Annotated in this window: 97 protein-coding genes, 1 tRNA gene, 1 other RNA gene and 1 pseudogene (2 of these 100 cut by a window edge); 62 read left to right on the top strand and 38 right to left on the bottom strand. The window is 45.9% G+C overall.

All coding sequences use genetic code 11. The features are described 5' to 3' along the window. The 8 genes from A8O23_RS13135 to trmB all read left to right on the top strand — a co-directional run. A protein-coding gene (locus A8O23_RS13135) for a tetratricopeptide repeat protein (protein WP_066621946.1) crosses the window boundary here: on the top strand, nucleotides 1-1,531 show its 3' portion. The gene continues 1,505 nt to the left of window position 1, outside the view; the window shows 1,531 of its 3,036 coding nt (coding positions 1,506-3,036); its start codon lies beyond the left edge, outside the window; the stop codon is at nucleotides 1,529-1,531. Between the two features lie 4 nt (nucleotides 1,532-1,535). Further along, nucleotides 1,536-3,236 (top strand): TonB-dependent receptor, encoded by a 1,701-nt coding sequence (locus A8O23_RS13140; RefSeq protein WP_066621947.1) that lies wholly within the window; start codon nucleotides 1,536-1,538, stop codon nucleotides 3,234-3,236. 95 nt (nucleotides 3,237-3,331) lie between these two features. Continuing rightward, nucleotides 3,332-4,552 (top strand): HU domain-containing protein, encoded by a 1,221-nt coding sequence (locus tag A8O23_RS13145; protein ID WP_066621948.1) that lies wholly within the window; start codon nucleotides 3,332-3,334, stop codon nucleotides 4,550-4,552. Between the two features lies 1 nt (nucleotide 4,553). Continuing rightward, complete coding sequence (locus tag A8O23_RS13150) at nucleotides 4,554-5,258, top strand: MotA/TolQ/ExbB proton channel family protein (RefSeq protein WP_239693401.1); 705 nt, start codon at nucleotides 4,554-4,556, stop codon at nucleotides 5,256-5,258. Next, complete coding sequence (locus A8O23_RS13155) at nucleotides 5,258-5,656, top strand: ExbD/TolR family protein (protein WP_066621950.1); 399 nt, start codon at nucleotides 5,258-5,260, stop codon at nucleotides 5,654-5,656. Before A8O23_RS13150 ends, A8O23_RS13155 begins: the two co-directional genes overlap by 1 nt. A gap of 9 nt (nucleotides 5,657-5,665) precedes the next feature. Next, a complete protein-coding gene (locus tag A8O23_RS13160; RefSeq protein ID WP_066621952.1) occupies nucleotides 5,666-6,520 on the top strand; it encodes a hypothetical protein in 855 nt (284 codons plus the stop codon). Beyond that, nucleotides 6,459-7,829, top strand: coding sequence for a bifunctional folylpolyglutamate synthase/dihydrofolate synthase (locus tag A8O23_RS13165; protein ID WP_317039545.1), 1,371 nt, complete (start codon nucleotides 6,459-6,461; stop codon nucleotides 7,827-7,829). The genes A8O23_RS13160 and A8O23_RS13165 overlap by 62 nt, the downstream gene beginning before the upstream one ends. A 3-nt stretch (nucleotides 7,830-7,832) precedes the next feature. Then, nucleotides 7,833-8,486 carry a tRNA (guanosine(46)-N7)-methyltransferase TrmB gene (trmB, locus tag A8O23_RS13170; RefSeq protein WP_066621956.1) on the top strand — a complete coding sequence of 218 codons (654 nt, stop codon included), beginning with the start codon at nucleotides 7,833-7,835 and terminating at the stop codon, nucleotides 8,484-8,486. Nucleotides 8,487-8,655: 169 nt separating this feature from the next. Here the strand turns inward: trmB and trpF are convergent, their stop codons facing one another. Continuing rightward, nucleotides 8,656-9,276 (bottom strand): phosphoribosylanthranilate isomerase, encoded by a 621-nt coding sequence (gene trpF, locus A8O23_RS13175; RefSeq protein ID WP_066621959.1) that lies wholly within the window; start codon nucleotides 9,274-9,276, stop codon nucleotides 8,656-8,658. Between the two features lie 278 nt (nucleotides 9,277-9,554). Here trpF and mnmA point away from each other — a divergent pair, with 278 nt between their 5' ends. The 4 genes from mnmA to A8O23_RS13195 all read left to right on the top strand — a co-directional run bounded on the left by mnmA (nucleotide 9,555) and on the right by A8O23_RS13195 (nucleotide 14,740). After that, entirely contained in the window at nucleotides 9,555-10,661 is a 1,107-nt protein-coding gene (gene mnmA / locus A8O23_RS13180; protein WP_066621960.1) for a tRNA 2-thiouridine(34) synthase MnmA, read from the top strand. A gap of 16 nt (nucleotides 10,662-10,677) precedes the next feature. Continuing rightward, nucleotides 10,678-11,385, top strand: a complete 708-nt coding sequence (locus A8O23_RS13185; protein WP_066621961.1) for a hypothetical protein — start codon at nucleotides 10,678-10,680, stop codon at nucleotides 11,383-11,385. 238 nt (nucleotides 11,386-11,623) lie between these two features. Beyond that, the gene (gene rpe / locus A8O23_RS13190; RefSeq protein WP_066621962.1) at nucleotides 11,624-12,280 is read left to right on the top strand and encodes a ribulose-phosphate 3-epimerase; all 657 of its coding nucleotides are present in this window, start codon (nucleotides 11,624-11,626) and stop codon (nucleotides 12,278-12,280) included. Nucleotides 12,281-12,286: 6 nt separating this feature from the next. After that, nucleotides 12,287-14,740 (top strand): TonB-dependent receptor, encoded by a 2,454-nt coding sequence (locus A8O23_RS13195; protein ID WP_066621964.1) that lies wholly within the window; start codon nucleotides 12,287-12,289, stop codon nucleotides 14,738-14,740. Nucleotides 14,741-14,865: 125 nt separating this feature from the next. Here A8O23_RS13195 and A8O23_RS13200 read toward each other — a convergent pair whose 3' ends face one another. Next, entirely contained in the window at nucleotides 14,866-15,741 is an 876-nt protein-coding gene (locus A8O23_RS13200) for a DUF2911 domain-containing protein (RefSeq protein WP_066621966.1), read from the bottom strand. Between the two features lie 435 nt (nucleotides 15,742-16,176). Here A8O23_RS13200 and hisG point away from each other — a divergent pair, with 435 nt between their 5' ends. The 10 genes from hisG (at nucleotide 16,177) to A8O23_RS13250 (ending at nucleotide 26,597) form a co-directional block, all read left to right on the top strand. After that, nucleotides 16,177-17,028: an ATP phosphoribosyltransferase gene (gene hisG / locus A8O23_RS13205; protein ID WP_066621968.1), complete on the top strand. Its 852-nt coding sequence runs from the start codon at nucleotides 16,177-16,179 to the stop codon at nucleotides 17,026-17,028. Between the two features lie 2 nt (nucleotides 17,029-17,030). Continuing rightward, nucleotides 17,031-18,317: a histidinol dehydrogenase gene (gene hisD, locus A8O23_RS13210; protein ID WP_066621970.1), complete on the top strand. Its 1,287-nt coding sequence runs from the start codon at nucleotides 17,031-17,033 to the stop codon at nucleotides 18,315-18,317. A 10-nt stretch (nucleotides 18,318-18,327) separates the two neighbouring features. Beyond that, complete coding sequence (gene hisC / locus A8O23_RS13215; protein WP_317039546.1) at nucleotides 18,328-19,413, top strand: histidinol-phosphate transaminase; 1,086 nt, start codon at nucleotides 18,328-18,330, stop codon at nucleotides 19,411-19,413. 140 nt (nucleotides 19,414-19,553) lie between these two features. Beyond that, on the top strand, nucleotides 19,554-20,648 hold the full coding sequence (gene hisB / locus A8O23_RS13220; RefSeq protein ID WP_066621978.1) for a bifunctional histidinol-phosphatase/imidazoleglycerol-phosphate dehydratase HisB: 1,095 nt from the start codon (nucleotides 19,554-19,556) through the stop codon (nucleotides 20,646-20,648). Next, nucleotides 20,648-21,229: an imidazole glycerol phosphate synthase subunit HisH gene (gene hisH / locus A8O23_RS13225; protein ID WP_066621980.1), complete on the top strand. Its 582-nt coding sequence runs from the start codon at nucleotides 20,648-20,650 to the stop codon at nucleotides 21,227-21,229. Before hisB ends, hisH begins: the two co-directional genes overlap by 1 nt. 2 nt (nucleotides 21,230-21,231) lie before the next feature. Beyond that, the gene (gene hisA / locus A8O23_RS13230) at nucleotides 21,232-21,951 is read left to right on the top strand and encodes a 1-(5-phosphoribosyl)-5-[(5-phosphoribosylamino)methylideneamino]imidazole-4-carboxamide isomerase (RefSeq protein WP_066621982.1); all 720 of its coding nucleotides are present in this window, start codon (nucleotides 21,232-21,234) and stop codon (nucleotides 21,949-21,951) included. A 104-nt stretch (nucleotides 21,952-22,055) separates the two neighbouring features. Continuing rightward, complete coding sequence (gene hisF / locus A8O23_RS13235; RefSeq protein ID WP_066621984.1) at nucleotides 22,056-22,808, top strand: imidazole glycerol phosphate synthase subunit HisF; 753 nt, start codon at nucleotides 22,056-22,058, stop codon at nucleotides 22,806-22,808. Nucleotides 22,809-23,001: 193 nt separating this feature from the next. Further along, a complete protein-coding gene (gene hisIE / locus A8O23_RS13240; protein WP_066621986.1) occupies nucleotides 23,002-23,652 on the top strand; it encodes a bifunctional phosphoribosyl-AMP cyclohydrolase/phosphoribosyl-ATP diphosphatase HisIE in 651 nt (216 codons plus the stop codon). Nucleotides 23,653-23,719: 67 nt separating this feature from the next. Further along, nucleotides 23,720-24,475 (top strand): hypothetical protein, encoded by a 756-nt coding sequence (locus A8O23_RS13245; RefSeq protein ID WP_066621988.1) that lies wholly within the window; start codon nucleotides 23,720-23,722, stop codon nucleotides 24,473-24,475. 253 nt (nucleotides 24,476-24,728) lie between these two features. Next, nucleotides 24,729-26,597, top strand: a complete 1,869-nt coding sequence (locus A8O23_RS13250) for a DEAD/DEAH box helicase (RefSeq protein ID WP_066621990.1) — start codon at nucleotides 24,729-24,731, stop codon at nucleotides 26,595-26,597. 411 nt (nucleotides 26,598-27,008) lie between these two features. Here A8O23_RS13250 and A8O23_RS13255 read toward each other — a convergent pair whose 3' ends face one another. From A8O23_RS13255 to A8O23_RS13265, 3 genes are all read right to left on the bottom strand, one after another. Further along, nucleotides 27,009-28,244: a BaiN/RdsA family NAD(P)/FAD-dependent oxidoreductase gene (locus A8O23_RS13255; RefSeq protein ID WP_066621992.1), complete on the bottom strand. Its 1,236-nt coding sequence runs from the start codon at nucleotides 28,242-28,244 to the stop codon at nucleotides 27,009-27,011. A gap of 52 nt (nucleotides 28,245-28,296) precedes the next feature. Next, nucleotides 28,297-29,115: an SDR family oxidoreductase gene (locus A8O23_RS13260; RefSeq protein WP_066621994.1), complete on the bottom strand. Its 819-nt coding sequence runs from the start codon at nucleotides 29,113-29,115 to the stop codon at nucleotides 28,297-28,299. A gap of 95 nt (nucleotides 29,116-29,210) precedes the next feature. After that, on the bottom strand, nucleotides 29,211-31,175 hold the full coding sequence (locus tag A8O23_RS13265; protein ID WP_066621996.1) for a tetratricopeptide repeat-containing sensor histidine kinase: 1,965 nt from the start codon (nucleotides 31,173-31,175) through the stop codon (nucleotides 29,211-29,213). Nucleotides 31,176-31,344: 169 nt separating this feature from the next. On the opposite strand from A8O23_RS13265, the gene A8O23_RS13270 reads away from it, so the two are divergent. Further along, complete coding sequence (locus A8O23_RS13270; protein WP_239693402.1) at nucleotides 31,345-32,235, top strand: SDR family oxidoreductase; 891 nt, start codon at nucleotides 31,345-31,347, stop codon at nucleotides 32,233-32,235. Between the two features lie 2 nt (nucleotides 32,236-32,237). Continuing rightward, the gene (locus tag A8O23_RS13275) at nucleotides 32,238-32,723 is read left to right on the top strand and encodes a type II toxin-antitoxin system RatA family toxin (RefSeq protein WP_066622002.1); all 486 of its coding nucleotides are present in this window, start codon (nucleotides 32,238-32,240) and stop codon (nucleotides 32,721-32,723) included. A 76-nt stretch (nucleotides 32,724-32,799) separates the two neighbouring features. Here the strand turns inward: A8O23_RS13275 and A8O23_RS13280 are convergent, their stop codons facing one another. Continuing rightward, nucleotides 32,800-35,025 carry a S46 family peptidase gene (locus A8O23_RS13280; protein WP_192849048.1) on the bottom strand — a complete coding sequence of 742 codons (2,226 nt, stop codon included), beginning with the start codon at nucleotides 35,023-35,025 and terminating at the stop codon, nucleotides 32,800-32,802. Nucleotides 35,026-35,232: 207 nt separating this feature from the next. After that, the gene (locus A8O23_RS13285) at nucleotides 35,233-35,670 is read right to left on the bottom strand and encodes a YkvA family protein (protein WP_066622004.1); all 438 of its coding nucleotides are present in this window, start codon (nucleotides 35,668-35,670) and stop codon (nucleotides 35,233-35,235) included. Between the two features lie 517 nt (nucleotides 35,671-36,187). On the opposite strand from A8O23_RS13285, the gene A8O23_RS13290 reads away from it, so the two are divergent. From A8O23_RS13290 to A8O23_RS13325, 8 genes are all read left to right on the top strand, one after another. Further along, nucleotides 36,188-36,631, top strand: a complete 444-nt coding sequence (locus A8O23_RS13290) for a hypothetical protein (RefSeq protein WP_066622008.1) — start codon at nucleotides 36,188-36,190, stop codon at nucleotides 36,629-36,631. Between the two features lie 209 nt (nucleotides 36,632-36,840). Beyond that, nucleotides 36,841-37,338, top strand: a complete 498-nt coding sequence (locus A8O23_RS13295; RefSeq protein ID WP_153042200.1) for a hypothetical protein — start codon at nucleotides 36,841-36,843, stop codon at nucleotides 37,336-37,338. Nucleotides 37,339-37,488: 150 nt separating this feature from the next. Continuing rightward, on the top strand, nucleotides 37,489-38,199 hold the full coding sequence (locus tag A8O23_RS13300; RefSeq protein WP_153042201.1) for a carboxypeptidase-like regulatory domain-containing protein: 711 nt from the start codon (nucleotides 37,489-37,491) through the stop codon (nucleotides 38,197-38,199). 99 nt (nucleotides 38,200-38,298) lie between these two features. Next, nucleotides 38,299-39,087: a hypothetical protein gene (locus A8O23_RS13305; protein ID WP_066622016.1), complete on the top strand. Its 789-nt coding sequence runs from the start codon at nucleotides 38,299-38,301 to the stop codon at nucleotides 39,085-39,087. A 91-nt stretch (nucleotides 39,088-39,178) separates the two neighbouring features. Beyond that, on the top strand, nucleotides 39,179-39,598 hold the full coding sequence (locus tag A8O23_RS13310) for a hypothetical protein (RefSeq protein ID WP_066622019.1): 420 nt from the start codon (nucleotides 39,179-39,181) through the stop codon (nucleotides 39,596-39,598). After that, complete coding sequence (locus A8O23_RS13315) at nucleotides 39,595-40,380, top strand: agmatine deiminase family protein (RefSeq protein ID WP_066622021.1); 786 nt, start codon at nucleotides 39,595-39,597, stop codon at nucleotides 40,378-40,380. Before A8O23_RS13310 ends, A8O23_RS13315 begins: the two co-directional genes overlap by 4 nt. Before the next feature lie 145 nt (nucleotides 40,381-40,525). Next, nucleotides 40,526-41,269 (top strand): hypothetical protein, encoded by a 744-nt coding sequence (locus A8O23_RS13320; RefSeq protein WP_153042202.1) that lies wholly within the window; start codon nucleotides 40,526-40,528, stop codon nucleotides 41,267-41,269. A 120-nt stretch (nucleotides 41,270-41,389) separates the two neighbouring features. Next, complete coding sequence (locus A8O23_RS13325; protein WP_066622025.1) at nucleotides 41,390-42,025, top strand: class I SAM-dependent methyltransferase; 636 nt, start codon at nucleotides 41,390-41,392, stop codon at nucleotides 42,023-42,025. Between the two features lie 325 nt (nucleotides 42,026-42,350). Here the strand turns inward: A8O23_RS13325 and rnpB are convergent. The 4 genes from rnpB to A8O23_RS13340 form a co-directional block, all read right to left on the bottom strand. Next, nucleotides 42,351-42,809, bottom strand: an RNA gene (gene rnpB, locus A8O23_RS13330) — RNase P RNA component class A. Nucleotides 42,810-42,911: 102 nt separating this feature from the next. Beyond that, nucleotides 42,912-43,877, bottom strand: coding sequence for a Smr/MutS family protein (locus A8O23_RS13335; RefSeq protein WP_066622026.1), 966 nt, complete (start codon nucleotides 43,875-43,877; stop codon nucleotides 42,912-42,914). Between the two features lie 132 nt (nucleotides 43,878-44,009). Further along, nucleotides 44,010-44,414 carry a hypothetical protein gene (locus A8O23_RS21460; protein ID WP_153042203.1) on the bottom strand — a complete coding sequence of 135 codons (405 nt, stop codon included), beginning with the start codon at nucleotides 44,412-44,414 and terminating at the stop codon, nucleotides 44,010-44,012. Between the two features lie 142 nt (nucleotides 44,415-44,556). After that, complete coding sequence (locus A8O23_RS13340) at nucleotides 44,557-45,351, bottom strand: DUF2279 domain-containing protein (protein WP_239693403.1); 795 nt, start codon at nucleotides 45,349-45,351, stop codon at nucleotides 44,557-44,559. Between the two features lie 553 nt (nucleotides 45,352-45,904). Between A8O23_RS13340 and A8O23_RS13345 the strand changes: the two genes are divergently transcribed. From A8O23_RS13345 to A8O23_RS13385, 9 genes are all read left to right on the top strand, one after another. After that, nucleotides 45,905-47,317: an anthranilate synthase component I family protein gene (locus tag A8O23_RS13345; RefSeq protein ID WP_066622028.1), complete on the top strand. Its 1,413-nt coding sequence runs from the start codon at nucleotides 45,905-45,907 to the stop codon at nucleotides 47,315-47,317. A gap of 90 nt (nucleotides 47,318-47,407) precedes the next feature. Further along, a complete protein-coding gene (locus A8O23_RS13350) occupies nucleotides 47,408-48,031 on the top strand; it encodes an anthranilate synthase component II (RefSeq protein ID WP_066622030.1) in 624 nt (207 codons plus the stop codon). After that, entirely contained in the window at nucleotides 48,028-49,020 is a 993-nt protein-coding gene (gene trpD, locus A8O23_RS13355) for an anthranilate phosphoribosyltransferase (protein WP_066622032.1), read from the top strand. Before A8O23_RS13350 ends, trpD begins: the two co-directional genes overlap by 4 nt. 92 nt (nucleotides 49,021-49,112) lie before the next feature. Further along, nucleotides 49,113-49,931 (top strand): indole-3-glycerol phosphate synthase TrpC, encoded by an 819-nt coding sequence (trpC, locus tag A8O23_RS13360; protein ID WP_066622034.1) that lies wholly within the window; start codon nucleotides 49,113-49,115, stop codon nucleotides 49,929-49,931. Between the two features lie 30 nt (nucleotides 49,932-49,961). Beyond that, nucleotides 49,962-50,597, top strand: a complete 636-nt coding sequence (locus A8O23_RS13365) for a phosphoribosylanthranilate isomerase (RefSeq protein ID WP_239693404.1) — start codon at nucleotides 49,962-49,964, stop codon at nucleotides 50,595-50,597. 83 nt (nucleotides 50,598-50,680) lie between these two features. Further along, nucleotides 50,681-51,877, top strand: coding sequence for a tryptophan synthase subunit beta (gene trpB / locus A8O23_RS13370; protein ID WP_066622036.1), 1,197 nt, complete (start codon nucleotides 50,681-50,683; stop codon nucleotides 51,875-51,877). Beyond that, nucleotides 51,864-52,640, top strand: a complete 777-nt coding sequence (gene trpA / locus A8O23_RS13375; protein WP_066622037.1) for a tryptophan synthase subunit alpha — start codon at nucleotides 51,864-51,866, stop codon at nucleotides 52,638-52,640. The genes trpB and trpA overlap by 14 nt, the downstream gene beginning before the upstream one ends. A 213-nt stretch (nucleotides 52,641-52,853) precedes the next feature. Further along, nucleotides 52,854-53,867, top strand: a complete 1,014-nt coding sequence (aroF, locus tag A8O23_RS13380) for a 3-deoxy-7-phosphoheptulonate synthase (RefSeq protein ID WP_066622038.1) — start codon at nucleotides 52,854-52,856, stop codon at nucleotides 53,865-53,867. 259 nt (nucleotides 53,868-54,126) lie between these two features. After that, the gene (locus A8O23_RS13385) at nucleotides 54,127-54,882 is read left to right on the top strand and encodes a hypothetical protein (RefSeq protein WP_066622040.1); all 756 of its coding nucleotides are present in this window, start codon (nucleotides 54,127-54,129) and stop codon (nucleotides 54,880-54,882) included. A gap of 243 nt (nucleotides 54,883-55,125) precedes the next feature. On the opposite strand, the gene A8O23_RS13390 is transcribed toward A8O23_RS13385, so the two are convergent. Both A8O23_RS13390 and A8O23_RS13395 read right to left on the bottom strand, forming a co-directional pair. After that, nucleotides 55,126-55,578: a hypothetical protein gene (locus A8O23_RS13390; protein WP_066622044.1), complete on the bottom strand. Its 453-nt coding sequence runs from the start codon at nucleotides 55,576-55,578 to the stop codon at nucleotides 55,126-55,128. Nucleotides 55,579-56,094: 516 nt separating this feature from the next. Beyond that, nucleotides 56,095-58,923: a M16 family metallopeptidase gene (locus A8O23_RS13395; protein WP_066622046.1), complete on the bottom strand. Its 2,829-nt coding sequence runs from the start codon at nucleotides 58,921-58,923 to the stop codon at nucleotides 56,095-56,097. Between the two features lie 852 nt (nucleotides 58,924-59,775). On the opposite strand from A8O23_RS13395, the gene A8O23_RS13400 reads away from it, so the two are divergent. From A8O23_RS13400 to A8O23_RS13410, 3 genes are all read left to right on the top strand, one after another. Beyond that, on the top strand, nucleotides 59,776-60,948 hold the full coding sequence (locus tag A8O23_RS13400) for a Gfo/Idh/MocA family protein (RefSeq protein ID WP_066622048.1): 1,173 nt from the start codon (nucleotides 59,776-59,778) through the stop codon (nucleotides 60,946-60,948). A 486-nt stretch (nucleotides 60,949-61,434) separates the two neighbouring features. Next, a complete protein-coding gene (locus A8O23_RS13405; RefSeq protein ID WP_239693405.1) occupies nucleotides 61,435-62,451 on the top strand; it encodes an MBL fold metallo-hydrolase in 1,017 nt (338 codons plus the stop codon). Between the two features lie 245 nt (nucleotides 62,452-62,696). Next, a complete protein-coding gene (locus tag A8O23_RS13410) occupies nucleotides 62,697-65,615 on the top strand; it encodes a PAS domain-containing sensor histidine kinase (protein WP_074988382.1) in 2,919 nt (972 codons plus the stop codon). A gap of 26 nt (nucleotides 65,616-65,641) precedes the next feature. Here the strand turns inward: A8O23_RS13410 and A8O23_RS13415 are convergent, their stop codons facing one another. The 5 genes from A8O23_RS13415 to A8O23_RS13435 all read right to left on the bottom strand — a co-directional run bounded on the left by A8O23_RS13415 (nucleotide 65,642) and on the right by A8O23_RS13435 (nucleotide 69,713). Then, the gene (locus A8O23_RS13415; RefSeq protein ID WP_066622054.1) at nucleotides 65,642-66,031 is read right to left on the bottom strand and encodes a hypothetical protein; all 390 of its coding nucleotides are present in this window, start codon (nucleotides 66,029-66,031) and stop codon (nucleotides 65,642-65,644) included. 412 nt (nucleotides 66,032-66,443) lie between these two features. Further along, nucleotides 66,444-67,376 (bottom strand): pyridoxal-phosphate dependent enzyme, encoded by a 933-nt coding sequence (locus A8O23_RS13420; protein ID WP_066622056.1) that lies wholly within the window; start codon nucleotides 67,374-67,376, stop codon nucleotides 66,444-66,446. Beyond that, the gene (locus tag A8O23_RS13425) at nucleotides 67,373-67,753 is read right to left on the bottom strand and encodes a RidA family protein (RefSeq protein ID WP_066622059.1); all 381 of its coding nucleotides are present in this window, start codon (nucleotides 67,751-67,753) and stop codon (nucleotides 67,373-67,375) included. The genes A8O23_RS13420 and A8O23_RS13425 overlap by 4 nt, the downstream gene beginning before the upstream one ends. A gap of 53 nt (nucleotides 67,754-67,806) precedes the next feature. Next, nucleotides 67,807-68,322 carry a GNAT family N-acetyltransferase gene (locus A8O23_RS13430; protein ID WP_066622061.1) on the bottom strand — a complete coding sequence of 172 codons (516 nt, stop codon included), beginning with the start codon at nucleotides 68,320-68,322 and terminating at the stop codon, nucleotides 67,807-67,809. A gap of 164 nt (nucleotides 68,323-68,486) precedes the next feature. After that, on the bottom strand, nucleotides 68,487-69,713 hold the full coding sequence (locus A8O23_RS13435; protein WP_066622065.1) for an MFS transporter: 1,227 nt from the start codon (nucleotides 69,711-69,713) through the stop codon (nucleotides 68,487-68,489). Nucleotides 69,714-69,815: 102 nt separating this feature from the next. Here A8O23_RS13435 and A8O23_RS21760 point away from each other — a divergent pair, with 102 nt between their 5' ends. Both A8O23_RS21760 and A8O23_RS13440 read left to right on the top strand, forming a co-directional pair. Further along, on the top strand, nucleotides 69,816-69,992 hold the full coding sequence (locus A8O23_RS21760; RefSeq protein WP_204377697.1) for a LysR family transcriptional regulator: 177 nt from the start codon (nucleotides 69,816-69,818) through the stop codon (nucleotides 69,990-69,992). A gap of 36 nt (nucleotides 69,993-70,028) precedes the next feature. Next, the gene (locus tag A8O23_RS13440; protein ID WP_204377698.1) at nucleotides 70,029-70,706 is read left to right on the top strand and encodes a LysR family transcriptional regulator substrate-binding protein; all 678 of its coding nucleotides are present in this window, start codon (nucleotides 70,029-70,031) and stop codon (nucleotides 70,704-70,706) included. A gap of 287 nt (nucleotides 70,707-70,993) precedes the next feature. Here A8O23_RS13440 and A8O23_RS13445 read toward each other — a convergent pair. Next, nucleotides 70,994-71,065 (bottom strand) — tRNA-Glu (locus A8O23_RS13445). Between the two features lie 458 nt (nucleotides 71,066-71,523). Here A8O23_RS13445 and yjjX point away from each other — a divergent pair. Continuing rightward, the gene (yjjX, locus tag A8O23_RS13450; protein WP_066622068.1) at nucleotides 71,524-72,057 is read left to right on the top strand and encodes an inosine/xanthosine triphosphatase; all 534 of its coding nucleotides are present in this window, start codon (nucleotides 71,524-71,526) and stop codon (nucleotides 72,055-72,057) included. 332 nt (nucleotides 72,058-72,389) lie between these two features. Here yjjX and A8O23_RS13455 read toward each other — a convergent pair whose 3' ends face one another. The 3 genes from A8O23_RS13455 to A8O23_RS13465 form a co-directional block, all read right to left on the bottom strand. Beyond that, nucleotides 72,390-73,319: a ketopantoate reductase family protein gene (locus A8O23_RS13455; protein ID WP_066622271.1), complete on the bottom strand. Its 930-nt coding sequence runs from the start codon at nucleotides 73,317-73,319 to the stop codon at nucleotides 72,390-72,392. 1,038 nt (nucleotides 73,320-74,357) lie between these two features. Further along, nucleotides 74,358-77,600 carry a S41 family peptidase gene (locus A8O23_RS13460; protein ID WP_066622272.1) on the bottom strand — a complete coding sequence of 1,081 codons (3,243 nt, stop codon included), beginning with the start codon at nucleotides 77,598-77,600 and terminating at the stop codon, nucleotides 74,358-74,360. A 255-nt stretch (nucleotides 77,601-77,855) separates the two neighbouring features. Next, on the bottom strand, nucleotides 77,856-79,496 hold the full coding sequence (locus tag A8O23_RS13465; RefSeq protein ID WP_066622070.1) for an amidase: 1,641 nt from the start codon (nucleotides 79,494-79,496) through the stop codon (nucleotides 77,856-77,858). 372 nt (nucleotides 79,497-79,868) lie between these two features. On the opposite strand from A8O23_RS13465, the gene A8O23_RS13475 reads away from it, so the two are divergent. Both A8O23_RS13475 and A8O23_RS13480 read left to right on the top strand, forming a co-directional pair. Beyond that, nucleotides 79,869-81,005: a DmpA family aminopeptidase gene (locus A8O23_RS13475; RefSeq protein ID WP_066622073.1), complete on the top strand. Its 1,137-nt coding sequence runs from the start codon at nucleotides 79,869-79,871 to the stop codon at nucleotides 81,003-81,005. Then, complete coding sequence (locus A8O23_RS13480) at nucleotides 80,989-81,837, top strand: aminotransferase class IV (protein WP_066622075.1); 849 nt, start codon at nucleotides 80,989-80,991, stop codon at nucleotides 81,835-81,837. Before A8O23_RS13475 ends, A8O23_RS13480 begins: the two co-directional genes overlap by 17 nt. Nucleotides 81,838-82,104: 267 nt before the next feature. Here the strand turns inward: A8O23_RS13480 and A8O23_RS13485 are convergent, their stop codons facing one another. Together A8O23_RS13485 and A8O23_RS13490 are read right to left on the bottom strand one after the other, a co-directional pair. Next, entirely contained in the window at nucleotides 82,105-82,515 is a 411-nt protein-coding gene (locus A8O23_RS13485) for a group III truncated hemoglobin (RefSeq protein WP_066622077.1), read from the bottom strand. A 115-nt stretch (nucleotides 82,516-82,630) separates the two neighbouring features. After that, nucleotides 82,631-82,957, bottom strand: a complete 327-nt coding sequence (locus A8O23_RS13490; RefSeq protein ID WP_066622079.1) for a cupin domain-containing protein — start codon at nucleotides 82,955-82,957, stop codon at nucleotides 82,631-82,633. A 280-nt stretch (nucleotides 82,958-83,237) separates the two neighbouring features. Between A8O23_RS13490 and A8O23_RS13495 the strand changes: the two genes are divergently transcribed. Together A8O23_RS13495 and ccoS are read left to right on the top strand one after the other, a co-directional pair. Further along, complete coding sequence (locus tag A8O23_RS13495; protein WP_066622081.1) at nucleotides 83,238-85,682, top strand: heavy metal translocating P-type ATPase; 2,445 nt, start codon at nucleotides 83,238-83,240, stop codon at nucleotides 85,680-85,682. An 8-nt stretch (nucleotides 85,683-85,690) separates the two neighbouring features. Continuing rightward, complete coding sequence (gene ccoS, locus A8O23_RS13500) at nucleotides 85,691-85,873, top strand: cbb3-type cytochrome oxidase assembly protein CcoS (protein ID WP_066622083.1); 183 nt, start codon at nucleotides 85,691-85,693, stop codon at nucleotides 85,871-85,873. Between the two features lie 373 nt (nucleotides 85,874-86,246). Here ccoS and A8O23_RS13505 read toward each other — a convergent pair whose 3' ends face one another. Continuing rightward, complete coding sequence (locus tag A8O23_RS13505; protein ID WP_066622085.1) at nucleotides 86,247-86,714, bottom strand: MaoC family dehydratase; 468 nt, start codon at nucleotides 86,712-86,714, stop codon at nucleotides 86,247-86,249. 145 nt (nucleotides 86,715-86,859) lie between these two features. On the opposite strand from A8O23_RS13505, the gene A8O23_RS13510 reads away from it, so the two are divergent. Next, nucleotides 86,860-87,114 (top strand): hypothetical protein, encoded by a 255-nt coding sequence (locus A8O23_RS13510; RefSeq protein WP_066622087.1) that lies wholly within the window; start codon nucleotides 86,860-86,862, stop codon nucleotides 87,112-87,114. A 140-nt stretch (nucleotides 87,115-87,254) separates the two neighbouring features. Here the strand turns inward: A8O23_RS13510 and A8O23_RS13515 are convergent, their stop codons facing one another. Then, nucleotides 87,255-87,539 carry a hypothetical protein gene (locus A8O23_RS13515; protein ID WP_153042204.1) on the bottom strand — a complete coding sequence of 95 codons (285 nt, stop codon included), beginning with the start codon at nucleotides 87,537-87,539 and terminating at the stop codon, nucleotides 87,255-87,257. Nucleotides 87,540-88,044: 505 nt separating this feature from the next. Here A8O23_RS13515 and ccoN point away from each other — a divergent pair. The 7 genes from ccoN (at nucleotide 88,045) to A8O23_RS13550 (ending at nucleotide 95,916) form a co-directional block, all read left to right on the top strand. Further along, a complete protein-coding gene (gene ccoN / locus A8O23_RS13520; RefSeq protein ID WP_066622090.1) occupies nucleotides 88,045-90,228 on the top strand; it encodes a cytochrome-c oxidase, cbb3-type subunit I in 2,184 nt (727 codons plus the stop codon). A gap of 103 nt (nucleotides 90,229-90,331) precedes the next feature. Then, the gene (locus tag A8O23_RS13525) at nucleotides 90,332-90,529 is read left to right on the top strand and encodes a hypothetical protein (RefSeq protein ID WP_066622091.1); all 198 of its coding nucleotides are present in this window, start codon (nucleotides 90,332-90,334) and stop codon (nucleotides 90,527-90,529) included. Beyond that, entirely contained in the window at nucleotides 90,526-91,722 is a 1,197-nt protein-coding gene (locus A8O23_RS13530) for a c-type cytochrome (protein ID WP_066622094.1), read from the top strand. Before A8O23_RS13525 ends, A8O23_RS13530 begins: the two co-directional genes overlap by 4 nt. A gap of 518 nt (nucleotides 91,723-92,240) precedes the next feature. Next, nucleotides 92,241-93,641, top strand: coding sequence for a cytochrome c oxidase accessory protein CcoG (gene ccoG / locus A8O23_RS13535; protein WP_066622095.1), 1,401 nt, complete (start codon nucleotides 92,241-92,243; stop codon nucleotides 93,639-93,641). A gap of 182 nt (nucleotides 93,642-93,823) precedes the next feature. Beyond that, complete coding sequence (locus A8O23_RS13540; protein WP_066622096.1) at nucleotides 93,824-94,294, top strand: FixH family protein; 471 nt, start codon at nucleotides 93,824-93,826, stop codon at nucleotides 94,292-94,294. A gap of 5 nt (nucleotides 94,295-94,299) precedes the next feature. Next, nucleotides 94,300-95,025 (top strand): sulfite exporter TauE/SafE family protein, encoded by a 726-nt coding sequence (locus A8O23_RS13545; protein ID WP_066622098.1) that lies wholly within the window; start codon nucleotides 94,300-94,302, stop codon nucleotides 95,023-95,025. Nucleotides 95,026-95,046: 21 nt separating this feature from the next. Beyond that, nucleotides 95,047-95,916 (top strand): universal stress protein, encoded by an 870-nt coding sequence (locus tag A8O23_RS13550; RefSeq protein ID WP_066622099.1) that lies wholly within the window; start codon nucleotides 95,047-95,049, stop codon nucleotides 95,914-95,916. A gap of 172 nt (nucleotides 95,917-96,088) precedes the next feature. Here A8O23_RS13550 and gdhA read toward each other — a convergent pair whose 3' ends face one another. Continuing rightward, nucleotides 96,089-97,429 carry an NADP-specific glutamate dehydrogenase gene (gene gdhA, locus A8O23_RS13555; RefSeq protein ID WP_066622103.1) on the bottom strand — a complete coding sequence of 447 codons (1,341 nt, stop codon included), beginning with the start codon at nucleotides 97,427-97,429 and terminating at the stop codon, nucleotides 96,089-96,091. Between the two features lie 463 nt (nucleotides 97,430-97,892). Between gdhA and hemN the strand changes: the two genes are divergently transcribed. From hemN to A8O23_RS13570, 3 genes are all read left to right on the top strand, one after another. Next, the gene (hemN, locus tag A8O23_RS13560; protein ID WP_066622105.1) at nucleotides 97,893-99,287 is read left to right on the top strand and encodes an oxygen-independent coproporphyrinogen III oxidase; all 1,395 of its coding nucleotides are present in this window, start codon (nucleotides 97,893-97,895) and stop codon (nucleotides 99,285-99,287) included. 272 nt (nucleotides 99,288-99,559) lie between these two features. Beyond that, complete coding sequence (locus A8O23_RS13565) at nucleotides 99,560-100,288, top strand: hypothetical protein (RefSeq protein WP_066622107.1); 729 nt, start codon at nucleotides 99,560-99,562, stop codon at nucleotides 100,286-100,288. 179 nt (nucleotides 100,289-100,467) lie between these two features. Continuing rightward, nucleotides 100,468-101,445, top strand: coding sequence for an alcohol dehydrogenase catalytic domain-containing protein (locus tag A8O23_RS13570; RefSeq protein WP_317039547.1), 978 nt, complete (start codon nucleotides 100,468-100,470; stop codon nucleotides 101,443-101,445). A 154-nt stretch (nucleotides 101,446-101,599) separates the two neighbouring features. On the opposite strand, the gene A8O23_RS13575 is transcribed toward A8O23_RS13570, so the two are convergent. From A8O23_RS13575 to A8O23_RS13625, 11 genes and pseudogenes are all read right to left on the bottom strand, one after another. Beyond that, nucleotides 101,600-102,313 carry a pseudouridine synthase gene (locus A8O23_RS13575; RefSeq protein ID WP_066622112.1) on the bottom strand — a complete coding sequence of 238 codons (714 nt, stop codon included), beginning with the start codon at nucleotides 102,311-102,313 and terminating at the stop codon, nucleotides 101,600-101,602. Nucleotides 102,314-102,595: 282 nt separating this feature from the next. After that, complete coding sequence (gene purL, locus A8O23_RS13580) at nucleotides 102,596-106,279, bottom strand: phosphoribosylformylglycinamidine synthase (RefSeq protein ID WP_066622273.1); 3,684 nt, start codon at nucleotides 106,277-106,279, stop codon at nucleotides 102,596-102,598. A gap of 755 nt (nucleotides 106,280-107,034) precedes the next feature. After that, the gene (locus tag A8O23_RS13585; RefSeq protein ID WP_066622113.1) at nucleotides 107,035-107,694 is read right to left on the bottom strand and encodes a porin family protein; all 660 of its coding nucleotides are present in this window, start codon (nucleotides 107,692-107,694) and stop codon (nucleotides 107,035-107,037) included. A 674-nt stretch (nucleotides 107,695-108,368) separates the two neighbouring features. Then, nucleotides 108,369-108,680, bottom strand: coding sequence for a hypothetical protein (locus tag A8O23_RS13590; protein WP_066622114.1), 312 nt, complete (start codon nucleotides 108,678-108,680; stop codon nucleotides 108,369-108,371). A gap of 212 nt (nucleotides 108,681-108,892) precedes the next feature. Next, nucleotides 108,893-109,273, bottom strand: a complete 381-nt coding sequence (locus A8O23_RS13595; protein WP_066622115.1) for a hypothetical protein — start codon at nucleotides 109,271-109,273, stop codon at nucleotides 108,893-108,895. Nucleotides 109,274-109,522: 249 nt separating this feature from the next. Continuing rightward, nucleotides 109,523-110,146 (bottom strand): DUF6515 family protein, encoded by a 624-nt coding sequence (locus A8O23_RS13600; RefSeq protein WP_066622119.1) that lies wholly within the window; start codon nucleotides 110,144-110,146, stop codon nucleotides 109,523-109,525. Nucleotides 110,147-110,451: 305 nt separating this feature from the next. After that, complete coding sequence (locus A8O23_RS13605; protein ID WP_153042205.1) at nucleotides 110,452-110,751, bottom strand: hypothetical protein; 300 nt, start codon at nucleotides 110,749-110,751, stop codon at nucleotides 110,452-110,454. Between the two features lie 297 nt (nucleotides 110,752-111,048). Continuing rightward, nucleotides 111,049-111,758, bottom strand: a pseudogene (locus A8O23_RS13610) (DUF4197 domain-containing protein). A 96-nt stretch (nucleotides 111,759-111,854) separates the two neighbouring features. After that, nucleotides 111,855-114,659, bottom strand: a complete 2,805-nt coding sequence (locus A8O23_RS13615; RefSeq protein ID WP_074988385.1) for an outer membrane beta-barrel protein — start codon at nucleotides 114,657-114,659, stop codon at nucleotides 111,855-111,857. 222 nt (nucleotides 114,660-114,881) lie between these two features. Continuing rightward, nucleotides 114,882-115,088, bottom strand: a complete 207-nt coding sequence (locus A8O23_RS13620; RefSeq protein ID WP_066622129.1) for a hypothetical protein — start codon at nucleotides 115,086-115,088, stop codon at nucleotides 114,882-114,884. A gap of 80 nt (nucleotides 115,089-115,168) precedes the next feature. Further along, nucleotides 115,169-115,343, bottom strand: the 3' portion of a protein-coding gene (locus tag A8O23_RS13625) for a LytR/AlgR family response regulator transcription factor (RefSeq protein WP_066622131.1). Its footprint extends 584 nt past the window's final position; the window shows 175 of its 759 coding nt (coding positions 585-759); the start codon falls outside the window, past its right edge; its stop codon occupies nucleotides 115,169-115,171.

Here is a 115,343-nt window from a genome sequence, read left to right on the forward strand (position 1 = left end):
ATATTACGTGAAGTCTCGGTACGGCATTGGCTATGCTTATTATAATGAGAAGCAGTATGACAAGGCGCTGGTGCACTTCAAGGCTTACCTGAACGACAATTCCATCCGGAGTAATAACCCAAATTACGCCGATGCCATGGTGCGTTTAGCAGATACGTACTATGTCAATAAAGATTATGCCGCTGCCCTTAATTGGTACGACCAGGCTTTAACCAACAAAACCCCCGATGCAGATTATGTGCATTTCCAGAAGGGGGTGGTGTATAATCTGACCAACCGACGCGAACAGGCCATTCAAAGCCTCAATACATTAATTAAGAACTTCCCAAAATCTAGATACGCAGATGATGCCGTGTACCAAAAGGGTGTAATTGATTATGAAGATTCTAACTATGCGCCTGCCATTGCTTCTTTTAGCCAGTTGATAGATAACTTCCAGAGCAGTACGCTGGTGCCTAATGCATTGCAGAAGCGGGGTAATTCATATGTTAACCTAAAAAGAACAAACGAAGCCATTAACGATTTCAAACGGGTAATTGATCAGTACCCAACGTCAGCGGTGGCGAATGAGGCAATCTTCAGTTTACAGGAAGCCTTAGGTTCTTCAAACCAGACAGATCAGCTAGACAATTATCTAGCGAAGTTCAGAGCGGCCAACCCAGAAAGCGGGGCTTTAGAAAGTGTAGAATTTGAGGCAGCTAAAACATTGTACTTCAATGAGAAATACAATCAGGCTATTCCTAGGTTTGAAAAGTTTCTGAAGAGTTATCCGGCCAGCTCGTCAGTGCCTAATGCGCGTTACTTTTTAGGTGACTCTTATTTCAGAATAGATGATAAGCAAAATGCGCTAAGAAGCCTGAAGGAAGTGGCGCTGGAAGGGAAATCTGAATATTTGTCCAGAGCGGTGCAACGGGTGGCAGACCTTGAGTTTGAAGGAGGAAACTATGGTGAGGCTGCTGCTTTCTACTCGCGCCTGCGTGATTTGGCCACTAACAAGAAAGAGCAAGCCAATGCCTTGATGGGGTTAATGAAGAGTTTCTACTTCACCAATGACTTCAACAACACCATATTGATAGCCGATGAACTAATTGCCCGCGGCAACGCCACGCTCAATGCTTATAATTCGGCTATGCTTTTCAGAGGCAAAGCAAGTTACGCCTTAGGTAGGTTAGACCAAGCTGTGAAAGAATTCACGACAGCAGCCACCTCAGCCACAGATGTAAATGGGGCAGAGGCGCACTATCTGGTATCTGAGATACTATTTAAACAGCAGAAATACAAAGAGGCGTTAGATCAGGCGTTTAGCTTCAGCAATTCATTTGCCAATTATGATTACTGGTTAGGAAAAACCTTCCTGCTAATAGCCGATGTGTACATGGCGCAGAATGAAGATTTCCAGGCAAAAAGCACTTTGGAGTCTATCATCAATCATTCACCAGAAAAAGAGATTGTGGAGGCAGCCAAACAAAAACTGGCTGATTTAGAAAGTAAAGTAAAAGCTCCGGCTCCAGCTTCCACTCCAAAAAAATAATACCATGAGAAAGAGCATAAAAGGAGCGGGAATTTCCGCACTGTTTCTGTTAGGTTTACTTCCGGCTACCCACGCCCAAACAGGTTGGGGTGAAGGAAACAAACTGGAGAGCACGGAGATTGTGGTAGAGAAGAACCGCATTATAGAATTGCCCGAAGCAAACCGAAACTTTCAGCAGTTCCGCATTGATCCGCCGGAATTGGCCGAGCGCAACGTGACCTACAGGTTCAATGAATACCGCCTGCCAGAGCACTTTATCAATATGCCTATGCGGGTGCTTACTATCCGTCAGGAAGAACTGGCGAAGTTGTACGGCAATTACCTGAAAGCTGGCTTTGGTAATTATGGAACTGTCTATGCGCGTGGGTACTTCCACAACAAGCGCAGCGACAAATCTTCCTTTGGGGCGCAGGTGGGGCACCTTTCCTCAGCCAACGGTCCGGTTGATGAGTCAGGGGCAGCTACCAGTTACGTGCAGGCGCAGGGAGATATGTACCAGGGTCCATATACCTTTGGGGGAAGGGTTCGCTATGAACGTGACATGAGGCATTTCTACGGGTACGACCGTAGCATAGCATTGCCTGAGGGAGATGAGCGCCAACAGGTGTACAACCGTTTTCTGGCCGAGGGGCATATGAACAACATTTCAGACCGAGGGCCGCTGAAATACACGGGAAAGATTGGCCTTACTTACACCGGTGAAAGCTTTGATGCCAAAGAAACCAATGTGTATGGCAACTTTGAAACCAGCTATGAACTTGGTAAGAACTCCCGATTTCTGGTAGATGTAGACGTAGCTTATACTAACTTGAACGTAATGGCTCCCTCAGATGCGGGTGTGCCTACGGAAGAGTCTTATGGAAGAGGTTTCTTTAAAGCTAAACCGGCCTATGCAGGACAAATGGACAAACTGAGCTATGTGTTAGGCGGTACCGTTGCCTACACTGGTGACACCATTAATGCTTCCCGCAAATTTAGCATTTATCCTGCGCTGGAGGCATCATACCAGGTTATAGAGAACGGCTTGGTTGTGTTTGCGGGCGCAGGCGGCGATTTAGAGCGCACAACCTTGTTCGACCTGAGCCGGGAAAATCCATTTCTGCGCATTAGCAAGCCCATTGCCGATGTGAACAAAGGCATTGAGGTATATGCCGGGGTAAACGGTAGCATCAGCAAATTTGTGCAGTTCACTGGCCGAGTAGCGCATCAACGAATAAGAAATCTGTATTTCTTCAACAATGCCGTTAGCGATTCTTCTAAGTTTGAGGTAGTGTATGATGATGGGGTAACAAAAGTTCTTCAGTTGTACGGTGAATTAACTTTTAACCAATCTGAAGAATTACGCATTGGATTAAAAGGGGAGGTGAACAATTATACAACCGCCTCGCTGCCTGAGCCTTTCCACCGGCCATCGGTAAAAGTAACGGCTTTTGGTACATATAATCTTTATGATAAGATTCTCTTCAACACTGAACTTTACTATATTAGCAGTTCGTTTGGGCAGATTACCCGACCAGATGGCACTGCAATGCTTCGTGAAACCGATAATATCATAGACTTGAACCTAAAAGCAGATTACCGGTTTTCACAGCGTTTTTCTGCCTTCCTGATGGGAAACAACCTGTTGAACAGCCAATACCAGAGGTTAGTAAATTATCAGAGCCAAGGTATTTCAGTACTGGTAGGGGCAACCTATTCTTTCTAAACGGAGAGCAATAAAATTTAAACAAACGACTAATGAACAAGGGCGAGGAAGATACTTTATCAACCTCCCTCTCATCATTCAGTCATTTTAGAAATATGATTCAAAGGCACATTAAAAACCTGTTGTACGCGTATGATTGTGTCATCATTCCAGATTTTGGAGGATTGATTACGCATTATGCCCCGGCAAAAATCCATCCTGTAAAACACACTTTTTCACCGCCCTCTAAGCATATAGCGTTTAATGAGCAACTGAAAGTGAACGACGGGTTGCTGATTTCTACCTTAGCCAAACAGCAGCAGTTGCCTCTGAACCTAGCGCAGCAGGCTGTAGCTGAGTTTGTACAGGACCTGAAGGCACAGCTGTTGCAACAGCACAGATTTGAACTGCAAGACATAGGAGTTTTCCGTTACAATGCTGACCGCCAACTGGTTTTTGAAAGCATAGAGAGCGACAATTTTCTGGAGCAGAGTTTCGGTTTGCCTGATTTGGTATCTAAACCAATTGCCGGCAAGGAATCTTTGATTCTGCGTGGTAAGTACAAAGACCAAACCCCTGGTACTGACAATAACAGAAAGCAGCCAGTGGGCCGTTTCAGAAAATTATACCGCATTGGAGCAAGTCTGGTGATAGGTACCTTAACTGTGTCTGCTGTGTATCTGTTCTCTTTGCAGCAAGATGTGGCCTTAAGCTCTCTGAACCCGTTTGCGTTGTTAACGCCCACGGAAACAGCTGTGCCAGCAATTGATGCAGAGGCTACCTTAAGAGAGTCTGAAGAGATCAACTCTTATGTAAATGGTACAGCAGAAGATTCTTTTAATCAGGAAGCAGAGTTTGTAGACGCACCGGCGGAAGAAGACAATTGGGGTGACACTGATGTAACTAATTCAGAGGTTTCTACTGTTGCAGAAACTGCCCTAGAGAAAAAGCCATCTGAAGAAACAACTGTGGCTGCAGAAGCTAAGGTGACTGCTCCTGAACCTGCCAAACCGGTGAAGGCAGAGGCTGCTGTTAAAAAAGAAACTGTTGCCACTGCTACCAAAGCAGCAGCTAAATCAGTTGAAGGAGCTACAATTAAACAAAAAACTGGTCGTTTCTACGTTATTATGGGGGTATTCTCCCAAGAAGGATACGCTGAAAGAAACCAGAAGCAGTTGCAAAGAAAAGGCTATGACGCCAAAATTCTGCAGCCTTCTCATGACACTAAACGTGACCGGGTATCGGTAGCGGATTTTGCCACCGCTCAGGAGGCGCAGAACGCCTTGCCGGAACTCCGGAATAAGATTAACAATGAACTTTGGGTATTTAACTATTAACATGAAGTCACTACTGCTCCAGTTTACGAACACTGCCGCCGCAGATACTACTGCCACCGCGGCAGGCGCTGAAACTGCTCAAGAATCTATTTCGCTGCTGGATCTGGCCATGAATGGCGGGTGGGCTATGATTCCACTGGTTCTTTTATCATTAGTGGCCATTTACATTTTCGTAGAGCGCTATCTTACTATTAAGAAAGCCTCTCAGAACCCAGCAGGTTTTGTGCAGCGCCTGAAGAGCCTGGTTTTAGCCGGTGATGTGCAAGGCGCCAAAATGCTGTGCGCCCAAACCAATTCACCCATTTCCAGAATGCTGGAGAAAGGGATCTCAAAAATAGGTCAGCCCCTGAACAACATTGAAGCCTCTATTGAAAACGTAGGTAAAATTGAAATTGCCAACCTTGAGAAAAACCTTTCTGGTTTGGCAACGGTGGCCGGTGCCGCTCCAATGCTGGGCTTTCTGGGTACAGTAACGGGTATGATTGGTGCCTTCATTGCCATTGCCCAGGCCGAGGGTTCTGTTAGTCCGCAGTTATTATCTGGCGGTATTTATGAAGCCATGGTCACAACCGCTACCGGTCTTATTATCGGGTTACCAGCTTACGTGGGGTATAACTTCTTGGTGTCTAAAATTGACAGCATTGTGCATGACATGGAGTACAGCTCCATAGAATTTATTGATTTACTTCAGGAACCGCAAGCCTAATGAATTTACGTTCTAAAAACAGAGTCAACCCAGATTTCAACATGTCCTCTATGACGGACATTATCTTTCTGTTGTTGATTTTCTTCATGCTTACTTCCAGCTTTGTGGTACCTACCGGTATGCCCGTTAATTTACCGTCCAGCAAGTCGGGTGGTAAGGTTATGCAAAAGGTAACGGTTTCCATTAATGAGGACTTACAGGTGCAGGTAAATGAAAAGCAATCATCGCTTGAAACCTTAGAGGCTGACCTGGCGCAGGCGCTGGCTGGAACTGAAGAGGGGCAAGGGGTTGTTCTATTGAACGTAGACAAAGCCGTGCCCGTAGAACACTTTGTAAGAGCGGCCGGAATTGCCAATGAATTGAAAGCAAAAGTGTCAATTGGCACTGTTGTTGACTAAGAATTAACCATGATAGCAGTTACCCCACAAGAACAAAAGAACAAGCGTATTGCTGCCGGTGTGAGCCTGGCAATACACATCCTGTTGCTTTTATTTCTGTTTTGGATGCTGGTGTGGCAAGAAGAAAACCCGCCACAGCAAATAGGGGGAATTGAAATGTCTTTTGGTACCACTGATGCCGGAGGGGGTGAAGTGCATAGCAAAGCTACTCCCAATGAATCTAAGAACACAGAAGATAGCCGACCACCTGCCGAAGCCGAAAAAGTAACGCCACAGCCAGAGGTAGTGCCGGTGACGCAGCCCACTCCGCAACCACAGGTTGAAAAAGTGGTGACTACTTCACAGGAGTCGCCGGTAGTGGTAAAAGAAGAGCCAAAGCCTCAGCCCAAACCAGAGCCGAAAGAAGAGGTAAAGAAAGTAGATAGCCGTGCCATGATGCCAGTGAAGTCAAAAGACGGTGGCGGTAACGGTACCGACGGAAAGAGCAACAACCCAACCGGAAATAACAACGGCGAGGAAGGCAAAACGGGTGACAAAGGTAATCCGGCCGGACTTTACCCTGGAACTAAAACAGGAGCCGGAGGCAGTGGCGGTGGACCGTTAAATATGCCAGGCTGGCGTTTTGACTTAGAACCCCGCACCGACCCATATAACAATGAAACCGGCAAAGTGGTGTTTCAGGTTAAAATTGACGCAGACGGTGAAATTATTGCCCTTGATGTAATGGAAAGTAACGTCAGCGCAAAGGTTGTGAACTGGTACCGTTCTGAAGTAAGGAAAACCTCTTTCTCTAGAATCAGAAATGGCGGCAACAACAACGAAGGCGCCACCGGAACCATTACCTTTATCATCAGATCAAGATAACAAAACCTACTTCTTCGTGACTTACGAGCAAGCTTTAGAATACTTATTCCAGCAGTTGCCGATGTTTCACCGCATCGGCAACGCTGCTTTTAAGAAGAGCCTAGACAATATTCTGGCGCTTTCCAAATCGCTGGATAATCCCCATCAAAAATTTAAATCGGTGCACGTGGCGGGCACCAATGGTAAGGGAAGCTCTTCTTCCATGTTGGCGTCTATTTTACAGGCAGCCGGGTACAAAACCGGATTATACACCTCACCGCACCTAAAGGATTTTACCGAACGGATACGCGTAAATGGTGAAATGATAAGCCAGGAAAAAGTAGCATGGTTCACAGAGCAGCACATGACACTGTTTGACCAGATAAAGCCCTCTTTTTTTGAGATGAATGTAGCGCTCGCTTTTCAGCACTTCGCTGAGGAGGCAGTAGATATAGCCGTAGTGGAAGTAGGTTTGGGAGGAAGATTAGATTCAACCAACATCATTACACCGCTGGTGTCTCTGATCACCAGTATTGGTCTTGATCACCAGTCTTTGTTGGGTAATACATTGCCTGAAATAGCTTGCGAAAAAGCGGGTATTATCAAGTCAGGTGTGCCGGTGGTGATAAGCAAAACTCAGCCAGAAGTTTCTTCTGTTTTTGAGAAAAAGAGCCAGGAAACAGAAAGTCTACTCACCTTTGCTGATCAGAAATATGAACTAGAACGCATTGGTACCTCTGAATGGAATGCGCTGTATTCAGTTAAACGAGAATGCGAAATATGGTTGGAGAATCTTGAGGTTTCACTACTGGGGAACTACCAAAAAGCAAATTTACCTGGTGTGCTCGCCACGGTAGAAGAACTGAGAAATCAGAACTATCAAATCACCGAGAATCATATCAGAGAAGGGTTGAAAAATATTCAGGCTCTTACCGGTTTAAAAGGCCGATGGCAAGTACTGAAGCAGGAGCCCCTTACCCTCTGCGACACTGGTCATAACATTGACGGCATCAGAGAAGTGGTGACTCAGCTTATAGGTCTAAAACCGAAGCAGGTACACTTTGTTTTCGGAGCCACTAACGATAAAGACATCACCAGTGTCCTACGCCTGTTGCCAGTATCTTTCCGGTATTATTTCTGCCAGGCTCAGATACCCAGAGCCCTTCCGGTACAGCAACTGCATGAAGAGGCGCAGTATGCCGGTTTAAAAGGCCATGCGTACCCTACGGTGGAAGACGCTCTGATTGCCGCTAAAACCTATGCCTTGCCAGATGAGGTTATTTTCATTGGCGGCAGTACCTTTGTGGTGGCAGAAATTCCTGAATTATAGTTAATGGGCAGAGGCAAACTAGAGAAATTTGCGGTAAACGCAACCCGTGCCAATATTGTAGAGCCGGGCAAAGAGAATTACGAACAATTGAAAGGCCGTTGGAACAGCGACTTTTTTCAAAAAGAGCAACCATTGGTGCTGGAAGTAGGCTGCGGAAAAGGTGAATATACCATAGGCATGGCCCAGCTTTACCCTCATAAAAACTTCATCGGCATTGATATTAAAGGCAACCGCATTTGGAAGGGGAGCTCTTTGGCCATAGAAGCCGGATTAACCAACGTGGGCTTTCTTCGCATTTTTATTGAAGACCTGGAAAAGCATTTCGAAGAGAACGAGGTAGACGAAATCTGGATTACGTTTCCTGACCCGCGCCCCCGCAAAAGAGACATCAAACGCAGGCTAACCTCACCGCGTTTCCTGGAGATGTATGAGCGTATTTTAAAACCCGGGGGAAAGCTCCACCTCAAAACAGATAGCCACTCCCTATTTGAATATTCTCTGGAGGTACTGGAAGAGCGAAAAGCCAAAAACCTGCTCCACACATGGGACCTTTACCAATCTGACCTGCAGGAGCACACCATGGGCATTTACACTACCTTCGAAAAGACATACCTGGAACAGAATGTGCCGATAAAATATCTGCAGGTTACTGTTTAGATTTTAGAAGTAAGACACAAGAAGTTAGACACAGGATTTCACAAATGATCCTACACCACGAGAGCCGTTTTGGGGGCAGTATTTCATTAAAATCTGCCCAAAGCAGCTCTGTGGTAAATAACTAATTTTAAAAATCTTGTGTCCTAAATCTTGAGTCCTGTGTCCTTTTCTAATCCTCCAGCTGCTCAAAAATCTCTTCTAGGTCATCAAAGTTTTTGAAGCCTGGTCTTATTTCTTCGCCGCCTTTTAAGGCAATACCGGCAGGGTGAATTTTATCTAAAGCTTCACGGGTGTTTTCTTTGTTTAGCCCGAAGCCTAAAATAATAGGATACTTTTTCGCTAAATCTCTGATGAACTTATAGTTGGTTTCATCAATAGAATTAAAATCCTCAGAATCAATTAAGAAATACTCCACGTGATGGTGATAGAGCTCCAACAGGCCACTAAGGTTTTCTTCTACGGTGTCTTTGTCAATGAGCACGCGCAGAATGATGGGCAGGGGCAACTCATCCAATTCCTCGATCAGGTAGAGGCTGTTGAGCTGCAGCATGTCTACTTTATACTGCAGAAGCAACTCTTCCACCTCTTGCGTGGGTAGTTCCTGTACTTCTCCTACCAATTTTACGCCAGAAATCCAGCCCGCTATTTCTTTAAAGGATTCTGGAGTGATGTATTGAGGTTGGTTCTGCTGCAGTTTGAAGCCTAACATTTCTACACCCATTCCGGCGCAGTAGCGGGCATCAGAAAGGTTAGTAATTTGGTTGACAAGAACAATTGTACTTAAAGCCATGGTTTTTTACTTGTTTTTCTGAAAACAGAGGAAAAACGTGCTGTTTTCGGTTCAAATGTAAAGCGTTTAGGAAATAAAATAGTGTTGGCGCAACAATAAATTTACTTTACCTAAAGACTAAATGGGTTCTTTGACTTCTTTAAACTTATTTAAGTGGGTTAGGGTTTAGCAAAGTATACTGTAAGTGCTTGATCATCAGAGGGAGGTAAAGCCTGGTAAAATCACTATATTTGCACATGTTTTCGGCGGGACTGTGAATCCCGTTTAATTTAGAAAAAATGAGTTCAAAAGGAAGAGTATTGGTCGCTATGAGTGGCGGCATTGATTCCTCGGTGGCGGCTGTATTGCTCCACGAGCAGGGATATGAAGTAGTGGGCATGACCATGAAAACCTGGGACTACTCCAGTTCCGGGGGAAGTAAAAAAGAAACAGGCTGCTGCAGCCTTGATTCCATCAACGACGCCCGCGACATTGCCGTGCAGTTGGGTTTTCCGCATTACATTATTGACATCAGGGAAGAATTCGGTGATTATGTCATCAACCATTTCACCGATGAATACATTGCCGGCCGTACCCCTAACCCTTGTGTGCTTTGCAACACCCACATTAAATGGGATGCTCTGTTGCGTAGGGCCGACAAATTAGGCTGTGATTTTATAGCCACCGGACATTACGCCAACATACGTGAGGAAAACGGTCGCTTTGTAATTTCCAAAGGGAAAGACCACAACAAAGACCAGTCTTACGCGCTGTGGGGCATCTCGCAGGAGAGCTTGAGCCGTACTATTTTCCCGTTAGGGCACCTGCACAAGACTGAGATTCGGCAAATGGCCATGGACCGTGGGTTTGATGCCTTAGTGAAGAAAGCAGAGAGCTATGAAATCTGCTTTATTCCGGACAACGACTACCGTGGTTTTTTAAAACGCAGAGTGCCTACTTTGCAGGCTGAAGTGGCCGGAGGCGAATTTGTTCTGGAAGACGGAACCGTAGTTGGCAAGCATGAAGGGTACCCGTTTTACACCATTGGGCAACGGAAAGGCTTGGGTGTGGCTCTAGGTTATCCGGCTTTTGTAACCAGAATAGAGAAAGATACGAATAGGGTAGTGCTGGGCAATTACGAGCAGCTGGCTAAGAACGGTATGAACGTAGGTAAACTAAGCATGGTGAAGTACGAGAACTTGCATGGCTTACCTACTGAAACTGTAACCAAAGTGCGCTACAATGACCCGGGTACCGCTGCTACTATTGAGCAGGTAGGCGATAGAATGCTGGTGCAGTTCCATGCCGGTGTAAACGCCATAGCACCTGGTCAGGCCGCCGTTTTCTATGAAGGCGACGACGTGATTGGCGGCGGTTGGATTGAAACCAGCTTCAACTTAGACTAAGGGTCTACAACATAAAATGAAAAAGCTACTCTCTCTTTTGGTACTGCTGTCGGTTTTTCTTTCTTCCTGTGAGGACGAAGTAATCACCCTAGACCCTGACAAAACAGGCCATGCCTACTATCCGTTGGAAGTGGGGCACTACTGGGTGTTTTCTATCACAGAAACCACCTATAGAAACAATGTAGGGCAAACAACGGAGTTTCAGATAAGAGAGAGAATAGACGAAACCACAGTTGACCAAAGCGGAAGAGAATGGTACCGCGTAGAGATAAGCCGGAGAGAAAATGAATCGGATAGGTGGAAAGTGCAGGACGTAATGCTGCTGTCAAAATCTGCATCTGACTTCAGAATAACTAAAAACAACCAAACGCTGGTGCACATGGTGTACCCAGCCCAGAATGGGAAGACATGGATTTATAATCCTTTGAATACCAGTGAAACAAAGGAATTCTACTCCTATGAAAAAATAGGCGATTCGTTCAGTATGGGTAGTAATACCTATGACAACACGTTAACCATTGTACAGGCCGATACGGTAAACCTTTTGTTTCTGAATGAAAAGCATGAGGTTCTGAGCTTTGGGGTAGGGCCTGTGTACAGAATGTGGCGGTCACATAAATACTGCGACGGCGACACCGGTGTTAACTGTGAGATTGGTACCGGTTACATTGTTACCGGAACCGAGCGTGAAGAAGTTTTGATAGAAACTGGTGTAGAAGATTAACCAATTACAGAAAGCTCTGCCGAATAAACGGCAGGGCTTTTTTTTGAGTTGAGATCTTTACTTAAACACAGGTCAAACTTTCATCTGCTGCATATTCTGCACCATAGCATCAAGAGTATAGAGCTGCGTTTTAAGCCTGTTTTCAGGAAACTAATCCAAAAACAGAAGTAAACATCTTTTGCTCATTGGTTTTTGACTTCAGAAAGTGTTGCTTTGTAGAAGTAAATTTTCTATTTCAATGCCTCATTTAATTGCCCCTTCTGTGCTGGCCGCCAATTTTGGCCAGCTAGCCCAAGATGTTCAAATGCTAAACCAAAGCGCCGCTGACTGGATTCATGTGGATGTGATGGACGGCCGTTTTGTTCCGAATATATCTTTTGGTTTCCCGGTAATAGAGTCCATTCAGAAAGTTGCCCAAAAGCCAATGGATGTGCACCTCATGATTGTGGAGCCGGAAAAGTATATTGAGCAATTCAGAGCGGTTGGGGCAGACACCATTTCTGTTCACCTGGAAGCCTGCCCGCACCTACACCGTACTTTGCAGCAAATCAAAGCCACTGGCGCCAAAGCAGGTGTAGCTCTTAACCCACATACACCCGTAACTCTTTTAGCAGATGTTATTCAAGACATTGATGTGGTGTGTATCATGTCGGTGAACCCTGGGTTTGGTGGCCAAAAGTTCATAGAACACACGTACCGTAAAATTGAACAGCTAAAGGCGCTTCTTCTTGAAACTGGCTCTGACTGCTTAATAGAAATAGACGGAGGTGTGAACCAGCAGAATGCACCTAAGTTATTGGCGGCTGGGGCCGATGTTTTAGTGGCTGGCTCATTTGTATTCAGTTCTGCTAACCCAGTGCAAACCATTCAGGAGCTTAAGACTATAAAAATTTAAAGAAAGATGAAAAGGATTGGGGCTTGGCTTCTGGCTTTCCTGTTCCTAAGCCTGACGGCTTGGGCACAGCAGGGAATTGTACAGGGCGTAGTCACTGATTCCTTACAGCGTCCGCTTATTGGAGCCACCGTTTCTTTGCCTAATGCCACCACCTCTACCGCAACAGATCAGAGGGGGCGCTTCCGGTTGCAACTGGAAGCGGGCAAAAATCATTTGCTTACTTTCAGCTATATAGGCTACCAGTCTGCCCAGCGGGAGGTAACCCTACTGCCCGATGAATCTCGTTTTCTCACGGTGGAACTAGTGCTGGCCCCAAATCAGGTGCGGGAGGTAACAGTGCGGGGCAGAAACCTGAACGACACCCGCGACCAAGCCAGCATCACCCGTCTGGATCCTCGCCTTACCCAAACCTTTCCTTCGCCCTTTCAGGATTTCAACAAGATTCTGCTCACTTTGCCTGGGGTCACCAATAACAACGAACTTTCTTCCAGTTATTCGGTGCGGGGCGGTAGTTATGATGAAAACCTGGTGTATGTCAATGGTATTGAAGTGTACCGGCCTTTTCTGAACATAAGCGGCCAGCAGGAGGGACTAAGTTTCGTAAATCCTGATTTAGTCGAGGAGGTTACTTTTTCCTCCGGCGGTTGGCAACCAAAGTACGGCGATAAGCTTTCTTCTGTGCTGGACATCCAGTACCGAACTCCCTCAAAATTTAGAGCCTCTGTTTCAGGTGGTTTAACGGGCGGTTCGGTGCATACGGAAGGCACCGCTGCCAAAGGCAGGTTTGGGTATTTAATAGGAGCACGCCATAAAAATGCCGCCTATGTACTAAATAGTCTGCAGGTGGAGGGCGACTATCGTCCCCGCTTCTCTGATGTGCAGACTTACCTCACCTATGACTTGTCTAACAAAGAACACCGCGATACCGGAGCTGAACCAAAAACACAGTTAAGCTTTTTGGGCAGCATAGCACAGAACCACTATCAGGTAAGACCAGAAACAAGAGAAACTACTTTTGGTACAGAATCTCAGTTGCTTAGGCTTTTGGTAGGCTATGACGGTCAGGAGCAGATGCGGTATACCACCTGGCAGGGTGGATTAAGGCTCCAGCATTATTTCAACTCCAAATTCAAAACAGAATTAATTTACTCCAGCCTGTACAGTCAGGAACGGGAAGTGCGAGACTTAGAATCGGGGTATCGGTTCTGCGATGTGCTGCCTGCGCCGGGTGTTTCTCCGTTTAACCGCTGCGCCGGAGAACGTGGTTTGGGCACTCGCTTTGAATATGCCCGTAACCGTTTAAGAGCTGCCTTGCAGGCTATGGAAATGCGTGCCACCTGGGAATTGTCTGGTACAAGTGTGGTGAGTGCAGGAATAAAAGGAAGCGTTGAAAATATTAATGACCACATTCAGGAGTATTCTTTCCAAGATTCGGCGGACTACGTCTATAACCTGCAGAATCTGAACAGTGATATTGCCTTAAACTCCACCCGCTACCAGGGATTCGCCCAGCACACTTGGGAATTAGATAGCCTGCAGACCCTGACTTACGGTTTCCGGTTTCACTATTGGTCGGTGAACAAGCAGTTATCTATTAGTCCCCGGGTGCAATATGCGGTGCGGTTCAAAAACCTACCTGACTGGTCTTTCAAAATGGCCTCGGGACTGTACGTGCAGTCTCCTATGTACCGAGAGCTTCGCGATGCCCAAGGTGTTTTATACCCAAAAACCAAAAACCAGGAATCGTGGCATTTCATTGCCGCCTCTGAATATCAGTTCAAGAAGTGGGACCGGCCGTTCAAGGTAACCGCCGAAGCCTACTACAAACATTTGCCTTCTGTTATTCCGTATGAGCAGGACAACATGCGCCTGCGGTATCTTCCGCAATATGAAACCTCAGCTTATGCCATGGGCTTTGACGTGCGGGTGAACGGTGAATTCATAAAAGGAGAGGAGTCCTGGTTTAGTTTAGGTATACTGAGCACCCGTGAAAATGTATCAGGTGACTCTACCACTGTGCGTGACCCAGAAACGAGAGAAGTTATACGGCGCGAAGAAAAAGGCTTTATCCGTAGGCCCACTGACCAGCTCCTGAACTTTGGGGTTTATTTTCAGGACCATCTGCCCAATAACCCAACGGTGCGCATGTACTTGAATCTGGCATTCAGCACCGGCTTGCCTTTCGGTCCACCGGGTGATATAGATAACCGCAATGCCTTTCCTGGCCCCAGCTACCGCCGTGTAGACATCGGGTTTTCCAAAATCATATCTATGCAGACCGCTGATACGAAAGGGTTTGGACTTGAAAGTCTGTGGCTGAGTTTAGAAATACTTAACCTCATCGCTGCCAATAATGTCATATCTTACAACTACGTGCGTGACCTTAACGGTATAACGTACGCTGTACCTAATTACCTGACCGGCCGCTTGGTGAACCTAAGGTTTATTGCCAGATTTTAAATCTCTTATTTTCTGAGTTTTTCCTTTCGGGTGGGAAGTACCTCCCAAAACAGCAGAGCCTGCTCCAATGGAGCAGGCTCTGCTGTTTTGGGTCTGTTTTTAAGAAAACAGACTAAAAACGCCAACTAGTTTCTGTTAAATCGTTTTTCACGCCAAAGAATGGCGGCATCTTCAATTTCCTGAGCGTAAGACTGATAGGCGTCTTTCGTTTTCTTGCCTAATTGCTGGGCTTTCTTGTTTAGCTCCCAAGCTGCCTCAAACTCATTTTTCTGGGCTAGTAATTTAGCCTTCAGCCAAACATTATAGAAATTTTCCTCAATGCTGATGGATTTATTTATCCAATCCAGAGCAGTCTCATGGTCTGAGTTTTGGGTAAGCAGGTAATTAGTGGCTTGGGCGTATGCTGACCAATCGGTTGGTTTGGCTGTGGCAAGTGAATCTTTTATGGCTTTCAAAGTTAAAGCATGTGTCTCTACCCTGATTGGTACCGACAATTGCTTGTTCTCCCAGTTCAAGTTCAATATGGCACTACTGGTTAACACATTGGTAAAAGAATACTGAAGCGTTTCATGGTACGGCGCCGTTTGTACCCGCATGGACACCCTAATCAAATCTTGTTTTGGGTCATAGTCTTCGGTGCCCCATAAGCTGGCTTGTTTGTTCAGGATCAGATCGAACCTGGCAGAGTCAAGCGGGAAAACAAAAAGGGAATAGATTCCGGCAGGCACTTTTTCCTGTGCTATTTGCGCAGGAGTACTGAATTGAATAACGGTAGCCTCGTTCGCGCCCGCCCGCCACACTTGCCCGTAAGGCACCAGCTTTCCCCAGATCTGCCTTTTCTTAACACCAGGGGCGCTATATTGAACAGTAACCTCCGTTACACCTATAGTATGCGAAACAGAGGCATTTGGGCTAGGCTGCGGCAGGGGTATCTGGGTTTGTGCCAAAGCGGAGAGAGCCACAAAGCAAGACAGAATCGTTGATAAAACTATTTTAAACATGAAGAATATCTTTTTGCACCGAATATGAAACGGCTGTTCCAGGCAAACAATTACAAGCCATAAAAAGGTCTATATTTTCAGGAGAAAAAATTATGCCATTTTAAAGAAAGAAATACTCTTTAGGGCAGAAGGATTGGTAAAAATATGTAAAAAAGTAAAAAGAAATATCTGTTTCCCTTGTTTCTTCACCATCCCTTTTTACCTTTGGCGCATACTTATGAGCAACGCACTAACCCATATCCTCCTTTCTAGCGCCGCAACCGCGGTGAACGGAGTGCATTGCCATCAATTCCACCATTCCTCTCAGGGGGAATAATACAATCATATCGTCCTTTCTGGGGCTGGGCTCCATTTTAACCTGCGCAAAGCCATGGCTATGCGATTTTGGGTTGTACCTTTATGTTTCTACTTTCGCATTAACCACTATTCTTTTACATGATTAGGTTAGCTATTCAAAAGTCCGGACGTTTGTCTGATGATTCCATTAAGCTCATCAGAGAGTGCGGCATCTCTTTTCTAAGCGCTTCTTCCAAGCTAAAAACAGAGGCCACCAATTTCCCACTTGAAATCCTGTTCCTACGTGACGACGACATTCCCGGCTACGTGGCCGACGGAGTGGCCGATATTGGCATTGTGGGTCAGAACGTGCTGGTGGAAGAAGGGCTTCAGCAACTGTCGGTAAAAAATCTGGGCTTCAGCAAGTGCCGTCTTTCTTTGGCGGTGTCTAAAGGGGCAGAATACGGTGACATTACCTCGCTGGAGGGAAAAAGCATTGCCACTTCTTACCCCAACCTGCTGCAGGAGTATTTAACTTCAAAAGGCGTACAAGCCGATATTCATACCATTAGCGGCTCCGTGGAAATTGCCCCAAGCATTGGTCTGGCAGATGCGGTTTGTGATATTGTTTCATCTGGATCAACTCTTATCAGCAACGGCTTACGGGAAGTAGAGACTGTGTTCAAATCTGAGGCGGTTCTCATTGCCAACCAGAACCTAGATGCCGAGAAAAACAAGCTATTGAAGCAACTGTTGTTCCGGATGGAGGCAGTGCAGCGGGCCCAGAAATCTAAATACGTGGTACTGAATGCCCCTAATGATTCTATTCCGGCCATTAAAAATTTGTTGCCGGGCATAAAGTCCCCAACGGTTATTCCATTGGCTGAGGAGGGCTGGAGTTCTCTGCACTCTGTGGTGAACGAAGATGATTTCTGGGAAATAATCCAGAAATTGAAAGAAGCCGGAGCCGAGGGAATTCTGGTGGTGCCGATTGAAAAAATGATTGGGTAACCATGAAGACGTATCTTTATCCGAAGCGCGAAGACTGGAACCAGTTGGTGCAGCGGCCGGTACAGAAGCTGGAACAATTAAAGGCTGGCGTGCAGCAAACCTTCGACCTGGTGCAGCAAAACGGCGATGCCGCTCTGATTGAACTAGCAGCCAAATTCGATAAAGCGCAGCTGCAACAGGTGTGGGTGAGTGAAGCCGAAATTGCCGCTGCCGTACCGCAAGTGCCACAAGAACTGAAGGATTCTATTGAGTTAGCTTACAATAATATAAAAGTTTTCCACGAGGCGCAGCGTGAGCCGGTACAGCAGGTGGAGACGGTGCATGGAGTAACCTGCTGGCGCAAATCAGTGGCCATTCAGAAAGTGGGGCTGTATATTCCTGGCGGCTCAGCTCCCTTGTTTTCTACGCTGCTCATGTTGGGTATTCCTGCCCAGATTGCCGGCTGCCGCGAAATTATACTGGCTACTCCTCCGGGTGCCGATGGCTCCATCAATGCCACCATTCTTTACACCGCACAGCGCCTGGGCATCACCAGAATCTTGAAAGCGGGCGGCGCGCAAGCCATTGCCGCTTTGGCTTTTGGTACGGAGACAGTACCAGCCGTAGACAAAATTTTCGGACCGGGAAACCAGTACGTAACCGCGGCCAAGCAGATGGTCACGCAGATTGGCGTAGCCATTGACATGCCCGCCGGTCCGTCTGAAGTGTTGGTCATCGCCGATGATTCCGCCAACCCTCTGTTCGTGGCGGCTGATTTGCTTTCCCAGGCAGAACACGGCCCAGACTCACAAGTCGTTTTTGCCACAAATTCTGAAAAACAGCTCCAAAACGTACAAGCAGCCGTAGTGGAGCAGTTAGCCCAGCTGCCCAGACAAACAGTAGCGGAACAAGCCTTGAACAATAGCTTAGGAGTGGTGTTTGACTCATTAGAGGAGGCGCTAGAATTCTCTAACTTGTACGCCCCTGAACACCTGATTCTATCGGTAGATGAGTCCGAAATATTGGCTGAACAAGTAACGCAGGCTGGTTCTGTTTTCATGGGCCATTACAGCCCTGAATCGGTGGGGGATTATGCCTCCGGCACGAACCACACCTTGCCTACCAACGGCTACGCCCGCAACTACAGCGGCGTATCACTGGACAGCTTCGTGAAGAAAATCACGTTTCAACAGTTAACCAAAGAAGGTCTGGAGCGCATTGGCCCTGCCGTGGAAATCATGGCCGAGGCCGAAGGACTGCACGCCCACAAAAACGCGGTGACTGTCCGCCTTCAAAAATTTAAATCCTGATACTTGCTACTTGATACCCGATACTGTAATGTTTTCCATAGATACTTTTATCCGTCCGCACCTGTTGTCGCTTAAGCCGTACTCCTCGGCGCGCGATGAGTTTGAGGGCGAGGCCAGTGTATACTTAGATGCCAATGAGAACAACCTGGGCAGTTTGGCCGGTGGCACTGACTATAACCGGTACCCCGACCCATACCAGAAAGAAATAAAGCAAAAGCTGAGCAAGTTGAAGGGGGTGAGGCCGGAGCAGATATTCATTGGCAACGGTTCTGATGAAGCCATTGATTTGCTGATTCGCTTGGTATGCGCGCCAGGTCAGGATGAAGTGCTGTTGCTGCCGCCCACCTACGGCATGTACGAAGTAAGCGCCAACATCCACAACGTGGGCATACAGCGCGTGCCCCTGGACGAACGTTTTCAGCCTGTTTTCGATAAAATAGCCGAAAAACAGACGGAGAAAACGAAAATCCTATTCCTGTGCTCGCCTAACAACCCCACCGGAAACATTCTGGAGCCGGAGACTGTGGAGAAGCTCATCCGTGAGTTCAAGGGCTTAGTGGTAGTAGACGAAGCTTACATCGATTTCACCGAAACCCCGAGTTGGAGCACTAGATTAGACGAATTCCCGAACCTGGTGGTGCTGCAGACCCTTTCTAAAGCTTGGGGCATGGCCGGTTTGCGTTTGGGTATGGCCTTTGCCTCGCCTGAAATTATCAGCTACCTTAACAAAATTAAGCCACCTTACAACATCAATGCAGTAACGCAGGAGTTGGTAAGTGCCGCTTTAGATAAAACTGCTCAACTGCACGATATGCTGCAAGTTATTGTACAGGAACGTGAGCGGCTGGTGCAGGTTTTTGCCGAGCTGCCGTTAATTCAGAAAGTATACCCAAGTGATGCTAACTTTGTGCTGGTGCAGGTGCCCGATGCCAATGAATTATATGCTTATCTGCTGGAGCGAGGAGTTGTGGTTCGTAACCGCACCACCCAACCCGGCTGCTTCAACTGCCTGCGCATCACCATTGGTACGCCCAAAGAAAATGACCACCTGCTGGAGTCGCTACAGGTGTATTCTGAGCAGAAGAGTGTAGTTTAGCACTGTTTTTGGCTTTTTTTTGAAAAAGTAAGCAGAAAACACAATGGGCTCATGCAATTGCTGGCCCTTTTAAAATTTTTTGATACGGGAAATGAATGTCTTGTGTCTTACATTATGATACTTGTGTCTAATCAAAACCAATGAAAAAAGTATTATTCATCGACCGCGATGGGACCATCTTACTAGAACCACCCACCGATTTTCAGGTCGATTCATTTGAGAAGTTCTCGTTCTACCCCAAGGTCATCCGTAACCTCTATAAAATCTTCACCGAGCTGGATTATGAGTTTGTGATGGTGACAAACCAAGATGGGTTAGGGACCGATTCTTACCCAGAAGACACCTTTTGGCCATACCAGAACAAGATGATGGAGATTCTGGAGGGCGAGGGCATTCAGTTCGCGGAGGTGTTTATTGACGGCAGCTTTGAGCACGAGAAAAGTCCAAACCGTAAGCCGGAAATTGGAATGCTAGGCCAATACCTCACCGAGGAGTATGATTTGGCGAACTCCTACGTCATCGGAGACCGGCTGACAGATGTGCAGCTGGCAAAGAATCTAGGGGCTAAAAGCATCCTGTTGCGGGAAGAAGCGTCTGAGGAAGCTACTTTTACCACCACTGATTGGGATGAGATTTATTCGTACCTCAAACTACCTGCCCGCAAAGCCACCATTCAGCGGAACACCAACGAAACGCAAATCAGCGTGGAGATTAACTTGGACGGCGACGGTAAATCAGACATGCAAACCGGACTGGGCTTCTTTGACCACATGCTTGACCAATTAGCGCGTCACAGTGGCGTAGACATGCGCATCCACGTAAAGGGCGATCTGCACATAGACGAGCACCATACCATTGAAGACACGGCACTGGCTTTAGGCGAAGCATTTGCCCAGGCCATTGGCGACAAGCGAGGCATTAACCGATATGGCTTCCTGTTGCCCATGGATGATGCTCTGGTACACGCTGCTATTGACTTCTCAGGCCGACCATGGCTCGTGTGGGACGCTAAATTCAGCCGCGAGAAGATAGGGGATATGCCATGCGAAATGTTCATGCACTTCTTTAAGTCTTTCTCTGATACTTCTAAGGCCAACCTGAACATAAAAGCCGAGGGCGAGAACGAACACCACAAAATAGAGGCTATCTTTAAGGCCGTAGCCAAAGCCATTAAGATGGCGTTGGTGCGCGACGTAAACAAGATGGAAATACCCAGTACCAAAGGCGTTCTGTAATGAAAACTGTTATTGTTGATTATAAAGCCGGCAACGTACAAAGCGTGCTTTTCGCGCTGGAGCGGTTGGGCGTACAGGCCACGGTGACCTCCATTGCCGAGGAGATCAAGTCGGCGGATAAGGTGATTTTCCCCGGAGTGGGTGAGGCTTCCTCGGCCATGCGGTCGCTTAAAGCCAACAACCTTGACCAGCTGCTGCCCACCCTAACCCAGCCTTTTTTAGGCATTTGTCTAGGCATGCAGCTGCTTTGCCAGCACTCTGAAGAAGGCGATACCAACATGCTTGGAATTATTCCGGTTCCGGTAAAACGGTTTGAGGCAGCCATTAAAGTGCCGCACATGGGCTGGAATAATCTGCAACATCTAAAGAGTGATTTATTCGCTGATATTAAGGAAGATGAATACGCTTACTTCGTGCACAGCTTTTATGCTCCGGTAACGGAACATACCATTGCCCAATGCGCTTACCCAGACCCATTCAGTGCGGCGCTGCAGTATAAAAACTTTTACGCGGTGCAGTTCCACGCCGAAAAAAGTGGTCCGGCCGGAGCGCAGATTCTTCAGAACTTCTTAAACCTGTAACCATGGAAATAATACCGGCTATAGACCTGATTGGTGGACAGTGCGTGCGCCTGACCGAGGGGGACTTCGCCCAGCAAACGACTTACCACTCAGACCCCGTAGAGGTGGCCAAACAGTTTGAAGCCGCTGGGCTCCGTAGGTTGCACCTGGTAGATTTAGACGGTGCCCGCGCCAAGGAGCCGGTTAATTTGCCGGTTTTGGCCCGCATTGCCCGTGAGACCAAACTGCACATTGACTACGGCGGAGGCTTACAGAGCAGCGAAGCTATTCAAATGGCTTTTGATGCCGGAGCACAACAAGTAACTGCCGGTAGTATTGCGGTGCGCGAACCTAAGACGGTGGAGAAGTGGCTGAAGGAATATGGACCTGACCGGATTATTGTGGGGGCAGATTTCAAAGACAACCACATCGCCATTAACGCTTGGGCTGAGCAAAGCGAACTGACGCTGGAGTCGTTTTTGGCTTCTTTTTCTGAAAAGGGCGCCAAAACATTCATCTGTACCGATGTAAGCAAAGACGGCAAGCTGCAAGGTTCTTCGCTGGAAGTGTACCAACGCCTGATTGAGCAGTTCCCCACGCTCCAGTTCATCGCCAGCGGCGGCGTGACCACCATTGAGGAGGTTCGTCAGTTACGCGAGGCCGGATTGCACGGTGCCATCATTGGCAAAGCCATCTATGAGGGCACTATTTCATTAGTAGATCTGGCTAAGGAAGTGGTCTAATTAATTATAAATTGAGAATTAGAAATTAAGAATTTTCACCCCATTATGGCGCGGAAGCACGAGAAAAGTCTTGTGTCTTGTGTCATGAATCTTGTGTCTGACCCATGCTGACAAAAAGAATTATCCCCTGCCTGGATATAAAGAACGGCCGCACTGTAAAGGGCGTGCGGTTTGAGGATATACGGGATGCGGGAGACCCCGTGGAATTAGCTGCGCTGTACACCAAACAGGGTGCCGATGAACTGGTGTTCCTGGACATCACCGCTACGAATGAAAAGCGCAAAACCCTGCGGGAATTGGTGCGTGAGGTAGCGCGCTACATTGATATTCCTTTTACCGTGGGGGGGGGCATCAGTTCCGTAGAAGACGTGGAAGTACTGCTGCAGAACGGTGCCGATAAGGTATCTATCAATTCATCTGCTTTTAAGCATCCGGAGCTGATTTCTGACTTAGCCAACCGGTTCGGGAGCCAGTGTGTAACGGTAGCTATTGACACAAAATTTACCCCTGAAGGCTGGAAAGTGTTCAGCAAAGCAGGTACTGAAGACACTGGTTTGTTTGCCCTAGATTGGGCCAAAGAAGCCGTTAACCGTGGTGCCGGTGAGATATTACTTACCTCCATGAGCAACGACGGCACCAAAGCAGGGTTTGCCCTTGACATAACCGGTGAGATTTCCCGCAACGTGATTGTGCCGGTCATCGCCTCGGGTGGCGCAGGTAATCAGCAACATTTTTTAGATGTGTTTGAAGCCGGAGCCGATGCCGCATTGGCCGCCAGTATCTTTCACTTTCAGGAAGTGCCATTGCCGGAACTGAAGCAGTTTTTGTCTAAACAGGGTATAGACATGCGGCTTTAGGTTTAGACATAAGACACAAGATTCAAGACTTTATGAAATGAATCTGATAATTAGCGATTATAAAAATTTTCGTTTTTGGCTTATTTTTCAATAAAGAGGCCGAAAACAGAAACATAAAGAACAATATAATAGACCTTGAGGTAACCATGAGAAATCTTGTGTCTTACGTCTTGTGTCTTACGTCCCAAAGGATATGACCATAGATTTTAACAAAGGAGAAGGGCTTGTTCCGGCCATCATACAAAATGCCGCTACCGGTAAAGTGCTGATGCTGGGCTACATGAACCAAGAGGCGTTTGAGCAAACTGAGAAAACTGGTTTGGTGACCTTCTTCTCCCGCTCCACAAAACGACTCTGGACTAAAGGCGAAACCTCCGGTAATACTCTGAAAGTGGTAAAAATGGAGCTGGATTGTGACCAAGACACGCTCCTGATTCTGGTAAACCCTACCGGCCCTGCCTGCCACCGTAATACCGAAACCTGCTTTGATGTGGAGGAAGCTAATGATTCTTACCATAAAAAGAACTTTTCTTCGTTCACACCCACCCAGCAGGCCCTGCAATTCATTGCCCAACTGGAGCAAACCATTAAAGACCGTCGACAAAATCCAGTAGAAGGTTCTTACACCAATTTTCTTTTTAACAAGGGCATCAATAAAATAGCCCAGAAAGTAGGAGAGGAGGCTGTGGAGGTTGTCATAGATGCGGTAGCCGGACAAACAGAAACCATGAAAGGAGAGGCGGCTGATTTGCTGTTCCACTTGTTGGTGTTGCTGGAGACTACAGGTACATCCTTGGCCGAAGTGGTGCAAGTGCTAAAGGAAAGACATCGGCCAAGGGATTGATTTTTATAACTATCTGATTTATAATATTACCTCAAAGATATAAACTATTAGCTCTCAAAATGAAATCATGAATAAATCCCCCATTTTTTTAATTCTAGCCTTTGCTGTATTCTTGTTTTCTTGTGAAGATAATCTAACCGAAGGTGTTCTAATAGATAAGAACTCTCCTGAGTACTTAATGACTCTTTCTGATTCTTGTTCTTTTACCGTAGATGGCCAATTTATAACTACTCAAAGAAATTCTTCAGGTGGTAGAGGCACAATTTCAGTTGGCAATCTTGAAGCAAACAGAGATAGTGTTACTGGTAAAGTGAGTGACGATACTGTTATGTTCCATAATAAATATGGGTTTAATATTGATTATGAAGGTTTTATTGAATTTAATTTCATAAAAAAGTATCATAAAAAAGACTTAACAAAGAAGTATTGGAATACCATTAATGGGCCAGAGGACGAATTAGCTCTTTATAAAGTTGGTGAAGTCCCGTATGCAGTAGATTATGAGAGATTTAACACACGTAATGGGGTAAGCTTTGTATTTAGAGACGTTTTGCCTTCATATTATACAAGCAGTATGCATGAAATTAGAAATAAACCCACTGGCATAAACTATGATTGTCAGGTTGGATCTTCTTTTGAAATAACTAAGGTGCATGCTTTGCCAGATGGCAAATTTATGATTGAAGCTAAGTTTGAAGCCAACCTGTTTACTTGGAAATATAATTCTTTTACCGGGAAAGAAGAGAATAGGGAAATGAAACGACTTAAAAATGGATATTTAAGAAAAAGAGTACTTAAAGCAGATATCAACCTTTACAATTAAAAACAATTTTAAATTTAGCTTTTCTAAATAATAAAGAACATTATTTCAGTTAATTATAACATTAGGAACCTACTATAATTTTCCGTACCTTTGCCCCACAATACACGCCGAGACCCCGAGTTGGTCTCATTTTTTGGCATTAAGGCACTTCTCAAGCAAACCTCTGTGCGGATTCCCGCAACGAAATCTTGATAAATGACGAATACCCTAGGGCAGGTGTATTGTCTTTATATATCATACATTATCATAATTGATGGAAAGAATTAAATTCCAGGAGCTTTCGTTATCGGAAGAAATCCAGCGCGCTATCGTGGACTTAGGTTACGAAGAAGCGTCTCCTATTCAGACAGCAGCCATTCCGTTGCTGCTAGAAGGCCGCGATGTCATTGGTCAAGCCCAGACCGGAACCGGTAAAACTGCCGCCTTCGCTATCCCAACTATTGAGTCTATTGACCCGAACAACCGCGACGTGCAGGCCCTTATTTTGTGCCCAACCCGTGAGTTGGCCATTCAGGTGTCAGAGGAGATTCAGAAACTTATTAAGTATAAAAAAGGCATCAGCGTAGTGCCTATCTTTGGTGGTCAGCCCTATGAGCGCCAGTTACGCGCCCTTAAACAAGGAGTTCAGATTGTAATCGGAACGCCAGGCCGCGTGATGGACCACATTGAGCGTGGTACCCTGAAACTGGAGAACACTCAGAAAATTATCTTGGACGAAGCCGACGAAATGTTGGACATGGGATTCCGGGATGACATTGAGTTTGTACTGAGCCACATGCCAGAAGATCGCCAGACAGTGTTCTTCTCGGCTACCATGAGCAAGCCTATCATGGAGCTGACGCGCAAGTACCAGACCAATCCGGAGATTGTGAAGGTGACCCAGCAGCAGCTGACTGTTACCAACATTGAGCAAATTTACTTTGAAGTGCGCAGCAGCGGCAAGATGGAAGTGACCACTCGCCTGATTGACATGTACAACTTCAAGGTGGTGATTATCTTCTGTAACACTAAACGCATGGTAGACGAGCTGGTAAGCAATTTGCAAGCCCGCGGCTACTTTGCCGATGGTTTGCACGGTGACCTGAACCAGAACCAGCGTAACAACGTGATGACTAAGTTCAAAGCCGGTACCTTGGAGATATTGGTAGCTACTGACGTAGCAGCCCGTGGTATTGACGTAGACAACGTAGAGGCGGTGATCAACTATGATCTTCCGCAGGACGAAGAAAGCTACGTGCACCGTATTGGCCGTACTGGCCGCGCCGGTAAATCTGGTAAAGCTTTCTCTTTTGTAGCAGGTCGTGATTTGTACAAGCTGCGTGACATTGAGCGCTTCACCAAAGCCAAAATCATCCGTCAGAACGTGCCAACGTATGAAGATGTAGCTGAAGTTCGCACCACTTTGGTGTTGGATCAGGTGAAAGAAGTTATTCAAAAAGGTGGCTTAGCCAAGCACATCTTAAAGATTGAACGTTTGGTTGACCAAGATTTCACTACCATGGACATAGCTGCGGCTTTGTTGAAAATGGTAATGAAAGACACTAAAGCCAAAGAAAAAGGAGCTGAAGCCGGTGAAGCCAAAGGAGGACCAAAACCAGGTTTTGACCGTCTGTTCGTGACCTTAGGCAAGAAGGACCGACTGCACCCGAAAGATCTGGTAGATATCATGACCGATAACTCCAGCATTCCGGCCGGCAAAGTAGGTGATATTGATTTATATGACCGTTTCAGCTTTGTAGAGGTACCAACCGAATACACTTCTGAAATTCTGGAAAAACTGAGTGTGACCGAGATCAACGGCATGACGGTCAAATTCCAGAAGGCGGAGAAAAAGAACATGGACCCTGCCGAAGGCGGCCGTGAACTGCAGGAGTTGGAAGACCGTCCAAGAAAGAAATTCTACGACGGACCCTTCAACAACAACCGCGGCGGTGGCGACAGAGGTGGTGACCGTGGCGGAAGCCGCGGTGGCTACGGTGGAGACCGTGACAGAGGCGGAAATCGTGGAGGTGGCTACGGCGACCGTGACCGCGGTGGAAGTGGCAGTCGCTTTGGCGGAGACAGAGACCGTGGCCGTAGTGGCGGTGGAGGCTTCCGTGAAAGAAAAAGAAGAGATTACTAAAAAATATTTTACAAAAGATATAACCCTGCCTTTTGGCCGCCCGTATAAACGGGAGACAGAGCTTAAAAGTTAATAAAGGGTTTAGTATCTGTTTTGAAAAATCGCGGTCCAGAAGAGACCGCGATTTTTTTTGTGCCTATGCCAGTTTGTTTTCGGCCTGTTTTCAGAAAAATAAACTAAATACAGGATATTGAATATTTATTGAAATTGTAGAGACCAGACTCGGCCTTGTCGCTATCTTTCCGGAGTAGAGAAGGTGGCTAAAAGTATTGCCGCGTCTAGAGTAGAAAAATTTAAAAGACTTCTGGTGCTTTGTCAAATAGCAGCTGTAAACGTGCTGTCACCGCAGGAGACAAGGCACCGCCTTGTCTCTACTGATAAAAAAAACAATCAGCAATAAACAATCAACAATCAAACAGCCATAGCTCTACCGGCCAGATAACCCCCTGTCCAGGCAGCCTGAAAATTGAATCCGCCGGTAATGCCGTCAATGTCTAACACTTCCCCGGCGAAGAAAAGGCCAGTAACTTTGGTGCTTTCCATGGTGGCCAGATTAATTTCTGATAACTTGATACCGCCACAGGTAACAAATTCTTCCTTGAAGGTGGTTTTGCCTTTCACCTCAAATGGCGTTCTGATGAGGTACTCAATGAGCTTGTTCTGTGACTTTCCCGGAAGCTCAGCCCATTTCACGGTTTCTGACACATCAGAAAGTTCACAAATTCGCTGCCACAAGCGGTTAGGAAGCCCGAAGAGAGAATTGGTATAAACAGTTTTCTTTGCTTCGCTTTTACGGCGCTCCTGTAACTGCGCACGTAGCTGTTCTTCAGTGATATTACCTGTCCAATTTACCAAAGCGGTACCTTGGTATTTTTGCTCTTGTAGCATACGTGCTCCCCAGGCAGAAAACCGTAGCACCGCCGGACCGCTTAGTCCCCAGTGGGTAATAAGCAATGGCCCCTCTGTTTCCAGCTTTTGGCCCACCAGTTTTACCTTAGCTTTAGGAACCGAGACACCCATCAAATCTTTAAAAGAAGACTGGGGTACATTTAATGTGAAAAGAGAGGGCACTGGAGGCTCTACGGTATGCCCCAACTCTTGTAACCATTGGTAACCCTCTGCTTTGGCGCTTCCGCCGGTAGATACCAAAACCCTAGCTGCCTTTATGGAGCTACCGTTGCTCAGCTGTAGCTCAAACCTATCAGGTAATGCTGAGGCGGGTAGGGGGGCAATGCGCTGAACAGCCACACTGGTTCTGATTTCTACACCCGCCTTTCGGGCAGAATTCAAAAGGCATTCCACTATGGTTTCAGAGGAATTAGACTGGGGGAACATGCGTCCGTCTGGCTCCGTCTTTAATTTCACGCCGCGTTGCTGAAACCATTTAACCGTGTCTTCGGCCCCAAACAGCGGCAGCATCTTTTTCAACGCCTTTAGTCCTCTGGGGTAATGCTGTGCAAAAACTGACGCCTGAAAGCAAGCATGCGTCACATTGCAGCGACCGCCTCCCGAAACCCGTACTTTGGAAAGAAGTTTAGTTGTTTTCTCCAGCAAAACCACGCGTAGGGCAGGATTGGCTTCGGCGCAGGTGATGGCACCAAAGAATCCGGCGGCACCGCCTCCAATCACAACTACGGTCTCTGACATCTGTTTTCGGCTTGTTTTTACAAAAATAGGAAAAAAAAGCAGCTCTATTTAGTTAGAACTCCGGAGAGGAGAGGCAGGTAAGAGGATCTGAATATATGAACTGATAGTGTAGCTCCTGCTGCAGAAAACCCGAATTGATGCGCTTAAACTGCCACTCCTGCTGTGTTGCAAACTGTGGGGGAGTAAGACCTAGAGCTAGACTTGCCTTTGTGTAGAATACTTTCCTTGACGGATGTTCTGGAGCGCAAGCATTGAAAGTGAAACCCCACTTCTCCTGTTGAATAATTTGCACCAGAATTTTCACGCAATCCGCTAAGTGGATCATGTTTACTGGAGCCTCTGGCTGCGGAACATCAGTTTTACCAGCCATCCATCTACCAGGATGCCGGTTCCCGCCCATCAATCCCCCAAAACGCACAACAGTAGGTTTTAGCTGAGGCTTTTGTTGCACCAGGTGCTCGCAGCGTAAAAGCAGAGAAGAGGCATTGGGTGTAGCTTCAGCATCTATCTCGGTGACCTCTCGGTTTAAATCTGGATATACAGAGGTAGAGGAAATGAATAGGATGTGTTTCAAACAAGCCGGAGCTGCGTCCAACACAGTGGCTAATAACTGCTCGTAAGTGTCGGCTATTTTGGAGGGAGGAAGGTTGAAGACCAGAACATCTGCTTCTAGAAATTCAGCCAAGGCTGTTTTGGAGCTGTTTTCCGGAAAAGAGAGTAAAAACGGCTGTATGCCTTTTTTCCGCAGTTCTTCAATCTTTGAATGGGTGGTGGTAGATCCGTTTACTTTATACCCAAGCCTAACCAGCTCCTCGGCTAAAGGAAGACCAAGCCAGCCACACCCTAAAACACTAATCTTCTTTGTAAGCATGCTGCAAAGTAAAGCAGGAATGTGAAGGCTACCTATTTAAGTAGGAAATAAGAAAAGAATGATAAATGAAAGTGCAAAACGGAGTAGAGCAGGAGCTAAGCCAGAGCCTCTTCCTCAGCGGCTAATTGTTGTTTTAACTCAACAGGGCAGGCTGGTACGGTGAAATGGAATTTAGTGCCTTTGCCTTCCTGGCTTTCCACCCAAATTTCGCCGCCGTTCCTTTCAATAAACTCTTTGCAGAGCATCAGGCCCAGGCCATTGCCTTTTTCATTAGCGGTGCCTTTCTCTCTGAATTTATTCGCGCTGAAAAGCTTGAGCTGGTTTTCGGGGCTAATACCAACGCCGCCGTCTGCCACCGTGATCATGAGCTGGTCATTTGAAATCAGGTCTGCTGTTACCTCTACAAACGTACCTTCATGGCTGTACTTAATGGCATTGGAGAGCAGGTTGCGGAACACCATTTTAATGGTTTCTTCATCTACCAATGCCCAGCAATCATCTGGAACATTATTCTGGAGCAGAATGCTTTTTTTATGTGCCTGCGGTTGCAGCAAATTGATATTGACCTGCACCAATTTCTTTACCTCTTGCGGTTCAGACTCCAGCCGCACGCCTTTCATTTGAATCTTAGCCCACGCCAGTAAATTGTCAAGCAAACCAATGGTGTTCTGCTGTTGAGTGTTTAGGTCTTGTATGAACCTTTCTAGCTTCTCCTTGGGTAAGTTGCCCATTGAAATCAGCTGTAACAACGAATGCAATGAGATCAGGGGGCCACGTAAATCATGCGCGATAATAGAGAAAAGCAGATCCTTCTGGTGGTTGCTTTTCTCCAGTTCGTCTTTTTGTAGCTTGATGTCTTCGTTTTTCTGCAGAATCAGCTTGTTGAACTCAGACAATTGGGCATTATTAGCTTTCTCTTTTTTCTTGCCGTTGAAAAAAACGAAAGCCAGCATAGCAATCAAAATAAGAAGAGCCCCAAACATGTACTGCAACCTTCCTTGCTCCTCAAGCTTCGCTTTTTGGAATTGGTGCTCTACGCGTAGTTGTTGATTCTCATAGTCTTTCTTATCAGACTCGTACTTAGAATGCATCTCAGCAAAATACTTCATCTGCTGATTGGTCTGGAGGCTATCCTGGTATTTATTGTGCAGCAAAAGGTACTTGTTGGCTGTTTTATGATCGCCTCTTGCCAGGTAAATCTGGCTGAGAATGAATGTTGCCCCTTCCAGATTTTCCCCAGACTTATATTTGGCGGCACTGCTTAAACACTCCAGCGCCAGCTGCTGTGCTTTATCAAGTTGACCTAATTGCAAATAGGCATTCGCAAGCTGGCGCAAAATGAATACCCTACTGATCACGCTGGTCAGGTCATTGCTTAGCGCCTGTGCTTTTTCAAGGTACTCCAAACCTTCATTTGTTCTACCCAACTTGCAGAGGGTTTTACCTATGTTCAGGATATCTACGGCTATATTTCTCTCGTTACCCGTCTGCTTGTCTAATTCATATACCTTCAGGTAAATGGGCAGTGCTTTTTCCGGCTTGTTCTGCCGTTCATACACTTCACCTATATTGCTGAGGGCGCTGTTGATAGATTGTGATTTATTTATTTTATAGCCTAAGTCTAATGCTTTCTGGTAGTTTTCTAAAGCAGATTCGTACTTTTTCTGCCGAAGGTAAATATTGCCTATGGAGTTGTAGTTGGTGATGAGCCCAGCAGAATCTTTCAAGGAAATTCTAATGGCCAATGCCTTATGGGCATAATAGTAAGCGTTGGGTAAATCACTAATCCAGAAGTGACCAATGCTGGTATAGTTCAGTGAGTTGCCTAATAACTTCTGGTTATTTATTTTGGTAGAAAGCGCAATGGCTTTTTCACCGTAGCTGATAGAAAGGTGTGGGTCTACCTCCCAGTAATATTTACAAAGCTGGTTAAGTAGAATTACTTTGCGGGTGTCTGAGGAAGTGGTATCCAGCTCCTTGAGCAAAGAAGCCGGGCTGTTGTCGGCAAAGACTACAGAAGCGTTAAAAATAAAAAGGAGTAAGTACAGGTATTTAGTCATAATACAGGAGTACAGGGGTACTCTTTTCTTTGCTTCTTTGCCACTGCAAATATAACTGTTAATTAGCCGCGGGTAAAACAGGAATAAAATTGTTGAAGCTGAACCTTCTATAAAATTTCAAGTAATGTTCAGCTACTATTATATCTTTAAATGATTATATAATTTACGTATGGCCAATTATTCAGAACCTATGCTCAGAGATGGTGCCTTGAAAGGAAAAACCATCATTATCACGGGAGGGGGAACCGGACTAGGCAAGTCAATGGGAATCTATTTCCTTAAGTTAGGGGCAAATTTGGTAATTACCAGCAGGAAATTAGACGTATTGCAAGAATCAGCCGATGAAATGGTGAAACTAACCGACGGACAGGTTTTGCCCGTTGCCTGCGATGTTCGTAAACCGCTGGAAGTAGAGGCCATGCTAAAAGCTGCCGTAGATAAATTTGGCGCGGTGCATGGTTTGGTCAACAATGCTGCCGGCAACTTCATCAGCCCCACTGAAAGGCTTAGCCCCAAGGCGTTTGATGTGGTGGTGGACATTGTGCTGAAAGGAAGTTATAACTGTACCCTTACGTTAGGTAAATACTGGATTGAGCAGAAACAGCCGGGGACTATACTGAACATTGTCACCACCTATGCCTGGACAGGCTCCGGCTACGTGGTGCCCTCGGCAACGGCCAAGGCGGGTGTGTTGGCCATGACCCGTTCATTAGCCGCTGAGTGGGCAAAATATGGTATACGATCTAATGCCATTGCGCCCGGTCCGTTCCCTACTGAAGGAGCCTGGAGCCGCCTGTTCCCAGATGCCCTGGCTAAAGAACTAGACCCATTGAAGCGAATTCCGTTAAAGCGTTACGGAGAACATCAGGAGTTGGCGAATCTGGCGGCGTATCTTATCTCAGATTATTCGGCTTATGTAAACGGCGAAGTGGTGACCATTGACGGTGGGGAGTGGCTGTACGGCGGCGGCGAGTTCAATTACCTTGACCAGGTGCCAGAGCAGATGTGGGATATGGTGGAAAAGGCCGTAAGAGGCAAAAATGATAAAAAGCAGGAGTAGCCATGCCCACGCTGGAAAACTCTGTTTTAGTAGACGCTCCACAGGAAAAGCTGTTCTGGCTGTCGCAGGATTATGAAAGGCGACTGGAATGGGACCGGTACCTGCGGGTGGCACGGCTGGAAGCTGGGGCTACGCGTGCTGCCAAAGGAGTGGAAGCGTATTGCGAGAGCAGAAAGGGCATAGGCATGACGGTAAAGTACATCAGTTTTCACCCGCCCCGACAGGTGGCTATGGAAATGACCAAAGGGCCATGGGTGTTTCAGAAGTTCTCGGGTAGCTGGCGCTTCAAAGAAGAAATAGACGGCCGAATCAGAGTTTTCTTCCGTTATAATTTTAAGACAAGGTTTGGCTGGCTAGGTAAGTTATTGCTGAACCCAATCATCTCTCGTATTCTTGAAACAGACATCAAGAATAGGTTGGGTTACTTTAAGCAAGCCGCCGAAGCAAGTGCCCTGAGTCAAGTACCAGTATCTGACAAAGCCCATTAGGTAAGACAAAAAAATAGCCCGGAACGTTTCCGGGCTATTTTTGTAAAAGCAGGGCTAAAACAGGGAGTTATTTCGTTTACTTTTTAGCCTTGGCCTTTGTAGCAGGTTTTTCAGGCGTAGATGTTTTTCTGTCAACCAATGTCATTTCCTTCACCAAGTGTCCGGCTCCGGCAAATTTATCAATTACGAACAGGATGTAGCGGGCATCTACCGAAATATTCCGAACCCGCTCCGGATCATACATAATATCAGACATGGTGCCTTCCCAGTTACGGTCAAAGTTGAGGCCTATTAACTCGCCATCGGCGTTGATGACCGGTGAACCTGAGTTGCCTCCGGTGGTGTGGTTAGAGGCAATAAACGCCACTGGCATGGTACCGTTTACTCCGTAAGAGCCGTAATCCTTTTTCTGGTACAGTTCCTTCAGTTTAGCGGGTACTTTGTAATCTGCCACGTTGGGGTCTTCCTTTTCTAAGATTCCCTCCAGGGTAGTGTAGTAGGCATAGTTCACGCCATCGGCTGGCTGATACCCCTCTACCTGACCATAAGATACCCGCAGCGTAGAATTGGCATCTGGGTAAAACTTCTTGTTGGTCATCATTTCCCGCAGCCCCTGCAAAAAGGTGCGGTTCAGGAGAGTATTTTGGTCGGTAAGGGTTGTGTAGGCAGGCAGCGTTTTAATGCGGTAGTTTTCAATGAGGCTGCTGGTTAGCTGAACCGCTGGGTCACGCTGTAACCGCTTCAGCATTTCAGCTGGTTTTAAAGAAAGCAATTCGTTTACCTGTTGCAAAGAGGTGAGTGAAGAATTGGCGTATACCTCATTGGCATAGGCGTTCCAGTTGCCTTTGTGCTTCTGGGTAACAGTGCCGAAGATTTCAGGGTGGAAACTGCGGTCTACGTCTTGGTAGTACATGTCCAGCAGGGCGGCAAACACTTTCTTGTCTGTGGGCATGTTGTAGTTTTTGAAGAAACCAGGGGCAGAGCTCCGTAGTTTCTCAATTTGCGTCTGCGCCTCAGGACTATTCAGATTCTGCTGCAGCAGGTAAGCCAACTGTACATATCCCTGTGAAAGATTGATCAGCTCCACGCCCAAACCAGCCTCCAAAAAATAGTCGCGGGAGAGGGTGATGCCGTTAGCCAGGCTGGCGTAGTTCTTTTCGAACTGCGGCAACACGTCGCCATAGGTGTTCTTCCGGCCGGTTTCCTGATTTAGCCACTGGGTGAATTTTTGCTCCTGTTCCTGTTTACGGGCTACGGCGTCTAGTTTACGGAGCCCCCGGTTTTCACCTATCCATTTTTTATGGTAGTTGCTGATGCTAGCATATTTAGCGGCGTACTGAATGCGCACCTTGGGGTCGGCTTTCATGTCCTGGTCCAGTATTCCCAGTTTGGTGGTGCGAATCTTGATCTTAGCCGGATTAGAAATCTCATAGATTTCCTTGATGGCCATGCTAGGCAAATACTCATTGGTTCTACCCGGAAAGCCAAACACCATTGTAAAATCACCTTGCTGCACACCGGCTAAGGAAATAGGCAGGTGGTGCTTGGGCGTGTAGGGCTTGTTGTCTGGCGAATAGGCTGCCGGTTTGTTATCTGGACCAGCGTAAATGCGGAACAACGAGAAATCTCCGGTATGGCGGGGCCACATCCAGTTGTCAGTGTCGCCGCCAAACTTACCTATGGTTTCAGGCGGAGCGCCTACCATGCGTATGTCACGGAAAGTTTCAGTAATGTACATGTAGTACTCGTTGCCGTAGAAAAACGGACGGATAATGGCATCATAATGCGTTCCGGCGGTGGCTTGACTACGAACCTTCTGAATATTGGCCTGTACCCGACGCTCGCGCTCGGCTTCTGCCAGCCCCGGAGGCACATCGCCCAGTATCTGGTTTGTCACGTCTTCCATGCGCACAATAAAGGTAGCGGTAAGGCCAGGGTTAGGCTTTTCCTCTTCGCGGGTCATGGCCCAGAATCCATTGGTCAGATAGTCATTCTCTACCGAACTGTGCGACTGTATCTGGCTGTAGCCGCAGTGGTGATTGGTGAGTAGCAAGCCTTGGTTTGAGATAATCTCGCCGGTACAGCCACCTCCAAATTGCACAATGGCGTCTTTCAGGCTAGACTTGTTAATGCTGTAAATATCTTCGGCAGAGAGGCGCATGCCTTTTTTCTGCATGTCGGCCTCGTTCATTTGCTTCAAGAGCATAGGCAGCCACATGCCTTCATCGGGCGGAGCCGCCCAGCTTCTAAAGGAGGCCAGAACCAAGGCCACCCAAAGGCATATCTGTTTGCGGTTTATCATAAGTTTGTTTTGATTGTGTTGTTTCAAATTTACAAAACGGTTGTTAGTAATTTCTATTTCTTGTGCAGGTTCTTGTACAATTACCACAAACACAGTTAGAGTTCATAATTTGCCCTATAGCAGAAGCGCTCTGTTTTTGGCTTGTTTTCTACAAAACAGGCCAAAAACAGAGCGCTTCTGCTTCTAACATTTGGTGCTATACTTCTTCTATGAATGACCTACCGCTGTACCACTTTCTTCCCAGACCTGAAATTTCTGTAGTTCATCCTGAAAGGCAGAGATAAACCAAGCCACCAGGCTCAGGTCATCTGCTAAGCCTATGACAGGAATAAAATCTGGCACAATATCAATGGGGGTGGCTACATACAGGAGCACAGCTACGCCCAGTAACAGTGTCTTGGTGTCAATATCACGGTAGGTGCCATTGTAGTAGGCTTTCACCAACCTGATAAAGCGGAACATGATGTTCTTTAGTTGGTCAATTCCACTCTCGGTGCTGTTAGCGTCAGTAAGTTTATGGTAGGCCGTCGTGAGCAAGAGCCCCACCTTTACCGGCTTGTTCATGAGGCCCGAGGCCTTGGTTATAATGTAACTGAAAAAAGCATTCTGCGAAAGCTTCATTCCTTTGTCTGCTAATGAGCTCATATTTTTTATTTTTCAAGTTCAAGAATACCTACGTCTATACGGCAGGGGCAGCGGAGTGGATATATGAAAGTTTTGAATTTAAGGGGGGAGAGGAGTCTTGGCAATATGCCTGTACGAACTGACTGTAATGCTTCATAAGTAATTGAAAGCACTGATGCAGCACAAACCTAGGAGTAGAAATGTAAAATTTGCAAGCTGTTTTTATCCGTAAGCTTTACGTATAATACGTTTATATACGTAAAACATACGGCTACGGCATTCCCCCTCACACTAATCTTACATCGCATTTGTTTTGTTTATAGGAACGGGAAAAGCTTTTTTTTAAGCTTAAAAAGGCATTTATAACATTCAGTTGCGAACCTGCTGCCTATTATTTATATTGTATTAGTAATGGCGGAATGCCAAAAAAAGAAGCCGTAGCAGTACAGATAAGACAAACTACAGCTATTGTGCAGATAGTGGTAGTCCGACTCCTGCTAGCCGGTAGTTAGAGCTAATTTTAAAAATAGAAAATCCGATGAAAATAATTCCATACATCATAGCCAAAGATATTTTCATTTGGATACTCTACTTTATGATTTTAAGGTTTGACATTGGAGGCGCATTTACCCCAGAAGTTGCTAGTCATTTTCCATTTGCCCAAATCTTAACGTTCTCAGAAGTCTTGGCAGGTGCAGTTTATATCGCTTTAATTCCTCTCCTCATCGACCTAATTTTCACGACTCGATTGAACAGTTCGCTATCTAAGAGGGAAAATTGGCAGCAAATGAATGATTTCAAGAAAGGAGTTATTCTTCATATTCCTATAACTACGCTGTGGCTTCTTTTTTCTATTACGGGAATAGTAGAATCAAATCAATCAAGTACTATGGCATTGTGCGGAGGATTCTTGGCCTCAGGCATAATCCTGATTCTAACGAACAAGTTGCAAAATACTCTATGCCCGACATTGACGAACTAAATAGAAGTAACTGATAAAGGGGATTCAGCATAATACGTTTCTGTGCTAATTTTCTGAAAACAGCTCAAAAACAGAAAATTGTGCAGACTTTGCAAAAAAAAACTAGCTCTAACACTGTATAAAAGTCAGCATCGGCCGACGGCCTCCGCCGTCTTTTATACTAACCGTTAGCTTTAATTTAAATAATCAAGGAGAGCAGAAAAGTGGTTTTGAAAAGGATATTGCTTTTTATTATCCTGATTACGACAGGATGCAAAGAAAATAACGAATTAAATAACAGTAATGACCTAGAAATAACATCTAATGCAGTGACTTCTGATAAAAGACTAAAATACATTTTAGATGAATACCTTAAAGAAGTTGATTGTGATAATTGTTTACATGAAATATTCTTTGATAGAGTTATTTATAACCAAACGATTATAACACTTCGAAATCTGCCTTATGACACAACTTACATATTAAAACAGAAGCCCTTATTACAACTCAAGTATAAGAATACTCCTTTCATTATTTTCAATGGCATGGAGGATTATTTCAATGGGCAATACGACTTTGGGGAAAAGGGCAAAAATAAAATCGACTGGTTTAATGAATCTTACAAGTCTATGCAGTGGACAATAGTAGATAGTGCTGGCATAGTAAAGATTAACAAAGAAGGAAGTCTTCCTTACGTTGCAATACCAGGTGTTGGCTATTGCGACTAATTCTATAAAGAAAAACTAAAGCTAACAACGTGTAAACCTCACCTCGGCCGACGGCCTTCAGCGTCGTTTACACAAGTACGTTGGGCAAAATTCTAATTTATTACAAGCTATTATTAAAGGAAAATCTAAATTCAAATTATTATGATAGTTATGCAAAGAATATATAAATTAATTTTTAAGATTTTATTTATACTGTGTATTGTTTCTTGCTCACAAGATGACGATGATATTGGTATTGAAACAGTAATAAGTGGACATGTATCTGACTTAATAAGAGGGGAAGGAATTAGCGGGTATAAGGTCGTCTTAGAAAAAATGTGCAAACCCTGTGGGAGTGGTAAAACTAGTACTCAAATTGAAGAAATAGCAACCGCTATTACAGATGCTAATGGAAACTATTCAATTACCTTTAATTATAAATTGGAAGACAGGGAGTCTTATATAATTTCCTCCAAATTTAATGGGGTAGACTTTTTTACTGAGAATTATCCAACATGGGATTTAAAACCAGGAACTACCAACATGAAAAATTTCAGCGGTTGGAGACCGGTAAGATTGAGGCTGACATTGAATGTTTTGAATAATGTTAATAAGCCCTTAATGGTAAGGAACGAATTTACAAGAAGTAACCCCAGTAGCAATTGGGGTATAAACTCCATTGGCGTTCAAAACATTTACGAGGAAAACATTACGCAAACTTACATCTTAAAGTCTAGACCAAATGATAATACTAAATTAATTTTTTGGTATTATACCGGCCCTCAACCTAACAGGACCCTTCACCAAAAAACATTTTCTTACCCAACCAGCCTAGATGATATGACGGATTTAAGCTTTACTATTGACTGTTCTACATTTTAAAATGTAAAAATGAACTTTGCCCAACGTAGCTAAACGCCAGCCTCGGCCGACGGCCTCCGCCGCCGTTTAGCTTAACCGTTGGGCACAATTAATAAAAAAATGAAATTTAAGATTCTTTTAACCATCCTTCCATTATACCTTTCCCTCTTATCTAACGGGCAGAACATCTATTCAGCTTTACAACATAACAGGAAAGAGGAGATAAGGAACAAAGTAGCAACTCAAATCATAGAAGAAAACACTTTCTTCAACTCTAATGGGAAGGAAATCAATAAGAACATCAAGCTATTGAATGAGTACAATCTTGTATTAGTCGAAGAGAGATATGGTGAGGACGGTAAACTCAAGGCTAAACTAACCTATGAATATGATTCCACAGGGCTCAAGAGTCTTTGGAGGAAATTTGAGAGATGGAACAGCGGAAGATACTCAATGGAGACAGCCTTCTATGAGTATGACAATAAAGGATATCTCATAAAAACAACCGATAAAAATTCGCAGGGAAATGTTATCCAACAAACCTTATTGTTGAACAACGAAAAAGGACATCCGATAGAACTACAGTTACTAGACGGTAAGGGTAACAGCTTCTGCTTTGAGTATGCGAAGTATGATTACGACAAGAACAAAGCCTACACAGAAGTAAAATCTAATAGCGGCAATACTTTATCAAGCGATACGCTATCTATTGAATTCAACAAGCAGGAGATCCAAGAGCCAGGGAAAGAATACAATAAACAGGGAGATTTAATCAGGACAAAGGGTTCCGTCAGGGAATACGTCTATGACGAGTTTGGCAACTGGACCCTGCTCAAGATGCACAAACTAGAAAAAGGAAAGAAAAAGAACAATAGGGTATTTAAAAGAAAAATAAAGTACAAAGAATAACTGTGCCCAACATTGTACATAAGCCATGCTTCGGCCAACGGCCTAGCACGTTATTTATACGAGTCTATTAGGGCATATTTAAAATATTAGTATGAAATTAACATACAAACCTAAACCAGAAGACAAGTTAAAAGCTGACTTCAGTAGAAGAAGACGAGAAGAACTTTGTGGATTTGTAGACTTTCAAGAATTTAAGAATTGGTACAACTCTACAGAAAAGGTTTGCCATTATTGCGGACTGAAAGAAGAAGAGAGCCAGAGAATTGTAATGACAGGTATCCTTAAGTCAAATAGATTCCCGCAAAACGGAATTCTAGGTAGAGGGCAGAGCCGTGGTATGTGGTTAGAAGTTGACCGAATTATTCCTAAGGATTATTATTCTCTTAAAAATTGTGTTCTTTCATGCTACTTCTGCAATAATGATAAAAGTGATGTCTTTCACGGACAAGACTATAAGGAGTTTCAGAACAATCGTGTTGGTTATCTACGCAAGCTAATTGAACAGAAATGATTACGGATAGCCAAACAAACTTTGTTTATATAGCAAGTACTCTTTACCAGAAATATCCGACATTTTCAAAAGAACTTACCGCTCAACTTGATAACAACGGGATTGAATATGGCATTCTTCCAAACACCAATGACGTTTGGGCAGTTGATTATATGCCAATTCAGGTTTCTGAAAGCAAGTATGTTAGGTTCACCTATAAGCCAGACTACTTAATTCAGTATAAGAAGTGGGCAAGGACAATATCGGATGTAGATACCATCTGTGATGACATAGGTATCAAAACAATAAAATCTGATATAATCCTTGACGGCGGCAATATCTCAAAGTGGAGCGACAAAGTCTTAATGACTACAAAGGTCTTTACGGAAAACAAAGCAAGAACAGAACTCCAGCTCATTGAAGAATTGAAAAACTTACTTGAAATCAATGAAATATATTTTGTCCCAGTTGAAAAAGGTGATTGGTTAGGGCATATTGACGGAATGGCAAGGTTCATTGACAATAGAACCGTTTTAGTCAATGATTATAAACAAGAAGACAAATCAGATTATATAGACTTCTTGGCTGCACTGCATAATTCAAAATTAGAATGGCTTCCCTTCCCTTTTGACCCTTACAAAAATACAGAACCTGATGACGCGGCTGGAATTTATCTGAACTACTTGGAGATGGAGCACTATTTAGTCCTGCCAATTTACGGGCTTGAAACAGATAATGAAGCTGTTAAAAAAGCTAATGAGATATTTCCAAACAAAAAAAATCATACAAGTAAGGAGCAATGAACCAGCAAAGGACAATGGAATAATTAACTGTTTAACCTGGAACATAAGGAAATCAAAAAACATGCCCTAACCACACCTAAACATCATGCTTCGGCTGACAGCCTTGCACTTCTTTTAAACGAGACCGTTATGCACAATATAAAATATGAAAAAAATAGCGACCTTAATATTGTCTCTTTGCTGCTTGTCTAGCTACAGCCAAAGTATAGAAGCTATTACAAAAAAGCTATCAGACAGAATTTGCGAATGCATTAGTGACGACTTAACCTCTTATTCGGAGATTAAGCCTGAATTTAATAGGTGCTATGACAAAGAGTTCAATAATATATTTAGTCTTGTGAATTCAGAAGAACAAATAATATTAACAAAACCAGGTGTATTAGAAAAGATAAAAAATGGTATTGTTTCTACCCTCAATGGCAACTGTGACAAAATTAAGAAACTTATCCAATCTGAATTAAACAATTCCGTTGAACCCGCTGCAAAAAGTAGCGCTATCCCTTGCCCGACTAACTTTACAGGAATAGATGCAGGGAAGCTGAATAAACTAAATGGTGAAATTGTAGCATTCAACGGGCTGGTTTCTAAAGTTTATTCTGCCCACAATGACAAACCCTATTATGAAGTAAAGTTAGAAGGAGGAAATACAATTTGGATAGCTTCACTTGTAACAAGTGGCTATGAAGTAAAGGGCAACATCTTAAGAATATTAGGCTATGTTGCAAAAGTTGAAAATGATGGAATTGCCGCTAAGTATAATAAGTCAAACTATCACATATTAGCATTTTGCATAATCGATATGAAGACAAAACAAATGGCTATGCTTCCAGGGGTCGAACTACAGGTTAAGCAATGGATAGCTGGAGAAATACCAACTGCTGAAAAATAAAATACTATGCACAATATTGTTTAAACGGCAGCATCAGCCGACGGCCTCCCACGCATCATACAATAAACGTTAACCACAAGCTAAAAGTACTATTCTTTTTTTGAATTTACAGGAAATAAAATGGCAGAATTCTGGGAGTCAAGCTTTAGAGACAAAAAGACGATGTGGGGATTTGAGCCTGCAGATTCCGCAATTGAAACCCTAAACTTATTTAGAGAAAATAGGCTTAACAAGATCTTGATACCTGGGTTTGGTTACGGCAGAAATACAAAAATCTTTACCGATGCTGGATTCAAGGTTACTGGAATAGAGATATCAGAAACCGCCATTGACTTGGCCAAAAAGCATTATGGTAATGATGTAAGGGTGTACCACGGTTCTGTTAGTGCTATGCCGTTTGACCAGGAATTGTATGATGGGATTTTTTGCTACGCCTTAATCCACCTGTTAAATGAAAAAGAACGGATTAAACTTATAGATGATTGTTACAATCAACTGAAGCCCAATGGGTACATGGTTTTTGTGGCTATTTCAAAAAATGATGCTACCTATGGGAATGGCGTAGAAATAAGCCGGGACAGATTTGAAACAAAGCATGGTGTTCAACTATTCTTTTATGATTCAGATTCTGTAGAAGAAGAGTTTGGCAATTATGGAATAGTTGAATCAAAAGAGGTAAATGAACCTGCCAAAAATATGGGAAACAGACCTTCACAAAGATTCTGGCGAATAACGTGCAGAAAACTAGAAGAATAAAATGCCAGTGGCTAACATTAAATAAACGGTAGCCTCGGTCAACAGCCTCCGCCGCCGTTTACAACAGTACGTGATCCACTATCATAAACAACACATTTCCTTAAAGTACTGGTGTACTCATTCTTGAGGCTTGCCTTAGGTCAGAGCAGGAGAGAAAATGACCATTCTTCTAAAAGTGCTTCAGCAGATGGCTGACAGACTAAGCGCTCTATGTACTCAATCACTAATGTAAAGATTTATTTTTAGAAGAAGTCCTGAAAGGGAGAATACAAGTTATTCAATATAGTTGAAATTTGAATAAAAGTGTCTTTCAATCAAAAATTAAAAAATCAGCAAGCCTGTAAGCCGGGTTCTGTCCTTTGCTGACGCAAATGGCTTATCATTTATCTAGGCCCGTCCTCACGGAGGGGCTCCATCAACCTACCCACTGACATCGGACGAGCAGTCCTTAGCCCCGCCCGAAAGCGAGGCGCTGTCAGCCTATTTGGTCTTTCAACTCCTGAGGTTTACCCAGCCGGTCTGGTTGCCCAGCCGCTGGTGCGCTCTTACCGCACCTTTTCACCCTTACCCTTTTTTAATTAAGAATTCAGAATTAAAAATTAAGAATGATTTCTAATTCATAATTCCCCATTCCTAATTAGAAAATGGGCGGTTATTTTCTGTGGCACTGGCTGTCACCTGGCCGTCGCCCGCCAGGTGCCTTCCCGTTAGGAAGCAGGATGCTCTGCGTTGCCCGGACTTTCCTCTCCGCCAAAAGAGGCGCAGCGATAAGCCGGCTTGCCGATTCTTTCTGTAAAGGTAACTGTTTCTGGTGGGTTGTTCGTTCACAGAAATCCTGTTTTAGAGCTGTTTTATGAAAATCAGCTCTAAAACAGTCTTATTTATGTTACTTCAGTTGCACACGGGTGGCGCCGTACCCAAATTTCTCTTTTCGGGCGTCTTCGTAAAACTTAATGTGCGGGTTGCGGCTCAGCACTTTCTGAATTTCCTTTTTCAGAACCCCATTACCGGTGCCGTGTATAAAGATGATCTCGTGCATGTTGGCGGCAATTGCCCGGTCTAGGTTGTCTTGAAAAGCTGCCATTTGCTGCCGCAGAATCTCTGAATTGCTCATGAGCTTAGGGTCTTCATTGGGCAGCAGTTTTTCTATGTGCAGGTCAATCTCGTGTTGCGGAACGGTTACTTTTATGTTTTCCGCCTGCGCCGCAGATTCTATCAACTGCTCCTGAATCTGGTCAGGATTGACCACATGGGGCTTAGAATCTAGTTGAAACACATAGCCTTCCTTTTGTAGAACAGGAGCCACTTTTTTGCTCTTATAAAACGACGAAGCTTTGAATTTCAGCTTACGGGTAACTGGCTCCAGCAATGAGTTGGCGCCGGTTTTGTGCTGCAGATATTGAATCACCAAGTCCGGCCATTTTTCAAAGTCGTTCAGGTGCAGGTGTGCAACGGCCTTGGCTTTCTTGGGCGTAAGCTTGTCGTTGCTCTGGGCGCGGTACCCTTTCAACGTTTCTTCGCCGTACGTGAAAAGCAGGTCGTATTCAGAATTGTTCACCACGTTTACCGCCAGCAATTCTGGCGTGGTATGCACCAGTGCCATGTATATACCGGCTACTGCCGCAGAAGATACTTCAGGCTTGGCAGGTATGTTTCTCTTTTCTACTTCTGCCACCTGACCACCTTTGAAATGCTTGTCCTCCTCGGCAGCTATCACTACAACTTCGCGGCGCATAACCGGTATGGTGAAGTCATTGTCAATGGCTACTTCTACCAAATTATTATCAAGGAAGCGGGTAATAACACCTTCTTCTCTTCCGTGCATGAGGCGCACGCGGTCTCCTATATTCATGATATGTATGCTACTTTATATTAGATAGATCAGCCAGTAAAGCCAATAGCTGGTAGCAAAGATAACAAATGGGGAAGAAGGTCTGGTTTTATCTTCAAATCAACAAAATTGAGACGTCAATGAAACGTTGTTTTATTTTGAAAATAAGCCGTGTAAGACCATATTGGCTACCTGTGCCGAGAACGTCTGCCAATGATTTAAATGCTCGTTTTCACTATAAGTACCATAGAATAGAGAATTATCAGAGCTTTTTGAATAAGGTAAAATTGTATTTCTGAGCATTAGACTTGGTGTTCGATCTGCTGGTGGTGCCAGAACCTGCACCTTTGAAGAGGCAAGAGAGGTGCTGAAAAGGGGGGGATGGGGGTTAAATCGGCTGGTTGTTTTAAATAAAAACCTATGGCCTGTGCTCACATCAATAAAAGTGACCAGATTGGTGAAGTTACTGGCCGCTTTTTGAGTTGCAAGGGAGTGAGATTGTCCGGTACACCAAATCGAGATGAAAAATAAACTTATGGCGAGTAGTTTTATCTTCATTTCCTTTAAAATTAAATTTTACATAAATAAATATACAATCAATTCCTTTACGAATATAATAAATTGAAATGCAATAGTTTATAAGAATTCTGTGAAAAGACACCAAGTAATCTCTATCAGAATCAAGAGTATAGCTCTCTTTTTAAAAATAAAGAGCATGTGCTTTCCAGCCTTGGCGGCGGTTGTATTCTAAAGCCGGAGCGGGGAATTTAAAGATGGAGAGCACGTAGAAGGTACTTTTCAGAAACTTGCTTTGGGTAGGAATCGCTTTCCAGTTTAGATCGACGCTCAGGTAGTACTGGCGGTAGGCGTGGAATCCTGCAGCTCTATTGCTATCTGGGTCGTTATACACCATTTCTTCAGCCCCATATCCAGGCGCCACGTTCAGCCATTTGGGGTAAGAGCTAGAGGCTGGTAAAAACTTGGCTACGTCTACGCTGAGCCAGTACGTGTGGCCATTATAGTCTTTGAGCATTTCCTCTGCTAAACCGTTGCCTAAGAGGTTGGGGCGAAATGCGGCATAGCGGGTACGGTGAAAAGAATATTTAGGCACGATTCTGAGTTCCTGCCAGGCCAGTTGCTGCCCGATCACGAGCAAAGAACCTGTGGCGTTGGCGGCAATGTCAGAGAGGGAGGCGCCGTAGGTAGGAGAGCGGCCGTCAAAATATTCAATAGGAGTGAGCATGGCAAACCCGACCGCACCGCCGTACCAAACCGCTTTTTTTTCTGAGACACCGGCGGCTCTGAGCACATCAACTCCCAACCGGCTCAAATGAAAGCTGCCCCAGGCATGCCCTGCCTTGTCAAGTTGTTTCCACTCGTGGGCATCGTTAAACCAATGAAAAGAGGAGCGGGGGCTGTCTTTGTACCAGGCTTCGTTCAAGAGCATCAGGCCACTGGTATAAGCAACGGCAGTACCGGCAGCAATCCAGGGCAAGTTTCTAGATACGGTAGTCAGGCTGTCTGTTCTCTGGCCTTTTTCATAAGTATACGTAGACTGCGCCTTTCCCTGAACCAGGCAACAGAATAGGCAGGCAAAACTTACAATTGTAGTTCTAAAAAGCACCATTGTTTTGGCTGGGCAGTGGGCCACAATTTAAAGGTACTCAATTAAGGGGAGTTCTTATCTTTTTAAGGAAATTATCATTTTTATTCAAAATTTTCTTGTGCAATAATTTTCCGTTGTTACATTTGCAATATGAACGCAGCAAAATCTATGCTTAACGCTTGGTGGCACACCTCTTTAAACTAAAGGGTGAACCGCTTGCTATGCATTTTTGCTAGAACCAAAGGCTCGGATTCACCCGGGCCTTTGGTGTTTTAAATCAACTTCAAAATAAAAATGGTACAGGTACAAAACATGACGCAGCACTGTTGGTGGCACCCTCTGAAAGATGTGTGAGCAGCAGGCCTGTGCCAAATAAAAATATGCCCTTAAATCTAAAAGGCTTGCTGTAAAAATCTAACAGTAAGCCTTTTTTTATGAATTTATGAAGACCTTCACCCTACAAACACAATACCGCCAGCTTTTGGCAGACACCGTTACTCCGGTTGGCATATACCTGCAACTGCGCGATAAATACCGCAACTGCCTGCTGCTGGAAAGTTCAGATTACCACGGACAGGAAAACAGCTTCAGTTACATTTGCTGTGAGCCGCTGGCTGAGTTTAAGCTGAAGAACAGCCGCCTTACCCAAACCTTCCCCGATGGCTCTACCCAAGAGCAGGATCTGGAAAACAAGCGAGATGCCGTACAGCTGCTGCAGGAGTACACCCAGCGGTTTAAGGCGGAGCAGGGGCCTTTTGGGTTTATCCATAACGGCTTGTTCGGGTACATGTCTTATGAGGCCGTGCAGTACTATGAAACGGTTAACATTCAGCAGAAGCCTACCGCTCACCCAGATCTGCCGGAGATACTGTACCAAACGTTCCGGTTTGTCATTGCCATTGACCATTTCAAAAACCAGCTGTACATTTTTGAGCACTTTTTAGGAAATGAACCCCAAAACGCAGCCTTAGACGAGCTAGAGAACCATATTTTAAACAAAAACTTCCCGCAGTTCCATTTTGAGACTACCGGTGAAGAAGACACGAACCAAACCGACGCTGAATTCCTGAAGGTGATAGAGCAGGGGGTGAAGCATTGCCACTTGGGCAACGTGTTCCAGATTGTGCTGTCGCGTCAGTTTTCGCAGGGCTTTCAGGGCGATGAATTCAATGTGTACCGCGCGCTGCGTTCCATTAACCCGTCGCCGTACCTGTTTTACTTTGACTACGGCAACTTCAAGATATTCGGTTCTTCGCCGGAGGCACAGCTCACCATCAAAAATGACAAGGCTACCATTTACCCAATTGCGGGTACGTTCAAGCGCACCGGCAACGACAAAGCCGATGCCGAATTGGCCCAGAAGTTGTATGAAGACCCTAAAGAGAACTCGGAGCACGTGATGCTGGTAGATCTGGCCCGCAATGACTTAAGCCGTCACGGTGACAATGTAAAGGTAGAGGTGTTCAAGGAAGTGCAGTATTATAGCCACGTAATTCACTTGGTGTCTAAGGTAACGGCGCAGTTGCCGCAGGCGCACGGTTCTGTGCAGATGGTAGCCGATACTTTTCCGGCCGGTACGTTGTCTGGAGCGCCTAAGCACCGAGCCCTCACCCTGATTGATGAACTGGAGCCCACCGGCCGCGGTTATTATGGTGGCTGCATTGGGTACCTTGGCTTTAACGGCGACTTCAACCATGCCATCATGATCCGTTCTTTCCTGAGCGTGAAAAACCGCTTGTATTACCAGGCAGGGGCAGGAGTAGTGGCCAAGTCAGATATTAACAGTGAGCTGCAGGAAGTACACCATAAACTGGCCGCCTTGCGCAAAGCGCTTGAAAAAGCGGTGCTTATTTAGTAACTTATAGAATTGTTTTAGGCTTGTTTTTCAGAAAATAGGCCTAAAACAGAAACAACCCGAACCGACAACGACAAACCCTTTAGTACCATGAGAATTCTTGTTTTAGATAACTACGACTCTTTCACCTACAACCTGGTGCAGCTGCTGCGCGAGTTGGGGTACGGCGATAAAATGGATGTTTTCCGCAATGACCAGATCAGCCTGGAGGCGGTAAATCAATATGATGTGATTCTCCTTTCCCCGGGTCCGGGCGTTCCTAAAGATGCAGGTATCATGCCGGAGCTGATTCAGAAATATGCCCCTACTAAACGTATCATGGGGGTTTGCCTGGGACACCAGGCCATTGCCGAAGCTTTTGGAGCTGAATTGAATAACATGACGGAGGTGTTCCATGGCGTGTCGGCTACTATTAGGGTGGTGCACCCAGAGGAGCAGATGTTCCAGCAGTTGCCGCAAACCTTCCAGGTAGCCCGCTACCACTCCTGGACGGTAGTTCCTACCTCTGTACCGCAAAACCTGCGCGTAACAGCCGTAGACGAAAACGGTGAAATTCTTGCTTTGCGTCATACAGAATATGATGTGGTGGGGGTACAGTTTCACCCAGAGTCCATTTTAACCGAATACGGCAAAGACATGATGCGCAATTGGCTGGACCGGCCTAAAAACCGCATCACCAAATGGACTACCTTTGCTGCCTCACTATCACTATGAAACAAATACTGCAACAACTGATTGAGCATAAAACCCTGTCTAAGCAAACGGCTAAGGAAGTGCTCATCAACATTACCCGCGGGCAGAGCAACGCCAGCCAGATGGCGGCTTTTATGACTGTGTACCTCATGCGTAACATCACCGTGGAAGAACTGGAAGGCTTCAGGGAAGCCATGCTGGAGCTCTGCCTTTTGCCTGAACTAGGTACCGATCAGGTGATTGACCTCTGCGGTACCGGCGGCGACGGAAAAGACACGTTCAATATTTCCACACTGGCTTCTTTTGTGGTGGCTGGTGCGGGATATAAAGTAGCCAAACATGGAAACAACGGGGTGTCTTCCATCTGCGGGTCATCTAACGTGATGGCACATTTGGGCGTAAAGTTTACGAATGAAAGTTCTGAATTAAGGCAGAATCTGGAGAAAGCCAACATCTGCTTTTTGCACGCCCCGCTGTTCCACCCAGCCATGAAAGAAGTAGCCCCCATCCGGAAGGAATTGGGTGTGAAAACCTTTTTCAACATGCTGGGTCCCATGATCAATCCTGCTAAACCAAAATACCAGATGGTGGGTGTTTTCTCATTGGAACTGTTGCGGTTATACAGTTATTTGTACCAAAAAACAGGCAAACGATTTGTGCTGCTTCATGCTCTGGACGGCTACGATGAAGTATCGTTAACCGGTGCCTTCAAAATGGTGACACCGGCGGGTGAGCAGATCTTACAGCCTTCTGATTTAGGCTTACCTACTTACACCCAGGAAGATTTAGCCGGAGGTGAAACGGTAGAAGCTTGTGCCGAAATATTCATGAACGTACTGCAAGGCAAAGGAACCGCCGCCCAGCAAGACGCGGTCATCGCCAACGCCGGTCTGGGAATCTACTGTTCAGATGAGCGCCTAACCCTGCGGGAGTCGCTGCAAAAAGCACGGCAGACTTTAGAGAATGGTCTGGCCCTGCAGTCATTCCAACAACTTTTGAACAGTAAATAGATATCAGTAAACAGTTATCAGTAAACAGGTATAGAATCAAAATATATATTCCTGACTCAAGACTCGCGACTCAGGACTCAGAACTCTATAAAATGACCATTTTAGATAACATAGTGCAGACCAAGCGCCAGGAGGTAGCAGACCGGAAAAACGTGGTGCCAACGGCTTTGCTGGAGCGTAGCCTTTATTTTCAGTCGCAGCCGGTGTCGTTACGCAAGTACCTGCAGCGGCCAGACTTGAACGGCATTATAGCAGAATTCAAACGGAAATCTCCTTCTAAAGGAATCATCAATGCCTATGCTCCGGTAGAACGCACATCTATTGGGTATATGCAGGCAGGGGCTTCGGCTTTGTCAGTGCTCACAGACAATCTGTATTTTGGCGGTAAAAACGAAGACCTTACTACTGCCCGTAAGTTTAACTTCTGCCCCATTCTGCGGAAAGATTTTGTGCTGGAGGAGTACCAGATCATTGAAGCCAAGTCTATTGGCGCCGATGCCATTCTATTGATTGCAGCTATTTTGACCAAGGAAGAGGTAGACCGGCTGGCACAGTTTGCCCATTCATTAGGACTAGAAGTTTTGCTGGAAGTGCATAACCAGGAGGAATTGGAGCGTACGTTGACTCCGCATGTAGACTGCATAGGTGTAAACAACCGCAACCTGCATGATTTCACTTTAACCGTGGAAACATCAAAACAGTTGGCTGCCCTTATTCCAAATGAATTTGTGAAGGTCTCCGAAAGCGGATTAAGCTCTGCCGAAACTATCATGGAATTAAGGCAATACGGATTTGAAGGCTTTTTGATGGGAGAGACGTTCATGCGCACCAGCCGGCCGGAGAAAGCCTGCGCGGCTTTGGTAGAGGAACTAAACAAACTAAAGCAGCAACAAGGCAGCTTCTCCATTTAAACAAAAAGTGTTAAGCTCAAACGTGAAGGAATGCCTTACAGGAAACTGAAAATAAAGGTGTGCGGCATGAAGTACACCGAGAACATTGAAGAGCTCATGCAGTTACAACCCGACTATGTAGGGTTTATATTCTATGAGCGCTCTCCGCGGTTCATTACCACACAGTGGGCGGTTTTCTCATCAATATTCAAGCAGGGTACATCCAAAGTAGGGGTATTTGTAGACGAAGAAGTAGAAATCATTCTGCAAAAGGTGACCGATCTGGGTCTGGAAATGGTACAGCTGCACGGCCATGAAACTCCCTATATCTGTCGTGAATTGCGAGAGGCTGGCCTTAAAGTAATGAAAGCCTTCAGGGTAGGTGATGATTTTGAATTTGACCAGCTGAAAGAATACGCCACCGTCTGCGATTATTTTTTGTTTGATGCCAGCGGGCCTCACCCAGGGGGCAACGGGGTCCGGTTCAATTGGGAATTGCTGCAGAAGTACAAACTTGATGTCCCGTTTTTCCTAAGCGGCGGCATTTCAGAGGAACACATTGACGAAATAAGAAATTACCGCCACCCCCAGTTGTACGGGATAGACCTGAACAGCAAGTTTGAAACTTCGCCTGGCATGAAAGACGTGGAGCGGGTAAAAGATTTCATCAAAAAGTTAAGAGCGTAAAAAAGACACTAGATGTTAGACGATGGTATTTAGACTCCTCATAAGTCTAATATCTAGCGTCTAAAATCTAACTACTAAAAAATATGAAATACGGAGTAAATGAGCGGGGATATTATGGCCAGTTTGGAGGTGCCTTTATTCCAGAAATGCTATACCCTAACGTAGAAGAGCTACGTGAGAAGTACTTGTCAATTTTACAGGAGCCGGCTTTTCAGGAAGAACTGAATTCGCTCCTGCGTGATTATGTAGGTAGGCCAACCCCTTTGTACCACGCCAAGCGCCTGTCAGAGAAGTATAACACCAAAATTTACCTGAAGCGTGAAGACCTGAACCACACGGGTGCCCACAAAATCAACAATACCGTGGGTCAGATTCTAATGGCCAAACGCTTAGGGAAGAAGCGCATCATTGCTGAAACCGGAGCGGGCCAGCACGGTGTTGCTACGGCTACGGTATGTGCTCTGGCGGGGCTAGAATGTATTGTGTACATGGGCAAGATTGACACTGAGCGGCAAAAGCCGAACGTGGAGAAAATGAAGTTATTGGGCGCCACGGTAGTACCTGTTACCTCCGGAAGTCAAACCTTAAAAGACGCCACCAACGAGGCCATTCGTGACTGGATCAACAACCCGGAGGACACGCATTATATTATTGGCTCCGTAGTAGGTCCGCACCCGTACCCAGATATGGTAGCCCGTTTTCAGGCCGTTATCAGTGAGGAAATAAGAGCGCAGCTACTGGAGAAGGAGGGGCGCGAGCTGCCAGATTACGTGGTGGCCTGCGTAGGCGGTGGCAGTAACGCTGCCGGAGCCTTTTATCACTTTTTGGACGAAGAAGACGTAAAATTGATAGCCGTAGAAGCTGCCGGTTTAGGCGTTGATTCAGGTCATTCGGCGGCCACCTCAATATTAGGCAAGACGGGTATCATTCATGGAAGTAAAACCCTGCTCATGCAAACCGAAGACGGTCAAATCACAGAACCATATTCTATTTCGGCAGGTCTTGATTATCCGGGTGTTGGTCCGTTACATGCCCATTTAGCCCAGAGCGGCCGGGCCACTTTTTTTGCCATTAGAGATGCTGAAGCCATGGAAGCCCTGCGCGAATTGAGCCGTTTAGAAGGTATTATTCCGGCTATTGAATCATCACACGCACTCGCTGCTCTTAAAGAACTGAAAGCCGGCCCAGACGATGTAGTAGTACTTAACTTATCGGGCCGTGGCGACAAAGACCTGAATACCATTCTTACCTATTTTGAACAACAAGATGCCCAACAATAGACTTACCCGCCTCTTCCAGGAAAAAAGTGGCAACCTGCTGAACGTGTACTTTACCGCTGGCTATCCAAAGCTGGAAGATACTACAACTATTTTAGAGGAGCTGGAAGCCGCCGGGGCTGATTTAGTAGAGATAGGAATGCCGTTCTCAGATCCATTAGCTGATGGCCCTACCATTCAGGCCAGTAACATGGTGGCGCTGGAAAACGGGATGTCCTTGAAGGTGCTGTTTCAGCAGCTGGAAAACGTACGGGAAAAGGTGACGCTGCCCATTATCTTAATGGGCTACCTGAACCCCGTGATGCAGTATGGCTTTGAGCGTTTTTGCGCTGAGGCCGCCAGAGTAGGGGTAGACGGTTTAATCTTGCCTGACTTGCCTTTCGCAGAATATGAGGAAGAATATAAGCCAATATTGGAGAAGCACGGCCTCAGCTTAATCTTCCTCATCACCCCACAAACCTCAGATGCCCGAATCAGGCAAATTGACGCCTTGACCAATTCATTTATTTACATGGTGTCCAGCGCCAGTACCACTGGCAGCCAGGTGCAAAGCACAGAAGCGCAGCGGGCATATTTTTCCAGAGTAAAAGCATTAGGACTGAAGAACCCTTTACTCATTGGTTTCGGTATTTCAGACAAGCCTTCTTTTGAAATGGCCTGTCAGTCTGGTCACGGAGCCATTATAGGCAGTGCGTTTATCAAAGCATTGCAACAGCCCGCCGAAGTGCGTGAGAACGTTCGGGCTTTTCTGAAGCAAATACGGTAAAAAGGTAATTTGGTAAAGTGCTACTTTTGATTTGGAAATTAGGAGATGTAAGAATTTAGAAATAGCATGAAATCTGTAAACATAATAAGCATCAGGCTAAAAGTTTAACTATTACCATAAAGCCTTTTTAGATTTATAAATTTAAAATTGTGGCCAAAACACCTTGCCACATTTTCACATCTCCTAATCACCAAATCTTCAAATTTGTGTAACATGCTGATTCAATTACAAGCAGATATATCTCCGGAGCAGAAGAGTGCCATTGTAGACAAAGCGAAGGAGCTGAAATATAAGACCACAGAGGTAAAAACCCATGCAGGGCACTACCTGGTGGGTACCGGAAAGGCGGAGTTTGACGTACGCACCATCGGCAATTTGCAAGGTATAAAAGACATTCATATTGTCTCTGATGATTACAAGCTGGTGTCGCGCAAATGGAAAGTGAACCCCACCGTAATTGACTTTGGTGACGGTTTACAAGTGAAAGAGGGGGAGTTAACACTAATGGCAGGGCCTTGTTCTATTGAGAACGAAGAGCAGGTACAGAAAACCATAGATCATTTGGTGGCGCAGGGTGTACGATTTATGCGCGGAGGTGTGTTCAAACCCCGCAGTTCACCGTATTCATTCAGAGGATTGGGATTGGAAGGACTGAAAATGTTCTATGAGCTTTGCCGGGCTAACGGTATAAAGATTGTGACAGAGGTGATGCAGGTGTCGCAGATTGCACCAATGGAGCCCTACACCGATGTGTTTCAGGTAGGAGCCCGCAATACCCAGAACTTCAACCTACTGGACGAATTAGGTAAAGTAGACAAGCCCGTGCTGCTCAAGCGCGGCATTTCTGGGACCATAGACGAACTTCTGTACTCTGCTGAATATATCTTCTCAGGCGGAAATGAGAAATTGATGCTCTGCGAGCGCGGCATCAGAACCTATGAAACCGCAAGCCGCAATACGCTTGATCTGAACGCTATTCCTATTCTGAAAGAGAAAACTCACCTACCGGTTATTGTAGATCCTTCTCATGGTATTGGCATAAGAGAATACGTGGAACCTATGGCCCTGGCCGCCATTATGGCCGGTGCCGACGGCATCATCTATGAAACACACGAGAGACCTGAGGAGGCTGCCTCTGACGGAGCTCAGACCCTGAGCTTCACTGAATCAGAACGGATGATCCGGAAAATGCGGAGAGTCTTTGAGTTGAAGAAAGAGCTGGTATAAATACTAATTCATTTATGTTTTGGAGTTATTTTTTAAAAAGTAGCACAAAAACATTTGCATTGTTCAAACTTTTGTTCTACATTAGCTGACGTTATGAAACTATTCGCCCTAAATATGATTACCGTCAATTCTGCGAAGCGCATTTGCGTTTTCGGAGCCGGGAGTTATATGGGCAAAAAATTGAGTTAGACAAATAACCAACTACCATATAGAGGCCTGGTTCCGAAGCGGAACCAGGCCTTTTTTATTTTACACCGTTATGTATCAGCAACAGTACCATCAGTATACCATTCCGCAACAGCAGATCTGGAACATCCTTTATACCAAGCGGGTAGAGGCACTGGTCAATCAGGTGGCTCAGCCTTTTTGGCAGGGGCTTCAGGCGCTGGAACTGAAGGCTTACTTTATTCCTGACTTTCAGGAGCTGAATACTAGGCTAAAGCGCACCCTTGACTGGGAACTAGTGGCGACAGAAGCACCCTTGCGCCCTGCAGCTGTATTGGCACGTTGGTCAAAACATAAGTTTCCGGCCATTACTACGCTGCGTCTGCATCCAGATGCCGATTTAAGGTTACAGGGGCACCAGGATCTGTTTTCTGATGTCTTCAGTCTGTTGCCGTGGTTATTTCAGCCAGCGGTATCTGATTTCATGTTCCGCTTAGGCAGATTGGCCCAGCAGAATAAATCACCGGAAGCCATAGAAGTACTTTGGCGTTTGGCACAGCATGTGCTGGGTAATGGTTTATTAAGAGACGAAGAAGGAAAAGTGACATTAATGGGAGCCAACTTGTTGTCAAATGCTCCGGAGGCGGAGTCTGCCCTCAAAAAAGAAGACAGCTGGAAACCTGCGGTGCTGGAAGAAATGTTGGCACAACCTGTCAAAGCAGGAGAGGCTCCGGAGTACTATTTTGTTCTTGAAAGCCTTTCTGATTTAACTTCTATGGTAGATCAGCTGGGGAGAGAAGGGTTGCCTCTAGTTGAACTTCCTGCGGAAATACAATTGATAGCCGGATAATGAAATTCCCTGTTTTGGAGCTGATTTTTAAAAACCAGCTCAAAACAGGGAATTATAATACGAGTGTTTCCAGTGTTCCTCCAGTTAATTTTAGATTAGAATCCAAGAATTAGATTATGGTTATTTGTTCTTCCAAAAGTATTTATAATTCTTAATTTCTAATTTTTAATTTGTCAAAGCACTAGTGCTGTTGTCTTTACCGTACCTGTTTCATACATCAGCTTCTACAAGACCTAACTTTGGTTAATACCGCAATTTAAAGCCAGTGGGCACATGTAGGGTGTCAGAATCATACATATTGATGTACAGCTTGATAGGTTCGGCCAGTCCTTCATAGGTGACGCTGTACATGTCAAGCAAACCTCCGCCCATCAATCCGTTTGGTGTTTCAAAATGACAGCAGCTGCCAATTCTGTAGTAGCTGATTTCTTCTCCATTAGGACCAGTCAGCGCGTTCAGAAACCTTCTCTCATTCATGGGGCCTTCCTGCTGCTTGGCACCGCCCACTTTTATCGGGTTTTTCTCTTCATACCCGTAGGTCTTGTCCTGGCTGAAGCTGTTAATTCTAAAGGTGTTTTGGTCGTAGAGTTCTTGCTTGACATAAGGTCCTGCAGCTTTAGACGAACTAACTTGTTTGGTTGAACCACAAGCTGCAATCACAAATGGAAGACAAATAAGTAGTAGTTTCTTTTTCATAAAATAACAGATAAGGTTTAGTAGTAAAGCTGAATATATGTTTTGTTGAATCTACTGAAATTCAAGGGGATTTGGTAACAGTTAAGTGAAATTAAATTCAATCCGATTCACTTTAATATTATGAAGTTTTATATAATGTTCAGTGGGCAAAGATTTGGTTTAGAAGTCAGTGCAAGAACAAATTGAGAATGACCCTGCTTTAAACGGTAGCTGCTTATGGAATTAAACTCTGCTCTATCCATCACTACTTCTTAAATTTTAGTGAAATATTAATTCTGCTATTGATTGTTCTGGCGCAAGCGTACGCTTGTGTCCGCACGCATGGCAGATCAGGTAGACTTATGGACACAAGCGGACGCTTGCGCCAGTGGAAATATAATTGATTTAAATTCTTTTTTTAATTGGCGAATGGTGCGTTTTAGGCCTGATTTCTAGAAATCAGGCCTAAAATATTAAAGCCTCTCTTACAGAAGTAAAAGAGGCTTCACCATTAAAAAAGTTAAGTGCTGCTGTGCGTTAATTTAGCAACACAGGCTTTCCATACCCCAAATCCTCCAGCTTTTTAAGTTGGGTAGCGGCATCACCAACAATGAGGTAATACATTCTGTCTGGGTTCACGTATTGCTGGGCTAAAGATTTTATTTGCTCTACCGTCATGCCTTGTACCAGCTCAACCCGCTGCTTGGCATAGTCTTTAGGCCAGCCGTAGGCGCTGATGCTGTTGAGCATGTTTAGTTTGGCTCCCATGGTTTCAAAGGCACGAGCCGTGCTCTTCACCAGAAATCCTTTGGTGACTTCCAGGTCTTGTGCATTAAATCTGGGGCCGTAGTTCTTTAGGATGTCTTTCACCAAGCTAGCGGATTCAAAGGTAACGTTTGACCGCACGCCGCTTTGAATAAGGAAAGGACCCGGCAGTACTGAACCGTTGAAGGATGAGTTAATGCCATAGGTGTAGCCTTTGCCTTCGCGCAGCTGCTGGGTGAGCTGAGAGGCAAAGCCACCTCCGCCCAAAATATAATTCATGACCTGCAGGCGGTAATAATCAGGGTGAGTGGCAGGTAAGGCTAAATACCCAAACCGCAGCACCGACTGTTTTGCCCCAGGAACATCATAAAAAAACACTTTAGAAGCCGTAGGGGTGGCCGGCGCATTAAACTTAGGTAAGGTTACCTCTTTGGCCTGCCACTTCTCTTCTAGTCCTTTTAATGAGCTTAGTACCGTTTGCTGTTTTACGGCGCCAACTACATGGTAAGCAGATACGGAAGGAGAGAAGTTCTGCTGATAATAGTTTTGCAAGTCTTGCAGCGTAATATCCTTTACCGATTCTTCAGTACCCAATATGTTGTGCGACAGAATATGGTCTTGTCCGTACAGCACTTTCTTGAACTGAAGACTAGCAATGGAGTTGGGGTTGGCTTTTTGGCCTTTGATCTGGCTGGTTACTTTTTGCTTGCTAAGCTCGAACTCCTGAACATCCCACCGTGGTTCTAACAGCATTTCCTGCACCAGCGCCATAGTGGCCTCGTAATTACGCGCCAAGGTTCTGCCGCTTACGGTAATGTTCTCTTCATCAGCGGAAACGGAAATACTGGCACCCAGGGCATCAATGGCTTCTTCTAGTTCGGCGGTAGTTTTGTTTTTGGTGCCTTTGGTCAGACTTTCTGCCAACAAGTTTGCCATGCCCACCTTTTTTGGGTTATCCAACAACAACCCACCATTGATGCGTAAGTCAAACTGTACCAATGGCACCTCCTGGTTTTCAATGCCTAACACTTGCAGACCATTGTTCAGCTTGCTTTGCCACACATCTGGCACGGTGATTTCAGGAGCTTTTCCGTAGGCAGGCTCCACAGTGCGGTCGAAGCTGGAAGGCGTTCTGGCGTAGGTGGTTTCTTTGCTCAGGTCAAAGTTTTCTTCGGCCCCCTCTACTATTTTCTCTTCCACCACATCAGCCCTTTTAGAGCCTTCCAAAGTCAGTTCTACCTGACCTTTGGGCACAAAACTGGTGGCTACGTAGGGTTTGCCTTGAATGTATTGGCGGTACACACGCATGACATCTTCCACTTTAACGGCCATCATGTTCTGGATGTCTTTTGTCACGAAACCTGGGTCGCCGGCAAAAATCTGGTACTGGGCCAGCTGAAATGCTTTGCCCTGCACGCTGGCCAGGCTATTGTAAAAAGCTACTTCCTGACCGGCCTTTATTCTATTGAGGTCGGCCTCAGAAATGCCTTCCTGCTCAAACTTGACAAAGGCCTCGGCCACAGCACCGTGTATTTTGTCCAAATCAACTTTGTCGTATCCTCTAATGCTCAACATGAGTTGACCAGCAAGTTCAGAAGTGCTGCTGTACATATTTACCCGTGGCGCCAACTGTTTATCGTCTACAATTACCTGGTTGAATGGAGCTTTCTTGCCATCGCTTAAATAGGTGGTGAGAACGCGCAGCGCATAAGAATCGGGGTGGTACTGGTACACACCAGGCCAGGCCATGGTCAGCTCAGGCAAGCGCGCAAAGTTATCTTGGTGGTACAGCTTCTTCGTTTCTGTAAGTACTGCTGGGCGTTTGGGAATAGGAGGAATCTCCGCACCTTTTTTTATTTCCCCGAAATACTTTTCTACCCACGCCTTTGCTTGCCCTGGTTCAAAATCACCAGACACCACCAGTGTCACATTGTTTGGTACATACCACTGGCGGTAGAATTCTTTCACGTCGGCTAGAGTGGCGCTTTGCAGATCATCTAAAGAACCAATCACCTGCCAGTTGTACGGATGGTCAGCAGGGTAGAGATTCTTATCAATCACGTAGGACGTATGGCCGTAGGGAGCGTTGTCATAGCTCTGCCGCTTTTCGTTCTTCACCACCTGTTTCTCTTTGGCTAATACCTGCTCGGTTACCGTGTTAATGAAGAAGCCTAGCTTGTCAGCCTCGGCCCAGATCATTTTCTCCAGTGCATCGTTAGGAACCGTTTGGTAATAATTGGTGCGGTCGCGGCTGGTAGAGCCGTTAGCCCCAGAGCCGCCAATGCGGGCGCTCATTTTGTCAAGTCCGCCTTTCCCCAGGTTTTCTGATTCCAAAAACAGCAAGTGCTCAAAAAGGTGGGCGAAACCGGTGCGGCCCTCTTTCTCTCGGGCTGAACCTACGTGGCTGGTCAAAGCTACCGCCACCACAGGGTCAGATTTATCTACATGGAAAATAACCTGTAGTCCGTTGTCAAGTGCGAATTGTTCGTACTCTACCTCAAATTTTTTCTCTGAGGCTGTTTCTGACTTGCTCAATCTCTGACAAGCCGCCAACATAGCCGGGAAGAGTAGGAGGTAAGCTACCTGCTTTACATACTTCATTTGTTCGTGTTTGTATGAATTAAAAGAAAGAGAGAAATATTTTGATTAAAAGATAATTCTATCAACACCCGAAGATAAGCCGCAGTTTCGAATAATACATTTATGCCGGGGAAGGAAACAAAGGTGGTACCATGGCTAAACCTGTTATGCTACATTTATTTATGATCCTGTCATTAGAATAAGCGCTATAAACTCCCTGCAGGAGAATGCTAGAGTATAAGGTTCACTACAAATTTCTCCGGAATCACCGCGCCTGCAGGGGCTGTATATTGACTTGCTAGCGGTAAGAAATTGCCTGCAATCTACCATAGGGCTGCAGGGGCTTTCTGTTCTGTCTTGTAAATTATATCCCCGCTTTTCTCTCTCTCCATTCTTGCCCCAGACCTGCATAATTCTGTATTTACTATTTGAAAAACGCATTGTTGACTAAAAACAAGATGTAGTAGAAACACCTTAAAAAGTAAATAAAGCTAAAAGTCCAAAAACCTGCTTCTCCTGAATTATTATAGGTTTTATGAGCAATGGCATATTCCTTCGGGAAGTAAGGCTTTACAGAAGTCTGATTTTGACTTGTTTTCTTTAAAGAGGCCTAAAACACAAAAAGGTTTTTCATGCGTATCAGTGGAGGAGAAGGAAAGGTGTGACTGACATTCTTTGATGCATTCAGCAGATAGAAAAGTGAAAACGACTTGAAGGCAAAGTCGCCCATACATCTACCAAAGTACGGCGGACGATGAGGCTGATGGATCTTAGGATGCTTTGGAATCTGCCTACTCAATTTGACACAATAGATAATTGATGATCTAGAACTTTATCTTTTATTCCAAAAGAGCATGTTTAATTAGCTTCTCCATGAAAAGAAAAGACAATTCTCAGAATAACAGCCGCCGTACCTTTCTCAAGGGTATAACCTTTACCCTGGGTTCTTCTATCATTGGCTTTCCGCTCTTGTCATGCAATGCAGATAGGCCCGCAGATACCACTGATCAGGAAATGCCAGCTGGTACTGATGGTAGTCAGAATCGAAAGCTGGGTATAGCACTGGTAGGGTTAGGCGGATATAGCACAAACCAACTTGCTCCTGCTTTGCAGGAAACGAAGAACTGCTACCTGGCGGGTATTGTAACCGGTACTCCTTCCAAAGCCGAGGCCTGGAAAGCCAAATACAACATACCAGACAAAAACATCTACAACTACCAGAACTTTGATCAAATTATAGATAACAAAGACATTGATATTGTGTACGTGGTTTTGCCCAATGCCATGCACGCGGAGTATACCATACGGGCCGCCAAAGCCAAAAAGCATGTGATCTGTGAGAAGCCAATGGCTACCTCGGTAGAAGACGCGCAGCGCATGCTGGAGGCTTGCCGCGAAAACAACGTGCATCTGGCCATCGGGTACCGGCTACACTATGATCCTTTTCATCAACGGGTGATGGAGCTAGGCCAGAACCAAGTATTTGGGAAAGTGCAGAGTATCAAATCACATAATGGCTTTGCTATGGGTAGCGGCTCTTCAAACAGTTGGCGAGTAGATAGAGAACGTTCTGGCGGAGGCCCGCTCATGGATATGGGCATTTACTGCGTGCAGGGGGCATGTTACACCATGGGCAAGGCGCCTGTTGCCGTGACTGCCAAGTTTGGAGAAGTAACCAGACCTGAGTTATTCAAAGAGGTGGAGCAGTCTATCAGCTGGCAGATGGAGTTTGAGAATGGGGTAATAGCAAACTGCCACAGCAGCTATGCTCAACGAGAAGACTTATTAGAGGGTACAGCAGAGAAAGGCTGGTGGCGCTTGGGGCCTGCCTTTGGGTATGAAGGAAAGCAAGGCCAAACAAGCCAAGGCAAAATGGATTATCCTAATATCTTTGAGCAAGTAAAGCAAATGGATGGGCAAGCAGAAAGCTTCAGAAATGGCCAACCTTCTATTGTGCCCGGCGAGATGGGTTTGAGGGATGTGAAGATTCTGATGGCCATCTATGAATCTGCTCGGGCCGGAGGAAAACGTGTTGAAATAAGCTAGAGCAGAATATTTCATATGCTTGTTTTTGCTGTTTTTCGTAAAACAGCCCAAAAACATACTGGATGATTCAACTTAATATGCTCATAAAAATAGGCGTATATTTCCAACCTTTATTTTGCCGGAACAATAAATGAGTTGCCAGTCTAGTGATAGCTCTGCCGAAGAAAATGTAACTTCTTAGATTCCATAAAAGGCTAGAGGTTGAATTCTTTTACCTTTGTGTGACTACTATTAGGCCTTATTCAGGAAACGAAAGAAATATTAAGGCTTATAATTTAATTCGTTGATGCCTCTCCTTTGAAGCACAACCAACCATTTTTATCATAAACAAGACCGTTCAAACTTAACGGGCGGCTACTTGTTCTTTACTACACTAAGCACATGAATTTCAGGATGCAAAGGAAATATAGTTTACGCTTTTTAGGTCTAGCAGTACTTCTGGCTTTAGGCGGCACCGGTTGCTATATAAATAATCAGATTGGAAAGTTGAAATCAGAGGACCAGCGCAAAGATGAATACTCTAAACTTTCCTATTATTCTTCTGAGAAAGATGAATTTGTTAGTCCTAAAGAGATTGTATATTATTCAGAACAAGTAACAGGAGGGAAGTCTGGGTTTTGGAGGTTCTTCAAAAAGTCACCCAATGCCCCTGAGTTTGAATTACCTAAACAAATAATCACGAAAAAGGATTTTCCGGAAACACCTTCTTCTTATGCTGCATACTGGTTAGGGCACTCCACTGCTATCATTGAATTAGACGGGTACCGTATTTTAATGGACCCGGTGTTTGAGAATGCTGGTCCGTTACCAATAATAGCCAGAAGAATGAGTGCTCCTCCTTTGCTACGGGAAGAGCTTCCAGACATAGACATTGTCATCATCACCCATGACCACTATGACCACCTGGAGACAGAAACTATAAAGTATCTGGCAGATAAAAACATACAGTTTATTGTACCGCTAGCCATAGGAGCCAGATTAAAGGGCTGGGGTGTTCCAGAGAATAAAATCACAGAGTTAGCCTGGGATCAATCTGTAAATCATGGATCATTGAGAATAACCGCTTGCCCAGGGGTACATTATTCAGGTAGAAGTTATAATGACAAAAATAAAACTTTATGGGCTTCTTATGTTATCAAAGGAGAAAAGAGGAACCTGTTTTGGAGCGGTGATACGGGGTACAGCGAACACTTTAAGGAAATAGGCAGAAAGTACGGTCCATTTGACCTAACTTTTATGGAAATAGATGCATGGAACAACGGTTGGCCCAACACGCACCTTTTCCCGGAACAGGTAATCAAAGCCTGTCAGGATATAGAGACTGAGCTCCTGTTTCCCATCCATTACTCCACCTTTGATTTAGCGCTTCACACCTGGGATGAATCCATTAATAAGGTTTCTGATTTGGCTTCCCAGAATAACATAAAAATTGTGACGCCAATTATGGGCCAGAAAGTAATTCCGGGTGAAACTTCAACCACAAAATGGTGGGTGTCACAATAAATACCAGAAGAAAGAAAACTTTCATTTCGATTTATTGTAGCGCCTAACGTTCTAATAAGTTTGCGAAGGTGCAGATGTTATAAAGATGTAGCTTTACCAAAGCTGCCATCATACGTATTAATACTGCTTAAGGCAAGTTAATATATGAAGAACCCCATTTAGTAGTTTTCATTTCATACAAAGCGCATTGTCCACATCCCTCTCAAAATGGTACAGAAAAGCACTAACATAAATATGCCACAAACATGAGAGACAATATTCTTGACCATATATTGAACTACTCACCCGATATGATCTGCACCATTGATGTGGCGGGGAGATTTATTCAGGTAAGTGAGGCCAGCAGCCGGATTTTGGGCTACGGTAAGGAAGAACTGGAGGGGCAGTTGACTTTAAATTTCTTGCGTCATGAGGACAGAGCCGCCACAATAGAAATTCTAAAATCCATCAGGGAAGGAAAAACAGAAACAGAGTTCGAAAATACTGCCATCGGCAAAGATGGTCAAGAAGTCCCTTTGCTCTGGTTAGTGGTGTGGCTGGAAGAGGAAGACTATTTTTTATGTATATCAAGAAACGTTACCGCGCAGAAGCAGGCTGAAAAGGAAATGCGCAGACAAGAAGCGGTTCAGCGGGTCTTGGTAGACCATAGCTCAGACATGCAGGCGCTGCTAGATGCCAACGGAAATTATCTTTATGCGTCCGTTGCGGAGTCTTATGAAAAGGCTTTTGGGTACCGACCAGATGAGATAATGGGGGAAAATGCGTTTAGCTTAATTCATCCAGAGGATGTTGCCAGAATTGAACAGGCCTTTTCGCTTCTTCTCCAATCCAAAGAAATTATACAGATTTCAGATATCCGGTTCAAGGCCTCCAGTGGGGAGTGGCGATGGGTAGAAACAACAGCAAGTAACCAACTGGAAAACCCAGATGTGCAAGCCATTGTCGTCAGTTCTAGCGACATCACTGAAAAGAAGCAATTCCAGTTTAAATTACAGGAAAGTGAGCAGCGATTTAAATCTCTGTTCGAAAACAATCCGGATATAGTACTCTTCCAAAATGAGGCGGGAACAATATTGGATGCGAATCCTGCTTTCCTCTCCTTTAAGGGTAAACAGAAGGAAGAGGTGGTAAATCAGCCGCTGGCAGCTTTCCTGCCGCCGGAGGTAGTGCCGCTATTCAGGCAGAAGCTGCGGGAGGCCTTCTCCGGCAACGAAGTCAGCTTTGAAGCAGAAATGACCTTTGAGAAGATAGGGTACAAAGTACTGAGTGTGGTGAAAGTACCTTTGTTCATTGCGGGAAAGATAGAAGGGGTTCACGCCGTTATGAAAGACATCACGGAGGTGAAACAGGCCAACAAAACTATTGAGCGGCAGGCCCAAAAGCTAAATACCATCTTTGAGAGCATCACTGACGCTTTTTTTACTTTAGACAAGAACTGGAACTTCACTTACACCAACACAGAGTTTGACAAGGTGCTGCTTACAGACAGCAGAGGGTTTATAGGCAAATGCATCTGGGACATATACCCGGAGGAGACCACCAGAGTCTTCTACAGAGAATATCACCGGGCTGTGGAAACAGGAATTTCCGCCCATTTTGAGGCGTATCTGGAGCGGCTTGACAAATGGCTTGAGGTAAAAGCCTATCCCTCTGATGAGGGCCTCTCCGTTTATTTTAGTGATGTAACCACGCAGGTGCACCAGAAGCAGGAGCTTGAGAAGCTTTCTCTGGTGGCAAGTAAGACTTTCAACTCCGTAGTCATCATGGACAAAGAGTATCGGATAGAGTGGGTAAACGCAAGTTTTACGAGGCTTACCGGCTACACCCTACCTGAGGTGGAGGGCAAAAAACCTTTCGAATTGCTGCTGGGGGAAGAGACTAACCCAGTCACTGCCCAGCGCATCAGGAACAAGGCTAAGAAGGCCGAGCCAATGAAGGAAGAGGTGCTGGTGTACAAAAAATCAGGGGAGAAACGCTGGTTTGAGGTGGAGGTAACGCCTGTTCTCAATGAGGCTGGAAAGGTGGTCAGAATTATAGGGATGCAGACGGACATAACCGAGAAGGTATTTCAAAGGAAGGAACTTGAGAAGCTGTCACTGGTGGCCAGCAAGACGAGCAACAGTATCATCATCATGGATGCCCAGAGGCGGGTGGAGTGGGTAAACGAAGGCTTCAGTAGAATGACGGGATACACGCTTGAAGAGGTTGCCGGCAGAAACCCAAGGGAGTTTTTACCTGGCCCTGACACCGACCAGGTAGAGTTGCAGAGGGTCAGCCAAAAAATTGCGGAGGTGGTTCCGTTCAACTCTAACTTCATCAGTTACCGAAAGTCAGGTGAGCCTTTCTGGCTTGCAATGGATGTATCCCCGGTAAGGGACGCAGCAGGCAGCATTACTCATTTTATCGCTATCCAGAAGGATATCACTTTCCGGAAAGAGGCAGAGGCCAACCAGGAGAAGATGAGCCAGACCCTGTACCGACAGAACAAGGACCTGGAGCAGTTCACCTACATCGTCTCCCATAACCTTAGGGCGCCGGTCGCCAACCTGATGGGCTTAACCGATTTAGTGGGAAGTATTGACCCTTACTCAAAGCAATTCAGTGTAGCGGTATCTAACCTAAGACAAAGCGCCCATAGGCTAGACACGGTCCTCAAGGACCTGAATACCATCCTCAGTATTCGGGACAGCAAGGGGCATATGGAGCGGGAAGAGGTAGACGTTCATCTGAAAATAGAACAGGTGCTCACCTCTTTGCAGGAGCGGCTCGAGGCTTGCGGAGGCAAGATGACGGTAGACTTGGAAGAGGGCCTTTGCCTTTGGGGAAGCAAAGCGTACCTGTACAGCATATTCTATAACCTGCTGTCAAACGCCATTAAGTTTAGATCAAGGAAACGTCCGCTCCAAGTGCAAATTAAGGCCAAAAGCGACGCTGAGGGAGGGGCTACAATTACCTTCTCTGACAACGGTTCAGGGTTTGACACTGAAAAAGCCAAGTACAGGGTTTTCGGACTTTACCAACGGTTCCACCATGAGGTAGAGGGAAGAGGGATTGGTCTGTACTTGGTGAAAGCACATATTGAGGCAATGGGCGGACAAATAGAGGTGACTAGCGTGGTTGGAGAAGGCACAACTTTCCAAATCTTTTTGTCTAAAGTATTGTAAAAAGCCTTCCTGAAGTGGCTATGAGGTCAGGTAATTAGCCATTCAAGGGCAAGAGATCTAGAGGGGAATAATTTAACTTCCAGCGGAAAGTCCATGGAAGTACTTAGGTAACATAAAATCTGCAGTAGGTTGTTATCCCAATGAAAGTCGGTTGACTCGAGCAAGGCAACCCGTTTAAGTGCGGTAAAGGGAGCTACTTTTAAACCGAAGTTGATGATTGGTTCAGAAACAGTACCGCCCTGTGGCTGTCCTGAGTCTAAAATTAACTCGGAGATATGTCTTTCTCTAATCGTTACGAAAAGAGAAACAAAGGATCTGAAGAATTCAGGAGAGTTGACGCTCTCAAGGGTTGGCCAACTGGCAATAAGCCTTTTCCCTTCTATCTCCAACTGCATAACCCCAGCCTGTACTTCCATACTCCCAATCCTCCCTGAAGAAGTGTCATTAAAATCTAAATTGCAAATTTAATGTACCTAAATTTGTCAAGCAAGTTTTTTTATCTTAGCCCCTGCACCTATGACAGGTCTGACAATAATGTTCTGTAGAGGCATATGAGTGAATTCTTCTATACATTCGGAAAGAGGAAGAAAGTATCCATGTAATAAAGGAGAAGCAACTTGCATTTTTAATAAGTACACATAAAAACAAGTGACCGAAGTCCAATAAAAAGCCCTTCAGTGAAAGTTAAAGGACTTTTTAGTAGTGCCCGGGAATGAATGAACGAATTTTATACCCATACATTTGATCGTTGCCATTGATTACTTGTTAGTAGGAGAGGAGTGGTCATGATACTCTTTAAATTCAAATAACCGTCAGCAACTACATCAATTAAAACGGCAACTTCTGCACGTCTACTTTGCCACCTGATAGTATAATCCCTACCCTTTGGTTTTTCAGTGTCCCCTTTTCTTTTAATAATCCAGCAAACGCAACAGCACTTGAAGGCTCTACCACAATTTTCATTCTTTCCCAAATCAAGCGCATGGCCTCTACAATCTCCTCTTCCTCCACCAGCACAATATGGTCAATTCCTTTTTTGATAATCGGGAAATTAACGTCGCCTAATTGCGTCTTAAGTCCGTCGGCAATGGTGGATTTGTTATCGTGCGTTTCAATTTTATTTGAAATTAAGGAGCGGTAAGCGTCATCTACAAGAGCGGGTTCTGCTCCTACAACTTTTATTTTCGTTGAAAAATTTTCAGCTGCCAGTATTGTGCCTGCAACCAAACCCCCGCCTCCTACAGGAGCATAGATACAGTCCAAATCAGGATAGTCCTCAAGCAGTTCCAATGCTGCGGTTCCTTGTCCTAATATCACATCCAGATCATTGGAGGGATGGATAAAAGTCAAGCCTTTTTCTGCCACCAGACGATTGGAATATGCTTCTCTTGCTTCATTTGTCGGGGGGCACTCCACTACAATGCCTCCATACCCTTTCACAGCGTTCTTTTTTACGGTGGGTGCGGTGGAAGGCATCACTACATAGGCGGCTATACCTAAGCTTTTAGCGGCTAGTGACAGAGCTTGGGCAAAGTTTCCGGATGAATGTGTCACCACACCCTTCTGTTTCTGCGCATCCGTTAACTGCATAATGGCGTTTACAGCCCCGCGCATTTTGAATGCACCCATACGCTGGAAGTTCTCGCATTTGAAGAACAGCTCACAGCCCGCTATTTCATTAAGCAAGTTGGATGTCAGGACTGGTGTTCTATGGATGAATGGGTTTATCCTTTCCTGTACTTCGACTAATAGATTTTTCATTCCTTAATCTCTGCTATGAGTTCTACTTCTAACTGGTAACCATAGTGTAAAGCTGGCACGGGTACCACGGTTCTTACCGGCTTGTGGTCTCCCATGAAAGAGGCGTAAAGTTTATTGAACTCCGGCCATAAACTGACATCGGAAATGTAGGCTGTTACTTTCACTATCTTCTCCTTTTCCGTATCTGATGCGTGCAATATTTGAAGTATGTTCTCAAAAACTACTTCGAATTGCCTTTCAAAAGGTTCGTCATGATGATGCGTTCCATCTGTTGAAACAGGTAACTGGCCAGAAACAAACAATAGGTTATTGGAGATGATGGCTGTGCTGTAATGCCCATTTGCGGCAGGCAGTTGTTCATTCGTGATTATTTTCATGAAGCTGTGGTCAAATTAATAGTAATGATGTCAATATTGCTGCTAACTGCTCTCTAAGCATTTTTAGTCAGCATTTTCTCGAATGCTTTTCTCGGGCTTCCTCTAAAATATACCTCCCCGCAATAGACATAGCCTGCCTTTTCAAAGGTCTTCATCATAGCAACGTTATCAAAGTTGGTGTCTGCTTTAATGCTGTAGATGTGGTTGCTGAGCGCATAAGCTTCTATAAAATCCAATATCTTTTTGGCCAGACCTTTCCCTAAGTGATTCTCAGAAATGGCTACCCGGTGAAACACGACAAAATCACTGTCCGTTAGCCACTTCCCTTCAATACGGGCATACTCAGGCTCGTCATTGATCAATACTGCGGTATAGCCAACTATGGCCTCACCTTCAGTCAACACAAATCCCACTCCTTTTTCAAGGTCATTCCTTACAACTTCCGGATTCGGGTAACCATCCTGCCACTGATTGCTGCCATCCGCTTTTCTGCGTTTAATAGCTCCTTTGAGGATATCCCAAATTTGATTTTGCTCCGCCAAGGTGGCTTTTCTGAAGTTATATTCCATTGGTAAGTTGAAATGAAGTTATATGTGATAAGTAAAAGGACACAAGTATCAAGACATCAGACACAAGACTTTTTGTTCTGTAAACGCTATTAAATAAATAATTTATAGATATTTAAATTGAAGCGGATTGATTAATCTAATTCTGTTCATTTACTTAATTCTTATTAGCTTTTGGTAGCCACGCTGACTGTAATGCTTCCTCGCAATTCATTTTGTTGAGGCATTAATTTCGGCACCATCAAAAAGAGCATGATATTGATAAGCGCCAAAAGGCAGCATGTGAAGAGAAATACCGTAGCGCTGTACTGCGCTATCAGAAAGCTGCCAATAAAAGGTGTTAAGGCTTGGGCGATCAACGGCATACGGGCTAGTTTTCCCACAACAGCGGCATACTGTTCCTGCCCGAAAATAGCCAAAGGTAACGTTCCTCTTAAGATAGAGCGCATCCCGTTTCCCATTCCGAACAAGATAATCCCCAATATCGCAAAGTTGGGGTTGAGCAATAACAGTAAAATGCCCAGGAGCGTGACGACGCCCGAAATGACAGCTGTTTTGGCAGGTTTATTTTTAGAGAACAGCAACTCCAGTACCCGAACTCCAGCCTGGCTGGGCCCTAAAAAAGCAACGGCACCCACTATAGTTGCCATAGCCATTCCTTTATCCAGTAGAATGTCTATCAGGTGAATGATAATACCAGTCGTCAAAACGGCGCCGATCGTAAAATTAACAAGTAACAGGTAATAGACCTTGGAACGGAAAGGCTTGTGAGAGATGGCCTTGTTATCATTCAGCGGTGGTTGTTTGCCAGTATTGCCCGCTGCAAGAGGTAAGGCAAACCGATGAATAGGAAATATAGTAACCAGTAATATGGCTGCATATATAAAACAGGAAGAACGCCAACCGTAGTTACTCAACAGAAGCGAAACAAGAAACCAGGAAATGGTGGGGGCCAGGCTGGCAATCGGGGTTACCTGTACAATTACCTTGCTGGTGGCCATCCCGTAGCTCTTTCCAAGGGAAGCAAACAATGCATCATACAAGCCCATCCCCATGGCAACACCTATGATGGCCCAACCCGCCAAGAACAAAAGATAATGGTCTGACAAGCCAATGATGGTCAGGCCCAATGCCATGATGGCCCCGGCATAAGGCAAGACAAAGTTCTTCTCGTTTTCACCTATAATCTTTCCTATTCTGGGCAACAGCAATCCGGAAATCAACAGTGACAGTGAAAGGCAGCCATACACCATCTGGTAAGACCATCCTGTCTCCTGCATGATCGGTTCGACCAGAATTGAAAGAATGAAATACGAGCCGCCCCACAAAAGAATCTGAGCTAAACCCAGCGCCACGTTCTTTGATATAGACGGTTTCAGGACTTCCAGGGACATAATAGATATTGCCAGTATTCTCAGTGCAAAGTTCAGAAGAATGAATAGATTCGTAAAACGTTATTTTTCGATGGAGATAATCGATAAAACCGATTAATAAGAATGGAGCTACGACAACTGCGATACTTCCTGAAGGCAAAGGAGCTGCTCAATTTTACCGAAGCCGCGCATAGCCTGCACATCAGCCAAAGTACCCTGTCCCAACAGATAAAACAACTGGAGGAAGAGCTAAACATCCCGTTGTTCAACAGAATTGGCAAGCGGATCACACTTACCTAGGCAGGGGGACTGTTTGCAGATTATGCCTTACAAAGTGTGAACAAAGCAAATGAAGGATTGCTGTTGTTAAAAGATTTGAATGAGCTGCAGGCAGGCTCTATTTCCATAGGGGTTACCTACGGATTACGCAGTGTTCTTACCCCAGCGTTGGTGCGTTTTGGCAGTAAATATCCCCAAATTAAGTTTCGTATTGTATATGGCACATCAGAGGGTTTGATGGAAGAGTTAAACCAGCTTGAGTTTGATTTGATCCTGGTGTTTAACGAATCCACCAAAACACAGCATCTAAAATATCAACCCCTGTTCCATTCCCCTGTAACTTTGGTTACCAGCGCATCATCTCCTTTATCCGGTAAAACATCCATTACGCTGGAAGAAATTTCCCAACTTCCTCTGGTGATATCTACCAAAGGAGACAGCACGAGCCATTTTATCATCAAAGCGTTTGAGAGGAGTGGTTTAAGTCCTAATATTTCTATGGAAGTGAACGATATTCCTACCATCCTAGACCTGGTTAAGTCAGGAAACTGGCACGGCATTTTGGTGCAGACCAGTGTGAAAGGAGAAGGCTTGTATTCCATCCCGATCAAAGGCAGCGGTATGGTTCGAACTGCCATGATTGTTTCACTAAAAGAAGCATACGAAAAGCAGGCCGTGAAAAAGTTTTGTAGCCTGCTGATGGAAGACATCACTAGGTATAAAGGAGTTAAGTGACAGGAAATAAGAAAGTAATTTCTTGCAATGTTGTTCTACCAACTACTTTGTATGCTTCTATGCGGCTACATTCTAAACATAGTTTACGACGAGGCAGCTAGAAATCGACTAATGAAGGTCAATATTTATTGAACTGAAACTGCGATACTGGATATTGAAGTTTACGTTCCTTTATGGTATAAATGCAGTATGCAATTGAATAGGTATCAGGAATAGAAGGGTAAATGCGTACACCGAAACATAAAGAGGCTTATTCCGAAAAATAAGCCTCTTTTCATATTTCTTAGTAGTCCGTAGGGGAATCGAACCCCTGTTACCAGAATGAAAATCTGGTGTCCTAACCCCTAGACGAACGGACCGTTTTGGTTTTGATGGTGCAAATATAGAAGTCGCTTTTTTATTTGACAAATATCTGTAGAAAAAAAAGTAGCTAAAATGTAAGAAACAACGCAAATGGTTTATAATCAAAGGGAACGCAGGGTCAGAAAATATTTTAAAAAAAACCTATTTTGGAGCCGTTTTAATTAAAACAGCCCTAAAACAGGTTCTTGTTAGAATGAGGAAGGTGCTAGGGATAAAAATAGCAAACAAATAAAACACAGAAACTTTTCATCAGTTAGAAATGAAGGCTTCTTTTCATCCCTAACTATACCTCGTGCTTTTCTTTTTAAGAGGTGAATGTATTATTCTAGTTTTTTCAGGCTTGTTTTGCTAAAACAGGGCTAAAACACAAATCATTTCACCTATTTTGTCTTGACAGAAATTGTTGAAGTTCTATGCAGCAGCATTCTTGGTTTAACTTTATTAATAGTAAAACATGCAAGTAAAGAAAGTAGTAGTAGCCTCTACTAATCCGGTGAAAGTGAAAGCTGCGCTGGCTGGGCTGCAAAGGATGTTTCCTGACGAGATTTTTGAGGCCGAACCAATCTCTGTGCCTTCTGGGGTGGCCGATCAACCTATGACCGACGAAGAAACATTGCAAGGGGCCTACAACCGTGTAAAAAACGCTCGGGCCGCCATAGCAGGTGCTGATTTCTACATAGGATTGGAGGGAGGCGTTGCGCCTATGTTAGGGGAGCTGGCCACCTTTGCCTGGATTGTAGTTTGTTCAGAAAATAAAACAGGAAAAGCCCGCTCCGGCACCTTCTTCTTACCTAAACAAGTAACCGAACTAGTAGCGCAGGGAGTAGAGTTAGGCACTGCCAATGACCAGATTTTTAGTCAGGTAAATTCCAAACAAAAAGGAGGGGCCGTAGGAATTCTAACTGATGGTGTGCTAGACCGGAAAGAGTTATATGAACAAGCGGTGCTGTTAGCTTTGGTTCCTTTTAAAACACAGGGCTTGTACTGAAAAAGTAAAGCGAAAAATAATAAGGTTAAAATTGCTATAAATTCGCAGCTGCTCAGGGTGGCAACTGATCTTTTAAAGGTGCGCGTTTTAGCCCGTATATAAGAAAAAGAGCCTTAAAACGGAACGGTATGGTCAAGCCTGTCAAAAGTTTATATCTACTAATAATGAAGTAGTGGCTTTCGTTAAGTTCATGTTTACAGTTTACCTGCGCTGCCGAAGAGGAGAGACAGATTATCACCGGTTGCTAAAAGCTGAAAATAAGAGATAAACCTTTTTACTCAGGTGTGCCCTAGGGTTTACTAATCTTGTTCACTGTTCACTGTTTACTGTTTTTATTCCTGTACTTTCTCAAGAATAGCAGCGAACAGCTTGTCATAGGTCGGAACGGGCACCTGCAGTTTATGGCCTAAACGAGTTACATAACCGGTGAGCGACTGTGCTTCTGTGCGGTTGCCGTTGAGGTAGTCGCTGTACATAGAGGTGATGGTGTCATAGGGGAGGCGGGCCATGGTGTCAACGGTTCTTTGGATGATGTCTGGAGGCAGCACAATATTCTGCGCCTCGGCTACGGCAATTAATTCTTCCAGCAATGCCACCAGCAGCTGCTTATACTCCGGTTTCTCCAACACAGCGCCCACCGTTACATCTAAATAGGTGAGGGTGGTGGAAACAGAGGAAATAAAAAGAAATTTTTCCCAAATAGTGGAAAGAATATTGTCAGACAGCGTTGCTTTAAAGCCTGCGTCTTGCAGCAATTTTTCTGCCGCCTTCAGCTTTCCCGGCGTGCCACTATCAGACCCGAAAAAGAGTTTGCCAATGCCGCCGGTCTCCCGTACCAAACCCGGTTCAATATACCTGGACACCACGTACACGCAACCATCCCACACTTCGTTTTCGGGCAACACTTGTTCAATTCTCTCTTTGCTATCAACACCGTTGAGCAGCGGAAGCAGTACTGTTTCTGGTGAAATGCAGGCGCTGTACTGTTTCAGGCTCTGTTCAAGCCCATAGCTTTTGGTGCAGATGAGCAAGAGGTCAAGTGGTCCAATTTGAGAAGCATCAGAAGAAACTAAAGCAGGTCGAGCCACAAAATTGCCCGTGGTGGCTTCAACTTGTAATCCGTTTTTTTTGATGGCTTCCTCGTGCTCCCCACGGGCAATGAAAAAGATTTGGACTTCGTCAGAGTTTTCATATTTCTTAGCCAACAGTCCTCCAAAATATCCACCTACGCCACCAATACCTAATATGCCTATTTTCTTCATCAGCTTTGGGTTTCTCAATTATACTATGCCTAGGGCTGCGGGTTATGCAAGTACCCCCATGGTGTAAGTTTAGGGCGGTAAATTTTAACATCAAACCATTTTGGGCTCGTTTTCTGGAAAACAGGCTGAAAACGGATAGTTAAGACATAGGTATAAGGGACTGTGTAAAGTTTTAAAACTGGTAGAAACAAAGGTGGGCTGGTAGCAAATAAAAGGTAGTGGTGGATAATGTTATAATTGATTTCTAACCCTTCTTACTGTCTCCTGCGGGAGCGGGCAACGCAGAAGCCGTAGGCGCCGAGGCGCTTAGCGGGAGCACGAGACGCAGGTTCAATTTAGTAGTAGCCACAGAAGCTATGGAACTTCGCGCGGTTGCCAGGTGGTAAAAAAACTGAAGCCCTTACTGTTTGAGCGGCAGCGAGTTTAAGGGCTTCTTGATTCTTTTGGTTAGGTTGAACATCAAGGAGAAAAGTGACAAACTCTAGCAGGAAGAGATGCAGACTGGAATAAGGAAGAAGCAGTGGTAGGAGCAAAAGCAATCTAGGTTGTTGGTGAGAACACACAACAACGGCGGAGGGTAAAGCGGTGGCAGGAGTAATATTTCTGGTAGAAGGACTGCGTCTTCGTTAGATCCTTCGACTAGCGCTCAGGATGACCGCAATACAGTGTAGATCGAAAAAGAGTAGAAGCTGGAATGTGTGGATCTGCAGGTTTAAACTACCTCCTTTGCACTTTTATCAGGCAGTTCTTTAAGTTCTAGATAACTTTTTGAATCATGCATGAATTTCCTTGCAACCTTTCTCTTTCAAGGCAGTTGCCTCACTGAAGTTAAAAACTTCATACCGTTGCTGTTCTAAGATTCCGATTTCAAACAGAAAGTTGATTAGAACCTAACGGGATTTTCCTTCATAGGAGGGTAAATATCAATTGTAAAATTATTATGAACACTCAAGACTCTGAACAAAAAAGAGAAGGCTAGGATTAACCAAGCCTTCTCTTTTTAAATAAACCGAATAACGAGCAACGGATAACGAATCCCTACTTCACTTCCTTCAGTAGTTCCTGTACGGCTACTTCAAGTTGTTGGTCTTTCCCTTTGCTAACGACTTCATACTCATTCATCACTTTAATGTCAGGATCAGTATGCAGGTTCTCCAGGTAACGGCCCTGTACGTCTTTCACGCCCAGTGGTGGGACACCCCAGCGTAGGCTGTTGTCCTGTAAGGTTTCCCAACCGCCAAAGGTACAGGTGCCCGGCACTGGCATTCCCACTAGTTTTCCTAACTTCAGGTCACCATAGCTGAACGCGAAGCAGTGGCCATCAGAGTAATTGGCTTCATTAGCGAGGGCAATGCTGGGTTTGTTCCAGCGGAAATTAGGCTCCATGCCTACTTCACGTCCATCGGTGGTGTAGCTCAGGAACATTTTACCGCTCAGGAACATAGCCAAATCTGCCACCAAGTCACCGCCGCTGTTGTTGCGTGAATCAACCACCATGCCTTTTCTGCTGGCGTATTTGCCCATTACCTCCTCATACACGGTACGGTACGCGCCGTCGTTCATGCCTGGTATGTGCACATAACCCAATTGCCCGTTGCTGAGGCGGTCAACTTCCTCTGCGTTGCGAAGCACCCATCGCTTGTAGAGTAAAGTGTTTTCTTCACTTAGGGAAATAGGTTTAACCGTGATATCGCGCCGTTTTTTAGAATTTGGGTCAAAAACAGTGAGCAAGATATTTTTGCCGGCTTTGCGGTTCAGAAACTGTGCGTAGTCTTTGTCTGAGGTCAATTCTTCACCGTCAATCTTTTCTATGATCATTCCGGCTTTTACGTCTAAACCAGCTTTCTTCAGCGGTCCCTGGGCAATGACTTCCTCTATTTTAAGTCCGTTGCCGGTGTAGGTTTGATCAAAGAAAACGCCTAGTGAGGCAGTAGCATCTGCATTGGCCGGTACGTTGGAGAAACTGGCGCCGGAGTGAGACACATTGAGTTCCCCCAACAACTCACTCAGCATTTCAGAGAACTCGTAGTTGTTGCTGATGTGCGGCAGGTACTTTTCGTAATCAGGCTTCAGAGCTTCCCAGTTGGCGCCGTGAAGGCCGGCGGTGTAGAACACTTTTTGGGTGCGGCGCCATACGTGGTCAAACATGAAAGCGCGCTCCGCAGCCACGTTCAGGTTAAGGTCGCCGCTGATGCTCACACTCTCTTGTTTGTTGTTGCTGGGGTCCAGTTTCACCACTTTGCCATCGGTTAGTAAAAACAGGTTCTTCAGGTCTTTGTCCCAGTTCATGCTGGCGCGGGTGGCGTTTAGGGTAACGGCCATTTTGGTTTCTTTGGTGCGGAGGTTGGTGCTCCAGAGGTTGTAGCCTTTCTCAAATTTGGCCAGGTAGTACAGCGTCTCTCCATCTTTAGAAACCACGGCATCAGCTAAATGAGAAGAATGCAGCGTGAGGCGGGCTTTACGGAATTTCAGGCCTTCCCAGTCTATTGCCATCGGCTCTGCTTCTTTCTTTTTCTTCTTGTCTTTTTCTTTTTTCTTTTCCTCTTCCTTTTCTTTGGCGGCTTTTTCTTCTTGCTCTTTGATGAGGGCATAATCTTCCTTGCTCATCTTGAACTTGTCAAAAGCCTCTTGGGTCATGAACATGGCGTACACATCAGACTGAGCTCCGCCGCTGGCGGCCTGCGCGCGCATACCCTCGCGGGTGCTTTGCCAGATGAGCATTTTGCCGCCCATCATCCACTGGGGCGCGAAGTCCTGATAGCCGCTTTCCGTCAGGTTGATTTTGGGGCTCTTGCCATCAGCGGCAATCACGCCTACTTCGCCGTTCCAGAAACCGGGTTCTGAGAATTCAAAGGCAATCCATTTGCTGTCGGGGCTCCAGGTGAAATACTGGTCGTTATCGCGCATAGAGAACAGCTCGCTGGTGGTGAGCAGCGTGCGTACTTGTTTACTGGCCAGATTCAATACTTTCAGCGTTACACGATCTTCTACAAACGCTACTTCCTTGCCATCTGGCGAGAACTTGGGCTCATAGTTCTCTTTGTCGTTGTTGATGAGCGGAGTTTCGTTGATCAGGGTGGAGGCATAGAAATAAGGCTCCTCTTTGCGCACCAGCTGGGTTTGGTAGATGGCCCAGCCTTTGCCTCGCTCGCTTGAGTAAATCAGCGTTTTGCCATCGGGCGAGAAGCTCACGCTGCGTTCCTGTTCTGGCGTATTGGTAATGCGCTTGGTCACATTGCCCTCTACTGCCGACACAAATACTTCACCTCGGTAAATGAAAGCAACCTCTTTGCCGTTAGGTGACACCGCCAGATCTTGTACGCCGCTGCCCGCCACCTGCACAATGCGCTCATTATTAGTTTTGGCGTCTACTGCTAGTGTAATGTTTACTTTTTGAGGCTCCGCATTCGGCTGTTTAATATAAATCTCGCCGTCGTACCCGAAGCTCAACACTTCGTTTTTAGAAGCAGTAAGAAACCGTACCGGATGTTTAGTGAACGAGGTAACCTGTATACTGGCTTTGGGGTTATCTATGGGCATTTTGTGCACGTTGAAGGTGCCGCTCTGCTCTGACAGGTAATACACGTTTTTATCATTTTCCGCGAAAACAGGGGTGCGGTCTTCACCGGCAAAGGTGGTTAATTGGGTGTGTTTCCCTGTCTTGGTGTTGTACTGCCATAGGTCACGAGCCACCGAGGATTGATGGTGCTTGCGCCACACATTTTCACCGCCCTTGCGGTCCATGTACAGCATGATTTCTCCGTTCTGGCTTAGTTGCACTTCTTCGGCAGGAGTGGTCAGCACCTGCAGTACACGGCCACCCTCTACCGGAACTTTATACAGTTCAGGCTGATAATGGGCTGGGTATTGGCGGTTGCTGGCGTTGTCTAAACGGGTTGCGCCAAAGAAAACAGTTTTACCGTCGGGGGAAAAAGCATATGGGTATTCATTAACTGAGTGGAAGGTCATGCGCTCGGCTGTCCCTCCCGTGGCTGGCATTTTAAATAAATCAAAGTTGCCATAACGGTCCGAAGCAAAGACAATGGACTTGCCGTCTGGGCTCCAGACGGGCATAAAATCATGGGCTTCATGAGCGGTAAGCGGAATGGCTTGTCCTCCGTTGGCTGCTACGCGGTACAAGTCGCCTTTATAGGTGAAAACAATGGTTTGGCCGTCTGGTGAAATGGCCGGATAGCGCATCCAGGAGGGAGTATTCTGGGCGCTGGACGAGCAAATTGTGCCCGCCAGTAAAGCACCCGTATACAGGAGTTTTTTAAGCATGGTATAGGTTTGGATTATCATGCAAGGTAAGAAGAGAAGAGGTGGAATGCCAATGGTTACGGTTTACGCTTTGTAGTTTGAACGGCTGTTGGCACAGACACTAGCAGGTCTTGGAGACACTGCTAGGTCATTGGAGCAGGCAGTGCCTAGTTGGGTGCCATAGTTATAAGAAAAAGACCTCACTGGTTTGTAAAGCCAGTGAGGTCTAAAGATTTTTGTTTTAGGCCTGATTTTTAAAAACTAGGCTGAAAACGCTTAATCCGGCATAGCAGATCTTTTGAAAGTAGGGGCCGTTCTGTGCTTTGTTGCCTGCTCAAAGGCGTAGGCAATGGATAGCAACTCCGGCTCAGTATATGCTTTCCCGAAGAAAGAGAAACCAATGGGCAGCCCCTGTACCTGACCCATAGGAACCGTGATGTGCGGATAGCCTGAAATAGCTGCCGGGGTAGACAAGCCGTAGCCGGTGAAAGAATCGCCGTTCACTAGGTCAATGCACCAAGACGGACCGTAGGTAGGGCCGCAGATGGCATCTAGCTTATGCTCCTGCATCATCTGGTTGATAGCGGCGCGGGAGCCTGTTACTTGTTTCTCAATAATTTCTTTGTACTCTTTGGAGTTCAGGTCGCCCAGTTTGTCAGACATCTCCAGAATTTCCTGTTGCGCATAAGGCATGGCGGTGGCAGCGTTGGCTTTATTAAAGGCAATCACATCGCTCAGGTTTTTGACTTTGGCGTTTGCGGTTGCCAAGTATTTGTTCACGCCGTCTTTGAACTCGTACTGCAGAATCTTGAAGCTATCTCCGGCTACTTTGCGGATTTCTTTCATCATCTCTACTTCCACAATGGTGGCTCCTTTGCTCTTCAGCGTTTCCAGCGCATTCTGCAGCAGTTCGTCCACGCCAAGGTGACCTTTCAGGAATGACTTTTCTACTCCTATACGTTTGCCTTGCAGGCTGTTGGCATTTAAGTATTGCGTGTAGTCATGGTGAAACTTACCATTGCTTTCGCGGGTAACAGCATCGGCTTCGTCTATGCCCACCAGAGCCCCTAACAGAATGGCAGCATCGGTGACGGTGCGGGCCATGGGGCCGGCGGTATCTTGGGTGTGGGAAATAGGAATGATGCCTGTGCGGCTTACCAAACCAACGGTAGGTTTTACGCCTACCAATCCATTCACGGCGGCCGGGCAAACCACAGATCCGTTTGTTTCTGTACCCACGGCTACGGCACATAAGTTGGCAGCCACGGCTACGCCAGAGCCAGAGCTGGAGCCACAGGGAGTGCGGTCAGTCACATAAGCGTTGCGGGTTTGGCCGCCCCGGCTGCTCCAGCCGCTCGTAGATTTGGTAGACCGGAAGTTGGCCCACTCACTCAGGTTGGTTTTGCCCAGCAGCACAGCCCCCGCCTCACGTAGTTTGGCCACAATGAAGGCATCTTTGGCGGCACGATTTTCGGCCAACGCCAAAGAACCGGCCGAGGTCACCATTTTGTCGCCGGTGTCAATATTATCTTTCACCATAACAGGAATACCGTGCAAGGCACCCCGTACTTTTCCGGCTTTGCGTTCCTGATCCATGGCGGCGGCAATTTCCAATGCATCAGGATTCACCTCAATGACAGAGTTCAGCTTAGGACCTGCTTTGTCAATGGCGGCAATGCGGTCCAGGTACAGCTGCGTGATTTGTTTGGAAGTCATCTCGCCGCTCTGCATCATCTTCTGCAGGTCCCGGATGGTTTTCTCGTTCAGCTTGAAATCATCTGAGTCGGCACTGGCCGTGGCATTTCCAGTGTCAGTTACAATTGCGGCAGAATTAGTTGTAGCGCAGGCTCCGAGCCCAAGGGCGGAGAGAGTAATACTGGCAAAAGAACCAGCTTTTATAAAGTGTCGTCTGTTCATTCGTTTTGATTTTGTAGAAAGATAAGCAGGAACACCAATAATGAAAAATGAAGTTTATAAGTGTCGGGTGTTTTAGACCTGTTTTTAATAAAGTAGGTCTAAAACAGAAAGTGTTGTTTTGTCTGTTGTCTATTGACTTCCACAGTTTGCTTTTGCCTTACCTGTTGGGATTTGCTATCCACCTGTTGTTAGCCAATGCCAGCAAAGCGGGTGAGGGGAATCTAAATCACCTGCTCCCATCATCTATATAGCAAATAGGAAGTGACGTATTTAATGTTTGTCTGTTTTTTCAAAGAATGATTTTTTCTTCTCGAACACACCATAAATTCTGCAGAACCCATACTTTTACCGCTAGCATTGAATTTTCATAGAATGAAGATATTACTTTCCATAGTTCTCTTATGCAGCCTAACCTTTACATCTCAGGCCCAGGAACGGAAGCGGGCGCGGGATTACGGCGTGAAAATTGGCGTTCTTTCTCCCGGAAAACTGAACGCCATCACTGATGTGGCGGGTGTGACAGTAGGGCACGTGACGCTGGTACAGGGGAGTAATATAAGAACCGGAGTAACGGCTATTCTTCCGCACGGCGGCAACATTTTTCAGGACAAAGTACCGGCGGCAATATTTGTGGGGAATGGCTTCGGGAAACTTGCTGGTAGTACCCAGGTGCAGGAACTGGGTACTTTGGAGACTCCTATTATTTTAACGAACACGTTGGGCGTTGGCACGGCCATGAATGCGGTGGTGGAGTACACGCTGCGGCAGAAAGGCAACGAGAAAGTGCAGAGTGTGAATGCGGTGGTGGGCGAAACAAACGACGGTGGCTTGAATGACATACGCGGACGCCACGTGAAGCCGGAGCACGTTGTAAAAGCCATTGAACAAGCCAAAGGCGGCGAGGTGGCTGAAGGAAATGTAGGCGCAGGAACTGGAACAATTACTTTTGGTTTCAAGGGCGGCATTGGTACTTCGTCCCGGAAACTGCCTGCCAGTTTGGGTGGCTATACAGTGGGCGTACTGGTGCAGAGTAATTTTGGAGGTGTGCTGCAAATTGATGGTGCGCCAGTAGGTGAGCAACTGGGGCAGTTTTCGTTCAGCAGGCAAATTCTGGAAAAAGCGGATGGTTCCTGTATGATTATTGTCGCCACCGATGCCCCCGTTGATGCCCGAAACCTGGAGCGGATGGCCAGCAGAGCCATGTTGGGACTGGCCAAAACCGGTGGTATCGCCTCCAACGGCAGCGGCGACTATGTCATTTCTTTCTCCACGCACCCGGGCTGCCAAGTGGCGTATTCACCCAAAGAACCCGTGCAGCAGATACCCCTTCTACATAATGATGAGATGTCGGCTTTATTTCTTGCTACGATTGAGGCCACTGAAGAAGCCATCATCAACTCCCTGTTCAAAGCCGAAACCATGACCGGCAAAGAGGGGCGCCAGATTCAGGCACTGCCCCTTGATAAAACCATTCAGATTTTAAAAAAACACCATGTCATCCAACCTTAACCCATACGCCTACCTCCAGAACGAAATCATCCCGCTCAAGAGCGCGTACCTGCACGTGAGCGATTTAGCCATTCAGCGGGGCTACGGCGTGTTTGATTTCTTCAAGATTCAGAATAGTACACCTCTTTTTCTGCAAGATTACCTTACCCGCTTTTACTCTTCGGCGCTCATGATGGGTCTGGAGGTACCGCTGTCTGAAAGAGAGATCACAGAAGTGATTCTGGAACTCATCCAGCGGAATGAAATGCCAGAGTCAGGCATGAAAATGATTCTAACCGGCGGCTACTCGGCCAACGGTTACGACCCCGCTGAGCCCAACCTCATCATTACGCAGCACTCGTTGCCCATGCCCACGGAGCAGCAAGTGAACAATGGCATTAAGATTATTACGGCTGAGTACATCCGGGAGCTGGCGCGTGCCAAGACCATCAACTACTCCATGGGCATCAGGCTTATTCAGCAGGTGAAATCAAAAGGAGCCGATGATGTGCTGTATCATCAGAATGGTGTAGTCACTGAATTCCCGCGGAGTAACTTTTTTATTGTAAAGCAGGATAATACCGTAGCCACTCCGGCACAGGAGGTGCTCATGGGCATTACCCGAAAAAACGTGCTGGAACTGGCGGCTAAGCGCTATAATGTGGAGGAGGCAGAAGTAACACTGCAAGACATTGCCAATGCCAAAGAGGCTTTTATGACCAGCACTACCAAACGGGTCCTGTCAATTGTGGAGATAGATGGAAGGCCAATTGGCAACGGAAAAGTAGGAGAGGTGTCGAAGACACTACTACAGGATTTAATTGAATTTGAAGAACGGCAAATAGAGGAGTAAATGCAGAGGCTGTATTTCCCGTTTTCGGCCTGTTTTTGAAAAAGCAGGTTGAAAACGGAACAACATTAATAAAGCACGCATTCCCGATACTCCCCCTTTGAAGGGGGCGAAGGGGGATGTTTAAACAGGAGTGTCCACGTATTTCTGATCCATGCATTTTCGATTCGCGCATAGTTGATTCCTGCTTCTTTCCTGGTCATCTCAACGAAAGGCAAATTGCTGGAGCAACCGCATTAGGACAGGTCACGACCTGCCCCTACAATGTTTTTAATCTTTCCCCAAAATTGGAATCCCATCAGTTTTCCCTTGAATCTGCTGAATCTTACCAAGGAATATACGGGCGATGTTTGCGGCTCTTAACTTGGCTTCTTCCGCTACGGGACCTTGAAAGTTTTCTGTAACCGTGGCATGGAACAGATACAGCCACTGCGCGAAATGTTCTTTGCCCACCGGCAGGAAAGCATGCTTCGGGAAAGGGCGGCCGTTGTAATCTGCGGTACCCAGCAGAATTGAGTCCCAAAAGCGGTACATAATGGGCAGGTGCTTTTCCCAGTCAACTTTTGAAAGGTCGTTGAAAATAGGAGAGAGCAGTGCGTCTTGGTTCACCTTATCATAAAACGAATCAACCAGATGCTTTATGTCTTTTTCAGAAGTAATATCGGGGAGTGGGTTTTCCATGTTGTCGTTTTACTTCAAACGCAGATAAAGTAAATTCATTTCTAATTACTGCTGTTTTAGGCCTCCTTTTACAAAAACAGGTAAAAAACAGCTTGAAGATCTTGCGTCTTAAAAACTATTTAATCAGAATCATCTTGAAATCAGTAGCGGCGGTAAGAGAATGCGGAACGTTGGCTGGAATAGTAATGACTTCGCCGGCTATGAGCAACTGCGTAATACCGTTCACCTTAAAGTTACAGACACCCTCTAGCATTACCAAAAGTGCAGGCTTAGGGGTAGTATGAGTTTTCAGTCCTTGCCCTTTAGAAAAGGCAAAGAGTAGGGTCTTCTGTTCTTCTCGGTCAATCAACAATTTATGGGCAAACTTCTCCGGGTGGTACATTACCTGCTCCGAAAGGTTTTGTATTTCTAAAGAGGCCGATACTTTTTCTGAAAGTGGCATGGGGAATAAATTAAAAGTGACTGCTGACCCGCCCAGAAGCAGGGATTAAAAGTTAATGGTGAACTGCCCTTACCATGCCCAGCCTAGCATTATCAAAGTTCTTTCAGGCTCTACAATAGAATTCACCTGTACGCACATGGTAAGGGCAGAATCACCTCTGCAAAATTCTTTATTTTAGGCAAGGGCATCAATGAGATGTGTCAGTTTATAGGGTGACGCGCATCATCAAATCTAGGGGGCAGGTGCGGTAGTTTTGTAACCGAACTAGAAAACCAATGCCATGAGGGAATCTGCCTCCACCCTTGTTGATGAAAAAGAGCACTGTTACCACTGCGGCGACGAGTGTGATTCTACCCCATTATATTCAGATGAGAAAGCGTTTTGCTGTACCGGCTGCCAAGCCGTGTATGAACTACTCTATGCCAATAACCTATGTACGTATTACAATTTGGAAGCCGGAGAAAAACCAGGCGTCACGGTAAAATCAGAAGAGGTACAAGCCAATCAGTTCACCTATTTAGACGAGCCTGCTACCCAAAACCAACTGCTCACGTTCCAGAGCGAGACCTTGCACAAAGTGCTGTTCCAGATACCGGGCATGCACTGCAGCTCGTGCATCTGGCTTCTGGAGAACCTGTTTAAGCTGGACAACGGCGTAATTGAGTCAAGAGTGAATTTCCCAAGAAAGGAGATTTCAGTTTCCTTCCATCCGCAGAAAACCAAGCTGAGCAACATCGTCACGCTGCTGCACAAAATAGGGTACGGCCCTACGCTCAACCTTTCTGATTTAACCGGCAAGAAAAAGAAACGCGACTACTCCATTAACCTGAAGCTGGGCTTGGCAGGCTTCTGCTTCGGGAACACCATGTTGCTGGCTTTCCCAGATTACTTTGCCTTTGGCGAGGAGGTGAAACAGGAGTTCGGCCATTTTTTTGGCTACGTGAGCATTGCGCTGGCGCTGCCGGTGCTGCTTTACAGCGCCCGTGGTTTCTTTGAATCGGCTTGGCAGGGTTTGAAGCAGAAGCATGTGAACTTGGACACCCCTATTAGTGTGGGGTTGGCGGCGTTGTTTTTGGTGAGTTTATGGGATATAATCTCCGGCAAGGGCCCCTGCTATTTAGACTCGTTCACTGGTCTGGTGTTTTTCATGCTGATAGGAAAATACGTGCAGAAAACTACGTATGACGCCTTGGCCTTCGACCGCGACTACAAAGCCTATTTCCCTATTTCAGTGACCGTGCTGGAGAAAGGGCAGGAGAAAATAACCGCCGTAAAAGACCTTACCCCCAGCAAACGCATCAGAATCAGGAATCATGAACTGGTGCCCGCCGATGCCATTCTGTTAAGAGGCTCTGCCTTTATTGACTACAGCTTCGTGTCGGGAGAATCGGTGCCGGTGCCAAAGGTGGCTGGTGAAATCATCTACGCTGGGGGCCGTCAGGTAGGGGAGAGTATTGAGCTGGAAGTGATTAAAGACGTTTCGCAAAGCTACCTCACCCAACTCTGGAACAATGAGGTTTTTCAGAAAGAGAAAAGTTATTTCGGAGTAGGTACCTACGCTGACAAAGTGGGCGGTTGGTTCATTTCTGTCACGTTGCTTATTGCCTTGGGTGCGCTGGTGTATTGGGTGCCGCGAGAGACGGATATGGCTATAAAAGCTTTTACTTCGGTACTGGTGATTGCCTGCCCTTGTGCCTTGTCATTGAGCACGCCGTTCACGTTGAGTAACGCGCTCAAGATATTCGGGGGGCAGAAATTCTATCTCAAAAACGGAGATGTGGCAGAGACTTTGGCTAAAGCCGACACCATTGTCTTCGACAAAACGGGTACCCTCACCGAAAGCACCCAAACCGACATTACCTACCAAGGCAATGAACTTGACGACTATAACAAGAGCTTGGTGCGGTCGGTGTTGCAGCATTCCACGCACCCACTCAGTCAGGGCCTGTATTCTTTCCTGACACAGAAAGTTCGACCAGGGAGCGAGTATGGGGAGGTTGCGGGGCAAGGCGTGCAGGGGAAAGTGGAGGGAGTGTTAGTGAAGATAGGTTCCAGTAGCTTCGCCGGCAGCGCTCAGCTTATGGTAGGTGCCTCCAGCTTGGCCACCCGTGTTTATGTCAGCATTGGTGACGAATATAACGGGGTATTCACTTTTTCTAACCATTACCGCGAAGGTCTGGAGCAACTTGTGAAAGAACTGAAGCAGCAAGGCAAAAAGTTGGCGGTACTCTCCGGAGACAATGACGCAGAGCGGACGAATCTGCAGCGAATATTTGGTTACGAAGCAGATTTACGCTTTCACCAGTCTCCGGCAGATAAGCTAGCCTATATTGAGCAACTGAAGAAAGCAGGTCATAAAGTGATTATGGTGGGTGACGGTTTAAATGACGCCGGTGCCTTACAGATGAGCGATGCGGGTATCTCCATCACCAATTCCGTGAACGGCTTCACTCCCGGCTGCGATGCCATTTTGGACAGCGGTTCCTTTACCAACTTCGCCAAATTTCTGCATTTCTCCCGCCGGAGCATGAACGTGATACTCGGGGCCTTTATCGTGTCCTTCTTTTATAATGTGATTGGCCTTACACTGGCTGTGATGGGTAAATTTACCCCCGTTATCTCCGCTATTCTGATGCCCATTAGTACCGTAAGCGTAGTTCTCTGCTCTGTGCTGGGCGTACGTTTTGTGGCCTACCAAATGGGCTTATTTAAAACAAAAAAATAACCTTAGCTATGACTATTATCTATATGCTCATCGGAATCAGTTTAACCGTAGCGGTTCTGTTCCTAACCTCCTTCATTTGGGCAGTGAAATCCGGTCAATATGAAGATGACTACACGCCATCGGTGCGGATGCTGTTCGATGAGGAGCCAACTGGCGCAGGAAATAAAAAATCAGGCAAAGGTGAGGCATAATTGATGTTTTAGACCTTTTTTTTGAGAATATGAGCTAAAACGTAAAGCACAAAACCTGTGAGGTCTTCAAGATCTCACAAGTTTTGTGCTTTGGAGCCATTTTCTGAAATAGAGGCTGAAAATACTATAATTCCACAGCACACGCATTTCTGATACTCCCCCTTTGAAGGGGGCGAAGGGGGATGTTTACACCAGCAAGTCATGGCGTTCTCAACTATGCGCGGAAGTTACTTCCGCGCATAGAAAATATTTATGCTCAGCAATGCGTGGACACTCTGGTGTAAACATCCCCCTGCCCCTCAAAGTGGGAATAAACATTGAAAGGAGGCCTAATAAATTAGAGGCAGATATTCCTTCAGTTAAGGCCGAAAAATTACCCGTTGAAGTGATACAAGAAGGTAATCATGCCGTTATAGGCAGGTTTCTTCTGGTCTTTAATCTCCAGCGTCACTTCAATTTGAGCCTTTGCCACACCGCGTAAATTCTTCAGGCTTGCCAGCTTTGCCTTTAACCGCACCTCACTATTTACCAGCACTGCCTGATTGAATCTGAGGCTTTCAATTTCATAGTTTACCTGCATCTTCAGGTTCTTGATTTCCACTATCTGCGCCCAGAGGTACGGCAAAAGCGACACCGTTAGGTAACCGTGGGCAATAGTAGCACCGAAGGGAGACTCCTTTTTAGCGCGCTCCGCATCCAAGTGAATCCATTGGAAATCTAGAGTAGCTTCCGCGAATTTCTGGATCTGTTCCTGAGTGATAGTGTGATAGTCAGATACTCCAAGTTCTTTGCCCTCAAAGGCAGCAAGTTCGTCGTAGTTATGAATGGTGAGTTGGCTCATAGACTAAGGGAAGGGGTGGTTTTATAATGTGTTTTAACTAAATTTAACCAGCATAAAAGTTCAGCACAGAATGCTTTTAGTTCCTGCTGAATCTTTTCTTAGTTGGTTGATGTTGGTTCAATAGCCAAAAGTACGCATAAAACTTATGTTAGAACACGCCCTATTTGAGCGGCTCCCCAACTGGAGCCAAGTAGAGATGCTGAACCGGAACGGTATTTTGCTGGCGCAGCGTGCCTTCAACGGCAGCACCGTCAGCCTCTATGCCTTAAACGATTTTTTTGTGGAGCGGTGGTCTAAGAACCAAGTAGAGGTAATCGGGAGCTTTTACCGCACCGCCAACCCTATGCAAATATTTGAGCCTTACCTGAACGGGGTAGAGGTGGAGGGAATAGAAGAATGATTTCAGTAGAAACTATTACGAAACAGGAGCGGCGTCACAAAGTGACGTCGCTTTTTTTGAGTCCGTTTTAATGCTGATTTCTGTAAAACAGGCTGAAAACGTGCCTCAGCAATGCGTGGGAGACGCAAAGTATTGCGTCTCTACATTAAGAAAAAGGAGATGCGCGATAGCGCCAGTGACTCTACCCAGGAACCACAGAAGCAAATAACCAACAGCAGCATTTCAACAGCAGCAATGGCAGCAGAATTGGAACTGATACCAGCCGTGGGGATGAGCGCCTCGCTTTGAGCGGTGCCGCGCCAGCGGCAAGACCGAAGGTCTAGTGAAAAGGGCAGTGCGAATCCACAGGGCGGGGCCCCGCGGCCGTGAGCGCACGGAGCCAAAGAGACGAAGAAGGTTTCCTCGTGTGGCTTTGGATCAGCCACCGCCACGCCAGCTCGGCAGCGGGAAAAAAGATGATGTACGGACAGGTCGCGACCTGTCCAACTGCGGTGGCTAATATTTTGCTGCCTATATTGGAACGTCTTCGTAAGATCCCTCGGCGATGCTCGGGATGACCGTAAAAAAGAAAAGCAGGAATGCGTGGACTCTCCTGTGTAAACATCCCCCTTCGCCCCCTTCAAAGGGGGAGTATCAGCAATGCGTGCAAAAAGCTAAATGTAACTGCAAGCTTTGACAGAGATTCCAGAAAAAAATTCTGTTCAAACCGCTCGTCCTTAATTGCCCACAAATTCTTTTTGAAATGAAAGGTAAGGCTTAATTCTCTGGAAGGTAGAGTAGAGGCGCCATCTTTAAATCTTCACATCTTCAAATTTCCAAATCCCCCACATCACCCCTCTCTGACAACAATCACCCCTTAAACTGACATCCGTCATCTTTTCTCCCTCTACTTCTGCGGAAATTTGAAGTGTTAAATAACCTAACACGCACATGTCAACGCAGACACTAACTAAACCACAACCGGTTGTCCCCACCGATGACTCCAACTGGTTGGACACTTTCTTCTACGATAACAAAATCGTCAGAAATTTCGGGTATGCTACCTTGTTCTGGGGTGTGGCCGGAATGCTTATTGGGGTGATTATCGCGTTTCAGCTGGCCCGGCCTGAGCTGAACTTCGGTAACCAGTACACCACCTTCGGGCGGGTACGGCCCCTGCACACCAATGCCGTGATTTTTGCGTTTGTGGGCAACGGAATTTTCATGGGCGTGTACTATTCGCTGCAACGCCTCTGCAAAGCCCGTATGTACTCAGATTTTCTGAGTAACCTCCATTTCTGGGCTTGGCAGGCCATTATTGTGTCGGCGGTCATCACTTTGCCTTTGGGTTACACCACCAGCAAAGAATATGCGGAGCTGGAGTGGCCAATTGACATTGCCATTACGTTGGTGTGGGTGATTTTCGGCTGGAACATGTTCGGAACCATCTTAAAACGCCGCGAGCGACACCTGTACGTGGGGATCTGGTTCTACATTGCCACGTTCCTGACCGTTGCGGTGCTCCACATTGTGAACTCGTATGAGATTCCGGTTACATTCATGAAAAGCTACTCTGGCTACGCTGGGGTGCAAGATGCGCTGGTGCAGTGGTGGTATGGCCACAACGCGGTGGCGTTCTTCCTGACCACGCCTTACCTGGGCATGATGTACTACTTCTTACCCAAGGCGGCTAACCGTCCGGTGTACTCGTACCGTCTTTCTATCATCCACTTCTGGTCCCTGATTTTCATTTATATCTGGGCGGGTCCTCACCACTTGCTGTACACTGCTTTGCCTGACTGGGCGCAGTCGCTGGGGGTTGTGTTCTCTGTCATGCTGTTGGCTCCAAGCTGGGGTGGTATGATTAACGGTCTGTTGACGCTGCGAGGTGCCTGGGATAAGGTGCGCGAAGAACCGGTGCTGAAATTTATGGTAGTGGCTATTACCGCTTACGGTATGGCTACGTTTGAAGGCCCTATGCTGTCGCTGAAAAACGTGAACGCCATTGGCCACTTCACCGACTGGATTGTGGCGCACGTGCACGTGGGTGCTTTGGGCTGGAACGGCTTTTTGACCTTCGGTATTCTGTACTGGTTAATCCCGCGCATCTTCCAAACCAAACTGCACTCTACCAAGCTAGCTAATATGCACTTCTGGTTAGGCACGCTGGGTATCTTGTTCTACGCCATTCCTATGTATTGGGCGGGTTTAACCCAGGGCCTAATGTGGAAGCAGTTCAACGAGGAAGGTATGCTGCAGTACTCTAACTTCTTGGAGACGGTTATTCAAATCATACCCATGTATTACCTGCGCGGCATTGGCGGCGTGTTGTACTTGGGCGGGGTGTTCCTGATGATTTACAATGTGTACAAAACCGTGAAAGGCGGCACCTTGCTGGCCAACGAAAAAGCGCAGGCAGCACCGTTGCTTCCTGAGTTCAAAGGAGTAGAGCAAGCCCACAGTGGCGGACACTGGCACCGTTGGATTGAGCGCCGTCCGGTACAAATGGCGGTTTGGGCTACCGTGGCCATTTTGATTGGTGGTATGGTGGAAATGATTCCTACCTTCTTAGTAGAATCTAATGTGCCAACCATCGCCTCGTTGAAGCCTTACACTGCGCTTGAATTGCAGGGTAGAGACGTGTACATCAAAGAAGGTTGCGTGAACTGTCACTCCCAAATGGTAAGACCGTTCCGCTCTGAAACCGAGCGCTATGGCGAGTATTCTAAAGCAGGGGAATTTGTGTATGACCGTCCGTTCCTGTGGGGCTCTAAGCGTACCGGTCCAGATTTGCACCGAGTGGGTGGCAAGTATCCGCACAGCTGGCACTATCATCATATGCTGGACCCGACATCCATGTCACCAGGTTCTATCATGCCGGCATACCCTTGGTTGTTTGAGCAAGACTTGGATATCTCTGACACCGAGGCCAAAATTGAGGCTCTGCAAAGCTTGGGTACTCCATACCCAGAAGGCTACGCGAAGAAAGCCAACATGGACCTGATCAAACAGGCAGAGCAAATCTCCGCTGACCTTGCAAAAGAAGGAGTAGAGGTGAAATCTTCGAAAGAGATTGTAGCCCTCATTGCCTACCTGCAACGCCTGGGTACTGACATTAAAGTGAAAGAAGAATAAAAATAGACACAAGACTCAGGACGCAAGACATAAGATTTTTCAAAGAACAGGAATAAAGTCTTGAGTCTTATGTCTTGTGTCTTGCGTCCTTAAAAGAAAAACCATGTACAAAAACGTATTACAAGCCATAGACGGCATTGAGATTTTTCCAATTATCTCGTTCCTGATTTTCTTCATCTTCTTCATCGGACTTATCCTGTATGTATTGTTCACCAATAAGAACCACATCAAGTCCATGAGCCTGATGCCGTTGCAAAACGAAAACCAACCTCAGTTCTCAACCCAAGACCAACGGTCATGAAACGATTAGTACTTTCCCTGGCTTCTGCTCTGTTATTGGCGGGAACGGGATTTGAACCGGCCGCGGCACAGGATGCCGTAAAAGGCAAGGCCATTTTTGAAGGCAACTGCGCCGCCTGCCATAGAGTGCAGGAGCAGGTAGTAGGCCCGGCCCTAAAAGATTTGCACAAACGCCACGAAGAAAAGTGGATACTAGAATTCGTAAAGAACTCCAGCAAAATGATCTCCAGCGGCGACAAAAAAGCGGTGGAGGTGTTCGAGAAGTTTGGTAAGATTCCGATGACCAGCTTTGAAGGCTCTCTTTCTGACGGAGACATCAAAGATGTTATTGCTTTTTTAAAAGAGGAAAGCGAAAAGCCTGCTGAAGCCGCTGCTCCCGTAGTTGCTCCTACAGAAACAAAGGTAGATGGTGCTGCCCCGGCCGCGCCTGTTAATATTGAATGGAAAGCCATGCCGCCTACAACTCAGGTTCTGGTGGTGTTGGTAGGTTTCCTGCTCCTGTTGGTGTTGTTGTTCATGACCATAGCGTTCTTTCAGGCGTTGCCGTTGCTGGCGAACCTGTACGATAGACCTGCCTTGCAGAACACCTTCATGGCACGGTTTATCAAACTTCTCCGTGGCGACACTTCTACCATTACCGGCAAGCATAATGGTGCGCTTATGGAAGACCACAGCTACGACGGCATCCATGAACTAGACAACGATTTGCCGCCTTGGTGGAAATATTCTTTCTACGCTACCATTGTGTTTTCTGTGGTGTATCTGCTGAATTACCACGTAATGGGAGGTCAGCTTCAGGAGCAGGAATACGAAGCCGAAATGCAGGCGGCAGCGGTTCTCAGTGCCAGCCACGGTGGGGGAAATGCCAACGAGAAAACAGACTTTAAACCACTCACCGACGTTGCCCAATTGGAAGCCGGAAAAGCTACTTATATCCAGAACTGCGCAGCCTGCCATGGCCAGAACGCCGAAGGAGTAGTGGGGCCTAACCTGACAGATGAATATTGGTTGCACGGCGGAGACGTGAACGACATCTATAAAGTTGTGAAGTTTGGGGTAACCAGCAAAGGTATGGTGGCTTGGCAAGGAAAACTTTCTAAAGAGCAGATGCTGGAAGTGTCCAGCTACATCCTCAGTCTGCAAGGCACCAACCCGGCAAACGCAAAAGAACCACAAGGCGAAAAAGCTAAGTAACATTTTGAAGACCCAAAAGCCCCTTTGTTCTTGACGAAGGGGCTTTTTTATAGAGCAGGATTTTCAGGTTTAGATTGATTTTGTGGATTTAGTTAGCTGTGCTCATGTTGTGCGTAGAGTTAGCACAGCGCTCTACGCACTGTCAGACAGCCAATTTCCTGATTGGCAAAACAACTTAACCAATGGCTACCGGCACAGACACTGGCTGGTCTGAAAGACGCTGCCAGGTCATTTGAGCGGGCGGTATTCTGTTTTAGGCTTGTTTTTAGAAAACCAAGCTGGAAACGGAATTCATGTTGATAAAAGGCTTTGCCTAGTTATTACATCCTGCAAAGTGTATTCTATTTACTTATCTAATCCTGTTAATCTTTTTAATCCTGAAAATCCTGCTCAGAATCAGCCTGAAAGGTGACTTCGGTCATCTTTATCAGGCTGCAATTTCCTGAATTTTGTATTGAAGGTTGACGCCTCCCGCTCCTGAATAAGGATTGCTTGTTTAACCTAAGAGTTACAAAAGAATGGCCCACGCAATAGTGGACAATGAATCTTTTAGAGACACCATTGCCACAGTAGATAAAGAAGGAAAACGGGTTTGGCTTTTCCCTAAAAAACCGAAGGGTAAATTTTACAATTACCGTAAGCTGGTGAGCTATGCGCTGCTGGCTTTGTTGTTCACGGGGCCTTTTCTGAAGGTGAATGGTTTGCCTGTGCTCATGCTCAATTTGGTGGAGCGCAAATTCATCATCTTCGGCATGATTTTCTGGCCGCAGGATTTCTTTATTCTGTTGTTGGGCTTCATGGCGTTTATGGTGTTCATCATCTTGTTCACGGTGGTGTACGGCAGGGTGTGGTGCGGTTGGGTTTGCCCGCAGACCATATTTATGGAGATGGTGTTCCGGCGGGTTGAGTACTGGATTGAAGGCGACTATAACAAACAGAAAGCTTTGGATCGTGCCCCCTGGACCTCAGATAAAATTCTGAAACGAATAGCTAAACACAGCGTCTTTGTTTTGATTTCATTCATCATCTCCAACACGTTTCTTGTCTACATTATTGGCGTAGATGCCCTTAAAACCATCATCACCGATAACCCGCTGAACCACTTAGGCGGCTTATTTTCTATGGTGCTGTTTACCGCTATTTTCTACGGGGTGTTTGCCCGTTTCAGGGAGCAGGTATGTACCATAGTTTGCCCGTACGGCCGACTGCAGGGCGTGATGATGGACAAGAAAACCACGGTCATCGCCTATGATTATGTACGGGGTGAGCCAAGAGAGAAACTTCGCAAGAATGTAGAGCGCACCGCCGGTGACTGTATTGACTGCCACCAATGCGTTTCGGTTTGTCCTACCGGAATTGACATTAGAAACGGTGCCCAGCAGCTGGAGTGCATTAACTGTACCGCCTGTATTGATGCCTGCAACGACATCATGGACTTAATTGGAAAGCCGCGCAACCTGATAAAATATGCTTCGGAAGAGAGCATTGCCGAAGGCAAGCCGCAACGGTTTACTACCCGCATGAAAAGCTATACCGTGGTGCTCCTGTTGCTGGTTGGCGGCTTTGTGACGCTGCTGGTAACCCGAAACAACATTGACGCTACCGTGCTGCGTACTCCGGGCATGATGTACCAGAAAGAGAAGAATGGCAACATCAGCAACCTGTACAATATCTCGGTCATTAACAAGACCGTGAAGAGCATGCCCATCACGCTCAAACTAATAGAGCCTAAAGGTGAAATCAGAATGGTGCGGAACGAGATGGTGCTGCCCGAACAAGGTTTAGCCGAGGGCGTATTTTTCGCAGAACTTTCCAGAGAAGCTTTAGAAGGAACTTCCACTGAAATAAAAATTGGCGTGTACGCCGGAGATAAATTGATCACCACTAAAAAAACCAAATTTCTGGGGCCAGGCCAATAGATTAATTAAGAATTAAGAATTAAGAATTAAGAATTAAGAATTAAGAATTAAGAATTTTTATCTGGGTTTATAGGCCTAGCAATACAAGTGTAATATAGAGGCGTTTTCAGCCTGCTTTTAGAAAAACAGGTTGAAAATGCAAAAACTCAGGACTCAGAACTCAAGACTCAGAACTCATCAAAATGAAAGCATTACCCAAACAAACTGCCAGCTGGTGGCCAAAATTAATCATAGCTGCCTATGTATTCTTCATACTTTTTGTGGCCAATATGGTGCGCATGACCATGCAGTCAGATGTTGATTTGGTGAGCAAAGATTACTACCAGAAAGAAATTGAATACCAGCAGCACATGGACCAGGTAAAAGCTACTAATGCCATGGACACTCAGGTGCTCCTGAATCATGCCGAGGCAGCCGAATTGCTAAGTGTGGTCTTTCCAGCCGATTTGAAGGCAGATGGGCTGAAAGGTGAAGTCGTATTCCTCCGTCCGTCGGACTCTAAAAAGGATTTTACGGTGCCCATGAACTTGAACTCAGACGGACAGCAGCATATACCAACGGCTCAACTGGCTAAAGGCTTGTGGCGGGTGCAGTTGAACTGGAGCCAAGACAAACAGAGCTACTTTTTAGAAAAAGACATTACCATCAAGTAAAAAATATGGTTTGGGCGGGTTTTCTATTCGGTATTTTAGGCAGCTTCCACTGCGTAGGCATGTGTGGCGCTATTGCGCTGGCGTTGCCGGTGGGTAAGGGAAGCGGACTGACTTTTGTGGCGGGTAGGCTCCTGTACAACCTAGGCCGAATTGCCACTTACGCCGCCCTTGGTTTGATAGCCGGTTTGCTGGGGAAAAGCCTGCAAATGGCGGGGCTGCAGCAAACCTTGTCCATCTTTTCAGGTGTGCTTATATTATTGTTGGTAATTGTGCCCTCGGCAGCTTCGGGTAAATTCCGAAAGGTTACGGGGCTGGAGGCAGTTCTTTCTTACGTGCAGAAAGCCATGGGACAGTTCTTCCAGAAGAAAGGAACTTGGGCCAACGGAGTGGTGGGCTTGCTGAACGGACTGCTGCCTTGCGGGTTTGTGTATTTCGCATTGGCGGGAGCCATTAGTATGCCAAGTGTGGTAGATGCCTGTCTGTATATGACTTTGTTCGGCTTAGGCACTTTCCCGCTGATGTTCCTGCTCTCTCTTTCTGGCAAATATATTCAGTTGGGGTTGCGCCGGTTCTTTACCAAGGCGGTTCCGTTTGTGGCTGCCTGCATGGCCATTATGTTTATTCTGCGCGGCTTGAACTTAGGCATACCGTACGTGAGTCCGGTTTTAGATAGTAGTACCAATATTGCGGGTGTGGGTGGTCAAACCCACTGCGCCGCGCCTCTCAAATAGTGATTATTTTCTCACAGTGATATGAAAAAGATTCTCGTTCTCACCGACTTCTCACCAAACAGCGTAAATACCTATGGGTATGCTGTAAAATTGGCTTGCCAGCTTAAAGCCAATATTCTGTTGCTTTTCAGTACAAACGGGGCACCGCTGTCCATCACAAACCAGCTCCAGTATTCGCAGCAACTCTACAGCTTTGCCAAACGCTATGCCTGTGATTCGCGGCGCCACAAAGAACCGCACCACACCGAGTGCCTTATTAGCGGTGATGCCTGGGCGGGGCTCATACCCTCTATGGTGGAAGTGCACAGGCCGGACCTTATAATTGCCGGATGCGGCCTCTTGGAAGCCATAGAACGTGGCGTGAAAGAGCTGCCGGTTCAGGAGTTTGCCGCCTGCCCAATTTTGTGGGTGCCCGAAAAAGCAACATACCAGCCCTGGCAAGATTTAGTTTTCGCCACCGACTTTACAGACCAAGAGCCGGGAGTAGTGCAACTAGTGAAATCCCTGGCCAAAGATTTCAACGCTAAACTTCATCCCATTCATTTTTACCCAGAGACGGAAGCTAGCCACTTTGTTGAAATAAAAAAACTAGGTGCTGAGCTAAACGAGGCGTTCAACACCGCAGGCAGTTTACATGTAATTGGGGAGGAAGACATGATGGAAGGGCTGCAAGACTTTGCCGAAGTCAATCCGGCAGATGTGTTCGTGATTGCCACCAAAGATCTGCACCTAACCCGGCATTACCTGCAGGATGCCTATCGTAAGACAGGCGCTTGCCAAACAAAAATTCCGCTGCTCAGCCTGTTCCAAAACAAGAAGAAGCCTTGTACCGGCAGCTGCACGTATTGTAAGGAGGTAGAGACTGTAGGCGCTGCGCTGGTAGCAGAATAACCGGTTAAGGCATTTAAATTTTAAATAAAAAAGCTCACAAGCTTCTGATGGCTTGTAAGCTTTTCCTTCTTCTGTTTTAGGGCTGATTTTCAAAAAGCAGCCCTAAAACAGAAGAAGGAAGCTATAATGTCAATCTCTGTCAGCTGGATTGCGTGCTACTATATCCTTCTACCTACACAACTCCCTGCGCTAGCATAGCGTCTGCTACTTTCACGAAGCCTCCTATGTTGGCGCCTTTCTCGTAGTTGATGTACCCGTCTTCTTCAGTGCCGTATTGCACGCAGATGCGGTGAATGTCGCGCATAATGTCCCGGAGACGGTTATTTACTTCGTCGCGGCTCCAGGAAATGCGCAGCGAGTTCTGTGACATTTCCAATCCAGACACGGCCACGCCACCGGCATTTGACGCTTTGCCTGGAGCGTACAGAATTTTAGCCTCGGTAAACACCTGAATGGCTTCGGGGGTGCTAGGCATATTGGCGCCTTCGGCTATACAGAAACAGCCGTTCTCCACTAACATACGGGCATCAGCCTCGTCTAATTCGTTTTGAGTTGCGTTAGGGAAGGCAATGTCTGCCTTGATTCGCCAAGGGCGTTCATTCGGATAGAAAGCACAGCCGTATTTTGAGGCGTACTCCTGAATGCGCTCGCGTTTCTCGTTCTTCAGCTCCATCAGGAACTTCAGCTTTTCGGCGTCAATGCCTTCGGGGTCGTGTATAAAGCCGCTGGAGTCGGAGAGGGTGACTACCTTTGCACCAGCTTGAATACACCTTTCCACCGTATACTGGGCTACGTTGCCGGAGCCGGAAACAAGTACCGTTTTACCTTCCAGGGTTTCGCCGCGGGTTTGCAGCATATCTTCAGCAAAATACACTACGCCGTAGCCAGTGGCCTCTGGCCGGATAACGCTGCCGCCCCAGCTGGTGCCTTTGCCGGTAAGTACGCCGGTGAATTCTCCTTTTATGCGTTTGTATTGGCCAAAAAGATAACCTACTTCACGTCCGCCTACGCCAATGTCTCCGGCCGGCACGTCAATGTCAGCACCTACGTGGCGGTACAGCTCGGTCATAAAGCTCTGGCAGAACTTCATAATTTCACTATCTGATTTTCCTTTAGGGTCAAAGTCGGAGCCGCCTTTTCCGCCGCCCATTGGCAAACCGGTAAGGCTGTTCTTAAACACCTGTTCAAAGGCCAGAAACTTCAAAATGCTCAGATTTACCGAAGGGTGGAAACGTAGCCCGCCTTTGTACGGGCCTATGGCGCTGTTCATCTGCACCCGAAATCCGCGGTTTACCATTACCTCATTTTTATCAGAAAGCCACGGCACCCGAAACATTACCACGCGCTCAGGCTCTACCATGCGCTCCAGAAGGCGGGCGTTTTTGTATTTTGGGTTGTTGTGCGTAAACGGAATGATGGTTTCCGCCACTTCGCGCACAGCCTGCAAAAACTCGGGTTCATGCTGGTTTCTCGCCTCTACCTGAGCCAGAAATTCTTTGACCAATGTATCCATAGTTAGTATGTTCTCTTCTGTTTTGAAAAATGGGGTTATGCTAATTCGTTTGGAGTGACTATTGTATTGCCAATAAATTAACACTTGCAATATAATAATGGAAATCTTGTATATGGATATAAAAAATTATCAAAATCTAATAAAAAATGCTTCTTCTGAAGGTAAAGTAGAAGAAAACCTGTGGTTGAGGTGGAGAAAGCATGATGTTTAGCTAAGGTAGTCGGCTTTAAGGAGTTTTGAATTAATCAGGGGGAGGAGGGAAAAGGAGAAGGTGTTTTTGGCCTCTTTTTAAGAAAACAGCTCAAGAACGGGAATGCAGGAAATAGGGGAAATGTAACTGTTTAGGCAATTTCTAGGAGTAGTTCATTTAATGATTAAAATCATATTTTGCCTATTCTAATGTCATTTCAGAGCGGCAGGGGGTGCGGTATTTTTGTACTGTTATTTAGAACAATTGAAGAACATGAACGGTACTTGCCTTATACCCCCAGCAAATCCCTCAGAATATCTGATTCAGAAATATAACGTATCGGCGCCGCGGTATACGAGTTATCCTACCGTGCCTTTCTGGGACCCGCAAGCGCCTACGCAGGAACAGTGGCTGCAGGTAGTGGAGCGGACATTCAATGAATCTAACGCAGAGAAAGGCATTAGCCTGTACCTGCACCTGCCTTTCTGCGAAAAGCTTTGTACCTACTGCGGCTGCAATAAACGCATCACCACGAACCATGGCGTGGAAGGTGGCTATATCAAAGCGGTTATGGACGAGTGGCAACTATACGTCAACCGTTTTACCGAAAAGCCTATTCTGCGGGAACTGCACCTTGGCGGCGGAACTCCTACTTTTTTTAGCCCCGAGAATCTCAGGCTTTTACTGGAAAGAATTTATGCTTCCGCTGACATACACCCTGAGCGGGAATTCAGTTTGGAGGGCCACCCCAATAACACAACATTTGAGCATCTGCAAACGCTGTATGATTTAGGCTTCCGGCGCGTGAGCTACGGCGTGCAAGACTTCGACCCAAAAGTGCAACTTACCATTAACCGCGTGCAGCCCTTCGAGAACGTGAAAGTGGCCACTGTAGAAGCTCGCCGAATTGGCTATGAATCGGTGAACTTTGACTTGATCTATGGCCTGCCGCACCAAACTTTGGAGTCAGTTTCTAACACTATTGACCAGGTGGCGCTGCTGAGGCCAGACCGTATTGCTTTTTATTCCTACGCGCATGTGCCGTGGGCTTCGCCGAGCCAGCGGGGCTATTCAGAAACAGATTTGCCTTCCGGAGCAGAAAAGCGGGCGCTGTATGAATTGGGTCTCCGCAAATTCAAAGCTATGGGTTACCATGACATAGGCATGGACCATTTCGCTCTGCCTAATGACACGCTGTACCAGGCTCAGCAAAACGGAAAACTGCACCGTAACTTCATGGGCTACACCACCTGCCACACTGATTTACTTATTGGCCTGGGCACCTCGTCTATCAGTGATGCCAAATACGGGTACATGCAAAACCTGAAAAAGGTAGAAGAATACAAAGCCAGTATTGCCGAAGGAAACTTAGCCATTTTTAAAGGACATTTGCTTACAGAGGAAGACCTAATCCGGAAGGAATCTATACTGTCCATTGCCTGCCATGGAGAATTACAAATTACAAAAGAATTGGAGTTTTTAATTGACGGAAAAACGCTACTCTCTTTGCATGAAATGGAAGGTGAAGGACTTTTAACTTTTGAAAACCGGTTGTTAAAAGTTACCAGCCTAGGCCAAGCCTTCGTGCGAAACATCTGCATGCTGTTTGACCAGAAAGTGAAACAGGCGGAGCAGGGATTCAGCTCTACGTTTAGCAAAGCTATATAGTATAAATTTTGTTTTGGTTGTTGAAAAGAGGGGCCTGCCAAGTGCAGAGCCCTATTATATTCAAAAAACCGAAAGCAGTTTTAAACCTGTTTTCTGAAAAGTAAGCTAAAAATAGAATCAATTACTTTTTTGTAGCGACTTTGTTTGTCAGGCCTTTAGGTTTTTAGTTTCAATAAAGAAGGAAAGGAGGATGTAGAGGTGAATAAGAAGCCTTTGTTCCCTTCTTAGCCAATTAAACTAAAGTTTTTATATTCGTCTGTAGAACAACCCCTATGCAGAAACCAGACGAGTACTTGAAGGAAAGCCTTGAAGATGCCAAATTTACGCTAAAGCTAGCCTCTTGCCTGCTGCTTATTGCGCTACTTTGCTTGTCCCGGTTTATTCACTTTTGGGTGAGTGATCGCACCCCTGAAGATTATGATCTAAACGAGCCCTGGTGGGGATATGCCCTTTCCATGATAGGTTTGTTGCTGCTGATATTAGCATTTAAAGCATTTTCTTCTGGGTGGAAAGACTACCGCAGGTACCGAAAGTATTATAAAGCTGCAGACGCTGCCCAAGAGGTAGAAACAGAAATAACAGACAAGTTCTACTTCATAAAACTGCTTCCGGGTGAGGATGGGCCTTTGGAGTATAGGTATTTTGCCTGTGACCGGCAGGGGCTTTGGCGATTATCTGCTAGGGCAAGTGAATATTTTGCGCAACTGCAACCAGGGTGCAAAGTGAAAGCAGTAATGTTACAGGCAGGAAGTTTAAAAGAAATAGCCGACCTCGAAATTTTGCATAAAACCGCTGCCCCTGAGAAACTAACTCCTCAACAGGTGCAGGATAAAATAGCGAGCGAGGTAAAAGTGACGGAGTATGCCGAGGACGGCGTATTGGTGAACAAATTTCATCTCGCCAAAAAGGTGCGGTATTACCTTATCATCAATAAAGAAGTGGTAGAAGTAAACCGTGCTACTTTTTTGGCAACACCGCTGTATTCCGTCTACAGCGCCTGACCTAAAAATTCAAGTAGGTAGCATTAATGGCTGTCATAATGGGACCTACAGAAGCAAATCAGTTATACACATCTCACATATTTGACAGTATTGCGTAACTATCACTTTCACTAATATTCTCTTGTGCTATGTTAAAACGGCAGGTGTTCCGAATGCCTAAGGCTGGATCCATTAAGAACTTGGCATTACAAACAGAAGTGCTGGAAGCCCCTAAGCCAGACGAAGTCTGCATTCAGGTGAAAGCCATAGGTCTGAATTTTGCCGATATATTCGCTATGCAAGGCTTATACAGTGCCACTCCGGCAGGTTCTTTTATACCGGGTTTAGAATTTTCTGGGGTGGTAGTTGTTGTGGGGGCAGCCGTGACAGAGTGGGAATTGGGTGACAGGGTGATGGGTGCCACTAAATTTGGCGGGTACGTCAGCCATCTGAATATACATCACCGTTATGTAGTGCCTCTGCCCGAGGAGTGGAGTTTTGAAGAGGGGGCAGGCTTTTTGGTACAGGGACTCACTGCTTATTATGCCCTTACCCAGCTGGGAGATCTACAGAAGGGAATGACAGTGCTCATACATAGTGCGGCGGGCGGAGTAGGCATTTTGGCCAACCATATTTGCAAAAAGTTTGACGCTTACACCATTGGCACCGTAGGTAGAGCTGATAAAGTAGAGTTTCTGCAGGAGCAGGAAGCGTATGATGCTGTTATTCTACGAGACCGTGAGTTTCCCAAAAAGCTACAGCAGACGCTAAGAGACCGGCCTCTGCAGATTATTATGGAGTGCATTGGCGGCAAAATATTAAAACAGGGGTGGGAGGCAATGGCGCCTATGGGACGAATGGTAGTGTATGGCAATGCCAGTTTCTCCAGCCACAGTTCCAGTCCAAATTATCCCAACCTGATCTGGAAATTCCTGCGCCGCCCCAAGATTGACCCGCTGCGCCTGCCTACCCTGAACAAGTCTTTGATGGGCTTTAACCTGATTTACCTGTACGAGCAGACAGACATGATGCACCATTTGCTTCAAAAGCTGATAGCTCTGCAATTAAAGCCTCAGTATGTTGGTCATGTATTCTCATTCCACCAAATGCATAAGGCAATTAGCTTATTCCAACGCGGAGAGACAGTAGGTAAGGTAGTGGTGAAGGTAGAATTCTAAATTATGCTTTTACAGGAAAAAAATTTTACAAAATAGAAAACGAGTAATATTGCTGTTTTAGCGCTAAATTCTGGAAATTAGGCCTAAAAGCCTTATCTGTGGTTTCTGATATTTCTGCTTCTGGAAAACTTACTTCATAGTTTTATCTATAATCTTATTTCAAATCTGAGAGCACATTCCCCCAGCCGAATTGTACGCAGAGGCGTTTCATGTTTTCTGGCATATTCGCACTTATTTCAATCTGTTCACCTGTAGCCGGATGTTTAAACAGGAGTGAAGCAGAATGAAGCAGCATATAAGGGCTGTTCAGCTGCTCCAAAAACATGAGGTTGTGCCGCCAATCACCATGCTTTTTATCTCCGATGATGTAGTGCCGCAGGTGCGCGAAATGCTTCCGGATCTGGTGCATTCGACCTGTCTCTGGCTTTACTTTTACTAAACTGTAGCGCGCGGTTTGGTAGCGCCCCACCGGAATGGGAAGTTCAACGGTGGCCAGTCGGGTAAATTGTGTGAGGGCGTCCTGTGGTTCTTTTAGCCCGTTGTCTTTGTCAGGTCGGATGGGGCTGACAATAGTGCCTGCTTCTGGGGCGTACCCCCGCACAATAGCGTAATAAGTTTTGTCTGGCTCACGTGCTTCAAATGCCTTTACCAGTGGTGCCGCCGCCTCCGGCGATTTAGAGAAGAGCAACACACCTGAGGTACCACGGTCTAAGCGGTGCAGCGGGTAAACGCGATATCCCAACTGGTCGCGCAGCATTTGCAGGGCAAACTCTTTTTTCTCTTCGGCAATGCGCGTACGATGCACCAGCAAACCATTAGGTTTGTTGATGGCCACGTAATACTCGTCTTGATAAATGATCTCCAGCACGCTTTATACTACTAATATTCTAAATGAAATAATTATCATCCCCTCTGTCAACTATTAGGTTTAGAGTTTATATGGATTGTCGTAGAGGCTAGGTTTGGCTTCTCTAATAAATAATTGGTATCTGTTAGAGGCTTGAGCTTCAAATTACATACTTGTGCTTTTTAGGTCTATTTTTCTAAAAACAAGTCCAAAACAGGTAGTAAACAGTAACAGGTAAGCCTATAGACTTACCTGTTACAAGAGCACTTATGTAGAACATGATTTAAATGACCGCCTAATTATCTACTTCTCATTCGCCTCCAGCCACTTTCTGGCATTCACAAAGGCCTCCATCCAAGGAGAAACTTCGTCTTGGCGGCCTTTTGGGTAGTGAGCCCACTGCCACTGCAGAAGCGAACGCTCTATGTGCGGCATCATGACCAGGTGACGGCCAGTTTCATCGCAGATCATGGCAGTGTTGTAGTCAGAACCATTCGGGCAATGCGGATAGGTGTCGTAGGCATATTTAGACACAATCTGATACTGATCTTCTGTGTGCGGCAAACTGAATCTTCCCTCACCGTGCGATACCCAAACGCCTAAGGTACTTCCGGCCAAACTTGACAGCATCACTGATTTATTTTCTTGAATGGTTAATGAAGTAAAGATACTCTCATGCTTCTGGCTCACGTTGTGCAGCATTCTCGCTTTCTTTTCGTGACCCATTGTGATGAGCCCGAGTTCCACGAACAGCTGACAACCATTGCAAATACCCACTGATAATGTGTCTTCGCGCTGGAAGAATTTATCCAGAGCTGTTTTCGCCTTCTCGTTGTATAGGAAGGCGCCCGCCCAGCCTTTGGCAGACCCCAATACATCAGAGTTAGAAAAACCACCCACCGCGCCAATGAACCTGATGTCTTCCAACGTTTCCCTACCTGAGATCAAATCTGTCATGTGGACGTCTTTCACATCGAATCCAGCTAGATACATGGCATTGGCCATTTCACGCTCCGAGTTACTGCCTTTCTCACGGATAATGGCTGCCTTGATTCTTGGTTTAGTATGGTCAACGACTGGTAATTTGCCGTCAAACCCTTCAGGAAATTGGTAGATTAGTTCGTGCTTTTTATAGTTCTCAAAGCGCTCCTTGGCACTCACTTCACCGCTTTGTTTTATGTCCAGCAGGTAAGAAGTTTTAAACCAGGTGTCGCGTAGCTGGGCAATATCAAAGCTGTATGATTCAGTGCCGTTCTTCAGTTCCAGCGTGGCAGAAGAAGTGCAGGTTCCTATTTTATGGAAAGGAACACTGTTTGAGTTGAAAGTTTCTTCTACTTCAGCAGACGCTTGGAAAACTACACCAATGTTTTCGGCGAAAAGAACTTTAATGGTGTCTACTTCGCCCAGAGAGGATAAATCAATGCTGGCACCTAAGTTATTGTCGGCGAAGCACATCTCTAGCAAGGTGGTAATCAAGCCGCCACTGCCAATATCATGGCCTGCGGCAATCTTACCTTCTTTTATCAGTCCTTGCAGCGTGTTAAAGGTGTTCTTGAATTGTGCTGCATCAGTGATATCAGGTGTTTCGTTTCCTATTCTGTTGAAGATTTGCGCAAAAGAAGAACCGCCTAATTTGTAGGCATCATTAGAAAGGTTGATGTAGTACAAGTTGCCACCCTCACGTTGTAGAACAGGTTCTACCACCTGGCGCACGTTGCTGCAGTTTCCTCCCGCTGAAATGATTACCGTGCCTGGAGCAATTACTTCCTCGTCTTTGTACTTCTGCTTCATGGAAAGCGAGTCCTTACCGGTTGGGATATTGATGCCCAATGCAATAGCGAATTCAGAACAGGCTTCTACGGCTTTGTATAATCGCGCGTCCTCACCCTCATTTTTAGAGGCCCACATCCAGTTAGCTGAAAGCGATACACTCTGGAGTCCGTCTTTCATTGGAGCCCAGACAATGTTTGATAAGGCCTCACCAATGGCATTACGGCTACCTGCTGCAGGGTCAATTAGAGCTGAGATAGGGGCATGGCCTACCGAAGTGGCCACTCCTTCTATGCCCTGAAAGTCTAAGGCCATCACCCCGCAATTGTTCAGGGGCAATTGCAACGGACCTACGCATTGCTGTTTGGCCACCCTGCCTCCCACGCAGCGGTCTACTTTGTTTGTTAACCAGTCTTTACAGGCCACCGCCTCTAATTGCAACACCTGATCTAAGTAAGTGTGCAGCTGGTTTTTGTCATAGGTAACTGGTTGGTAGGTTCTGGAGACGGTTTTGTCAGTCAAGACCACTTTAGGCGAACTCCCGAACATGTCGCTCAAGTCCAGGTCCATTGGTTTTTCACCGTTAGACGCAGATTCAAAGGTGAAACGGTGGTCTCCGGTCACGTCACCTACGGTGTACATAGGGGAGCGCTCGCGGTCGGCAATTTTCTTTAAGGTGGCAATGTCTGCTTCCCCAATTACCAAGCCCATCCGCTCCTGCGACTCGTTACCTATGATTTCCTTAGCCGAAAGGGTAGGGTCGCCTACCGGGAGTTTATCTAAGTCAATCTTTCCGCCGGTTTCTTCTACCAGTTCAGAAAGGCAATTTAAATGCCCACCAGCGCCGTGGTCATGTATTGAAACGATGGCATTGTGCTCGCTTTCCACCATGCCGCGTATGGCGTTGGCAGCACGTTTCTGCATTTCAGGATTTGAGCGCTGAATGGCGTTTAACTCAATGCCAGAACCATGTTGACCGGTATCTGCGGAGGAGACGGCCGCGCCGCCCATGCCTATGCGGTAGTTTTCACCACCCAGTATTACAATTTTATCTCCTGGTTTCGGGTGCTGTTTCTGGGCTTGGCTTGCTTTGCCGTAACCCACGCCACCCGCCAGCATAATCACTTTGTCGTAGCCTAGTTTTCTGGGGGCTTCCAAAGCGTCAGCCGCTTCGTCGTGCTCAAATGTTAAGACAGATCCGGTAATCAATGGCTGTCCGAACTTATTTCCGAAATCCGTAGCCCCGTTAGAGGCTTTGATCAGGATATCCATTGGTGTTTGGTACAGCCAATTTCTTTCTCTGGTGGCTATCTCCCAAGGCCGGTCTTTCTCCAGGCGTGAAAGGGCCGTCATATACACCGCTGTACCGGCCAGAGGTAACGCGCCCTGACCACCAGCCAACCTGTCCCTGATTTCCCCGCCGGAACCAGTAGCGGCACCATTAAATGGCTCTACCGTGGTGGGGAAGTTATGTGTTTCTGCCTTGATAGAAATAACCGATTCGAAATCCGTTACATGATAAAAATCAGGCTCATCGGCACGTTTAGGGGCAAACTGCTGCACCACCGGCCCCTTGATGAAGGCTACGTTGTCTTTGTATGCTGATACAATATCGTTCGGATTCGTCTCTGATGTTTTCCGGATTAGCTTGAATAGCGAGCTAGGTTTTTCTTCGCCATCAATTACAAACTTGCCATTGAAGATCTTATGGCGGCAGTGTTCAGAGTTTACCTGTGAAAAACCAAATACTTCAGAGTCGGTCAGTGGTCTGCCTAATCTTTCAGAGAGGTCATTCAGGTAAGCAACTTCCTCGTCACTTAAAGAAAGTCCTTCTGCTTTATTATACGCCGCTATATCTCTAACTGGCAGAACAGGCTCCGGCTGAATATGGATAGTATAGATTTCCTGATCAAGCCCATTATACTTCTGTGAAAGCATTGGGTCATAATCCGAGAAATTTTCCTCTACTATCTTAAATTCCTCAATCCGGATGATCCCCTGAATATCCATGTTCTGGGTTATTTCCACAGCATTGGTACTCCAGGGCGTAATCATGGCTGCACGTGGGCCGACGAAGAATCCTTCTAAAGAAGTATCCTGTTTTAACGTGGCACCGCCAAAAAGCCATTCTAGTTTTAAAATATCAGTAATGGTGAGTTCACGCTCCGTTTGTAACGCGTAAACAGTATCGGGCTGACGATAAAAGAAGTGAATCATGCTGCTTTTGTTCAAGGCCCAAAGTTATTGTCTAAATTTAAATAATTAGAAAATAGATGCTCTGGGAGCAAAATCTTTTCACGAGGAAGGTGTTGTCAACCAGAAAAATCCACCAGCGGGTAGCCTTGTTTCTTCGGTTATCAAAGAGAACCCTTATGCCTTTGTTACTGATTCATAAAGTATATTAAGAAGTACAACTATGGGAAACCACAACAGCGTTGAGCTCAGGAGGAATAGTAGAACGTTATAAGATATCCTTGAATCCATAGAAAGGAAATGGAGACAGTGTTTCTCTTAGCCCTTCAAGATAAGGCTTATTGACGCTTAAAAGAATTAGCCAAGGAGTTTGGCAATACTGCTAAGATGTTGACTATGGAATTGCCTAACATGTACAAAAATAAACCAATAGGTAGATAAGTATTAGACACTCAACCTATAATTGTTTAGAATTACATTACCCCCCAATGGCTGATTAGACTATGCCTACTCGATACCATGCGCGCTTGGGGGGATTCACAGAAAGGAAATAATAAACTTCCTTTTCCTTAACAGTAAAAAATTAGAAGCTAGGACTTAATTTCAATTTGTAGGCAAAACATCCACAACAATATAGATTGTTTGGATGTTGAAGATTTAGATTCATTGGTATAAGAAAAATAAACCTTTTAGGCTGGACTAGTTTCTGCCAGTAGAAATGTAGAATAAAAAAAGGAACCCAAAATTGTAGGGTTCCTTGTAATGTGTAGGAGATTCAATTACTTGAACTGGTAGAAAATTCCAAACTGCCCAGCACGAGTACGTAAAGATTGCCCAGGATAGACTTCATCTGGATAAATATTAGTGATTCCTACATTATAACGAGCATCAAAACCTAATCCAGATTTAGTTAAATATCCGAATCCAATGGCCCAAGTAAGATTAACTCTTTGGATATCAAGTTTCCTAGATTCATTGTTTTTATCATTGGCATCCTCAAAATTAGCATTAATAATCAATCCTGTTTGCGGTCCCGTTTGTATTCTAAATTGCGAACCAATTTTATATTGAACTAAAATAGGAATGTTTATGAGGTTTATATCAGTTTTGCCTCGGTATTCGAACGGAATTTCTGGTGAACCAGGGAAGTCATATTTAGCTCCTTCTTTAGAATACACCACTTCTGGCTGAATGGCCCATTTATCATTCCAATCATAATGAGCTAACACTCCAAGATGAAATCCTATCCGAGGTGTGACCTTGGCATCTGGTACCCGGTCTTCGTCATTCATACTCGTCACGTTTAAACCTCCTTTTACGCCAAATTTTAATTTTTCATAGAAATCAGAACTTTGAGCGAGGACTAAAGAAGTGGAGAATACACTAAGTGTAATTACTGCCACTACTACTAAACTAGCTTTTTTTATTGTGTTTTTCATTTTGTGCCATATTATAAATTCAAACCAAAAGCTTAATTGTAGAAGCTAAAATCAGTTATTAAGAATCAAAGTATTGGTTTTATTTGAGAGTTTGTAGAGTTAAATCCCTTAAGAGTAGAAATATATTCTCAAAAGATTTTTCTCTCATTTTTCTAAATTCACCACGAAAAGAGTATTACACAGTTTACCGCATATAGGAAATCATGTTTTGGATTATTGATTTAGAATTATTCAAGATCGTCTTAAGATTAATCTTTTCTTAGTAGACTTTTGAAATATACAGTTGTAGGCAAAAAAAGTTACATAGCAATATTGGCTTAGGAGCCAATATTGCTATGTAACTTTTTTTGCCTTTTTAAAATATATCTACCAGATCCCCAAAAAGCCTCAGCAACTGAACACCCAGATTCGAAATGTGAAGATGCCCTGCTTGCTTGATCTTTTGTTGTTTTAAGTGTAACAGTGGGTTCTCCACATCTTTTTTAATTAAGATTATGTATATTAAACCACCAAAACCATCAAACGAAGTTATAGAGAAATGTCTTTTTAAGAATATAATACCGGCAAGGCGTTTTGATCAGTTTCTTTGTTCTTCCATCGTCAGGTACTAACACCGTGGCTACTGAGGATCAGAAAATTTAAATAGAAGATAGCATAAAAGAGTATGAGATTTTTTAGAATATCTGGTGCAATGCAACAGTTACCTTGGTCTGCACCATGCTTTTACCGTAAGGCTTGAGCTCTACATGTAACATATTTCGGTGGTTATATTCGTTCTCCTTTGCGAACTCAGGCAACGCCATCACCAGCTCGGGAAACTCTAGCCACGCCTCAGATACTTTGCGCACGTACAGCGTTGGCTCTATATAGCAGGAAGCCATAAACGCACCCGGTTCTTTCTTCTGGTCTTTGGTATAGGCGGTGCCAGCATCTAATTGCCACACCAACTGCTTACCTTTGTCTTCTCTATTAAAATAGTTACCCAATCCTATGGTACAATTCTTTCTTCAACTTGTTGCCTCTGTCAGGGGCAAGTTAGAGGATATGACTTGAATAAAAGTAGGTGCCAAGGTCTATATTTTGGCTTCTCGGCTCATAAATAAAATAGCGGGCGCATATTCCTTAAAGGCAAATTGATGAAGCCTATAAAGAATTTTGCGCCCGCTGGAATAATTATTTGTGTCTCTAAACTTGATTATTAGCCCTTTCTGGCTCCACGAGACCTGGCACCTCCCATGTTATTTCGTTCTGCTTCCTGAATTTTCTTGAAATTTTCTTCTCCAACCAGGGCTTTTATTTTAGCATTCTTATTCTCTTGCAGCTTTTTCATTTGCTCAGGATCAGGACGGGTGCCACTCTGCCCGCGCATTGCCGCTGACTCTTTGTAAAAATCAGTATAAATCACCCGAAGGTCACTCCATTGGCTATCTGACAAGGTTACTTTCTGTTTCAGGTTAGAAATAGTTTGCTCTACACGCTGTTCCTCAGTCATTCTTTGTCTGTTGCCTGGCCCTTGCTGGGCTATACTGGTTCCGAAAGCTGACAGCACTATAACTGCCATGATGATTAATTGTTTCATGTTAATTTTTATTTTATGGTTTAAGAAAAAGGATTCTCTTCACTGGTGAGCAAAAATTGTTATTTAAAGGAAAGCGCAACAGATAAAAGCAAGTGAGGGGGACAAATGCGGGGATGAGGTTGACAAAACCTTTGTTAAACTAGTTTTCTTCCAGCACATAGTGTTCTAAATGTATAGGCATTTAAAAGTAATGGTATACCATTGCTTAAACAGGCCCATTCGGCAAAAGGAGCGCAGTGGAATCCTGTATTAAAAAGTCACAACCTGATAGCCGATTCTGTCTTCAAATTCAGGGGCATCCACTTCAGCATAATAGACACCATCCAGGAAGTAGTACTCATTGCCGTCCACAACCTTGATTTCGTATCCCTCCGGCAATGCATCCACTACTGCACCCTCTGGGGGATTCACCACAATGTAATCATCCGTGTTAGCTGCCTTGAGGTAGTACGTTCCGTAATAATAGTAGTAAGTCCTAGGGCCGATTGGGACAGCTCTGAATCCAACAGGCAGCATTTGTACCCTTACCCCCCTCACTGGGCGCGTTACAACATAAACACCGTTGCGCCGTGAGTAGTAAACTCCATTATGGTAGAAGAACTGACTGTCCCCAAAACTGATGGTTACAAAGGAGGCAGGCAGCGCAGTGACTTTTGCGCCCCACCTAGGCATTCCAACGTAACGCGTATGGGCTTTTCTCACCACCACCTTTCTGACGTGTCTTCTCGCGACTACAACTTTTTTTGGAGCCCTGCGATTAGCTGCGACCAGTTTCTCCGCCTTCCTATCTCTTCTGTTCTGGGCGAGTAAATCCTCCCCCGTCATTGCCAACGCGGCAGTAAGAATAATGGACATCAGAATTGTCGTTTTCATGTCTATTGAAATTAATTTTAAAATTCATTTCATCCCTTTGATAACTAGAAAGGATAAAGTTTTAATTCCTTGCTCTATGGGGGAGGAGAAGGTATATATCAGATACCAGTATCAAAATACAGTGTATTTATACTGGTATCTGATTTTCTTAATCCAAACCAGCTTATGTGCTACAGCTTCTAATTTCAAAGCAGCTACATGTAACAACTATGTTGTTTGCCTTTCATTTTGCTTCTTCTCTAGCTCGTATTGCGCGTATTGTTTCTTGCTGGCTATTTTCTTGAACTCCTTGTCCCAGTCGGCTCTCAGGCGCTGCATCTGCTCTCCCCGCCCTTGGCCAACTGGCCGCGGAGAGCCTGCACCTGCTGGGCGTGCTTCAGGTTAAGGGCCTGCAGTTTCTTCGTCTGCGACTTGTTAAGATCAAGCTTCTGCTGTAGCACTTCGGTGCGCTTGGTAGCCATTTGCTCCGGCGACACGTTTGGCTTGAGGTATCGGTCGCCGCGGGAGTTCCCTCTGTCATAGCGGCCTAGCTCTGTTCTGTTGTCGCGTTGTGGGCCGTTCTGTGCTTGTGAGGTGGTGGCTACTGCCAATCCGAGCATCATCATTACCACTAACTTTTCATATCCGTTTGTTTTAAAAGGTTAAAAATTTACTTGCCTTGGTTGCAAAGGATAAGGCAAAGCAGGTGCCAAAAACCGCCTAAAACGGTTCATATTGAGTCAAACGGACAAGCGCGCATCTAAAGCGGACGGACGGCCAGGTGAACCAGCTCCTTTCATTTCGGGCAGGTCGCAATGTAAAAAAAGGATTTCCACCCACAGGTAAAAATGCTTTCAGGGTTGACTCTGTTAATGCCTTCTTAGTAGGCGGTGCAAATTTTGTCCAAGGGGCTTTTCTGCTTTTTATTGCCCAAAGACTTTCTTCAACAAGGCAGAGGTGCGGGCCTGGGGGGGGGCCCTGATCGCTTTCTCCTCGTTGGCCACCAACACAAAAAGCCCTTCAATGGCTTTCTGCGTGGCGTACCTCTCTAAATCCGGGTCTGCTTTCTTCACCAACGGAATTTTGTTGTAGACATTGATGAGGCTGGCGTAGTGCTGGGTGGCGTTTACTTTGGTTAGGAATTCTTGATGATGGGCGAGAACTTCTCTGTCAACTGCGCCGAGGTGGTGCGCTGCAGGTATTGGGTGGCGGCATCCTGCTCTCCCTTCAAAATGGAATACCCGTCCTGGATATTCATTTGCCGTATGGCCGAGACAAAAATAGGCTTCGCCTCCTTCGCCGCATCTTCGGCGGCCCGGTTCAGGGAAAGCACGAACTTGTCAACCTCCGCCCCCATGCCCAGTTGCCGAAGGCGGGTTTCCACCTGTTGCATTTCCGGGGGAAATAAAATCTTAATGCCGTCATTCCGGAAATATTCGTCCACTTGGGAGGCCAGATCAGAGCCCTTAGAGGCGCCGTTGACAAGGGCCTCTTTCAAGGCAGCCCCTATCTCGTAAGAAGAAACACCATTAACTCCGCTTAGAACGCTCTGTTTACTTTTGTTTAAGTTGATCTGTGCCATTGCACCGTTAGCAGCCAGTAAAAAGGCCAGCAGAACCATTACCTGTTTCATACATTAGTATTAAAAAGTGGATGGAAGAAATTTCCGTTTTTAGCCTTCTTTTCAAAAAATAGGCTAAAAACGGAAGTTTGTGTTAGGTTAGCGATGTTACCCCTGCGGCGGTCCGCCCGGTGCCCCACCCCGTGGCGAGCCAGGGAAGTTGTGGTCGCGGCTTGGTTCTGCGGGGGCGCTTCCGCTGAAGTTGCGGAGGTTGTAGGTGAAGGTGAGCATGAAGAACCGCTGCAGCACGCTGGACTGCACATCTTCCACGTATTGGGCCGTGATGTTACGCTGCACGCTCACGTTCTGGTTCAGCAAGTCGTTTACGCTCAAGCTTATTTCGCCCTGCTGGTTAGGGAACAGTTTTTTGCTGATGCTCATGTTCCAAAGCAAATAATTGGCGTTGTAGCCCTCAGATAAACCGGCGTTGTACTGGTGGTGCAGTTCGGTGCGGTACACTAAGCCCGGCCCAAAAATCCAGTTGTATTTTAGGTTAGTGCTTTGCGTGAAGTAATTGCTGTTAGATTGCCCCTGCAGCGAGTTCTGCACAAAATTGTAGCTGGAGTTGGTAGAGATGTTGAAATCTATTTTCTCACTGATGTTGCTGCTCAGGCTCAGCCCCCCGCCCACGTTGGTGGCGCTAGCCACGTTCAGTACTTGGTTGGTTAAGCCGGGAGTGCGGGTGTAGCCTACGGAGCCGTTTAGCCCGAAATTTGAACTCAGGAAATCAACCGGCTGCCCGAAGTGGAAGAAAGTACGCGCGTTCACAAAGCCGTCTAAGTTGACCGGCGTAATCAGCTGCTGGCCTTTCTCCAGCACCAGTCCATTAGCCAGCGTAATAGGCTCGGTGGTGGCTCTGGTGATGCTGTTGCCAATGTAATCCTGGGTAACACTCCCAAACAATCCCACAAAGAAAACGCGGTTCGTTTCTGGGCTGAAATAACGGAAACCACTCCGGATGTTGTGCTGGTAGCTTTGCTGCAACGCAAAATTACCCTGGTACAGCAGCAGCGGATTGGAATTGTCAATAGCTTCAGACAGTTGATCTACCGAGGGGGCTGTGGTTCTGGTGGTGTAGTTGAAATTAAGGTTCTGGGTAGCCGAGAATTTATAGTTCATTTCGGCCGAGGGCAAGATATTGTCAAACCGTCTTGTGTAGGTATTCTCGTAAGGGTACACTTGGTCGTTGTCTAGCGTGGCCAATTGGTACCGCACATTAAACCGTACCCGCAACGCGTCTTTGTTGAACTGGTACCCCGTACCGAAGCGCTGGGTCAGGTACGTGCTCTGAAAGGTGTTGCTCAAGTTTGGTTCCAGCTGACTGTAGGTGCCGGTGGCCTCGTCAAAATCATACGACCGCTGGTCGGCATCGTTGAATTGGTTCCCTACGGTATACATCAGTTGGCCCTGACCGTAGGTTCCTATTGGCTCGTTGTAGGTCAGGTCGCCGGTCCAGGAAAAGCCGGTGCGGTCTTGGTTTGTGAAGAGATTCTGATCTAAACTGGTAGCCGTGCCGCGGTAGTAGACGGTGTTGGCCTGCAAGAGGTTCTCCGCGTCAACGGTGGTGTAGGAGGTGTTCAAACTGGCCGAAAGCGACCGCTTGGTGCGGCCAAAGTTGTGGCTATACAAGATGTTGTTGTTGAACGTAAGCGATTGGCTTTCGGAGGCCGTCGTATTATCCGATTGGTTCAGGGGGCCGTTGGCGTTGGAGGTGGCGCTGGAAACCGCGTTGTCGGCCGTGCTTTCCTTCACCGACAAGCTGGGGGTAATGAGTAGCCGGTTGTTTTCGTTCAACTTATAATTCAGCCGGAAGTTTAATTGGTGATCTGTATTAGTGGTACTGCTTAGCCGGCTTTCAGTGTACACCTGATTTGAGTCTGAAGGCAGGGTGTAGTTCTGGATTCTGAATTGGTTGTTGGTGATGCCTCGGTTCGTGAATTTATAGTTTCCGCTCACTTCCACTTTTTGGCCCCACATATCGCTGTAATTAAGCCCAAGGGTGTTAGTAGAAATAAGGCCCGAGGTAGTGCCCCCGCCCATAGGCGGGCGCCGGCCGCGCATGCCGCCGCCGGGCGTTTCGCCCACCGAGAAATCCAGCATATTGATGTTGTTCGTTAAGCCGGTGAGCGTGAGGCGCTGGTCTCCATCAAACGAATTGACGGCCACGCCCACCATGTATTTATTATCGGTGCCGTACCCAGCCGAGGCTTTTCCGAAGTAGCCGTTCCGCTTGTCTGGTTTGGTGACGATGTTGATGGTTTTGGCCGCGTTACCGTCATCCACGCCGCTGAATTCGGCTTGGTCACTCTTCTTGTCGAAAATTTCGATGCTGGCGATCACATCGGCGGGCAGGCTGCGGAGGGCGGCGCTAGGGTCATCGCTAAAAAAGCGTTTGCCGTCTACCAGCACCTGCTTCACGTCCTCCCCCTGCGCCTGCAGGGTTCCGTTGGCCATGGTAATGCCCGGCATCTTCTGTACCAGGTCTTCGGCACTGGCATCAGGGGCGGTTTTAAAGGCAGCGGCGTTGTATAGGGTCGTATCTCCCTTCATTTCGCCGGGCGGAATTTTTCCTACCACCGTTACCGTCTGCAATACCTGCGCTTCCACTTCCAGCCCCAAGTTCCCCAGGTTTAGGGATTCCATGGCCGGAATAGTTTTCTGCAGCGTCCGGTAACTCACGAAAGAAATCCTCAGGTAATAGTTGCCGGGCGGAACGGAGAACTTGAATTCGCCGGTGGCGCTGGTTTGGGTGACCGTTTGGGTGGAGTCCAACATCCGAATGAGCGCAACAGTAGCTCCGGGCAAAGCCGTTTGGTCTGCGGCGTCTACCGCCTTACCAGTGATTGAAATGTTTTGGGCGAAGGCGCTGAACCCTAAGGCCAGCAGTTGGAATAAAATAAAAAGGCGTCTCATAGTTTGTTTCATCTGGGGCAGGCTTTCTGCCTGATGAAACAAAAGTCAGCAAAGGGCCTTCGCCTCACCAGCTAAACCACCGTGAAACAGGCAAATGGCGGGTTAAAGCGGAAATTTCCGGAGATGCAACCAGAATAAAAATTGCTGTTTTCAGCCCTATTTTAGAAAAACAGGCTGAAAACAGCAAATCAAAAAGTAGATAAGAAATGTTTATATACTGAGCTAAGCAGCCACAAAAGCCTTCCGCTTCACCGCTTTCAGCTTCTGCTTTTTCAGCGACTTCAGTTGGGTCTTCAGTTCATTCAGCTCCTTCAAAAACAAAAGCGTGTCTCTTTTGCCCAACTTCTGAAAGTCAGTGGAATAGAGTTGCTTTTGCTTCTGGGCCAGTTGGCTTTCTAAGGATTGGATGCAGGCGTCTTCCAAAACCATAATTGTATATTTAGTAAGAAGGGAAATTGAATCATGCTCTGTTTTAGGCCTGTTTTAAGAAAAACAGCCCCAAAACAGACTTAATGCGAGAGCCACTGCAGAAACAACGGACTTTTGGCTTTGCTCACAATGATTTCCTCAGTAAACGGAATGGTCAGAGCTAATGACAACTTACGCCCGAAGTACTGCGAGGCTTCTTTCACTGCTTTGTGGTGGACCAGAAACTGACGGTTGGCTCGGAAGAACTGCGGTCCG

The sequence above is a fragment of the Rufibacter roseus genome (genome assembly GCF_001647285.1).
Classification (GTDB): domain Bacteria; phylum Bacteroidota; class Bacteroidia; order Cytophagales; family Hymenobacteraceae; genus Nibribacter; species Nibribacter roseus.

Bases quoted from the DNA above. Each gene is read 5' to 3' on its own strand.
- purL (WP_066622273.1), bottom strand. From the start codon at position 106,279: ATGATTCACTTCTTTTATCGTCAGCCCGATACTGTTTACGCGTTACAA.
- A8O23_RS13150 (WP_239693401.1), top strand. From the start codon at position 4,554: ATGAAGTCACTACTGCTCCAGTTTACGAACACTGCCGCCGCAGATACT.
- A8O23_RS13480 (WP_066622075.1), top strand. From the start codon at position 80,989: ATGTCATCCAACCTTAACCCATACGCCTACCTCCAGAACGAAATCATC.
- A8O23_RS13290 (WP_066622008.1), top strand. From the start codon at position 36,188: ATGAAAATAATTCCATACATCATAGCCAAAGATATTTTCATTTGGATA.
- A8O23_RS13525 (WP_066622091.1), top strand. From the start codon at position 90,332: ATGTACAAAAACGTATTACAAGCCATAGACGGCATTGAGATTTTTCCA.
- ccoS (WP_066622083.1), top strand. From the start codon at position 85,691: ATGACTATTATCTATATGCTCATCGGAATCAGTTTAACCGTAGCGGTT.
- A8O23_RS13465 (WP_066622070.1), bottom strand. From the start codon at position 79,496: ATGAACAGACGACACTTTATAAAAGCTGGTTCTTTTGCCAGTATTACT.
- hisH (WP_066621980.1), top strand. From the start codon at position 20,648: ATGAAAACTGTTATTGTTGATTATAAAGCCGGCAACGTACAAAGCGTG.
- A8O23_RS13620 (WP_066622129.1), bottom strand. From the start codon at position 115,088: ATGGTTTTGGAAGACGCCTGCATCCAATCCTTAGAAAGCCAACTGGCC.
- A8O23_RS13410 (WP_074988382.1), top strand. From the start codon at position 62,697: ATGAGAGACAATATTCTTGACCATATATTGAACTACTCACCCGATATG.
- A8O23_RS13415 (WP_066622054.1), bottom strand. From the start codon at position 66,031: ATGGAAGTACAGGCTGGGGTTATGCAGTTGGAGATAGAAGGGAAAAGG.
- A8O23_RS13495 (WP_066622081.1), top strand. From the start codon at position 83,238: ATGAGGGAATCTGCCTCCACCCTTGTTGATGAAAAAGAGCACTGTTAC.
- A8O23_RS13145 (WP_066621948.1), top strand. From the start codon at position 3,332: ATGATTCAAAGGCACATTAAAAACCTGTTGTACGCGTATGATTGTGTC.
- A8O23_RS13325 (WP_066622025.1), top strand. From the start codon at position 41,390: ATGGCAGAATTCTGGGAGTCAAGCTTTAGAGACAAAAAGACGATGTGG.
- A8O23_RS13430 (WP_066622061.1), bottom strand. From the start codon at position 68,322: ATGGAATATAACTTCAGAAAAGCCACCTTGGCGGAGCAAAATCAAATT.
- A8O23_RS13395 (WP_066622046.1), bottom strand. From the start codon at position 58,923: ATGAAGTATGTAAAGCAGGTAGCTTACCTCCTACTCTTCCCGGCTATG.
- A8O23_RS13335 (WP_066622026.1), bottom strand. From the start codon at position 43,877: ATGAATATAGGAGACCGCGTGCGCCTCATGCACGGAAGAGAAGAAGGT.
- A8O23_RS13265 (WP_066621996.1), bottom strand. From the start codon at position 31,175: ATGACTAAATACCTGTACTTACTCCTTTTTATTTTTAACGCTTCTGTA.
- A8O23_RS13200 (WP_066621966.1), bottom strand. From the start codon at position 15,741: ATGTTTAAAATAGTTTTATCAACGATTCTGTCTTGCTTTGTGGCTCTC.
- trmB (WP_066621956.1), top strand. From the start codon at position 7,833: ATGGGCAGAGGCAAACTAGAGAAATTTGCGGTAAACGCAACCCGTGCC.
- A8O23_RS13420 (WP_066622056.1), bottom strand. From the start codon at position 67,376: ATGAAAAATCTATTAGTCGAAGTACAGGAAAGGATAAACCCATTCATC.
- A8O23_RS13585 (WP_066622113.1), bottom strand. From the start codon at position 107,694: ATGAAAAACACAATAAAAAAAGCTAGTTTAGTAGTAGTGGCAGTAATT.
- A8O23_RS13425 (WP_066622059.1), bottom strand. From the start codon at position 67,753: ATGAAAATAATCACGAATGAACAACTGCCTGCCGCAAATGGGCATTAC.
- A8O23_RS21460 (WP_153042203.1), bottom strand. From the start codon at position 44,414: ATGAAGATAAAACTACTCGCCATAAGTTTATTTTTCATCTCGATTTGG.
- A8O23_RS13605 (WP_153042205.1), bottom strand. From the start codon at position 110,751: ATGATGATGCTCGGATTGGCAGTAGCCACCACCTCACAAGCACAGAAC.
- A8O23_RS13615 (WP_074988385.1), bottom strand. From the start codon at position 114,659: ATGAGACGCCTTTTTATTTTATTCCAACTGCTGGCCTTAGGGTTCAGC.
- A8O23_RS13455 (WP_066622271.1), bottom strand. From the start codon at position 73,319: ATGAAGAAAATAGGCATATTAGGTATTGGTGGCGTAGGTGGATATTTT.
- A8O23_RS13300 (WP_153042201.1), top strand. From the start codon at position 37,489: ATGCAAAGAATATATAAATTAATTTTTAAGATTTTATTTATACTGTGT.
- yjjX (WP_066622068.1), top strand. From the start codon at position 71,524: ATGCAAGTAAAGAAAGTAGTAGTAGCCTCTACTAATCCGGTGAAAGTG.
- A8O23_RS13270 (WP_239693402.1), top strand. From the start codon at position 31,345: ATGGCCAATTATTCAGAACCTATGCTCAGAGATGGTGCCTTGAAAGGA.
- A8O23_RS13510 (WP_066622087.1), top strand. From the start codon at position 86,860: ATGTTAGAACACGCCCTATTTGAGCGGCTCCCCAACTGGAGCCAAGTA.
- gdhA (WP_066622103.1), bottom strand. From the start codon at position 97,429: ATGGATACATTGGTCAAAGAATTTCTGGCTCAGGTAGAGGCGAGAAAC.
- hisD (WP_066621970.1), top strand. From the start codon at position 17,031: ATGAAGACGTATCTTTATCCGAAGCGCGAAGACTGGAACCAGTTGGTG.
- A8O23_RS13490 (WP_066622079.1), bottom strand. From the start codon at position 82,957: ATGCCACTTTCAGAAAAAGTATCGGCCTCTTTAGAAATACAAAACCTT.
- A8O23_RS13540 (WP_066622096.1), top strand. From the start codon at position 93,824: ATGAAAGCATTACCCAAACAAACTGCCAGCTGGTGGCCAAAATTAATC.
- A8O23_RS13155 (WP_066621950.1), top strand. From the start codon at position 5,258: ATGAATTTACGTTCTAAAAACAGAGTCAACCCAGATTTCAACATGTCC.
- trpC (WP_066622034.1), top strand. From the start codon at position 49,113: ATGACCATTTTAGATAACATAGTGCAGACCAAGCGCCAGGAGGTAGCA.
- aroF (WP_066622038.1), top strand. From the start codon at position 52,854: ATGCTGATTCAATTACAAGCAGATATATCTCCGGAGCAGAAGAGTGCC.
- hisF (WP_066621984.1), top strand. From the start codon at position 22,056: ATGCTGACAAAAAGAATTATCCCCTGCCTGGATATAAAGAACGGCCGC.
- A8O23_RS13275 (WP_066622002.1), top strand. From the start codon at position 32,238: ATGCCCACGCTGGAAAACTCTGTTTTAGTAGACGCTCCACAGGAAAAG.
- rpe (WP_066621962.1), top strand. From the start codon at position 11,624: ATGCCTCATTTAATTGCCCCTTCTGTGCTGGCCGCCAATTTTGGCCAG.
- mnmA (WP_066621960.1), top strand. From the start codon at position 9,555: ATGAGTTCAAAAGGAAGAGTATTGGTCGCTATGAGTGGCGGCATTGAT.
- A8O23_RS13475 (WP_066622073.1), top strand. From the start codon at position 79,869: ATGAAGATATTACTTTCCATAGTTCTCTTATGCAGCCTAACCTTTACA.
- A8O23_RS13345 (WP_066622028.1), top strand. From the start codon at position 45,905: ATGAAGACCTTCACCCTACAAACACAATACCGCCAGCTTTTGGCAGAC.
- A8O23_RS13460 (WP_066622272.1), bottom strand. From the start codon at position 77,600: ATGCTTAAAAAACTCCTGTATACGGGTGCTTTACTGGCGGGCACAATT.
- A8O23_RS13260 (WP_066621994.1), bottom strand. From the start codon at position 29,115: ATGCTTACAAAGAAGATTAGTGTTTTAGGGTGTGGCTGGCTTGGTCTT.
- A8O23_RS13400 (WP_066622048.1), top strand. From the start codon at position 59,776: ATGAAAAGAAAAGACAATTCTCAGAATAACAGCCGCCGTACCTTTCTC.
- hisA (WP_066621982.1), top strand. From the start codon at position 21,232: ATGGAAATAATACCGGCTATAGACCTGATTGGTGGACAGTGCGTGCGC.
- A8O23_RS13315 (WP_066622021.1), top strand. From the start codon at position 39,595: ATGATTACGGATAGCCAAACAAACTTTGTTTATATAGCAAGTACTCTT.
- A8O23_RS13600 (WP_066622119.1), bottom strand. From the start codon at position 110,146: ATGAAAACGACAATTCTGATGTCCATTATTCTTACTGCCGCGTTGGCA.
- hisB (WP_066621978.1), top strand. From the start codon at position 19,554: ATGAAAAAAGTATTATTCATCGACCGCGATGGGACCATCTTACTAGAA.
- trpB (WP_066622036.1), top strand. From the start codon at position 50,681: ATGAAATACGGAGTAAATGAGCGGGGATATTATGGCCAGTTTGGAGGT.
- A8O23_RS21760 (WP_204377697.1), top strand. From the start codon at position 69,816: ATGGAGCTACGACAACTGCGATACTTCCTGAAGGCAAAGGAGCTGCTC.
- A8O23_RS13280 (WP_192849048.1), bottom strand. From the start codon at position 35,025: ATGATAAACCGCAAACAGATATGCCTTTGGGTGGCCTTGGTTCTGGCC.
- A8O23_RS13390 (WP_066622044.1), bottom strand. From the start codon at position 55,578: ATGAAAAAGAAACTACTACTTATTTGTCTTCCATTTGTGATTGCAGCT.
- A8O23_RS13160 (WP_066621952.1), top strand. From the start codon at position 5,666: ATGATAGCAGTTACCCCACAAGAACAAAAGAACAAGCGTATTGCTGCC.
- A8O23_RS13305 (WP_066622016.1), top strand. From the start codon at position 38,299: ATGAAATTTAAGATTCTTTTAACCATCCTTCCATTATACCTTTCCCTC.
- trpA (WP_066622037.1), top strand. From the start codon at position 51,864: ATGCCCAACAATAGACTTACCCGCCTCTTCCAGGAAAAAAGTGGCAAC.
- A8O23_RS13165 (WP_317039545.1), top strand. From the start codon at position 6,459: ATGGCGGCAACAACAACGAAGGCGCCACCGGAACCATTACCTTTATCA.
- A8O23_RS13545 (WP_066622098.1), top strand. From the start codon at position 94,300: ATGGTTTGGGCGGGTTTTCTATTCGGTATTTTAGGCAGCTTCCACTGC.
- A8O23_RS13550 (WP_066622099.1), top strand. From the start codon at position 95,047: ATGAAAAAGATTCTCGTTCTCACCGACTTCTCACCAAACAGCGTAAAT.
- hisIE (WP_066621986.1), top strand. From the start codon at position 23,002: ATGACCATAGATTTTAACAAAGGAGAAGGGCTTGTTCCGGCCATCATA.
- A8O23_RS13350 (WP_066622030.1), top strand. From the start codon at position 47,408: ATGAGAATTCTTGTTTTAGATAACTACGACTCTTTCACCTACAACCTG.
- A8O23_RS13285 (WP_066622004.1), bottom strand. From the start codon at position 35,670: ATGAGCTCATTAGCAGACAAAGGAATGAAGCTTTCGCAGAATGCTTTT.
- hemN (WP_066622105.1), top strand. From the start codon at position 97,893: ATGAACGGTACTTGCCTTATACCCCCAGCAAATCCCTCAGAATATCTG.
- A8O23_RS13505 (WP_066622085.1), bottom strand. From the start codon at position 86,714: ATGAGCCAACTCACCATTCATAACTACGACGAACTTGCTGCCTTTGAG.
- A8O23_RS13385 (WP_066622040.1), top strand. From the start codon at position 54,127: ATGTATCAGCAACAGTACCATCAGTATACCATTCCGCAACAGCAGATC.
- A8O23_RS13595 (WP_066622115.1), bottom strand. From the start codon at position 109,273: ATGAAACAATTAATCATCATGGCAGTTATAGTGCTGTCAGCTTTCGGA.
- A8O23_RS13195 (WP_066621964.1), top strand. From the start codon at position 12,287: ATGAAAAGGATTGGGGCTTGGCTTCTGGCTTTCCTGTTCCTAAGCCTG.
- A8O23_RS13435 (WP_066622065.1), bottom strand. From the start codon at position 69,713: ATGTCCCTGGAAGTCCTGAAACCGTCTATATCAAAGAACGTGGCGCTG.
- A8O23_RS13140 (WP_066621947.1), top strand. From the start codon at position 1,536: ATGAGAAAGAGCATAAAAGGAGCGGGAATTTCCGCACTGTTTCTGTTA.
- A8O23_RS13365 (WP_239693404.1), top strand. From the start codon at position 49,962: ATGCCTTACAGGAAACTGAAAATAAAGGTGTGCGGCATGAAGTACACC.
- A8O23_RS13255 (WP_066621992.1), bottom strand. From the start codon at position 28,244: ATGTCAGAGACCGTAGTTGTGATTGGAGGCGGTGCCGCCGGATTCTTT.
- A8O23_RS13530 (WP_066622094.1), top strand. From the start codon at position 90,526: ATGAAACGATTAGTACTTTCCCTGGCTTCTGCTCTGTTATTGGCGGGA.
- ccoG (WP_066622095.1), top strand. From the start codon at position 92,241: ATGGCCCACGCAATAGTGGACAATGAATCTTTTAGAGACACCATTGCC.
- A8O23_RS13245 (WP_066621988.1), top strand. From the start codon at position 23,720: ATGAATAAATCCCCCATTTTTTTAATTCTAGCCTTTGCTGTATTCTTG.
- A8O23_RS13250 (WP_066621990.1), top strand. From the start codon at position 24,729: ATGGAAAGAATTAAATTCCAGGAGCTTTCGTTATCGGAAGAAATCCAG.
- hisG (WP_066621968.1), top strand. From the start codon at position 16,177: ATGATTAGGTTAGCTATTCAAAAGTCCGGACGTTTGTCTGATGATTCC.
- A8O23_RS13310 (WP_066622019.1), top strand. From the start codon at position 39,179: ATGAAATTAACATACAAACCTAAACCAGAAGACAAGTTAAAAGCTGAC.
- A8O23_RS13485 (WP_066622077.1), bottom strand. From the start codon at position 82,515: ATGGAAAACCCACTCCCCGATATTACTTCTGAAAAAGACATAAAGCAT.
- ccoN (WP_066622090.1), top strand. From the start codon at position 88,045: ATGTCAACGCAGACACTAACTAAACCACAACCGGTTGTCCCCACCGAT.
- trpD (WP_066622032.1), top strand. From the start codon at position 48,028: ATGAAACAAATACTGCAACAACTGATTGAGCATAAAACCCTGTCTAAG.
- A8O23_RS13565 (WP_066622107.1), top strand. From the start codon at position 99,560: ATGCAGAAACCAGACGAGTACTTGAAGGAAAGCCTTGAAGATGCCAAA.
- trpF (WP_066621959.1), bottom strand. From the start codon at position 9,276: ATGGCTTTAAGTACAATTGTTCTTGTCAACCAAATTACTAACCTTTCT.
- A8O23_RS13320 (WP_153042202.1), top strand. From the start codon at position 40,526: ATGAAAAAAATAGCGACCTTAATATTGTCTCTTTGCTGCTTGTCTAGC.
- A8O23_RS13185 (WP_066621961.1), top strand. From the start codon at position 10,678: ATGAAAAAGCTACTCTCTCTTTTGGTACTGCTGTCGGTTTTTCTTTCT.